This is a genomic window from Massilia sp. Soil_C_3, assembly GCF_057657035.1.
On the sequence record NZ_JBDGJG010000002.1, the window covers coordinates 169849 to 281051 of the forward strand.

At 64.4% G+C, this 111203-nt stretch carries 109 protein-coding genes, 1 other RNA gene, 1 pseudogene and 2 riboswitches (2 of these 113 only partly in view); of the genes and pseudogenes, 67 read left to right on the forward strand and 44 right to left on the reverse strand.

All coding sequences use genetic code 11. From position 1 onward, the window contains the following. Both AC3A6F_RS03670 and AC3A6F_RS03675 read right to left on the reverse strand, forming a co-directional pair. On the reverse strand, positions 1-430 hold the beginning of the coding sequence (locus AC3A6F_RS03670; RefSeq protein ID WP_487678617.1) for a glucosamine kinase nucleotide-binding domain-containing protein. It extends 449 nt beyond the left edge of the window; 430 of the gene's 879 nt are visible here — the first part of the coding sequence; the start codon lies at positions 428-430; its stop codon lies off the left edge, out of view. A gap of 290 nt (positions 431-720) precedes the next feature. Next, on the reverse strand, positions 721-2070 hold the full coding sequence (locus AC3A6F_RS03675; protein WP_487678618.1) for a GIN domain-containing protein: 1350 nt from the start codon (positions 2068-2070) through the stop codon (positions 721-723). A gap of 200 nt (positions 2071-2270) precedes the next feature. On the opposite strand from AC3A6F_RS03675, the gene AC3A6F_RS03680 reads away from it, so the two are divergent. The 5 genes from AC3A6F_RS03680 to AC3A6F_RS03700 are packed head-to-tail and all read left to right on the forward strand — an operon-like array spanning position 2271 to position 5907. Next, complete coding sequence (locus AC3A6F_RS03680) at positions 2271-2768, forward strand: hypothetical protein (RefSeq protein WP_487678619.1); 498 nt, start codon at positions 2271-2273, stop codon at positions 2766-2768. Between the two features lie 30 nt (positions 2769-2798). Then, positions 2799-4442 carry an AAA family ATPase gene (locus AC3A6F_RS03685; protein ID WP_487678620.1) on the forward strand — a complete coding sequence of 548 codons (1644 nt, stop codon included), beginning with the start codon at positions 2799-2801 and terminating at the stop codon, positions 4440-4442. A 1-nt stretch (position 4443) separates the two neighbouring features. Continuing rightward, positions 4444-5121, forward strand: a complete 678-nt coding sequence (locus AC3A6F_RS03690; RefSeq protein ID WP_487678621.1) for a general secretion pathway protein GspB — start codon at positions 4444-4446, stop codon at positions 5119-5121. Then, positions 5108-5692 carry a molybdopterin-guanine dinucleotide biosynthesis protein B gene (gene mobB, locus AC3A6F_RS03695; protein WP_487678622.1) on the forward strand — a complete coding sequence of 195 codons (585 nt, stop codon included), beginning with the start codon at positions 5108-5110 and terminating at the stop codon, positions 5690-5692. The genes AC3A6F_RS03690 and mobB overlap by 14 nt, the downstream gene beginning before the upstream one ends. 23 nt (positions 5693-5715) lie before the next feature. Then, positions 5716-5907 carry a YjfB family protein gene (locus tag AC3A6F_RS03700; RefSeq protein ID WP_320473633.1) on the forward strand — a complete coding sequence of 64 codons (192 nt, stop codon included), beginning with the start codon at positions 5716-5718 and terminating at the stop codon, positions 5905-5907. 154 nt (positions 5908-6061) lie between these two features. Here AC3A6F_RS03700 and AC3A6F_RS03705 read toward each other — a convergent pair whose 3' ends face one another. From AC3A6F_RS03705 to fumC, 3 genes are all read right to left on the reverse strand, one after another. Then, the gene (locus AC3A6F_RS03705; protein WP_487678623.1) at positions 6062-6346 is read right to left on the reverse strand and encodes a DUF883 family protein; all 285 of its coding nucleotides are present in this window, start codon (positions 6344-6346) and stop codon (positions 6062-6064) included. Positions 6347-6488: 142 nt separating this feature from the next. Beyond that, a complete protein-coding gene (locus AC3A6F_RS03710; protein ID WP_123070597.1) occupies positions 6489-6701 on the reverse strand; it encodes an RNA-binding S4 domain-containing protein in 213 nt (70 codons plus the stop codon). 123 nt (positions 6702-6824) lie between these two features. Continuing rightward, positions 6825-8219 (reverse strand): class II fumarate hydratase, encoded by a 1395-nt coding sequence (gene fumC, locus AC3A6F_RS03715; protein ID WP_487678624.1) that lies wholly within the window; start codon positions 8217-8219, stop codon positions 6825-6827. A gap of 88 nt (positions 8220-8307) precedes the next feature. Between fumC and AC3A6F_RS03720 the strand changes: the two genes are divergently transcribed. Next, positions 8308-9411, forward strand: coding sequence for a FimV/HubP-related protein (locus AC3A6F_RS03720; RefSeq protein ID WP_487678625.1), 1104 nt, complete (start codon positions 8308-8310; stop codon positions 9409-9411). Positions 9412-9605: 194 nt separating this feature from the next. On the opposite strand, the gene AC3A6F_RS03725 is transcribed toward AC3A6F_RS03720, so the two are convergent. Continuing rightward, positions 9606-9887 (reverse strand): flagellar protein FliT, encoded by a 282-nt coding sequence (locus AC3A6F_RS03725; protein WP_320473638.1) that lies wholly within the window; start codon positions 9885-9887, stop codon positions 9606-9608. Between the two features lie 178 nt (positions 9888-10065). Here AC3A6F_RS03725 and AC3A6F_RS03730 point away from each other — a divergent pair, with 178 nt between their 5' ends. Continuing rightward, positions 10066-10713, forward strand: a complete 648-nt coding sequence (locus AC3A6F_RS03730; RefSeq protein WP_487678985.1) for a class I SAM-dependent methyltransferase — start codon at positions 10066-10068, stop codon at positions 10711-10713. Between the two features lie 92 nt (positions 10714-10805). Further along, a complete protein-coding gene (locus AC3A6F_RS03735) occupies positions 10806-10982 on the forward strand; it encodes a CsbD family protein (protein ID WP_137174977.1) in 177 nt (58 codons plus the stop codon). Between the two features lie 52 nt (positions 10983-11034). On the opposite strand, the gene AC3A6F_RS03740 is transcribed toward AC3A6F_RS03735, so the two are convergent. Beyond that, entirely contained in the window at positions 11035-11640 is a 606-nt protein-coding gene (locus AC3A6F_RS03740; RefSeq protein ID WP_487678626.1) for a YybH family protein, read from the reverse strand. 67 nt (positions 11641-11707) lie between these two features. Further along, positions 11708-12796 (reverse strand): AI-2E family transporter, encoded by a 1089-nt coding sequence (locus AC3A6F_RS03745; RefSeq protein WP_487678628.1) that lies wholly within the window; start codon positions 12794-12796, stop codon positions 11708-11710. Between the two features lie 183 nt (positions 12797-12979). On the opposite strand from AC3A6F_RS03745, the gene AC3A6F_RS03750 reads away from it, so the two are divergent. Then, positions 12980-13186 carry a CsbD family protein gene (locus tag AC3A6F_RS03750; protein ID WP_147933910.1) on the forward strand — a complete coding sequence of 69 codons (207 nt, stop codon included), beginning with the start codon at positions 12980-12982 and terminating at the stop codon, positions 13184-13186. Positions 13187-13326: 140 nt separating this feature from the next. On the opposite strand, the gene AC3A6F_RS03755 is transcribed toward AC3A6F_RS03750, so the two are convergent. After that, complete coding sequence (locus tag AC3A6F_RS03755; RefSeq protein WP_487678630.1) at positions 13327-15546, reverse strand: S9 family peptidase; 2220 nt, start codon at positions 15544-15546, stop codon at positions 13327-13329. Positions 15547-15598: 52 nt separating this feature from the next. Next, positions 15599-17005, reverse strand: coding sequence for an MATE family efflux transporter (locus AC3A6F_RS03760; protein ID WP_487678631.1), 1407 nt, complete (start codon positions 17003-17005; stop codon positions 15599-15601). A 174-nt stretch (positions 17006-17179) separates the two neighbouring features. Between AC3A6F_RS03760 and tssF the strand changes: the two genes are divergently transcribed. The 3 genes from tssF (at position 17180) to AC3A6F_RS03775 (ending at position 20736) form a co-directional block, all read left to right on the forward strand. Beyond that, complete coding sequence (gene tssF / locus AC3A6F_RS03765) at positions 17180-19015, forward strand: type VI secretion system baseplate subunit TssF (protein ID WP_487678632.1); 1836 nt, start codon at positions 17180-17182, stop codon at positions 19013-19015. Beyond that, complete coding sequence (gene tssG, locus AC3A6F_RS03770) at positions 19012-20001, forward strand: type VI secretion system baseplate subunit TssG (RefSeq protein WP_487678633.1); 990 nt, start codon at positions 19012-19014, stop codon at positions 19999-20001. Before tssF ends, tssG begins: the two co-directional genes overlap by 4 nt. Before the next feature lie 105 nt (positions 20002-20106). Next, positions 20107-20736 (forward strand): type 1 glutamine amidotransferase domain-containing protein, encoded by a 630-nt coding sequence (locus tag AC3A6F_RS03775; RefSeq protein ID WP_487678634.1) that lies wholly within the window; start codon positions 20107-20109, stop codon positions 20734-20736. 110 nt (positions 20737-20846) lie between these two features. On the opposite strand, the gene AC3A6F_RS03780 is transcribed toward AC3A6F_RS03775, so the two are convergent. From AC3A6F_RS03780 to AC3A6F_RS03790, 3 genes are all read right to left on the reverse strand, one after another. Further along, positions 20847-21404 carry a manganese efflux pump MntP gene (locus tag AC3A6F_RS03780; RefSeq protein WP_487678635.1) on the reverse strand — a complete coding sequence of 186 codons (558 nt, stop codon included), beginning with the start codon at positions 21402-21404 and terminating at the stop codon, positions 20847-20849. Positions 21405-21407: 3 nt separating this feature from the next. Further along, positions 21408-21575: riboswitch (yybP-ykoY riboswitch) on the reverse strand. Between the two features lie 1411 nt (positions 21576-22986). Continuing rightward, positions 22987-23283: a hypothetical protein gene (locus tag AC3A6F_RS03785; protein ID WP_487678636.1), complete on the reverse strand. Its 297-nt coding sequence runs from the start codon at positions 23281-23283 to the stop codon at positions 22987-22989. A gap of 40 nt (positions 23284-23323) precedes the next feature. Further along, on the reverse strand, positions 23324-23545 hold the full coding sequence (locus AC3A6F_RS03790) for a hypothetical protein (protein WP_487678637.1): 222 nt from the start codon (positions 23543-23545) through the stop codon (positions 23324-23326). Between the two features lie 212 nt (positions 23546-23757). Here AC3A6F_RS03790 and AC3A6F_RS03795 point away from each other — a divergent pair, with 212 nt between their 5' ends. Further along, positions 23758-24573, forward strand: coding sequence for a hypothetical protein (locus AC3A6F_RS03795; protein ID WP_487678638.1), 816 nt, complete (start codon positions 23758-23760; stop codon positions 24571-24573). On the opposite strand, the gene AC3A6F_RS03800 is transcribed toward AC3A6F_RS03795, so the two are convergent. After that, on the reverse strand, positions 24502-25209 hold the full coding sequence (locus tag AC3A6F_RS03800) for a hypothetical protein (RefSeq protein WP_487678639.1): 708 nt from the start codon (positions 25207-25209) through the stop codon (positions 24502-24504). The two genes, AC3A6F_RS03795 and AC3A6F_RS03800, sit on opposite strands and share 72 nt — an antisense overlap. Positions 25210-25598: 389 nt before the next feature. Between AC3A6F_RS03800 and AC3A6F_RS03805 the strand changes: the two genes are divergently transcribed. Continuing rightward, the gene (locus AC3A6F_RS03805; protein ID WP_487678640.1) at positions 25599-25994 is read left to right on the forward strand and encodes a hypothetical protein; all 396 of its coding nucleotides are present in this window, start codon (positions 25599-25601) and stop codon (positions 25992-25994) included. Here the strand turns inward: AC3A6F_RS03805 and AC3A6F_RS03810 are convergent. Further along, positions 25941-26186 (reverse strand): site-specific integrase, encoded by a 246-nt coding sequence (locus AC3A6F_RS03810; RefSeq protein ID WP_487678986.1) that lies wholly within the window; start codon positions 26184-26186, stop codon positions 25941-25943. The two genes, AC3A6F_RS03805 and AC3A6F_RS03810, sit on opposite strands and share 54 nt — an antisense overlap. On the opposite strand from AC3A6F_RS03810, the gene AC3A6F_RS03815 reads away from it, so the two are divergent. Further along, positions 26071-26442: a hypothetical protein gene (locus AC3A6F_RS03815; protein WP_487678641.1), complete on the forward strand. Its 372-nt coding sequence runs from the start codon at positions 26071-26073 to the stop codon at positions 26440-26442. The two genes, AC3A6F_RS03810 and AC3A6F_RS03815, sit on opposite strands and share 116 nt — an antisense overlap. A 265-nt stretch (positions 26443-26707) precedes the next feature. Here the strand turns inward: AC3A6F_RS03815 and AC3A6F_RS03820 are convergent, their stop codons facing one another. The 5 genes and pseudogenes from AC3A6F_RS03820 to ssrA all read right to left on the reverse strand — a co-directional run bounded on the left by AC3A6F_RS03820 (position 26708) and on the right by ssrA (position 29842). Beyond that, positions 26708-26851 carry a hypothetical protein gene (locus AC3A6F_RS03820; RefSeq protein WP_487678642.1) on the reverse strand — a complete coding sequence of 48 codons (144 nt, stop codon included), beginning with the start codon at positions 26849-26851 and terminating at the stop codon, positions 26708-26710. Between the two features lie 163 nt (positions 26852-27014). Beyond that, the gene (locus AC3A6F_RS03825) at positions 27015-28037 is read right to left on the reverse strand and encodes a hypothetical protein (protein WP_487678643.1); all 1023 of its coding nucleotides are present in this window, start codon (positions 28035-28037) and stop codon (positions 27015-27017) included. Continuing rightward, entirely contained in the window at positions 28027-28683 is a 657-nt protein-coding gene (locus tag AC3A6F_RS03830; RefSeq protein WP_487678644.1) for a tyrosine-type recombinase/integrase, read from the reverse strand. The genes AC3A6F_RS03825 and AC3A6F_RS03830 overlap by 11 nt, the downstream gene beginning before the upstream one ends. A 472-nt stretch (positions 28684-29155) precedes the next feature. Next, a pseudogene (locus AC3A6F_RS03835) lies at positions 29156-29317 on the reverse strand (Arm DNA-binding domain-containing protein); the annotation flags it as partial. Positions 29318-29483: 166 nt separating this feature from the next. Next, positions 29484-29842: a transfer-messenger RNA gene (gene ssrA, locus AC3A6F_RS03840) on the reverse strand. A gap of 150 nt (positions 29843-29992) precedes the next feature. On the opposite strand from ssrA, the gene AC3A6F_RS03845 reads away from it, so the two are divergent. Beyond that, positions 29993-30850 carry a class I SAM-dependent methyltransferase gene (locus tag AC3A6F_RS03845; RefSeq protein ID WP_487678645.1) on the forward strand — a complete coding sequence of 286 codons (858 nt, stop codon included), beginning with the start codon at positions 29993-29995 and terminating at the stop codon, positions 30848-30850. 43 nt (positions 30851-30893) lie between these two features. On the opposite strand, the gene AC3A6F_RS03850 is transcribed toward AC3A6F_RS03845, so the two are convergent. From AC3A6F_RS03850 to ompA, 4 genes are all read right to left on the reverse strand, one after another. Then, a complete protein-coding gene (locus AC3A6F_RS03850; protein ID WP_487678646.1) occupies positions 30894-31505 on the reverse strand; it encodes a glycine zipper 2TM domain-containing protein in 612 nt (203 codons plus the stop codon). A 164-nt stretch (positions 31506-31669) separates the two neighbouring features. Further along, positions 31670-32377, reverse strand: a complete 708-nt coding sequence (locus AC3A6F_RS03855) for an HAD family hydrolase (RefSeq protein WP_487678647.1) — start codon at positions 32375-32377, stop codon at positions 31670-31672. Between the two features lie 5 nt (positions 32378-32382). Beyond that, positions 32383-33087 (reverse strand): bifunctional 2-polyprenyl-6-hydroxyphenol methylase/3-demethylubiquinol 3-O-methyltransferase UbiG, encoded by a 705-nt coding sequence (gene ubiG / locus AC3A6F_RS03860; RefSeq protein ID WP_487678648.1) that lies wholly within the window; start codon positions 33085-33087, stop codon positions 32383-32385. A gap of 158 nt (positions 33088-33245) precedes the next feature. Beyond that, positions 33246-33950 carry an outer membrane protein OmpA gene (ompA, locus tag AC3A6F_RS03865; RefSeq protein WP_487678649.1) on the reverse strand — a complete coding sequence of 235 codons (705 nt, stop codon included), beginning with the start codon at positions 33948-33950 and terminating at the stop codon, positions 33246-33248. 387 nt (positions 33951-34337) lie between these two features. On the opposite strand from ompA, the gene gyrA reads away from it, so the two are divergent. The 16 genes from gyrA to cysM all read left to right on the forward strand — a co-directional run bounded on the left by gyrA (position 34338) and on the right by cysM (position 51986). Further along, positions 34338-36953 (forward strand): DNA gyrase subunit A, encoded by a 2616-nt coding sequence (gene gyrA, locus AC3A6F_RS03870; RefSeq protein ID WP_487678650.1) that lies wholly within the window; start codon positions 34338-34340, stop codon positions 36951-36953. An 81-nt stretch (positions 36954-37034) separates the two neighbouring features. Beyond that, positions 37035-37598 (forward strand): DUF2059 domain-containing protein, encoded by a 564-nt coding sequence (locus AC3A6F_RS03875; protein WP_487678651.1) that lies wholly within the window; start codon positions 37035-37037, stop codon positions 37596-37598. A gap of 18 nt (positions 37599-37616) precedes the next feature. Continuing rightward, a complete protein-coding gene (gene serC, locus AC3A6F_RS03880; RefSeq protein ID WP_487678652.1) occupies positions 37617-38702 on the forward strand; it encodes a 3-phosphoserine/phosphohydroxythreonine transaminase in 1086 nt (361 codons plus the stop codon). Positions 38703-38853: 151 nt separating this feature from the next. Continuing rightward, the gene (gene pheA, locus AC3A6F_RS03885; RefSeq protein WP_487678653.1) at positions 38854-39924 is read left to right on the forward strand and encodes a prephenate dehydratase; all 1071 of its coding nucleotides are present in this window, start codon (positions 38854-38856) and stop codon (positions 39922-39924) included. Between the two features lie 18 nt (positions 39925-39942). Beyond that, complete coding sequence (gene hisC, locus AC3A6F_RS03890) at positions 39943-41070, forward strand: histidinol-phosphate transaminase (RefSeq protein ID WP_487678654.1); 1128 nt, start codon at positions 39943-39945, stop codon at positions 41068-41070. Further along, positions 41071-41979, forward strand: a complete 909-nt coding sequence (locus AC3A6F_RS03895; protein ID WP_487678655.1) for a prephenate dehydrogenase — start codon at positions 41071-41073, stop codon at positions 41977-41979. Further along, the gene (aroA, locus tag AC3A6F_RS03900; RefSeq protein ID WP_487678656.1) at positions 41976-43307 is read left to right on the forward strand and encodes a 3-phosphoshikimate 1-carboxyvinyltransferase; all 1332 of its coding nucleotides are present in this window, start codon (positions 41976-41978) and stop codon (positions 43305-43307) included. Before AC3A6F_RS03895 ends, aroA begins: the two co-directional genes overlap by 4 nt. Before the next feature lie 18 nt (positions 43308-43325). After that, the gene (gene cmk, locus AC3A6F_RS03905; RefSeq protein ID WP_487678657.1) at positions 43326-43988 is read left to right on the forward strand and encodes a (d)CMP kinase; all 663 of its coding nucleotides are present in this window, start codon (positions 43326-43328) and stop codon (positions 43986-43988) included. A 351-nt stretch (positions 43989-44339) separates the two neighbouring features. Next, positions 44340-46043 (forward strand): 30S ribosomal protein S1, encoded by a 1704-nt coding sequence (rpsA, locus tag AC3A6F_RS03910; protein WP_147933891.1) that lies wholly within the window; start codon positions 44340-44342, stop codon positions 46041-46043. A gap of 28 nt (positions 46044-46071) precedes the next feature. Further along, positions 46072-46377, forward strand: coding sequence for an integration host factor subunit beta (locus AC3A6F_RS03915; RefSeq protein ID WP_005668997.1), 306 nt, complete (start codon positions 46072-46074; stop codon positions 46375-46377). Between the two features lie 156 nt (positions 46378-46533). Then, positions 46534-46848, forward strand: a complete 315-nt coding sequence (locus tag AC3A6F_RS03920; RefSeq protein WP_320474975.1) for a LapA family protein — start codon at positions 46534-46536, stop codon at positions 46846-46848. A 22-nt stretch (positions 46849-46870) separates the two neighbouring features. Continuing rightward, positions 46871-48046, forward strand: coding sequence for a lipopolysaccharide assembly protein LapB (lapB, locus tag AC3A6F_RS03925; protein ID WP_487678658.1), 1176 nt, complete (start codon positions 46871-46873; stop codon positions 48044-48046). Between the two features lie 5 nt (positions 48047-48051). Further along, positions 48052-49029: a D-glycero-beta-D-manno-heptose-7-phosphate kinase gene (gene rfaE1 / locus AC3A6F_RS03930; protein WP_487678659.1), complete on the forward strand. Its 978-nt coding sequence runs from the start codon at positions 48052-48054 to the stop codon at positions 49027-49029. Between the two features lie 109 nt (positions 49030-49138). Continuing rightward, positions 49139-49480 (forward strand): ComEA family DNA-binding protein, encoded by a 342-nt coding sequence (locus AC3A6F_RS03935; RefSeq protein ID WP_487678660.1) that lies wholly within the window; start codon positions 49139-49141, stop codon positions 49478-49480. Between the two features lie 99 nt (positions 49481-49579). Further along, complete coding sequence (locus AC3A6F_RS03940) at positions 49580-50953, forward strand: M20/M25/M40 family metallo-hydrolase (RefSeq protein ID WP_487678661.1); 1374 nt, start codon at positions 49580-49582, stop codon at positions 50951-50953. A gap of 130 nt (positions 50954-51083) precedes the next feature. Then, positions 51084-51986 (forward strand): cysteine synthase CysM, encoded by a 903-nt coding sequence (gene cysM / locus AC3A6F_RS03945; RefSeq protein WP_147933886.1) that lies wholly within the window; start codon positions 51084-51086, stop codon positions 51984-51986. Between the two features lie 232 nt (positions 51987-52218). On the opposite strand, the gene AC3A6F_RS03950 is transcribed toward cysM, so the two are convergent. The 5 genes from AC3A6F_RS03950 to AC3A6F_RS03970 all read right to left on the reverse strand — a co-directional run bounded on the left by AC3A6F_RS03950 (position 52219) and on the right by AC3A6F_RS03970 (position 58056). After that, complete coding sequence (locus tag AC3A6F_RS03950; protein WP_109344434.1) at positions 52219-52557, reverse strand: hypothetical protein; 339 nt, start codon at positions 52555-52557, stop codon at positions 52219-52221. Between the two features lie 453 nt (positions 52558-53010). Continuing rightward, complete coding sequence (gene mltB, locus AC3A6F_RS03955; protein WP_487678663.1) at positions 53011-54096, reverse strand: lytic murein transglycosylase B; 1086 nt, start codon at positions 54094-54096, stop codon at positions 53011-53013. Further along, positions 54093-56087: a transglutaminase TgpA family protein gene (locus AC3A6F_RS03960; RefSeq protein WP_487678664.1), complete on the reverse strand. Its 1995-nt coding sequence runs from the start codon at positions 56085-56087 to the stop codon at positions 54093-54095. The genes mltB and AC3A6F_RS03960 overlap by 4 nt, the downstream gene beginning before the upstream one ends. Beyond that, positions 56084-57136, reverse strand: a complete 1053-nt coding sequence (locus tag AC3A6F_RS03965; RefSeq protein WP_487678665.1) for a DUF58 domain-containing protein — start codon at positions 57134-57136, stop codon at positions 56084-56086. The genes AC3A6F_RS03960 and AC3A6F_RS03965 overlap by 4 nt, the downstream gene beginning before the upstream one ends. Then, complete coding sequence (locus AC3A6F_RS03970; protein WP_487678666.1) at positions 57136-58056, reverse strand: AAA family ATPase; 921 nt, start codon at positions 58054-58056, stop codon at positions 57136-57138. Before AC3A6F_RS03970 ends, AC3A6F_RS03965 begins: the two co-directional genes overlap by 1 nt. A 197-nt stretch (positions 58057-58253) precedes the next feature. Between AC3A6F_RS03970 and AC3A6F_RS03975 the strand changes: the two genes are divergently transcribed. The 4 genes from AC3A6F_RS03975 to ylqF all read left to right on the forward strand — a co-directional run bounded on the left by AC3A6F_RS03975 (position 58254) and on the right by ylqF (position 62592). Then, positions 58254-59186: a histone deacetylase family protein gene (locus tag AC3A6F_RS03975; protein ID WP_487678667.1), complete on the forward strand. Its 933-nt coding sequence runs from the start codon at positions 58254-58256 to the stop codon at positions 59184-59186. A 110-nt stretch (positions 59187-59296) separates the two neighbouring features. After that, on the forward strand, positions 59297-60169 hold the full coding sequence (locus AC3A6F_RS03980; RefSeq protein ID WP_487678668.1) for a hypothetical protein: 873 nt from the start codon (positions 59297-59299) through the stop codon (positions 60167-60169). A 9-nt stretch (positions 60170-60178) separates the two neighbouring features. Further along, a complete protein-coding gene (locus AC3A6F_RS03985) occupies positions 60179-61360 on the forward strand; it encodes a hypothetical protein (RefSeq protein ID WP_487678669.1) in 1182 nt (393 codons plus the stop codon). Between the two features lie 284 nt (positions 61361-61644). Continuing rightward, positions 61645-62592, forward strand: a complete 948-nt coding sequence (ylqF, locus tag AC3A6F_RS03990) for a ribosome biogenesis GTPase YlqF (protein ID WP_487678671.1) — start codon at positions 61645-61647, stop codon at positions 62590-62592. 143 nt (positions 62593-62735) lie between these two features. Here the strand turns inward: ylqF and AC3A6F_RS03995 are convergent, their stop codons facing one another. Further along, positions 62736-63560 carry a DODA-type extradiol aromatic ring-opening family dioxygenase gene (locus tag AC3A6F_RS03995; RefSeq protein ID WP_487678672.1) on the reverse strand — a complete coding sequence of 275 codons (825 nt, stop codon included), beginning with the start codon at positions 63558-63560 and terminating at the stop codon, positions 62736-62738. Positions 63561-63648: 88 nt separating this feature from the next. After that, positions 63649-63888: riboswitch (cobalamin riboswitch) on the forward strand. Positions 63889-63956: 68 nt separating this feature from the next. Between AC3A6F_RS03995 and AC3A6F_RS04000 the strand changes: the two genes are divergently transcribed. From AC3A6F_RS04000 to AC3A6F_RS04015, 4 genes are all read left to right on the forward strand, one after another. Next, positions 63957-65918: a TonB-dependent receptor family protein gene (locus AC3A6F_RS04000; protein WP_487678673.1), complete on the forward strand. Its 1962-nt coding sequence runs from the start codon at positions 63957-63959 to the stop codon at positions 65916-65918. Between the two features lie 4 nt (positions 65919-65922). Further along, positions 65923-66801 (forward strand): cobalamin-binding protein, encoded by an 879-nt coding sequence (locus AC3A6F_RS04005; protein ID WP_487678674.1) that lies wholly within the window; start codon positions 65923-65925, stop codon positions 66799-66801. Between the two features lie 150 nt (positions 66802-66951). After that, positions 66952-67614, forward strand: a complete 663-nt coding sequence (locus AC3A6F_RS04010) for a thiol:disulfide interchange protein DsbA/DsbL (protein ID WP_487678675.1) — start codon at positions 66952-66954, stop codon at positions 67612-67614. Further along, on the forward strand, positions 67611-67955 hold the full coding sequence (locus AC3A6F_RS04015) for a hypothetical protein (RefSeq protein ID WP_487678676.1): 345 nt from the start codon (positions 67611-67613) through the stop codon (positions 67953-67955). The genes AC3A6F_RS04010 and AC3A6F_RS04015 overlap by 4 nt, the downstream gene beginning before the upstream one ends. A 61-nt stretch (positions 67956-68016) precedes the next feature. Here AC3A6F_RS04015 and AC3A6F_RS04020 read toward each other — a convergent pair whose 3' ends face one another. Further along, positions 68017-69228, reverse strand: coding sequence for an MFS transporter (locus AC3A6F_RS04020; protein ID WP_487678677.1), 1212 nt, complete (start codon positions 69226-69228; stop codon positions 68017-68019). Further along, positions 69225-70526: an ATP-binding protein gene (locus AC3A6F_RS04025; RefSeq protein ID WP_487678678.1), complete on the reverse strand. Its 1302-nt coding sequence runs from the start codon at positions 70524-70526 to the stop codon at positions 69225-69227. The genes AC3A6F_RS04020 and AC3A6F_RS04025 overlap by 4 nt, the downstream gene beginning before the upstream one ends. A 517-nt stretch (positions 70527-71043) precedes the next feature. Here AC3A6F_RS04025 and AC3A6F_RS04030 point away from each other — a divergent pair. Next, positions 71044-71877 (forward strand): MipA/OmpV family protein, encoded by an 834-nt coding sequence (locus AC3A6F_RS04030; RefSeq protein ID WP_487678679.1) that lies wholly within the window; start codon positions 71044-71046, stop codon positions 71875-71877. Then, positions 71877-72572: a hypothetical protein gene (locus AC3A6F_RS04035; protein ID WP_487678681.1), complete on the forward strand. Its 696-nt coding sequence runs from the start codon at positions 71877-71879 to the stop codon at positions 72570-72572. The genes AC3A6F_RS04030 and AC3A6F_RS04035 overlap by 1 nt, the downstream gene beginning before the upstream one ends. Before the next feature lie 61 nt (positions 72573-72633). Here AC3A6F_RS04035 and AC3A6F_RS04040 read toward each other — a convergent pair whose 3' ends face one another. Further along, a complete protein-coding gene (locus AC3A6F_RS04040; RefSeq protein ID WP_320474955.1) occupies positions 72634-73320 on the reverse strand; it encodes a response regulator transcription factor in 687 nt (228 codons plus the stop codon). A 290-nt stretch (positions 73321-73610) separates the two neighbouring features. Between AC3A6F_RS04040 and AC3A6F_RS04045 the strand changes: the two genes are divergently transcribed. From AC3A6F_RS04045 to frc (AC3A6F_RS04055), 3 genes are all read left to right on the forward strand, one after another. Continuing rightward, on the forward strand, positions 73611-74819 hold the full coding sequence (locus tag AC3A6F_RS04045; protein WP_487678682.1) for a phophatidylserine decarboxylase associated domain-containing protein: 1209 nt from the start codon (positions 73611-73613) through the stop codon (positions 74817-74819). A 914-nt stretch (positions 74820-75733) separates the two neighbouring features. Further along, positions 75734-77056, forward strand: coding sequence for an oxalate/formate MFS antiporter (gene oxlT, locus AC3A6F_RS04050; protein ID WP_487678683.1), 1323 nt, complete (start codon positions 75734-75736; stop codon positions 77054-77056). A 259-nt stretch (positions 77057-77315) separates the two neighbouring features. Beyond that, positions 77316-78563 carry a formyl-CoA transferase gene (gene frc / locus AC3A6F_RS04055; RefSeq protein WP_487678684.1) on the forward strand — a complete coding sequence of 416 codons (1248 nt, stop codon included), beginning with the start codon at positions 77316-77318 and terminating at the stop codon, positions 78561-78563. Here frc (AC3A6F_RS04055) and AC3A6F_RS04060 read toward each other — a convergent pair. Then, the gene (locus AC3A6F_RS04060; protein WP_123071416.1) at positions 78560-79483 is read right to left on the reverse strand and encodes a LysR family transcriptional regulator; all 924 of its coding nucleotides are present in this window, start codon (positions 79481-79483) and stop codon (positions 78560-78562) included. The two genes, frc (AC3A6F_RS04055) and AC3A6F_RS04060, sit on opposite strands and share 4 nt — an antisense overlap. Before the next feature lie 121 nt (positions 79484-79604). Between AC3A6F_RS04060 and gcl the strand changes: the two genes are divergently transcribed. The 4 genes from gcl to AC3A6F_RS04080 are packed head-to-tail and all read left to right on the forward strand — an operon-like array spanning position 79605 to position 84015. Beyond that, entirely contained in the window at positions 79605-81347 is a 1743-nt protein-coding gene (gene gcl / locus AC3A6F_RS04065) for a glyoxylate carboligase (protein WP_487678685.1), read from the forward strand. Positions 81348-81367: 20 nt separating this feature from the next. Beyond that, entirely contained in the window at positions 81368-82180 is an 813-nt protein-coding gene (gene hyi, locus AC3A6F_RS04070) for a hydroxypyruvate isomerase (protein WP_487678686.1), read from the forward strand. 13 nt (positions 82181-82193) lie between these two features. Then, positions 82194-83081 (forward strand): 2-hydroxy-3-oxopropionate reductase, encoded by an 888-nt coding sequence (locus AC3A6F_RS04075; protein ID WP_487678687.1) that lies wholly within the window; start codon positions 82194-82196, stop codon positions 83079-83081. A 1-nt stretch (position 83082) separates the two neighbouring features. Continuing rightward, positions 83083-84015 (forward strand): histone deacetylase family protein, encoded by a 933-nt coding sequence (locus tag AC3A6F_RS04080; RefSeq protein ID WP_487678688.1) that lies wholly within the window; start codon positions 83083-83085, stop codon positions 84013-84015. An 88-nt stretch (positions 84016-84103) separates the two neighbouring features. Here AC3A6F_RS04080 and AC3A6F_RS04085 read toward each other — a convergent pair whose 3' ends face one another. Both AC3A6F_RS04085 and AC3A6F_RS04090 read right to left on the reverse strand, forming a co-directional pair. Further along, on the reverse strand, positions 84104-84259 hold the full coding sequence (locus tag AC3A6F_RS04085) for a hypothetical protein (protein WP_487678689.1): 156 nt from the start codon (positions 84257-84259) through the stop codon (positions 84104-84106). Between the two features lie 184 nt (positions 84260-84443). Next, on the reverse strand, positions 84444-85376 hold the full coding sequence (locus AC3A6F_RS04090) for a LysR family transcriptional regulator (RefSeq protein WP_487678690.1): 933 nt from the start codon (positions 85374-85376) through the stop codon (positions 84444-84446). A 128-nt stretch (positions 85377-85504) separates the two neighbouring features. Between AC3A6F_RS04090 and AC3A6F_RS04095 the strand changes: the two genes are divergently transcribed. The 3 genes from AC3A6F_RS04095 (at position 85505) to AC3A6F_RS04105 (ending at position 87740) form a co-directional block, all read left to right on the forward strand. After that, positions 85505-85822 (forward strand): HAD family hydrolase, encoded by a 318-nt coding sequence (locus AC3A6F_RS04095; protein WP_487678692.1) that lies wholly within the window; start codon positions 85505-85507, stop codon positions 85820-85822. A 110-nt stretch (positions 85823-85932) separates the two neighbouring features. Next, positions 85933-86700, forward strand: coding sequence for a fumarylacetoacetate hydrolase family protein (locus AC3A6F_RS04100; protein WP_487678693.1), 768 nt, complete (start codon positions 85933-85935; stop codon positions 86698-86700). Positions 86701-86720: 20 nt separating this feature from the next. Beyond that, complete coding sequence (locus AC3A6F_RS04105; RefSeq protein ID WP_487678694.1) at positions 86721-87740, forward strand: 2-dehydropantoate 2-reductase; 1020 nt, start codon at positions 86721-86723, stop codon at positions 87738-87740. A 134-nt stretch (positions 87741-87874) separates the two neighbouring features. On the opposite strand, the gene AC3A6F_RS04110 is transcribed toward AC3A6F_RS04105, so the two are convergent. Then, on the reverse strand, positions 87875-88483 hold the full coding sequence (locus AC3A6F_RS04110; protein ID WP_487678695.1) for a Crp/Fnr family transcriptional regulator: 609 nt from the start codon (positions 88481-88483) through the stop codon (positions 87875-87877). A 143-nt stretch (positions 88484-88626) separates the two neighbouring features. Between AC3A6F_RS04110 and oxc the strand changes: the two genes are divergently transcribed. From oxc to AC3A6F_RS04125, 3 genes are all read left to right on the forward strand, one after another. Further along, a complete protein-coding gene (gene oxc / locus AC3A6F_RS04115; protein WP_487678696.1) occupies positions 88627-90333 on the forward strand; it encodes an oxalyl-CoA decarboxylase in 1707 nt (568 codons plus the stop codon). Between the two features lie 98 nt (positions 90334-90431). Further along, complete coding sequence (frc, locus tag AC3A6F_RS04120) at positions 90432-91682, forward strand: formyl-CoA transferase (protein ID WP_147933861.1); 1251 nt, start codon at positions 90432-90434, stop codon at positions 91680-91682. Between the two features lie 86 nt (positions 91683-91768). After that, entirely contained in the window at positions 91769-92197 is a 429-nt protein-coding gene (locus AC3A6F_RS04125; protein ID WP_487678697.1) for a PAS domain-containing protein, read from the forward strand. A 265-nt stretch (positions 92198-92462) separates the two neighbouring features. Here the strand turns inward: AC3A6F_RS04125 and AC3A6F_RS04130 are convergent, their stop codons facing one another. From AC3A6F_RS04130 to AC3A6F_RS04150, 5 genes are read right to left on the reverse strand one after another with little or no spacing between them, the layout of a single operon-like run. Further along, a complete protein-coding gene (locus tag AC3A6F_RS04130) occupies positions 92463-92717 on the reverse strand; it encodes a formate dehydrogenase subunit delta (protein WP_147933859.1) in 255 nt (84 codons plus the stop codon). Continuing rightward, entirely contained in the window at positions 92714-93571 is an 858-nt protein-coding gene (gene fdhD / locus AC3A6F_RS04135; RefSeq protein WP_487678698.1) for a formate dehydrogenase accessory sulfurtransferase FdhD, read from the reverse strand. Before fdhD ends, AC3A6F_RS04130 begins: the two co-directional genes overlap by 4 nt. Next, a complete protein-coding gene (fdhF, locus tag AC3A6F_RS04140) occupies positions 93568-96417 on the reverse strand; it encodes a formate dehydrogenase subunit alpha (RefSeq protein WP_487678699.1) in 2850 nt (949 codons plus the stop codon). The genes fdhD and fdhF overlap by 4 nt, the downstream gene beginning before the upstream one ends. A gap of 21 nt (positions 96418-96438) precedes the next feature. After that, positions 96439-97998 (reverse strand): formate dehydrogenase beta subunit, encoded by a 1560-nt coding sequence (locus AC3A6F_RS04145; RefSeq protein WP_487678700.1) that lies wholly within the window; start codon positions 97996-97998, stop codon positions 96439-96441. Continuing rightward, the gene (locus tag AC3A6F_RS04150) at positions 97995-98498 is read right to left on the reverse strand and encodes a formate dehydrogenase subunit gamma (RefSeq protein WP_487678701.1); all 504 of its coding nucleotides are present in this window, start codon (positions 98496-98498) and stop codon (positions 97995-97997) included. Before AC3A6F_RS04150 ends, AC3A6F_RS04145 begins: the two co-directional genes overlap by 4 nt. Before the next feature lie 116 nt (positions 98499-98614). Between AC3A6F_RS04150 and AC3A6F_RS04155 the strand changes: the two genes are divergently transcribed. Both AC3A6F_RS04155 and AC3A6F_RS04160 read left to right on the forward strand, forming a co-directional pair. Further along, entirely contained in the window at positions 98615-99682 is a 1068-nt protein-coding gene (locus AC3A6F_RS04155; RefSeq protein WP_487678702.1) for a substrate-binding domain-containing protein, read from the forward strand. 53 nt (positions 99683-99735) lie between these two features. Continuing rightward, positions 99736-100485: a hypothetical protein gene (locus tag AC3A6F_RS04160; protein WP_487678704.1), complete on the forward strand. Its 750-nt coding sequence runs from the start codon at positions 99736-99738 to the stop codon at positions 100483-100485. Between the two features lie 87 nt (positions 100486-100572). Here the strand turns inward: AC3A6F_RS04160 and AC3A6F_RS04165 are convergent, their stop codons facing one another. Both AC3A6F_RS04165 and xseA read right to left on the reverse strand, forming a co-directional pair. Then, a complete protein-coding gene (locus tag AC3A6F_RS04165) occupies positions 100573-101151 on the reverse strand; it encodes a superoxide dismutase (protein WP_487678705.1) in 579 nt (192 codons plus the stop codon). Between the two features lie 116 nt (positions 101152-101267). Further along, positions 101268-102629: an exodeoxyribonuclease VII large subunit gene (gene xseA / locus AC3A6F_RS04170; protein ID WP_487678706.1), complete on the reverse strand. Its 1362-nt coding sequence runs from the start codon at positions 102627-102629 to the stop codon at positions 101268-101270. Positions 102630-103681: 1052 nt separating this feature from the next. On the opposite strand from xseA, the gene AC3A6F_RS04175 reads away from it, so the two are divergent. The 10 genes from AC3A6F_RS04175 to ggt all read left to right on the forward strand — a co-directional run. Then, on the forward strand, positions 103682-104290 hold the full coding sequence (locus AC3A6F_RS04175; RefSeq protein ID WP_147933851.1) for a MotA/TolQ/ExbB proton channel family protein: 609 nt from the start codon (positions 103682-103684) through the stop codon (positions 104288-104290). Continuing rightward, the gene (locus AC3A6F_RS04180) at positions 104290-104727 is read left to right on the forward strand and encodes an ExbD/TolR family protein (RefSeq protein ID WP_487678987.1); all 438 of its coding nucleotides are present in this window, start codon (positions 104290-104292) and stop codon (positions 104725-104727) included. The genes AC3A6F_RS04175 and AC3A6F_RS04180 overlap by 1 nt, the downstream gene beginning before the upstream one ends. Before the next feature lie 40 nt (positions 104728-104767). Beyond that, a complete protein-coding gene (gene lpxK / locus AC3A6F_RS04185) occupies positions 104768-105793 on the forward strand; it encodes a tetraacyldisaccharide 4'-kinase (protein WP_487678707.1) in 1026 nt (341 codons plus the stop codon). Continuing rightward, positions 105774-105944 carry a Trm112 family protein gene (locus tag AC3A6F_RS04190; RefSeq protein WP_005669111.1) on the forward strand — a complete coding sequence of 57 codons (171 nt, stop codon included), beginning with the start codon at positions 105774-105776 and terminating at the stop codon, positions 105942-105944. Before lpxK ends, AC3A6F_RS04190 begins: the two co-directional genes overlap by 20 nt. Positions 105945-105953: 9 nt before the next feature. Continuing rightward, positions 105954-106706 carry a 3-deoxy-manno-octulosonate cytidylyltransferase gene (kdsB, locus tag AC3A6F_RS04195; RefSeq protein WP_320474930.1) on the forward strand — a complete coding sequence of 251 codons (753 nt, stop codon included), beginning with the start codon at positions 105954-105956 and terminating at the stop codon, positions 106704-106706. A 184-nt stretch (positions 106707-106890) separates the two neighbouring features. After that, a complete protein-coding gene (gene adk, locus AC3A6F_RS04200; RefSeq protein WP_147933848.1) occupies positions 106891-107547 on the forward strand; it encodes an adenylate kinase in 657 nt (218 codons plus the stop codon). Between the two features lie 91 nt (positions 107548-107638). Next, complete coding sequence (locus AC3A6F_RS04205; RefSeq protein ID WP_487678708.1) at positions 107639-108061, forward strand: hypothetical protein; 423 nt, start codon at positions 107639-107641, stop codon at positions 108059-108061. Between the two features lie 181 nt (positions 108062-108242). After that, positions 108243-108758, forward strand: a complete 516-nt coding sequence (locus AC3A6F_RS04210; RefSeq protein WP_487678709.1) for a hypothetical protein — start codon at positions 108243-108245, stop codon at positions 108756-108758. A gap of 110 nt (positions 108759-108868) precedes the next feature. Further along, positions 108869-109627, forward strand: coding sequence for a 3-hydroxyacyl-CoA dehydrogenase (locus AC3A6F_RS04215; RefSeq protein ID WP_487678710.1), 759 nt, complete (start codon positions 108869-108871; stop codon positions 109625-109627). A gap of 45 nt (positions 109628-109672) precedes the next feature. Continuing rightward, positions 109673-111203: the 5' portion of a gamma-glutamyltransferase gene (gene ggt / locus AC3A6F_RS04220; protein WP_487678711.1), read on the forward strand. Its footprint extends 314 nt past the window's final position; only the first 1531 of its 1845 coding nucleotides appear in the window; the start codon lies at positions 109673-109675; its stop codon lies beyond the right edge, outside the window.

The window sequence follows — 111203 nt, forward strand, 5'->3', positions numbered from 1 at the left end:
AGCCCCAGCCGCCGACTTCGACCCGCGTGCCGTCTTCCCGCAGCGCTTCGCCCACGCTGCCGGTGCCGATCGCGACGATGGCGCCAGGGCGTCCGCCATGGGCGCCCATCAGGGTCGAGAAGCCGTCGGTGTCGAGTATCAGGGCGGCATAGCCCGGATTGGCGGCGCGAAAGGCCGCCGCCCATTCCTTGTTGTGCACGCCCGCCAGGCCCAGGCCGATGGCGCACGACTGGCGGGGAATCGCGTCGATGCCGATTGCGGCGAAGGCCCTGGCGGTGGCATCGTCGACCGCGCGCCAGGCGTTGTCGATGCCATGGACGAGGCCGGAAGCGCCGCTGCGGCCGGTGGCCAGTTCGGCGCCGTCGCGCCCGGCCAGGCGGACGCGGGTATTGGTGCCGCCGCCGTCGACGCCGATGAGATAGTCGATCATGGTAGGTGGGGAAAATAGGGTCAAGGCACTATAGGCAGGCCCTATCTGGATGTCAACAGGTATTTAACTGGTATGCCCCAATGCAGACCAAAGGCCATGTATAGCTTGCGCTTATGCTGGCGAGCGGTCTGGTGATAGAGCGTGGAATTGGTATTATTATTGGTACTGTGCGAAGTGTGGGCGGGGCGGGGCGTGGACGGAACTGCGGAAAAAGTATCGCCGAGACTGTACCGCTGGCCCCGGCGCAGGGTCAAAACGGCGGGCCGCAGGCGGCGGCCGTTGTTTGCGGACTACTGCGGCGCGTGGCTGCTGCCGCGACGGTCGACCACCAGTAGCTGGCCGTTGCCGCCCGCAGGCACATTGCCCGCGCGTTCGGCCACATGCACCCGGGCCGTGCCGGGACCGCTGACCGCGATGTCGGCGCGGTCGGCCCTGAGGCGGTTGCCGTCCAGGCTGCCCGAGCCGCTCAGGCGCGCGTGGACCATCTCGACCTGGCCGCTGATGCGGGCCCCGCCCGGGCCGTCCGAGGTCAGGACCAGGCGCTTGCCCTGGATCGCCGACGTCAGGCTGCCCGAGCCGCGCAGTTCCGCCTCCAGCGTGTCCGAGACCTGGGCCAGTTCGATGCCGCCCGGGCCGCGCGCCTTGAGCGTGGCTTTCGTGACCGTGAGGCCGCCGGCGTCGATATCGCCCGAGCCCGACATCTGCGCCTTGAATTCGCGCACCGTGCCGGCCAGCCGGGCGTCGCCCGGCCCATGCAGGCGCAAGGTGGCCGCCTGCGCGCGCAGGCCGAGCGCGGTCAGGTTGCCCGAACCGCCGACTTCGGCGTCGAGCTGGGTGATGGCGCCGCCCAGGCAGACGTCGCCTGGGCCGCTTTGCAAGGTGCTGGCGCGGCCGGCGGCCAGGTCGCAGGCGTCGAAGGAGCCCGAGCCGGTGACTTCGGCGCGCACTTCGCCGCTGGCGCCGCGCAGCACCATGTCGCCCGGGCCGGAGAGGCGCGCGTCCAGGCGCGCCAGGCGCAGGCCGTCGGCCTCGAGGTCGCCCGAGCCGCTGATGTTGGCGTGCAGGGAGCCGTCGATATTGGCCAGCCGCACGTCGCCGGGGCCGGACAGCGTGAGCGCCACATTGCTGGCCCGCAGTCGCTGCAGTTTGGCGTCGCCGCTGCCGCTCACGGTCAGCGCCAGGTCGCGCACCGCGCCGGAGACTTCCAGGTCGCCCGGGCCGTTGAGGTTGAGCGCGAAACGCTCGCCGCTCACCTGGCCCAGCGTGGTGTCGCCGCTGCCCGACATCGACAGGCTTTTCAGTGCCGGCGCGCCGATGTGGATGATCACGGTCTCGCGCCGCGGGCCGAAGCCGAAGCTGAACAGCTTGCCCTCTTTGGGCCGCACCACCAAGGTGTCGCCGCGCACGAAGGTCTCGACCTCGTCGAGCTGCTGGCGTTCGCCGCGCAGGTTGAGGCCAGCCCGGCCCTGGGTGTCGATGGCGACCTCGTACGGACCGTTCAACTCGATGGCGCTGAAGGCGGCGATGCTGCGCTGTTCGGAGACCGCCCTGGTTGGCGTGTCTGCCTGGCTGTTGTCGATCGATAGGAAGGCGGCGCCGAGGGCGACGGCCAGCAGGGTGGTTTTTTGTGCGATGTGCATATTGTTCCTGGCCTGGAGTCGATGGGAGCCTGAACGATACGCCGGCGGTGCGCGCGGTGCATGACGAAACCGATGAAGCGGTGGATTCGTGGACTCAACTGCGCCTGCATGCGACGAACCGTGCGCCGTCTGCGACAATCCGCGGTGCCCGCCACGGCGTGGAATGTCATAATGTCGAGATCGTCGAGAAAAGGATGTCCATGATTCGCCACCCAGGGCTGCAGGGCAAGACCCGGTCCATGCTGCGCGTCTTGCCGCTGCTGGCAGGGCTCGCTTGCTCCGGCGCGATGGCGGCGCCGTCGACCTTCGGCCCGGTGATCGGCAGCGCGCTGCTGTGCCGCAGCCAGCTGGACAACGCCTATTTCCACGCCTACCTGACCCAGGCCTTTGGCCCGGCCTACAAGCGTGAGGGCGGGGCCTGGTGGTTCAAGGCCGAGGCCTCGCTGTGGGGCGCCCAGGTGAGCGAGGTGATGGTCAGCGACGATACCAGCAACCTGGTGTTCGTCGCCGCCATCGTTGACAGCAAGCCCGAGGAATTCGAGAAGTCGGTGCGCGCCGGCGCCGGCGTCGCCTTCAAGCCGGTGGACGCCTCGCGCTACCCTTTGCGCAAGTCAAACCCGGGCAGCACGATCGCCTATGCCAGGGACAAAAGCAAAATATACTGCGCGAAGTTCAAGCCGCAGCCTCCCGGCCGCTAGCCACGCACGCAAACTGGTACGCCCCAACGCATGTACAACCATTATTTCCAGCTCAAGCACGCCCCGTTCTCGATCGCGCCCGATCCGCGCTACCTGTTCATGAGCGAGCGGCACCGCGAGGCGCTGGCCCACCTTTTGTACGGCATCGGCAGTGGCGGGGGCTTCGTCCTGCTGACGGGCGAGATCGGCGCCGGCAAGACCACCGTGTGCCGCTGCTTCATCGAGCAGGTTCCCGATAATTGCCGCCTGGCCTATATCTTTAACCCGCGCCTGAACGCCGAAGAGCTGTTGCAGACGATTTGCGATGAGTTGCACATCGCGTTGCCGTCCGGGGTGAGCGGCGTCAAATCCCATGTCGATGCGATCAACCGCCACCTGCTCGAATCGCATGCCCAGGGCCTGAACAATGTGCTGGTGATCGACGAGGCCCAGAACCTGTCGAGCGAGGTGCTCGAGCAGCTGCGCCTGTTGACCAATCTCGAGACCAGCGAGCGCAAGCTGCTGCAGATCATCCTGATCGGCCAGCCCGAGCTGCGCACCATGCTGGCGCGGCCGGAACTGGAGCAGCTGGCGCAGCGCGTGATCGCGCGCTATCACCTGGGGCCGCTGTCCGAGCAGGAAACCGGCGCCTATATCGCGCACCGGCTGGCGGTGTCCGGGGCGGCCGGGATGCCGTTTCCACCGGGCTTGACCGCGTTGGTGCACCGTCTGACGCATGGCGTGCCGCGCCGGATCAACCTGCTGTGCGACCGCGCGCTGCTGGGCGCCTACGTCGAGAACAGCCCGCAGGTCACGCGCGCCATCCTGCAGAAGTCGGCCGAGGAAGTGTTTGCCGGCGAGCCGGCCGCACGCAAGCCGCTGCGCTGGCCGCTGCTGGCGGGCGGGGTGCTGGCCGGGGTGGCGATCAGCGCCGCGGCCTGGCAGATGCTGCCGCAGCAGCAGGCGCAGCCGGCCACCGCACAAGCCGCGCCGGCCGCCGTGAAGCAGGTGGCGGGCAAGCCGGCGCCTGCGCCGACGCCGGCGCAGATCAAGGCCGCGCCCGCGGCGGGCGCCGATTTTGCGGCCGGCAAGAGCGAGAACGATGCGCTGCGCGCGCTGGCGGCCCTGTGGGGGCCGTCGTTCGCCGGCATTGCCGGCGCCAGCCCGAAGGCCACCTGCGAGACTGCCCAGCGCGCCAACCTGCGCTGCCACGGGGGCCGCGGCGGCCTGTACGAGCTGCGCCTGCTGGACCGGCCGGCCGTGGTCACCCTGCACGATGGCCCGCGTACCGGGTATGCGGTGCTGGTCGGAATGGACGAGGGCAGCGTGTTGCTGGCCGTGGATGGGCGCCGCGAGCGGGTCGCGATTCCCGCTTTCGTCGCGCGCTTCGGCGGCGAGTTCACGACCTTCTGGCGCATGCCGGGGGCGTTTCGCGACGTCGTGGGACAGGGCGACCGTGGTCCCGACGTCGACTGGATCGCCCAGCGCCTCGCCGGCCTGAACAAGACGACCGCGCCCGCGCTCGACCAGCCGCTGGACGCGCGTACGCAGGAATGGCTGCGCGCCTTCCAGGCGGCCCAGGACCTGAAGGCGGACGGCGTGGCCGGGCCGCGCACCTATATGCGTCTCAACCAGCTGTCCGGCGTGGTCGAGCCGCGCCTGATGGCCGGTCCAGTGAAGGGGGCGAGAAACTGATATGTCGTACATCCTCGAAGCACTCAAGAAGGCCCAGGCCGAACGCCAGCTGGGCAACGCCCCGACCATCCATGCGCCGCCGCCCATGTATGCGGCGCCGGACCGCGCCCAGGGCGGGCACCGGCGCCATCTCGTGATCGGCCTCGGGCTGGGCGTGCTGGTGGCGGCGGGCGCCTTGCTATGGGTGCGCCATGGGGGCGAACAGCCGGTGCGGCTGGCGGCGGCGCCGGTGTCTGCGCCGGCGCCCGCACCTGCTCCCGCGCCCGCGGCGGTTGCTGTACCGCCTGTCGCACCAGCGCCAGTGCCGGCACCACCACCGGCACCGGCCCCGCGCGAAGCCGCCCCGGTGGCCACGAAGCCGGCTTCGTCCCCGGCCAAGGTAGCCGAGCCGACGCCGCCGCCAGTGCGCGTGGCCGAAGCGCCGGTATCCGCAACGCCTGCCGGCGAGGACAACCTGCGCACCCTGCAGCAATTGCCCGAGGCGGTCAGGCGCGAGATCCCGCAAGTGAGCTTCGGCGGCTACATCTATTCGCCGACGCCGGGCGAGAGTCTGTTGTTGGTCGATAAGATGCTGCGCCGCGAAGGCGAGGAAGTGGCGCCCGGCCTGGTGCTCGAGCGCCTGATGCCGAAGGCGGCGGTGATGAACTACCGGGGAACCCGCTACCGTGTCGCGTACTGACGTGCCGGGTACGGCGCAAGGGCAGGGACCCGGTCCGGTCCTGGGCGTGGTCGGCTGGTCGGGCAGCGGCAAGACCACCTTGCTGGAAGGGCTGGTCGCGCGCCTGGCGCAGGATGGCTTGCGGGTCAATATCGTCAAGCACAGCCACCACGACATCGAACTCGAGCCGCCGCGCAAGGACAGCGCGCGGCTGCGCCTGGCTGGGGCGGCCGAGGTGATGATCGCTTCGCCGTACCGCATTGCCATCATGCGCGAGCTGCGCGCAGCGCCGGAGCCGGGGCTGGACGCGCTGCTGGCGCGGCTGTCGCCGGCCGACCTGACCCTGGTCGAAGGTTATAAGTGGGAATCCCTGCCCAAGCTCGAGGTGCACCGCCCGAGCCTGGGCAAGCCGCCGCTGTTCCGGGAAGATGCCACGATCCTGGCCGTGGTCTCGGACGTGGCGCGGCCGGTTGACGCGCGCGCCGGACTCGCGTGGCTCGACTTGAACGACCTGGGCCGGGTGGTGGACTGGGTTTGCGGCTGGTTAAAAACCCGCCCTCAAGTTCTGGTCGATGGGGCCGTTAAAGACTGACAAGTCTTTTTCTGGAGAGGTGTATGGACGTTACGAATATTGCCAAGCTTGCCACCAGCATGGCCGAAACCGGTATCCGTCAGGAAGTGGGCGTTACGATGCTCAAGAAATCGATGGACATCCAGGCGGTGTCGGCCGCCCAGCTGCTCGACGCGCTGCCACAACCGCAAAGCCTGCCGCCGCACCTGGGCAATACGATCAATACCAAGGCATGAATTCCAAGCCTGCATCCAGGGCTTGAATCCAGGGCTTGAATCCAGGGCTTGAATCCGGCGCGAACTTAAGCGAGAAAGCCGGATCGAAGATCACACGGGATTGTTTCTTGCCCGTTAAAACCCGGCTTGCATGCCGGGTTTTTGCTTTCGTCGTTTAGTGGAAGGCGCGCAGGATGCGTGCCTCGCCCGACCTGTCCCTGTAGCGGTCGTTGGCTGCGCGGGTGGCGGCCATCATGCGCTCCAGTTGCGCATCCTCGAAGCGGGACAGCTCTTCATTCGCCGCTTCCAGGGCGAGCGACAGCTTGGCGCGCGCATTCTGGTACAGGGCGCTGGAGTAATGATCGGTATTCTTGAGCAGTTCTTCCGCGTTTTCGATCACGAGGCGCAGGTCGCCGATCAATTGCTCCTGCGTTTGTACATGGTGTTCCGGGGTTTCCATCGCCTTCACCTCTAAGCCGTATGAGTGACGTCTTAAAATATAAACAAGGAAGCCCCGCTCTGTTTGTTAGTGCGCAAACATAAGAACGCCGTTCTGACGCCCCATTTCTTCGCACTATAGGCCCGGCCTGCGGCCCAACAGCTTACTGCACGGTGATGCGCACGTCGCCGACCGAGACGGTCTGGCCAGTACGGATCTTCGCCGTCTTGCGCAGCTCCTGTTTACCATCGACCGACACCACGCCGCTGGCGACCATATTCTTGCCGGCGCCGCCGCTGTCGACCAGGCCGACCAGCTTCAGCAGCTGGTTGACCTCGACGAATTCTGATGTCAAATCGAAAACTATTTTTTGCATTCTATCCTCGGGTTGGTGATGGCGGCGTACGATTGATGAGGCCGCTTTGTACTGGCGCAAATAATGGCGCAAACAAGGGCGCAAACAAGGGCGAAAACAACGCCCATGCGCGCCCTCGTCGGCTTACACCGGATCCGGACGCGTCATATCGATCGGCACGATCCACTGGTCGAACTGTTGTTCGTCGACGAAGCCGCTCTGCAGGGCGGCCTGGCGCAAGGTCAGGCCGTCCGTCGATGCCTTCTTGGCGATCTGCGCGGCGCGATCATACCCGATGTGCGGCGCCAGCGCAGTCACCAGCATCAGCGATTTTTCCATCAGCTCGCCGATGCGGGCGCGGTTGGGCTCGATACCCTGGGCGCAATGCTCGTCGAAGGACCGCATGCCGTCGGCCAGCAGGCGCGCGCTTTGCAGGAAGTTGTGCACGATCATGGGCTTGAATACATTGAGCTCGAAATTGCCCTGGGAGCCGCCGACCGTGATGGCGACGTCGTTGCCGAACACCTGGCAGCACAGCATGGTGAGCGCCTCGCACTGGGTCGGATTGACCTTGCCCGGCATGATCGAGCTGCCCGGCTCGTTCTCGGGGATGGTGATCTCGCCCAGGCCCGAGCGGGGGCCGGACGCCATCCAGCGCACGTCGTTGGCGATCTTCATGAGGGCCGTGGCCAGCGTCTTGAAGGCGCCGTGGGCGGCGACCATGGCGTCGTGGGCGGCCAGGGCCATGAACTTGTTCGGCGCGGTCTTGAACGACAGGCCGGTGCGCGAGCCGAGCTCGGCCGCGATGCGCGGGGCGAATTCGGGGTGGGCGTTCAGGCCGGTGCCCACGGCGGTGCCGCCGGCGGCCAGCAGCAGGAGGCCAGGCAGGGCGGACTTGAGCTGCTGCTCGGAGTACTCGAGCTGGGCCACGTAGCCGGAGAATTCCTGGCCCAGAGTCAGCGGCGTCGCGTCCTGCAGGTGGGTGCGGCCGATCTTGACGATCGGTTCGAAGTCGCGCGACTTGCGCAGCAGGGTGCCGCGCAGCTGGGCCAGTGCCGGCAAGACCTCTTTGGCCAGCGCCCAGGCGGCGGCCACGTGCATGGCGGTCGGGAAGATGTCGTTCGACGACTGGCCCATATTGACGTGGTCGTTCGGGTGCAGCATGCGGCCTTCGCCGCGCTCGCCACCCAGCAGCTCGGAGCCGCGGTTGGCCAGCACTTCGTTCATATTCATATTGCTCTGCGTCCCCGAGCCGGTCTGCCACACGGCGAGCGGGAATTCGGCCGGATGGCGGCCGTCGAGCACTTCGTCCGCGGCCCGGATGATGGCGTCGGCCTTGTCGCTGGAAAGCTTGCCGAGCGAGCGGTTGACCGCCGCCGCCGCGCGCTTGACCTGGGCCAGCGCCGCGACCAGCTCAGGCGCCATGCGCTCGGTGGAGATGTGGAAATGGTGGAGCGAGCGCTGGGTCTGCGCACCCCATAGACGATCGGCGGCTACCTCGATCGGGCCAAAGCTGTCCTTCTCAATCCTGTTTTCCATAGACATTCCTGTTGTGCAAGGGGCTGGGATTAAAGAGTTTATCGCAATGTCCGTTAATTACGCTTGGGCTTCTCTCTCGGTATTCCTTATGGCTAGCCGCCTCCCCTTGATCATCACTTGCGCGCTGCTGTCCGGCGCTGCCGGCGCAGCCGAACTGGGCGAAGCGCAGGTCCGTTCATACATCGGCCAGCAGCTCGTGGCCGACATCGAACTGACCATGCTCGACGCGCCGGCGACCCCGGTCCAGGTGCGCCTGGCCAACCCGAACGTCTACCGCGGCGCCAATATCGGCATGCCGCACGTGCTGTCGACACTCAATATGACTGTGACGCAGCGCAACGGCCGCCAGTTCCTGCACGTGACGTCGCTGGCCCCCGTTGAATCAAGCCGCCTGCATTTGTACCTGGAGTTGGCCGATGGCGGCCAGCGCGGCGTTCGCCTGGTGACCTTGCCGATGGCGCCGAATCCGAACCCGCCACCACCACCGGCGCCGCTCAGGGTTGCGGCGCCGGTCGTGGCCGACACGCCGGCGCCCGCGCCAGCCGTGGCCAAGCCGCCGCCGAGGCCGCGTCCGGCGCCGCCGCCCAAGCCGGTCGTTGCGAAGATTGCACCGAAGCCGACGCAGGAACCCAAACCCGAATCCAAGCCGGAACCGAAACAGGAAGCCAAGCCAGCCCCGGCAGCGGAGCCGAAGCCGGCCCCCAAGGCGCTGCCCCTGCCGCTGGCCGCCGCGGCTGCTCCCGCCGCCTGCGCGCCCGCGCCCGACGTCGACCGTTCGACCGTGTGCGCCGCGCTGGATTACAAGAATGCGCTGTTGCGCGAACAGATCGGCCAACTGGAAGACAAGGTGAAGGTATTGCAGGTGGCGCTGGGCGCCAGCCCGGCAGCCGTCAGCAAGCCGCTGCCGGCCGACCCGAACAAGCCACATCCGGCGCGGCGGCGTCCGGCGCCGGAACCAGAGGCGTCGACGCCCTGGGGCTGGATCGCCGGTGGCCTTGGCGCCGTGCTGGCGCTGGCGGGCACTGCGATCTTTTCGGTTCGTCGTCGCAAGCGGGCAGGGCATATCCAGCCCATGCCTGGCGTGCCCTTGATGACCCGCCTGCGCCAGCGTTTCGCGCGCAAGAAAGCCAGCCAGGAGCCGGTCGAGCCGAAGCTGGAAGAAACTGAACAGGAAATGTCTACACAAGTTTGATTTTGCGTTATGCTGGATTTGTGATCGACGAGGTCACAGACGGCACATGGTCTGCGCAGCCACCGCCGATAGCGTGGCGCGACAACAGACGACAAGAGGTGACGCCAGCTGGGGTTCGCGCCTACCGCCGCTGGTTTTTATACAGGCAACAAAAAAGGCACCCGCAGGTGCCTTCGTTCAGGATTCGCCAGGAATCAGTGCGCCTGCAGCGCGCGCTCCAGCTGGCCGTCGAATGGCTCGGTCACGTCGCGGATCGCGCGGTCGTTGGCCATCAGCTGCTTGAGCAGGTCGATCTTGCGCAGGCGCTGGGCGCCTTCCAGGGCCGGCATGCCGGCGGCGGCGCTACGCGCTTCGACCTTGGCTTCCACGTTCAGGTTGGCAAACTCGTTCCAATCCCCGGCCTTGGCGGCTTCCGACATCTGACGGGTCAGGCCAGCCAGGTTTTCATACATCGCGAGGGTTTCGTTTGCGTTCATGTTGCCACCAAAACAAGGAGTCGCCGGCCGGATTGCCGGTTGTCTGGTTCTTTTACGGCAGGGATTTTCGGAACTTTAGGGTTTCTTTGAAAAAATTTTGAATTTTTTTTCTGAAGCTGCCGAGCTGGCCGAATGCGCGGCGACAGCGTCGTTCGCCGCCGGCTGGCATACTGTCGTCATGGATCATGAGAACAATCACAATAAGACGCACGACGCGCACGATGACATCGCCCGCCGTACGCTCGCGCATTACGAGCGCAATGCCGATTCCTTCTTCGCCGGCACGATCGACCACGACGTCAGCCAGAACATCGCCGCCCTGCTCGAGGCGATCGAAGCCCCGGCGCCGTACACCGTCCTCGACCTGGGCTGCGGCCCGGGGCGCGACCTCAAGACCTTCAGCGCGCTCGGCCACCGCGCCATCGGCGTCGACGGCAGCGAGCGCTTCGTGGCCATGGCGCGCGACTATAGCGGCTGCGAGGTGTGGCATCAGGACTTCCTGCACCTTGATTTGCCTCAAGAGACCTTTGACGGCATCTTCGCCAACGCCGTGCTGTTCCATGTGCCCAGCGCCGCCTTGCCGCAGGTATTGACGAACCTGCATGCCGCGCTGAAACCGGGCGGGGTGCTGTTCAGTTCGAATCCGCGCGGCGACAACCAGGAAGGCTGGAGCGGCCCGCGCTATGGCAGTTATTACGACTACGCCACCTGGGAACGCTACCTGCTCGCGGCCGGTTTCACGGCGCTGCATCACTACTACCGTCCGCCCGGCTTGCCGCGTGACCAGCAACCGTGGCTGGCCAGCGTCTGGAGGAAAGCCCGGTAATCGCTGCTCCTGTTTGTTAAGCGTCGAACAGAACCGCCTGGAAGTTACTCTTATCCTGAAGGCTCATCCACGTAACAGGCAAGGAGATTGCAATGAACAAGGATCAAGTCAAAGGCAAGGCAAAGGAAATCGGCGGCAAGGTGCAGCAGAAAGTCGGCGAAGCCGTCGGCAGCCGCCAGCAGCAGAGCGAAGGCCTGTCGAACCAGGCTGAGGGCAAGGTCCAGAAGAAAGTCGGCGACGTGAAGGAAATCGCCAAAGGCAATCGCTGATCCAGTCCGCGTATCCGAACGGCCCGGTCGTGCAAGCGACCGGGCCGTTCGTCTATCTGGCGCCCGCCTTGAAATAGGACTGGATGCTGTCCGCTGATACAACCCTGGTGGAATTATGCTCACGGATGATGCGCCAACCGTCGGCATGGCAGCGCCAGGTCAGGGTCATCAGCGTGCGAATCGGACGCGCCGCGCCGGTGGCCGGCTCGATCAGGGCGGCGAATTCGAGCGTCGAGACGGCCATGTTGCCGCTGTACACGGCCGTCGGTTCGATGCTGATCGCGTGGCGTGCGCTGCGCAGCGCGCTGAAGATCGGTGCCCAGATGGCGCCATAGGCGTCGGGATCGCGCACCGGGCGCGGATCGGGCGAGAAATCGTCATAGTAGAGGCGATCGCGGGCGTCGGACCATTCGTAGTCGCGGGCGAACTTCTCGCGGAACACCAGCGGGCCGTCGCCCGGCTTTCTTTCCCATCCCACCATGACGATGTCCCGGGCGCGCTGCTCGGCGCTGCCCGGGCCGCTGGTCGGACACTGGCCAGCCGCCGCTGTTGCGGTTTGCGCATGCGCCGCCTGCACGCTTGCAAGAACCAGCAGGGCAATGATCACGTGGCGTCTCATCTTCGTTCCTTTCGCGTTGTGGAAGCAGGCTTTCATCATGACGCCGCCTGGCACGCACGCGTAGACCTGAAACTCCGGAAGATGTGCCCGATTTCCCGGTGTCCGCTCACGCCCCTTTCGCCGGTCTGTCCCCCAGCACGTCTTCTATATAGAGCATCTTGACCAGCACCGACAGCACCGCGGCCAGCGGCGTCGCCAGCGCCACGCCGGCAAAGCCGAACAGGGTGCCGAAGATCAGTTGCATCACGATCACCAGCGCGGGCGGCAGGTCGATCGCCTTGGCTTCGATCATCGGCTGCAGCACATAACCTTCGAGCATATTGATTGCCGCGAACAGCAGCAGCGCATACATCGCCATTTCCGGACTGATCGACAGCGCCAGCAGCACCGCCGGGATGCCTGCCATGATCGGGCCGAGGTAGGGGATAAAGTCGAGCAGGCCGGCGATGATGCCCAGGATCAGCGCCAGCGGCACGCCCAGCAGGGAGAGGCCGATCGCGGTGGTGGCGCCGACGATCAGCATCGACACCGCCTTGCCGAGCAGCCAGCTGGCCAGGGAATCGCCCATCTCGTCGATGACTTCGCGCGCACGGCCGCGCTTGTGTTGCGGGATCAGGCGGATGAAGCCGCCGGTGTACACCCCCGGCGTGGCGGCAAAATAAATGCCGACGAAGATGATGATGACGACGTTGCCGAGGGCGCCCAGTACGCCCGTGAAGAACAGGCCGGCATTCGGCACCATCGAGCTCATCTGTTTGACGATGTCTTCCGGCGGCGGCAGTTCGTCCACCACGCGTTTGAGCAGCGGATGCTGTGCGACTTCGCCCTGCAGGCGCTCGATCGCGGCCGGGATTTCCTTTGCCAGCTGGGTCGACTGCTCGGAAATCTGCGGCGCCATGGCCCAGCCGCCCAGGCCGACGATGGCGCCGAGCAGCAGCACGACGATGCCGAGCGCGAGCTTGCGCCGCATGTGGAAGCGCCGGTGCATGATCTCGCTCAATTTGTAGAGCAGGATCGCGAACAGGACGCAGGCGAACACCAGCAACAGCGCATCGGCCGCCAGTACGACCGCGGCCAGGCCGAGGATGAACAGCACGGCGATGCCATTGACGAGGGTCACACGGCGCGCCAGGCGGCGCTGGGCCTGAGGGGCTTCGTGGGTCGCCGGGACGGCGTCGGTATTGTTGTTATTCATGGCGGATTCTCTTCTTGAGCGGCGGGCCGCGTTGCAAGAAAAGATTAGCATTTAAGCCATAAAAATGTCGCGCGGCTAGGGCTGGATGATTGTGTGCGCGCGCTAACAGATGAGCAGGCGCGAAAGGACTATTCTGTACCCATCGCATGGCCATTCAGGCATGCATCACTCAAGGAGAACACCATGAACAAAGACCAAGTCGAAGGCAAACTGAAAGACATCGGCGGCAAGATTCAAGAAGGCGCCGGTAAAGTGGTGGGCAGCACCGAACAGCAGGCCAAGGGCCTGGCGAACCAGGCCGAGGGCAAGACCCAGGAAGCCTATGGCGACGCGAAAGAAGTCGTGAAGGATGCCGTGGACGAAGTGAACCGTCCAACGCCACGTCCGTAAGCTTTTCTTCAGTTAGCTGAAAAACGTCGTCCCCGCGAAGGCGGGGACCCAAGCTTGCAAGCGCTTCGATAGCGCAAGCAGTACTTGGGTCCCCGCCTTCGCGGGGACGACGTGCATTTGACGTGCAGTTTCTAGCTTGATCAGTTCGGTTGCGTGCCGCCCAGCTGCTTCTTGAAGTAGGACTCGATCAGGCCATACACGTGGCGCTGGTTGGTGCGTCCCGACATGCCGTGCTTGGCGCCCGGATAGGTCATCAGGTCGAACTGCACATTGCGCTTGACGAGTTCGTCGATCAACAGGGTGGTGTTTGAGAACAGCACATTGTCGTCGGCCATGCCGTGGATCAAGAGCAGGTGCGATTTCATGCCGTCCAGGTGGGCGAACACGCCGCTGCGCTTATAGGCTTCCGGATCGCCCTTCGGCGTGCCGCCGACGTAGCGCTCGGTATAGTGGGTGTCGTACAGCGCCCAGTCGGTCACCGGCGCCACCGACACGCCCATCGCGATCTTGTCCGACGCTGCCGACAGCAGGCGCAGGGTCATGAAACCGCCATAGCTCCAGCCGAACACGCCCACGCGTTTCGGATCGACGAAGCTCTGCTTGGCCAGCCAGTCGATGCCGGCCACCTGGTCTTCGACTTCGTGCTTGCCCAGGTTATTGTGCAGCACGTCGGTGAACTGGCGCTCGCGGCGGCCCGAGCCGCGGTTGTCGAGGCGGAAGACCACGAAGCCCTGCTGCGCCATGTATTGGTCAAAATAATTGCCCCAGGCGCGGGTCACGCGCTGCGAATGCGGGCCGCCATACGTGAACAGGAACACCGGGTAGCGTTTGTTCGCATCGAAACCGGCCGGCTTGATGATCGAATAGTGCAGGGTCTGGCCATCGGCCGCCTTCAGGGTGCCGTATTCGGTCGGCAGGTGCGCATCGAGGTGGCGCGTGTAAGGATGGTTGGCATTGAGTTCGTTCTTCTCGATCCACTCGACCATGCTGCCGTCGGCGCGGCGGATCGATACCTGCGGTGGGGTGCTCGGGTTCGAATAGGTGTCCACGAACAGCTTGCCGTTGCCGGCGAACGAGGCCTCGTGCCAGCCATCGCCCTGGGTGATGCGGCTCGGCTTGTCGGCGCCGCGGCCGTCCAGCGACAGCGCATAGGTCTGCTTGTCGATCACGGCGTCGCGGTTCGACGACACATAGATCTTGCCGGCGCCTTCATCGACCGCCAGGATATTGTCCACGCCCCAGTCGCCGCGCGAGATCGGGTGCAGCAGCTTGCCGTTCAGGTCGTACAAATACAGGTGCTTGCGGCCGCTGCGCTCGGACGCCCAGACGAAGGCCTGGCGGTTCTTGAGGAAGCGCAGGTCGTTATGGACTTCGACCCAGGTTTTGGAGGTTTCCGAGAACAGCGGACGCTGGGCCAGCGAGGCGACGTCGACCGCCACCAGGTCGAGGCGCTTCTGGTCGCGCGTCTGGCGCTGGTAGACGAGGGTCCTGGCGTCGGCGCTGAAGTCGGCGCGCACCAGGTAGATGTCCTTGTCCTGGCCGAGGTCGATCTTGCGCTGTGCGCCGGTGGCTGGATCGACGATCATCAGCTCGATCGCCACGTTCGGGTCCCCAGCGGCCGGGTAGTGCTGGTCGATCACTTCGGTGCGGTCGGCGAAGATCTCGAAGCGGCGCACCACCGGCACCGGCGCGTCGTCGTAGCGGCGGTAGGCGATGTGCGAATCGTCCGGCGCCCAGTAGTAGCCGGTGTGCTGATCCATCTCTTCCTGGGCGATGAATTCCGCTTCGCCATTGTGCACGGTGCCCTTGCCATCGGTCGTCAGCTGACGCTCGGCGCCAGTCGTGAGATCGATCACCACCAGGTTCTGGTTGCGCACGAAGGACACGTAGCGGCCCCGCGGCGAGATCTTCGGATCGATGACATTGCCCGAGGCGACCTTGCGCGCCGCTTCCGGCTTGGCGGCGTCGACGAGATACAAGTCGCCGCCGATCGGCACCAGCAGGCGCTTGCCGTCGGGCGACCAGTAATAGTTGAGGATGCCCGACAGGCCGGCGGTACGCGCGCGTTCGCGGCGCGCTTTTTCCTCGAGCGACAGTTCCTCGTTCGGCACCAGTTGCTTGGAGTCGACCAGACGCTGCGTGGCCTTGCTCCTGGTGTTGTATTCCCACAGGTCGAGACGGTACTGGTCGTCGGCGCGCGGGCGCAGGAAGGTCACGCGTTCGCCGTCGGGCGACACGCGCAGGTTGCGCACGCTGGCGCCGGCCAGCGAGGCTTCACCGTAGATGCGGTCCAGTGTCAGGCGTTCGGCCATGGCGGGAGAGGCCGCGAGGGCGGCCAGGAGAAGGAGAAGAGGGCGCATTGATGTCTCTTGAGGATTATTAATTTACAGCAATCGCGAGACGATACCAGAGTCAGCGGGGCTGCGCCATCGCGCCGTCGCGGATACGCTGGCGCGCCAGCTTCTCGAACTGCCAGGTCAGCAATACCGCCGCCACCGTCAAGGCCACCACCAGGCCGATCCAGAAGCCGGTGGCCTCCATCGGCGCGGCGGGCGCCCACGGGAACCAGGCCGGCGCCAGGCCGAGGATGCAGCCGAGCGGCAGCGACAGGCCCCAGAACGACAATAACTGGATCACCATCGGCGGGCGCGTCACCTGGTAGCCGCGGATGGCCGAGGCGGTGGCCACCTGGGTCGAGTCCGACAGCTGGAACAGGGCGGCGAACAGCAGCAGGTTGGCGGTCACCTGCCGCACCGCCGGATCCGAGGTGTACATGGCCGCGATCTCCCAGCGGAACAGGGCGATGCCGAGCGCCGCCACCACGCCGAAACTGACCGAGACGCCCACGCCGACCCAGCCGACAAAGCGCGCGCGCACCGGGTCGCCTTCGCCCATCGCCTGGCCGACGCGGGTCAGCATGCCGATTGCAAAGCTGAGCGGCACCATGAACACCAGGGACGCGAAGTTGAGCGCGATCTGGTGGGAAGACACCTGCACCACGCCATAGCGCGCCACCAGCAGGCTGATCAGGCCGAAGGCGCTGACTTCGGCAAAATAGGTGACGCCGATCGGCAGGCCCAGACGCAGCTGGGCGCCGATCTCGCGCGCATCCGGCCCTTCATAACGGTCGAAGGGATAAGTGAGGCGGTAGGCCGGCGCGCGCGTGACCCACCACAGCATGGCGCCCAGCATCAGCCACAGCGCGCTGGCGGTGGAGATCGCGCAGCCGACCGCGCCCAGCTGCGGGAAGCCGAATTTTCCGTACACCAGCACCCAGGCGACCACGGTATTGAACACCAGGCCGAGGATGGCGATCCACATGATCGGCTTGGTCTGGTTGATGCTGGTGGTATAGCCATATAGCGCGCGGTACACGCCGAAGGCCGGCATGCCGACGCTGATCACGTGCAGGAACAGCGAAGCGCGGTCGGCCACGTGGGCCTCCATGCCGATATGGTCGAACAGCAGCGTGCACAGGTTGGCGAACAGGCAGCCGACCAGGCCGACCAGCAAACCCTTCCACATGGCCTGGCGCACCGAGTGCGGCACCCGGTCGTGGCGTGCGGCGCCGATCTCGTGGGCGACCACGGTGTTAATCGCCATCATGGTGCCCATCACCGTCACCAGCACAATTGACCACACCGCCGTGCCCAGCGACACCGCTGCCAGCTCGTCGGCGCTGACGTGGCCGGTGAGGGCGACGTCGACCACGCCCATGCCGACCGTCGCCAGCTGGCCGACCAGTACGGGCCACGACAGGCGCCACAGGGTGGCGATCTCGGTGCGGATGGGTGTAGCGGAGGTGGTGGCGGTGGTCATGATGCGGCGTTAGGTCGATGGACCCGTGATTTTACTGACTTATTGTCAAGACCGGTATTGCCATGCGCGATCTACTTATCGCAACAAGTTTTATCCCACCATTGGTGTTGCGCCGTCGCAAGACAACTTGCCGCGATCTGCACCACCGTAGAACGACAGCCCGAGGAGGTCTTCATGGAAGAACTGTTGCCGTATTTTGAGCGCGAGCTGGTCTACCTGAACACCGTCGGCCGCGAGCTCGCGCACCAGTATCCGCGCCTGGCGGCAGAGCTGGGACTGGGCCCGGAGGGCAGCGAAGATCCCCATATCCGGCGCCTGATCCAGGCCTGCGCGCTGCTCAATGCGCGCACCGCGAAAAAGCTCGATGACGACTATCCTGAACTGACCGAAGCCCTGCTGGGCAGCCTGTATCCGCATTTCCTGCACGGCCTGCCGAGCTGTTCGATCGCGCAGGTGGACGGCGGCGACCAGCTGGCCCGCGCCGGCAAGATCGAGCACGTGCAGGCGGTGCCGCGCGGCACCGAGATGAGTTCGCTGAGGGCGCGCGGCGCGCCCTGCGTGTTTCGCACCACGGCCGAGCTGGCGCTGGCGCCGGTGACCGTGGCGCGCGCCTGGTTCGAGCCGGTGGCCCACGTCCCGCCGCGCATCCGGCTGCCGCCGCGCGCGGGGGCGCGCATCGGCATCGCTTTCGACAGCGCGCTGACGGCGCGCATGCTGTATGGCCGCGGCCTGCCGCGCCTGCGCCTGCACGTTGACGGTGACGGCCTGCTGGCGGCGGCGCTGATCGACGCCCTGGGCATGAACGTGGTCGAGACCTGGGTCGAGGCCGAGGGCATGGAGGGCTGGCGCCGCCTCGACGGCGCCGCGCTGCAGCTGGGCGGGCTGGAACCGGACGAGGCGCTGGTGCCGGAACAGGACCACGCGCATCCGGCCTACCGGCTGCTGACCGAGTACTTCGCCTTCCCCGACAAATTCCATTTCCTGGACCTCGACCTGGCCCGGCTGGCGCCATTGCTGCCTGCCGGCGCGCGCCACTTCACCCTGCATTTCCTCCTCACCGGCATGCACGCCGACGCCAGCCCGGCGCGCATCCTGCGCGCGCTGTCAGCCGCCAACCTGCTCACGGGCTGCGTGCCGGTGGTGAACCTGTTCCGCCAGGCGGCGGCGCCGGTGCGCATCACACACCGTTCGGCAATGTACGACGTGGCGCCGAGCAGGCACGAAGAGGGCGTCGAGGTCTACACCATCGACGCCGTGCACGTGCTCAGCACCGAGGACGGCAAGACCGCCAGCGTGGAGTACCGTCCCTATTACGGCCTGCGCCATGGCGAAGGAGGAGGGGAGTCCCAGCGCTACTGGTTTGCCCGGCGCGACGACCGCGGCGACAGCCGCCACCGCATGAAGATCGCCTTCACCGACGACGACTTTTCGCGGCTGGAAGAGGATGCCAGCGTAGCCTCGATCGACCTCACCTGCAGCAACGGCGCAGCCGCCTGCGGCGTCGGCATCAAGGCGCCGGGCGGCGACCTGGCCAGCGAAACCGCGACGAGCGGCCTGCCGATCCGCCTGCTGCGCAAGCCCTCCGCGCCGCTGCGCTTCGGCAACCGCAACGGCACCCACTGGCGCCTGGTGACGCAACTGGCGCTGAACCACCGCTCGCTGGCCGACCTCGACGCCTTCCGCGAGACCCTGGCCTTGTACGACCTGCCGCGCTCCGGCGCCACGCAGCGGCAGATCGCCGGCGTCAGCGCGATGGCATCAATCCCGGCCACCGCCTGGCTGCGCAACCGCTACGGCGCGAGCCTGGTGCACGGCATCGAGGTGCGCATGACGGTGGACGAGGAAGCCTTCGCCGGCAGCAGCCTGTTCGTGTTCGCCCAGGTCGTGAGCCGTTTCCTGGGCCTGTATGTGCACCTGAACAGCTTTACCCGCCTGGTGCTGGTGTCGGGGCAGAGCGACAAGGAGTTGTTGCGATGCGAGCCCCGCAACGGCAGCCTGGCGCTGGTGTGAACGCTGTCGGGCGTACGAGCGCCGTGGTCGACCTGCTGCGGCAGCCGCAACGCTACGAATTCTTCCAGGCGGTGCGGCTGCTGGTGTCCTGGCTGGCGCATCAGGGCATCGCGCCCGAGCATGCGCTGGGCGGCCTGATCCGCTTTCGCAACAGCCTGGGGCTGGCCTTTCCGGCCAGCGAGATCGAGACCATCGTGCCCACCACCGAGGGCGTGCCGGCGGTGAGCGTCACGCCCACGCTGATGGGTTTACTGGGCGTGATGGGAACCTTGCCGCTGCACTACACCGAACGCTTCGCCGCGTGGGAGCTCGCCGTGCGCGACGAGGGCCCGCGCGCCTTCCTCGACCTGTTGTCGAGCCGCCAGGTAGCGCTGTTCTACCGGGCCTGGTGCAAGTACCGGGTGCGCCATGCCATGGAGCCCGATGTGGACCGCTTCCTGCCGCTGCTGCTGGCGCTGGCCGGCGTGCCGGCGCGCATGGACGGCGCGCATGACGTGGAGGCGGCCAGCCTGGCCTGGTTCGCAGCGCCGCTGCGCAGCCGGGTGGTGAGTGCGGAGTCGATCGCGGGCGTGCTGCGCGCCTATTTCCGGGTGCCGGTGCGGGTCGAACAATTTACCGGACGTTGGGACGTGCTCGAACCAGGGCAGCGCACGCGGCTGGCGTGCGGCAACTGCGTGCTGGGAGAGGGCGCCACGGCGGGAGCGCGCCTGTTGCGGCCCGAGCTGGGCATCCGCATCCGGCTTGGGCCGGTGGATGCGAACGCCTTCGAGCGCTTCCTGCCCGGCGCCGAAGGGGCACAGGCACTGGCCGCCTTGCTGGACCGCTTCGCGATCGACGTGCCGTACCGCGAGCTGCAGGTGGTGCTGCGGCGCGAGGACGTCGACGGCGCCTGCCTGGATGGCTCGGTGCGCCTGGGCCTGGACGGCTTCTTGTGCACCCGGGCCGGGCGGCGCGACCGCGACGACGTGTGTTATCTGCTCGATTGAATCCGGGTGGAATGCTCGCGACGTGGTGACGGGCATGCGCGCGCCGCGGACGCGGCAGCCGACCTACAATCGATGCGAATGAACCGCATTGCACAAGGAGGCTTTATGCAACAAGTAGCGAATATGCAGCCGGCGGATCACGTCGAGCCGGCCGCCACCCAATCCCTGCAGGGCCGGCGCGTCGCGGTCCTGATGACCGACGGCGTCGAACAGGTCGAATACACCGAACCGCGCCGCTTCCTCGAGGGACTGGGCGTGAAAGTGACCCTGGTCTCGCCGAAGCAGGCCGGCGAGGAGATCCAGGGTTTCAATCACCTGACGCCAGACCAGAAATTCAAGGTCGAACTGAGCGTGCAGGACGCCAAGCCGGGCGACTTCGACCTGCTGCTGTTGCCGGGCGGCGTCGCTAATCCGGACAGCCTGCGCCTGAGCCCTGAATCCATCGACTTCATCAAGGCCTTCGGCGACGAGGATAAACCGATCGCCGCGATCTGCCACGGCCCTTGGCCACTGATCGACGCCGGCGTGGCCGAGTCGAAGCACCTGACCAGCTGGCCGAGCTTGCAGCACGACCTGCGCAACGCGGGCGCCGAATGGACCGATGAAGAAGTGGTCGTCGACGGCAAGCTGATCACGAGCCGCAAGCCGGATGATATTCCGGCCTTCAATGAGGCGATCCAGAAGCAGCTGATGGTGCTGCAGCAGGCGGGTAGCGATCCGGGGCCGACGTCCTGAAGTCGTTGAGTAGCGTTTCCGGCCTTATTTTGTTCGCTTAAGAACGTCGTCCCCGCGCAGGCGGGGACCCAAGTTTCACTACCGCAGTCGCACCACGTGAACGACCAACATCACCGCAAATGCTCATACAGCGTCACGCTACCCACCGCAATCAACACCAGCCCACCAAAGATCTCCGCCCGCTTGCCCACCATGGCCCCAATGCGGCGCCCGATCAACAGTCCCAACGTCACCATTGTCAGCGTCGCCAATCCAATTGCCAGCGCCGGCCACAGGATCCCCGTATCCGCAAACGCCAGACTGACTCCGACCACCATCGCATCGATACTGGTGGCAAACCCAGTCAGCGCCAGCAGCCAGAACGGACGAGCAGGATCGTCCGCTTCGTCATCCGGCTCGCCGCATCCCTCGATGATCATCCGAATCCCCAGGCCGCCCAGCAGGACGAAGGCGATCCAGTGGTCCCAGCTTTCGACGTACGACGCGGCAATGCTGCCAAGGGTCCAGCCGATCAGCGGCGTGACGCCCTCGATAATCCCGAACAGCAGGCCGACCTTCAGTGCATCTTTGAACAGGACGTGGGCGCGTTGGGAGCCCATGGCAATCGCGACGGCGAAGGCGTCGGTGGACATGGCGAGCGCGAGGATGATGATTGCAACGAGAGACATGACAGCTTTCCGATCGGGCACGACACAAGGCATGCCGCGCGGCCCGATCGTCGCGCGAACATGCCAATGGTCTTGCCAACCAGAAGGCTTCCGCACCATGACGTGGAGACGTCAAGTATGTTGATGCGGAACTTTCGTTTGTGAAAGAGGCTACTCCCCAAGGGCGGGGGCATGGTAACGCAAGAATAGGGTGGAGGCAAGAAAGTGCCCAGCCGCGCATCCCTCGCGCGCGTATGTGCCAAGTCATCGCGGCAGCGCTAGGTTACGTAAAAAATGAAAAGGCCGCTGACGAATCAGCGGCCTTTTTGAATGCGGTTGGTGGAGGCGGCGTCTACCGAATTTCACTATGGGGAAGGCGATTTTTGAGGCTGAGTTACCCCCATTGTTACCCCCGGCGACTGTTCGCTGGTGAGCGGAAACAGGCTCCACGCTTTAACAAGCTGACACCGCTTTAACATCAAAAAAGCAGACCGCGGCTCCTTCCTTCCCTATGAAGACGCTCTCCGTACCCATCTGCCCGGTTTGTTAAAGTCTTTAACAATTTCCTCCAAGGGACTTTTTTCTGCGCGTGAGGTACTGGTGGGTGTCCGCGGCCTAGGCCGCCTGGACTTTCGAGGGGGGGCGGCCACGCGATCTTCTACCCCATTAGTTGACTTTATCTCATGACACTTAGCTAATGAATGGTGTTGCTGTTTAAACAATGGAATGTTAGCCTCAACATTGCGCTGTGGCCGAAAGTCATACCCTTTAGAGATTGCGAAAATTCATGAACTACTACAAATTGCAATTTAACAAGCAAGATATTGAGGCATTCCGGGTGTTCCAGACAGTAGTTAAGATGCGCTATGGTGCTGACCTCTGGGGCCATGCGAAACATCTTTTATTTTATTTGCAACCCCAGACGATGCCGAAAAGGTAATGCACACAGTCGACGTGTCCAAAGATAAGTGGACGTCGAATCTTGTTGGTGTGGATAGCCTACAGCTAGCATTGAGTACAGCTCATGTCGATGACCCAACTCTGCCAGACGACGCCAGGAAGTGGTTTATTAAGACCATCGAAGCAGTCGCGACGCTACGCGATTTTTTAGACAAGCATGATTCATCGACACGCAAGTAACGGCAGCCTAGACCAGGGCGCCTGAAAAAGGCGGTTCTGCATGTATTTTTCGTCTTTTTTTGCCCAGAAAAAGTGACACTGATTTCCTTGAATGCGTTGCTGGCACTGGGCGTATGGCGATTTCCGGTCGCGCGTTCGGTCGAGAAAAAAAGTTTCAATTCGCGGCTGTGCGCAAAGAGGGGGGAGGCGGTCCCCTTGGGCATAGGCCCTAGAGATTTGATGCCCCGGAGCTATTTCACGATAGAAACACGTTGCATATTTAAAACATTGCACTTGATCATCAAAACGGCCACCCATCCGGGCCTGCCGCGCGCCTCACTCGTTTGCGCTTCCCCTGCTCGACCTCAGTCTTCAACGCGTGGCAGAGATTGCAGATCGCTTCCAGATTGAATGGGTGATCGGTCTACTCGCGTTCAGCGTCGCCGAGAACTCCACTTCGGGAAAGACCGGTCTGCGAGAGCATCTAGCGCAGCGCCGCGCTCATGTCGCGCGCCGCATCTTGCCGCTGGCGCGCGCTGTGCGCCTGGAATAGTCCGTCAAGCTCGGACACCATGTCCTTGACGCGCTCGACCTCTATGGCGCCACCCTGGTTTGGCTCGCGGCGACTACCGGAGTAATAGGCGTGTGCCTGGCTCTCGACGATCTTCGTGCCGTGGCAGCTTTCGTACTCGCCGCCCAGCCAATGAGCTAGGCTCATGCGGGCAGCTTTGGCATAGATGGCGTAGGCCGGCTTGATATCCCATTCGTGCTTGATGTTCATCCACTTGCGGATCGAAGCCCTTGCGGGCCACCTCGCGCGTTCAGATGCGTAACAGCACGCCTAGATCGGGCGCCGAGATCTCGATGGCCTGGCGCGGCACGCTGGCGATGTGTGCGCGCAACAGCATCGAACCGAACAGAACGCCTGAGCCGCCCGACAGGTTAGCCAGCGCCGCAGCGACAAGCGGCTCCCGCTGATGGTGCTGGTCATCATCGTGCAGGGTTGAAGCGCTCAGTGCATTCAGGTAGCGCTCGGCGAACATCGATTTCTCCGTAGAATTTCGACGAGACTATCAGCACATGAGGACTGGTGAGTTATGCCCTAGATTTTCCAAGTTGCAAGCGCTAGTTCCACTGCCGGGGCCTTAACTCGCTCCATTATCAGTTGTTATGCAAGAGAAATTGCCGTGCGCAAGCGCGCATGGTACAAATCAACACGTAATCGCACATTGCCAAATAACATTCCCGAGGTTTTATGGATATTGCAAGTTGCCTAATCGACGGCCATACATATACTGCGACCGAGTTTTCGCAGCTCGAAACCGGCGACGCCATCGTTAAGGGGCGTCAGCTTATATGTGTTGAGTGCGAAAAGCAGGCCTATTTCAGAAGGCCGTCTCGTAATGGTCGCGGAGCCTGTTTCTTCGCTCGGCCGCACGCCGACCACTGTCAACTTGCTGCTCAGGACAATGATGTTCCAATTCCTGGTGCTGGGGACGACGAAGATGAGATTGCCAACCCCGGTGATCGCATAATTGTCGACCTCAATTTCGGCGCGGTTGCGCCGAATATCCATATCGACGGAGACCCCGCAGCTCCGAGACGTCCTAGAGGCGGCGCCCACATTGGGGATGGCGGCCCTGGCGTCGGAAGAATGCACCGCCGTCCAAGTGGGCTTCTGAGAATGCTTGTTGAGGCCCCAAATTTTCGATACTCGGATCAAGCTATCGAGATTCCAAACCAGCAATCTATGTCCGCAAGAGATTTCTTCGTAGCGTTTGAGAATATAACCCCGATTTATGAGCATCAGTTCCGAGGCTATTGGGGGCAGCTAACCGACGCTGGCGAAAGCCCGGACGGAACCCTCTGGCTCAACAGCGGAGGCAGAGGGGAGATGAGCCTTAAAATCAATCCTGGCGATCGCGCAACCATTATGGCGAGATATCGTCTGGAAGATCTCGATGATTTCGCTGGAGCGTACATTCTCTTCCTTGGCGTACTAAGGATTAATGGCCGAAATGGGAAGATGGTCTGCTTCATTGACGACTTGGATTTGATGGCATTGCGGTGACCTAAAAGGAGGAAGGCTCCATCCACGGCCTTCGTTCTTTGGCTTCACTCTGACAGCGTTGAAGCGAACTAGATAAAGATCAGCCGCGATCTTTATCTTCGCCCTCGCGTCGTCTTGCCAGAAGCCCTTGACTTCGTGCATTTCAAGCGCGCCATCGGCCAGCATGACGGCGAAGTCTGGGGGGGAGAAGGCGTTGTCCGCCAGCCGTAGCTTAATGCCCTCAAACTTGAACCGCGCCACCTCCCCGGCGTGGCGCCGCGCCTCGAGCGTCGCGGCGGAGGCCTCCTCGGTTTTGTTCATGGCGCCGGTTTTGAGTCGGCCAACCGCCTGGAGCGCGCGCTTCGCGATCATTGGCGCGCCTCGATCGACGTCGCCACCGCGCTGGCCAACCACTGCAGTTGGGCGCATCACGCCGTCGTAGTGGACCGAGCCGCGCATGTCCACCGCGCGGTAGTTGTGCCGGCAGTACTTGCTGGCACCCTCGAGCATCGCGACGCCGATCTTGGCCAGCACTGTCGCCGGGACGGTCGACATCAGCGCCTTTCGCACGCCGACCAGGTCCTTCGGGTTGGTCGGCTTGTTGCCAGCCAGCGGGTGGAATTTCAGCTTTTCGTGGGTACAACTCAAATCGCTCATGTCGTCCTATCGTTTTGGGATTTGCTGCATTGTTTTTCTTCTCGGTGGCGCGGCGCTTGTTGGCCCAAGCCTGGCTATCGGCGAGGTTCGGCGCCGCCTGATACCGTTCGCACGCCGCCGCCGTCCAGGGCATGAATGGGGCGATCCGATCGAGCCCAGTGCTGGCGCGCGACCCCGACCTTTGCGTGCTCTGGGTACTCCTTCATCTTGAAGTGGCCGCACAGGACGCCAGCGTGTTCGGTCATGCTGCCCTCGCCGGCGGCTTCTCACGCTGCCCCATTACGGCTGACCATTAATAAACCGTAGAGCCTGATTCTACGGGCGCACTTTGATGCGCTGTGTCATTTTTGTGGCACTATTTCATTCTCAAATCAGTGGAGACAACCGACATGCGATGGCTGCTGCGCACTAAGCTGCTACCCCAAAAATATCGTTTTCGTCTGCGCTGGCGGTACTTGGATCATGACGACGATATCGAGTATCAATTCTTACAAGAAGATGAATCGCGATACCATTCCCGGGTCCTTCTACAGCGCGCGCGTGATCTGCGAATTCCGATCCCTCCTGTGTATATCGGCCGCAATTTGTCTGACGATTGGGAGCGCAGCGGCATCGACGGAAATCGGTACTTCTTGTCCCTGGATGGCGGAAGGAAACTTAGGGCCGAAATCGACGAAGAAGAGCGCAAGCGTGCAGAGCGTCGTGCAAGAAGTATTCCGTACATCACCGCGCTAACTGGCTTGATAGGTGCCATCACTGGCCTCGTTGCGGTGTGGGCCAAGTAGAGAGAGCCCTGCGCTGGCGCTGATCCGCTCCTGTGCCTGCGCGGCCACCTCAAGGTTCTTCTCCAGGGACCCCATCGTGGTGCTGAAGCTCTTGTGCCGGATGACCCGCTGCACCGTCTGGATCGGCACGCCGGCCTCGGACATCAGCGTGGCGAACGTTCCGCGCAGGCGGTGGGGCGTGATGCCCTTGATGGCGCAGGTATCGTTGGCGCGGCGGATGGCCTGGCGCGCAGCCCTCGTTCAGGATGGGGCTAGGCGGAGCCAGCACCGGATCGGCCTGCCTACCCTTTTTGGTGCGGTCGGTGCGGGCAAGGGCAAATCGCTCGACGACCAGCGGCGCTCCCGGTTTGCGCTGGTCGGAGCCGTGGCTGCCACCAGCCTGCTGAACATAGCGCGCCGTGCCGAGGCTGGCGCCCTGATCGGTACGTACAACGTGCTGCTCGCCTGAAACAAGATCACGGTGTGGCGGCAGATCATCGGCATCGATGGCGGGCCGGCCAAGGATACGAACGGCAAGATGCGTGATGCAGCAGGTACCGACGAGGTAAGCAGCCTCAGACGCCAGCGCCAGGACGAGCGTTGGCTGTGTTTGAAGGGCCTGCCGTGGTCCCGCCGGCGCCGGCTGGTTCACGAATGGATGGCGGCACAGCGCCGAGATCGCCGACCTGGAGCGCGCGCTCGCCGAGTTCTGTCCCACGCTGTCCGAGGCGGCGCTAGCCGACGGCCAGGCCGATGCTGCGACGATCCGCGCGGCGGCGGCCTAGTTCGCCGCCATTCAATCCACCCTGGCGGCGCGCATGTCGAAGCTCACCAAGGAGCTGCGCGATGCGCGGCCTGCGCCCGATAATTGCCGGCATGATTCTGTCCGCGTGCGCAGCTTCGACGCCGCAATCGCGACCGCCAACAAAAGCATCCCTCGATAGCGCGGCCGGATGCCGACGACTTCGACGCCTGGCGGGCCTGGGCTATCGACCTGCTGCGTAAGTATCCGGAATGTGCGGCACGGCACGCGAAAACGATTCAGGCACGGCCAAGCACTGTTCCAAGGTGACGAATCGTGGCAGCCTTCGTGGCAGGTTTCCAATCTGGGTACAGTAAGGCGTAGAGCTCGTTGATTGCAATCAGAACTTGGCTAACGTAATCTTCCGCCTCGCTTTTTGTAACGCTATGTGCGAGAGGTTGATGAACCAGCTTATTTCGAAGTGTAGCGCCTTTTGTTATCACGTTGCAGTAATCTGATCGCTTGCCGAGATAAGTTTCCATGAGTTCCCCGTACAACTTACTCAATGGTGGAGACGGGACATGCTCAATAAAAGCTGCTAATTTCGGCTCTTTTCGAATCAGGGCTTCTTTGATCGCCAATTCGGCAGCGATGGTTGCATCAATCCATTTAAATGCAGCATTGCTTTCTTGAACAGCCCTATATATATGATGCATTGCAATAAAAGGGGAAATTCCGAGGTTAATTCCCTCCTGCAGTTGCGCAATTGTCGATTTTTCTAGCTCGATCGGAACGTTAAACTTTAACCTTCCCGATACCTTCCCTGGCAGACCTTTGTAATCTAGGGAAGATGCGTCAGTTGACCAGTAAAAAGTTTCAATTATTTCATGAGGCTCCCCCGCTATCTCATGTCTTCCAAGGAAAAATTTTACGTATTCAATGGTGCGCCGTACTACGGTATTCAATTCCTGAAGAATAGCTTGGAAAGTTGGTTCAAATACAGGATCGTACTGCAGAAAATTGCGGAAGGGGTCCCCGGGTGTCGTCATGAATTTTAGGGTCTCAGGTTGAATAGGAACTCCATGAATAACGACCTGACCTTTACCCGTTGGATATTCAAACTGAACACTCGCCATGTTTTTATGAGGGGTAGGAAAAGTGAGTTCGAAATTTTCTGCCTCTCCTTTGTGTTCCGGAGTTTCTAAAAATTTGACATTGAAATGGGATGCAACACTAATTTTGGATGAGTTTTCATCTGTTTCCAGGGGGCTGGTTATTGCAATCTTGGGTTTTTGTTTTTTGGATGAAGACTTAGTGCTCATATTCTCCCTTTTTGTTTGGCGAAGATTCAGTTTGCGTATATTTGCGCGCAACGTCTAAGAGTCCAGGTAGTTGTATTCCTAGTCTAAACCATGCCTCCTGCTTTTCATCCGCGTAATCATGGTGAAAGTAATGCCTGCGTACTTTGCTTCCCTTCAACACTTGATTCTGGCAGCGGTCAGTGGTGTCGAGCGGCGCTCCCAAGGATGCATCATAGTCGCGCCGGTGCGGCGGTAGATCGTGAGGCGTCCAGCCGTCGTTTCGGCGGGCCGCTAGCACTAAGGTATTGTCGCGGCGGCGATTCTTCATCGACGCGCGCGGGCTGCCATCCTTTGCTTTCTTGAACATGACCTGCCGATCACCGATTTGCTTGGTCATCGACTTCGTGCCAGTATGGGTTTCGCCATTCGTGGAGGGGAAGCACCAGTCGGTATGCCCTGTGATGGCATGCAGGGCCCGGAAGCGCTCGAGCGCGAACGGGGAGAGATAGATGCGCATGTCCGCCGAGCTGCCTTTGATGTTCGCCTCAGGGATGAACCATTTGCCGGTTTCGACGTCGACGTCCTCCCACCTGGTCATCGTCAGTTCTCCGACGCGGCAGACTGTCGAGAGCATGATCCAGATCGCGAGCTGGGTAGTTTTCTGCACCGGCTGGGCCGCGCGGCGCTTGTCCGGAGCATCACGGTAGTCGTCCTCTCCCTTCTATAACGGTCTCATAGCTCTACGATCTCGGCCGGCGAAAGCACGTGGTAAAAGTCTCGCGTAGGCGGTGCTGCGTGACGCCTTTCACCGTGCAAGCGGTAATGGCGCGGTGCATGGATTGGCGCGCGAACCTCGGCTGGAAGGGCTGGATATCCGGTTTGGTCACAATCAGGCAGGCGAACTGGCGCCGGGTCGCTAAGTTCTCGCGCAGTCAGGTCGCCATCGGCACTGGCCCCGTCTCTCTGGCCCTTATGATACCTGGCGTGCAGGTTTTGTGAGCCCCGTCGATCTACTCCCACCGCGCCGTTATTGTCGCCCCCTCGCACAGGCCCAGGCCGAACACATCAGGCGCACTGCGGTGCCGATCGCCGGCGCGTGGGCGGTGGCCTGGTCAACCGCAGCGAACCACGCGCTCGCGGCCGAGAGACAGCAACTTTTCTTTGCCCTCAAATCGGTACTTCAAGCGCCACCACTTACCCCCGGCTGGGGTAACAATCAGGAACAGGCCGCGCTCGTCAAAGAGCTTGGCAGGCTTGGCGCCGGGCTTGGTCGTGCGAATGGCGGTGTCGGTAAGGGGCATGGATGGGGGTAAGTATTTTGGGGGTAGGTGAGTTACCCCACAACTTACCCCCGCAAACAGTTGGATGTCGTTGGACTATGTTACCCCTAAAAATACGATCCCCATAGGAAAAAACCCGCTCGGAGGCGGGTTCTTAAACGTGGATGAACCACGTTGGAGTGTTGGTTGGTGGAGGCGGCGGGAATCGAACCCGCGTCCGCAAGCACTCTACAGACAGTTCTACATACTTAGCACTATCATTTAATTTGACCCATACAACGGGGATGTGCACCCTTTGTACAAGCGAGTTACCTTAAATTTCGGAAGCAACCAAGTAACCCGATTGATTCCTAGCCTCTGTAAATGACTCTACTAGTCTTGCGACTCACCCCAGAGGCGAGGTGTTGTAGAGCTAGCAGCAATTAAGCTGCTTGTGCGTACGAGTTATCGTTTGCAGTTATTGATTTCTGGATGTATTTACGAGGTAACCAGTCCTCGGTATGCCCTGCGCTGCTTTGCAACCCACGTCGAAACCAGGTCGCCCCCAACGTCAAGAAACTCTATTGTACTCCAAGCGCCGAGGATGTACAGCGCAGTTCCTTAGCGCCTGCTTAAAGTCTGTCAATACAAAAAACCTACAATGCATAGCTTAATTGCAATATGCTAATGGGATTCGAGATGCTGACGAGAACCGACATGACGTGTATCGTTTGTGGCAACACCAAGGTGGCTGGCCTGGCCGGATGGCATGCAACCTGCCCGGCTTGCAATTACGAAAGCGCCGCCCTCAGCGTTGCCATCAATGCCCATAGCGGTCCCGCCGTGGACGAAGCCGAGCGCGAAGCCGGCCTCAAGGCGCTGCGCCTCGAAAACTTCCGCACTATCGTCGCCTGGGCCCGCCAGCATGTCGGCGTCAGCCGTCCGCGCCTGCTCGACGTCGGCAGCGCCCATGGTTGGTTCCTCGAGACGGCGCGCGAGCAGTTCGACGTGCTGGGCGTGGAGCCGGATGCCGTGGTCGGCGCCCGCGCCGCCGCGCGCGGCTTGCCGGTACGTTCCGGTTACTTCCCGGATGTACTGAAGGAGGGCGAACGCTTCGACGTCATCGTGTTCAACGACGTGATCGAGCACATTCCCGACATCCGCAGTGCGCTGGCCGCCTGCCACGCGCGACTGCACGACGGCGGCATCCTGATCCTCAACCTGCCGAACAGCCGCGGCTTCTTCTACCGGCTGTCGAAGCTGATCGCGCGCCTGGGCTGGCGTGGGCCGTTCGAGCGCTTGTGGCAGAAAGACCTGCCGTCGCCGCACGTCCATTATTTCAATCCGCGCAATCTGCAGCAACTGGTGGTGGGGCAGGGCTTCGAGCTGGCCGAGGCGGCCGAACTGCCGGCGCTGCGCGCCAAGGGTTTGTTGGAACGCCTGCGCTGCGCCGGCAACGTGCCGACTGTATCGCTCTACCTCCAGTACGTGGCGATCATGTGCGCGATTCCCGTGCTGCGCATGTTCCCGAGCGATATCATCGTCGGCGTGTTCAAAAAAAAGGCCGCAGACTGAAGGTCCGCGGCCAAGGGGAGAGAGAAGGTAAGTTAGCGCTTGCTTAGCGACCGTTGCGGTTGGCGATTTCGTTGCCGATGATGCCGCCCCCGATCACGCCGGCGACAGTCGCCAGCTTCTTGCCGTTGCCGCCGCCGATCTGGTTACCAATCAGGCCGCCGATCACGGCGCCGGTGCCGATGCCGACGTAGTTCGGTTGCTGGGCCGGCGCCGGCTGCGAGTAACGCGGTTCTTCATAGCGGACCGGTTGCGGCTTGGCGTGTACCACGCGGGTTTTCTCGACCACTTTCACCACCGGTTTTTCCTTGATGATCACGGTCGGCTCAGGCTGCACCTGGGCGACCGGCTGGGCATATGCCACCTGATGAGCCGGGACCATCGCGGGAACCATGGCCGGCACCAGTTGCTGGCCGTTGGCCGCCACCGGCGCCATCTGGCCAGGCTGGGCGGCATAGCCGTTCGGCTGCACCTGCATGCCCGCCTGCGGCATCGCGTATGGCGAAGCGGCTGCCAGCGGCATGCTCGGCTCCGGCGCGCTCTTCGACGTCGGCAGCAGGCCGGTGATCGCGGCGGCGCCAGTCAGGCTGACGACGATGACCGACGCGGCGGCAGCGGCCATCAGTGGGTGGATGCGGTTGGTGGTCGAGGTTTCCATGGTCTGCTCCGTTTGGTATGGCGTGTTCGTATGGACGTAGATTACTGGCGAGCCGGACGGAGAGATAGACGTGCCCCTGTATCAATCGTAAATAGATGTAAGCATGTCGGCACAAAAGAAAACGGCGCCGTGGAAGGCGCCGTTTCAACGGAATCCTGAAGAGATCAGGCCGCTTGCTCGGCCCGCCGCGCGGCCTCGGATACCTGCCCCAGCAACGCCAGCAACTGCGCCGGCGTCTCGAGCAGATAGTCCGCGCCCCAGGTCGAGGGCTCGATCGCGCCGCAATAGCCCCAAACGCAGGCGACGGTGACCATGCCGGCCGCGTGTCCCGCCTCGATGTCGCGCAGGTCGTCACCCACATACCAGCACTGTTCTGGTGCGACGCCGAGGCGGCGCGCGCCTTCCAGCAGCGGGGCGGGGTGGGGTTTCGCGAAGCCCGTGGTGTCGCCCGACACGATACAGCCGGCGTGCGCCAGCGCGATCTGCGGCACCAGCGGATCGGTGAAGCGGGACGGCTTGTTGGTGACGATGCCCCAGGCCATGCCGGCGTCCGTGATGCCGTCCAGCAGCTCGGGAATGCCGTCGAACAGGGTCGTATAGGTCGACATGGCGGACTGGTAGCGCTCGAACCAGGCCAGGCGTAATTCTTCGTAGCCCTCGTCGCCCGGCGCCAGGCCGAAGGCGGCGCCGATCATGCCGCGCGCGCCAGCCGAGGCGGTCGGGCGCAGTACCTCATACGGGGTCGGGTCCAGGCCGCGCTCGGTGCGCAGCCAGTTCACGGCCGCGGCGAGGTCGGGCGCCGTGTCGGCCAGCGTGCCGTCGAGGTCGAACAGGATGGCACGCGGTGCCGGCATCACGGTGGGAAAGGTCATGTCGTTCAGAGCGGTTTGCTGCACGCCACCATGTAGTTCACATCGGTGTCGTTGTTCAGCGAATAGATCTTGGTCAGCGGGTTGTAGGTCAGACCCTTCAGGCCGTCGACCTGCAGGCCGGCCTGGCGTACGAACTGTGCCAATTCGGCCGGCGTGATGAACTTGCCGTAATCGTGGGTCCCGCGCGGCAGCATGCGCAGCACGTACTCGGCGCCGATCACGGCGAACAGGTAGGACTTCGGATTGCGGTTCAGGGTGGAGAAGAACAGGCGGCCGCCCGGTTTCACCAGCTTGGCTGCGGCGCGTACGATCGAGGCCGGGTCGGGTACGTGCTCCAGCATTTCCATGCAGGTGACGACGTCGAACTGGCCGGCTTCCTGCTCGGCCATCTCTTCGGCCGCGATATGTTTATAGCGCACCTCCACGCCCGATTCCAGGCTGTGCAGGTCGGCGACCTTGAGCGCCTTCTGGGACAGGTCGATGCCGGTCACCTTGGCGCCCTTGCGCGCCATCGATTCGGACAGCACGCCGCCGCCGCAACCGATGTCAATCACGTTCTTGCCGGCCAGCGGCGCGCGCGCATTGATCCACTCGAGGCGCAAGGGGTTGATTTCGTGCAGCGGACGGAATTCGGAGGTCGGGTCCCACCAGCGGTGGGCCAGTTCGCTGAACTTCTGGATTTCTAATGGGTCTGCGTTTGTCGTCGTCATGGCTCGAATAATAGCGGAATAATGCAATTTCGGCGGCGCAAAAACGTCGTCCCCGCGAAGGCGGGGACCCAAGTTTGCAAGCGTTTCGATCACGCTAGCAGAAATTGGGTCCCCGCCTGCGCGGGGACGACGTGCTTACGGCAGTGGCTTACAGCCGATTACTTGTTGACGGTACGGGTACCGACGACTTCGATTTCCACGCGACGGTTCTGTGCGCGGCCTTCGGCGGTCTTGTTGTCCGCTTTCGGCTGGCTTTCGCCCTTGCCTTCGGTGTAGATGCGGGTGTCTTCGATGCCTTTGCCTTTCAGGTAGGCTTTGACAGCCTCTGCGCGGCGGATCGACAGCTTCTGGTTGTAGGCATCGGTGCCGATCGAGTCGGTATGGCCGACGGCGATGATGACTTCCAGGTTCATGTCGCCCAGCTTGGCGCTCAGCTCATCCAGCGAGGACTTGCCGGCTGGCTTCAGGATCGCCTTGTCGAAGTCGAAGAAAGCGTCGGCCGAGTAGCTGACTTTCTCCGAGGTTGGCACCGGTGCAGCCACTGGCGCAGGTGCTGGAGCCGGGGCAGGTGCTGCCGGTGGCGGCGGAGCGACGCACTTGCCGTTTTCAAGTTTCTCTGGCTCGACGCACAGTGGCGCATCGCAACCTGGGACCGCGTCAGCCGGGGTCCAGTAGCCGGTGCGCCAGCACAGGCCGAATGGATTGCGCGCGATCACGCCGCGAGCGTCTTGCACGTAGGCGCTGTACGGGGTGCGGGCCTGGATGTCGGTGGTCAGGGGAGCGTAGGGTGGGGCGCTCTGGGCAGAGGCGACGCCCGCAATCGCGGCCGACGCTGCGAGCAGAACAGTGATCAGTTTCTTCATATTCTTTTCCTTTCGGTTAATTCCGTAGCGATTCAGACGAGCTCCATGTGTGGTCATAAGATTAACACGGCGGCGGCTTCGTCTGTTTCGTATTGTGAAACAAGCAATTGACTTCCTGTCCATTTTGCCACATGCACCAAAATCGCACGACTGCACCCAAATCAAACATCAAGCATTAATTGCTTGACGTTGTTTCGCCGCAACATTTTCTCAAGCGGAGCGAGCTGGGGACGACAATGCTGGAAATTTGGTGCGCATTTCATCGTCCCGCCCTTGATTTCCAGCATCCAGAGTGGGCCTGTCGGAATTGAGCAACTGCTATCTGTCGCATGGTAGAATCGTCCGTTGCAACTTATAACCATCGCCTGAAAGCAGTCGACCCGCCCAATGGATCAATTCGCAAAAGAAACAGTCCCGATTTCCCTCGAAGAAGAGATGCGCAAGAGCTACCTCGATTACGCCATGAGCGTGATCGTGGGCCGTGCGCTGCCGGACGTACGCGACGGCCTGAAGCCGGTGCACCGCCGTGTGCTCTACGCGATGCACGAGATGAACAACGTGTGGAACCGTCCTTACCTCAAGTGCGCGCGCGTCGTCGGCGACACGATGGGTAAATTCCACCCGCACGGCGACTCGTCGATCTACGACACCCTGGTCCGCATGGCCCAGGACTTCTCGCTGCGCTACACCCTGGTCGATGGTCAGGGCAACTTCGGCTCGATCGACGGCGACAGCGCCGCGGCGATGCGTTACACCGAGTGCCGCCTCGACAAGATCGCCGGCGAGATCCTGGCCGACATCGACAAGGACACCGTCGACTTCCAGCCGAACTACGACGGTAAAGAGAAAGAGCCGACCGTCCTGCCGACCCGCATCCCGAACCTCTTGATCAACGGTTCGTCCGGCATCGCGGTCGGCATGGCGACCAATATCCCGCCGCACAATCTGTCCGAAGTGATCGCCGGCGCGATGCACGTGCTGCACAACCCGGATTGCACCATCGACGAGCTGATCGAGCTGATCCCGGCGCCGGACTTCCCGACCGCCGGCATCATCTATGGCGTCTCGGGCGTGCGCGACGGTTACCGCACTGGCCGCGGCCGCGTGGTGATGCGCGCCAAGACCCACTTCGAGGAAGTGGGCCGCGACGGTAACCGCACCGCGATCATCATCGACGAGCTGCCATACCAGGTAAACAAGAAATCGCTGCTCGAGCGCATCGCCGAGAACGTGCGCGACAAGAAGCTCGAAGGCATTTCCGACATCCGCGACGAGTCCGATAAATCGGGCATGCGCGTGGTGATCGAACTCAAGCGCGGCGAAGTGCCTGAAGTTGTGCTGAACAATCTGTACAAGCAGACCCAGCTGCAAGACACCTTCGGCATGAATATGGTGGCGCTGGTCAATGGCCAGCCGAAGCTGCTGAACCTCAAGCAGATGCTCGAGTGCTTCCTGTCGCACCGCCGCGAAGTGGTCACCCGCCGTACCGTGTTCGAGCTGCGCAAGGCGCGCGACCGCGGCCACATGCTCGAAGGCCTGGCCGTCGCGCTGGCGAATATCGACGACTTCATCGCCATCATCAAGGCCGCGCCGACCCCGCCGGTCGCCAAGCTCGAGCTGATGGAGCGCAGCTGGGATTCGTCCCTGGTGCGCGAGATGCTCAACCGCACCGAACTGGGCGAATCCGGCGGTATCGCGGCTTTCCGTCCCGAGCACCTGCCGAAGCACTACGGCATGCAGCAGAGCGGCCTGTACAAGCTGTCGGACGAGCAGGCGCAAGAGATCCTGCAGATGCGCCTGCAGCGCCTGACGGGCCTGGAGCAGGACAAGATCGTCAACGAGTACAAAGAGGTGATGGCCCACATCGCCGACCTGCTCGACATCCTGTCCAAGCCGGAGCGCGTGACCACGATCATCGTCGACGAGATGACCGTCATCAAGGCCGAGTACGCCGACAACGGCAAGGACACCCGCCGTTCGAGCATCGAGCACAATGCCAGCGACCTCGAGACCGAAGACCTGATCACCCCGCAGGATATGGTGGTGACCCTGTCTCATGCGGGCTACATGAAAGCGCAGCCGATCTCCGAGTACCGCGCCCAGAAGCGCGGCGGCCGCGGCAAGCAGGCGACGGCGACCAAGGACGAAGACTGGATCGACCAGCTGTTCATCGCCAATACCCACGACTACATGCTGTGCTTCAGCAACCGTGGCCGGATGTACTGGCTCAAGGTGTGGGAAGTGCCGCAAGGCTCGCGCAACTCGCGCGGCAAGCCGATCGTCAATATGTTCCCGCTGCAGGACAACGAGAAGATCACCGTCGTGCTGCCACTGCAGGGCGAGAACCGCACCTTCCCCGAAGACCACTACGTCTTCATGTCGACCTCGCTGGGCACCGTCAAGAAGACGCCGCTGCGCGACTTTTCCAACCCACGCAAGGCCGGCATCATCGCGGTCGACCTGGATGAAGGCGACGTGCTGGTCGGCGCCGCGCTCACCGACGGCAAGCACGACGTGATGCTGTTCTCCGACGGCGGCAAGGCCGTGCGCTTCGACGAGAACGACGTGCGTCCGATGGGTCGTACCGCGCGCGGTGTGCGCGGCATGAACCTCGAAGAAGGCCAGCAGGTCATCGCGCTGCTGGTGGCCGAGAGCGAAGAGCAGACCGTCCTCACCGCCACCGAGAACGGCTTCGGCAAGCGTACCCCGATCACGGAGTACACCCGTCACGGCCGCGGCACCAAGGGCATGATCGCGATCCAGACCAGCGAGCGTAACGGCAAAGTGGTGGCCGCGACCCTGGTCGAGCCGAGCGACGAGATCATGCTGATCACGACCGGCGGCGTGCTGATCCGCACCCGCGTCTCCGAGATCCGCGAGATGGGCCGCGCGACCCAGGGCGTGACCCTGATCGCGGTCGAGGATGGCACCAAGCTGTCCGGCCTGCAGCGCATCGTCGAGACCGACCTCGAAGAAGTCGAGCTCGAACCGGCGCCGGAATAATGGCGCCCGGGTGCAAATGCTGATCCAGCGTTTGCACCCTTCGTTCAATTCGATGGGCGCCTGCGCCCGCTTGGAAAGCCAATGAAAAAAATCCTTCTTGCAGTGACCTGCGCAGCCGCCTTTGCCGGCGCTCCTGCGTTCGCCCTGGCGCAAACTGCCGCCCCGAGCGCCCAGGGGAGCGAGCAGGAGCGCGCCGCCGTCAAGGAATTGATGGACGCGATGGACGTGCGCAAGATGATGACCGCTTCGTTCAACGAGATGGAAAAGGCGCTGCCGCAGATGATGCGCGCCCAGGTCACGGCGGTGATCAACGCCGATCCGACCGCCAGCGACGAGAAGAAGAAAGCCGCGCTGGAGAAGATCGAACAGGTCCTGCCGGGCGCCGCCGAAGCGGTCAACCGCATGTTCCGCGATCCGGCGCTGATCGACGAGATGATGGCCGAGATCGGGCCGCTGTACGCCCGCAACTATTCGGTGGCCGAACTGAAACAGCTGAGCGCCTTCTACCGCACCCCGCTGGGCCAGAAGATGCTGGCCCTGTCGCCGCGCCTGGCCGCCGAAAGCATGGCGGTCGGCCAGAAGATCGTCGCGCCGCGCCTGAACGGCCTGATGCTGGAAGTGATGCAGAACGCCCAGGCTAAATAACATCTTGGAAAGGACCGCATGACCCACGTCTTCAATTTCTCGGCCGGCCCCGCCGTCCTTCCGAAAGAAGTGCTGCTGCAGGCAGCGAGCGAGATGCTCGACTGGCATGGCAGCGGCATGTCGGTGATGGAGATGAGCCATCGCGGTCCGGAATTCAGTAGCATTCACCGCCAGGCGCTCGATGACCTGCGCGAGCTGCTGGACGTGCCTGCCAACTATAAAATCCTGTTCCAGCAGGGCGGGGGGCTTGGGCAAAACGCCATCGTTCCCCTCAACCTGGCTGGCCGCTGCCTTGACCCGGTGATCGACTTCGTCCACACCGGTTCGTGGTCCGGCAAGTCGATCAAGGAAGCGGCGCGCTATGCGCGCGTCAACGTCGCCGCATCGAGCGAGGCCGAAGGTTTCGCCCGCGTGCCGGCGCGCGATGCCTGGCAACTGTCGCAGGACGCGGCCTATCTGCACATCTGCACCAACGAGACCATCGACGGCGTCGAGTACCCCGACGCGCCGCAGATCGATCCAAATGTGCCGATCGTGGCCGACATGTCCTCGCACATCCTGTCGCGCAAGATCGATATTTCAAAATATGGCGTGATCTTTGCCGGCGCCCAGAAGAATATCGGGCCGGCCGGCCTGACCCTGGTGATCGTGCGCGAAGACCTGCTCGACTACGCGTCGCCGCAGTGCCCGTCGGCCTTCAACTGGAAGACCTGCGCCGAGCACGATTCGCTGTACAACACGCCGCCGACCTACTCGATTTATATCGCTGGCCTGGTGTTCGCCTGGCTCAAGGCCAATGGCGGCGTGGCGGCCATGGAAGCGCGTAATATCGAGAAGGCGAAGCTCTTGTACGAGGCGCTCGACCGCGACGATTTCTACGCCAACCGCGTGGCGCCGGAATTCCGTTCGCGCATGAACGTGCCGTTCTACCTGCGCGACGAATCGCTGAACCAGTTATTCCTGACCGGCGCACAAGCGCGCGGTCTGCTGCAACTGAAGGGCCACAAGTCCGTCGGCGGCATGCGGGCATCGATCTACAACGCGATGCCGATCGAGGGCGTACAGGCCCTCGTCGATTATTTGAACGAGTTTGCGGGACGGTGATTCCGGCAGGGTGCGCGACCGCGCATCGTCCGGTTGAACGCGTCGGCGGCGCAGCCGCCAACCCTACGTAGGGTTGGCGGGTCTCCCGCCGACGCGTTCAACGCACGGTTGATTCCCCCGTCCGCAAACAAATCGACCACACAGCATAACGATGACAGACAAACTCAAACCCCTGCGCGAACGCATCGATGCGATCGACGCGCAAATCCTCTCGCTGTTGAGCGAGCGCGGCAAGGTCGCGCAAGAGGTCGGCCACGTCAAGGCCGAAACCAACGCCCCCGTATTCCGTCCCGAGCGCGAAGCGCAAGTGCTGCGCGGCGTCGCCGACCGCAATCCCGGTCCGCTCAAGGACAAGGACGTGCAGACGATCTTCCGCGAGATCATGTCGTCCTGCCGCGCGCTCGAGAAGCGCGTGACGGTCGCCTATCTGGGCCCGAGCGGCACCTTCAGCGAGCAGGCCGTGTTCCAGCAGTTCGGCACCGCCATTCACACGCTGCCTTGCGTGTCGATCGACGAGGTATTCCGCGCCACCGAGGCCGGCACCGCCGATTTCGGCGTGGTCCCGGTGGAGAACTCGTCCGAAGGCGCGATCAACCGCTCGCTCGACCTGCTGCTGGCCACCACCACCATCATCAGCGGCGAGGTGTCGATCGCCGTGCACCACAGCCTGATGACCAAGACCGGTTCGATGGACGGCGTCAAAGTCGTCTGCGCCCATTCGCAGGCGCTGGCCCAGTGCCAGGTCTGGCTCAACCTGCACCACCCTGACGTCGAGCGCCGCGCCGTGGCCTCCAACGCCGAAGCGGCGGTGCTGGCAAGCCAGGATCCGACGGTCGCCGCGATCGCCAGCGAGATGGCGGGCGAGCAGTACCAGCTAGGCGTGGTGCAAGCCCACATCCAGGATGACCCGCACAACCGCACCCGCTTCGTGGTGATCGGCCAGCTGCAGACCGGCCCGTCGGGCAGAGACCGCACCGGCATCGTGCTGGCCGTGCCGAACAAGGCCGGCGCCGTCTACAACCTGCTCGCGCCGCTCGAAAAGCATGGCGTGTCGATGACCCGCTTCGAATCGCGCCCGGCGCGCATCGGCACCTGGGAGTACTACTTCTACGTCGATATCGAGGGCCATGTGCACGATGCCGCAGTTGCGCGCGCGCTCGCGGAACTCAAGGACAACGCCGCCTTCTTCAAGGTGCTGGGCTCCTACCCGCAAAGCCTTTAACAAATAGAGAGAGACACCATGTCGAAATTCGGTCCAGAATACGTCCGCGCCATCGCCCCTTACCAGGCCGGCAAACCCATCGCCGAAGTCGCCCGCGAGTTCGGCCTCGACGAAGCGACCATCGTCAAGCTGGCCTCCAACGAGAACCCGTTCGGCCTGCCGGAATCGAGCCGCGCCGCGATGCTCGAAGCCGCCGCCGATCTCGGCCGCTACCCGGATGCCAACGGCTTCGAACTCAAGACCGCGCTGTCGCAGCGCTACGACGTGCCGCTCGAGTGGATCACGCTCGGCAATGGCAGTAACGACATCCTGGAGATCGCCGCCCACGCCTTCGTGCAAAAGGGCGAGGCGGTGGTGTATTCGCAGTATTCGTTCGCGGTGTACGCGCTGGCCACGCAGGGCGTGGGCGGACGCGCCATCGTGGTCCCGAGCGTGGACTACGGCCATGACCTGGATGCGATGGCCGCCGCCATCGATGCGGATACGCGCCTGGTCTACGTCGCCAACCCGAACAATCCGACCGGCACCTTCATCCCGGCCGAACAGGTCGAAGCCTTCCTGCAAAAAGTGCCGGCCAACGTGGTCGTGGTGCTGGACGAAGCCTATAACGAATACCTGGCGCCGGAACACCAGTTCGAGTCGAGCGCCTGGGTGCGCAAATACCCGAACCTGATCGTCTCGCGCACCTTCTCCAAGGCCTATGGCCTGGCCGGCTTGCGCGTGGGCTTCGCCATCGCCCAGCCGGAAGTGACGGACCTGATGAACCGCATCCGCCAGCCGTTCAACGTCAACTCGCTGGCGCAGGCCGCCGCGATCGCCGCGCTGAACGACAAGCCATTCCTGGAAAAGGGTGCGAAGAACAACGCCGAAGGCTACAAGCAGATGGTCGCCGCCTTTGAAGAGCTCAAACTCCAGTACGTGCCGTCGTTCGGCAACTTCGTGCTGGTGAAGGTCGGCAATGACGACCAGGCCGGGGCGCGCGTGAACACGGCGCTGCTCAAGCAGGGCGTGATCGTGCGTCCGGTCGGCGCCTATGGACTGCCGCAGTGGCTGCGCATCTCGATCGGCCTGCCGCAAGAAAACGCGGCCTTCATCGAGGCATTGAAGCGAGCGCTCTCGACGGAGAGCGCGAGCGCGCGAGGCTGAATGCTGGCTAAAGTCGTTATCGTTGGCGTCGGCCTGATCGGCGGTTCGTTCGCGCTGGCGCTCAAGAACGCCGGCCAGGTGGGCGAGGTGGTCGGCATCGGCCGCCACCCGGAAGCACTGGCGCGTGCGCTGGAGCTGGGCATCGTCGACCGCATCACCGAGGATTATGCCGACGCGCTGCGCGGCGCGGATCTCGTGCTGCTGGCCGCGCCGGTGGCCCAGACCGGCCCTATCCTCGAAGCGCTGCTGCCGCACCTCGCGCCGCAGACGGTCGTGACCGACGCCGGCAGCACCAAGTGCGACGTGGTCGCGGCCGCCCGTGCGGTGCTGGGCGACCGCGTGCACCAGTTCGTGCCCGGCCACCCGATCGCGGGCAGCGAGTCGAACGGCCCCGACGCCGCATTGTCCGGCCTGTACCAGGGCAAGAAATGCGTGCTGACGCCGCTGCCTGAGAATGCGGCGCACGACGTCGAACGGGTCGCGAGCGCCTGGCGCGCCTGCGGCGCCGTGATCCACATGCTCAGCCCGGAAGACCATGACCGCGTGTTCGCCGCCGTCAGCCATTTGCCGCACCTCTTGGCCTATGCGCTGGTGGATGACATCGCCGCCAAGCCGCATGCCGACATGCTGTTCCAATACGCCGCCAGCGGTTTCCGCGACTTCACGCGCATTGCCGGCTCCTCGCCCGAGATGTGGCGCGACATCAGCCTGGCCAACCGCGCCGCACTGCTGTCCGAGCTGGATGCATATCTGGCACAATTGACGTCGATGCGGGCCATGCTTGCGGCCGCAGACGGCGTCGGCTTGCAAGGAATCTACGCGACCGCCCAGCGCGCCCGCCGCGAATGGCAAGAAGCCATCGAAGCCGGCTCGCCCGAGCGGCGTTCGCCCAATCAGGAAAACACATGACGCAGCAAAAACACTACCCGCAGCATATCGACCTCGAGCCCGTGCTGCATGCGCATGGCACGGTGCGGCTGCCGGGTTCCAAGTCCATCTCGAACCGCACGCTGCTGCTGGCGGCGCTGTCCGAGGGTACGACCACGATCCACGACCTGCTGGCCTCGGACGACACCATGGTGATGCTGGGCGCGCTGCGCTCGCTGGGCATCCAGTGGGATGAAGTCGACGAGCGCACCGTGGTCGTGCACGGCAATGGCGGCGAGCTGCCGAACCATGAGGCCGACCTGTTCATGGGCAATGCCGGCACCGCGATCCGTCCGCTGACGGCTGCCCTGGCCGTGATCGGCGGCGACTATACGCTGCATGGCGTCTCGCGCATGCACGAGCGTCCGATCGGTGACCTGGTCGACGCGCTGAACGAAGTCGGCGCCCAGATCGAGTACACGGGCGAGCAGGGCTTCCCGCCGCTACGCATCCGCCGCGGCCGCGTCAATCCGCAGCGCATCGCCGTGCGCGGCAATGTGTCGAGCCAGTTCCTGACCGCGCTCCTGATGTCGGCGCCGCTGATGGCCAAGACCCATCCGGTGGCGATCGACGTCGTCGGCGAGCTGATTTCGAAGCCCTATATCGAGATCACCCTGAACCTGATGCGCCGCTTCGGCGTCGAGGTCGAGCAGAATGGCTGGTCCTCGTTCACCGTGCATCCGGGCCAGCGCTACCAGAGTCCCGGCACCATCCACGTCGAGGGTGACGCGTCGTCGGCATCCTACTTCCTGGCGGCCGGTGCGATCGCCGGCGGTCCGGTGCGGGTGGAAGGCGTGGGCGAACAGAGCATCCAGGGCGACGTGCGCTTCGCCGATGCGCTCGAACGCATGGGCGCCATCATTACCCGCGGCGACAACTGGATCGAAGCACGCTCGAACGGCGTGTTGAAAGCCATCGACGCCGACTTCAACCACATCCCGGATGCGGCGATGACGATTGCGGTGGCGGCGCTGTACGCCGACGGCCCGAGCACGCTGCGCAATATCGCCAGCTGGCGCGTGAAGGAAACCGACCGCCTGGCGGCGATGGCCACCGAGCTGCGCAAGGTCGGGGCGGAGGTGGAGGAGGGGCCTGACTACATCCGCATCACCCCGCCGGAAGAACTCAAGCCCGCCACGATCGACACCTACGACGACCACCGCATGGCGATGTGCTTCTCGCTCGCTTCGCTGGACGGCAAGGCGCGCCGCGGCAATGCGATGCGCATCAACGATCCGAAATGCGTCGCCAAGACCTTCCCCGATTATTTTGAAGCGTTCGCGGGCATCGCGCGCGACGAGCTGTTCTAACCGATTGCCAGGATCCGCATGCCGAATTCGAACGTACCAGTCATCACCATCGACGGCCCCACCGCATCCGGCAAGGGGACGGTCGCCAGCCGGGTCGCCGAACGCCTCAGCTTTCATTTGCTCGACTCGGGCGCGCTGTACCGCCTGACGGCGCTGCAGGCGCTGCGGCGCGAGGTCGACCTGCGCGACGAGCACGCGATCGCCAAGCTGGCCGAGCATCTGCCGGCGCGCTTCCAGGGCGAGCATATCTACCTGGCGCAGGAGGACGTGACGCACGCGATCCGGGCCGAGGAGGTGGGCAATATGGCGTCGAAGATCGCGGCGCTGCCGACCGTGCGCCAAGCGCTGTTCGGGCTGCAGCTGGGCTTTCGCCAGACGCCGGGCCTGGTGGCCGACGGACGCGATATGGGCACCGTGATCTTCCCCACCGCCAAACTGAAGGTGTTCTTGACCGCAAGTGTTGAGGCACGTGCGCAACGCCGGTATAAGCAATTGATTGACAAAGGGTTTTCTGCTAATATGAACGACCTCCTGGCAGATTTGCAGGCGAGAGACGAGCGCGACACCAATCGCGCGGTCGCTCCTCTAGCCCCGGCAAGCGATGCGCATCTGCTGGACACGTCCGAAATGGGCGTGGATCAGGCAGTGGAACAGGTCATGGCCTGGTACGCGCAGAAATAATCCGGCAAAAGTTGCCCGGCAAAAGTAATCAAGAAGAGTTTTTAAAGACTTTGAATGGCGTTTATGGTGTTTTCGACGATCAGCCGCAATTGCGGCCGGTAGTCGTCAGCACCTGAACGTCATTCCCGCGCAGGCGGGAATCCAGGTCCGTAACGCCGCCGTTGGCTCGAGTCATCGCCGTGGCGGCTGCGCTGAGTAACTTGGGTCCCCGCCTTCGCGGGGACGACGGCTTCATCGCCGGCGTCCTTTGGTGTCTGCAACGCGCTTTTATGTTGCAGGCGTGTTTTAACCCTAACCCAGTTCAGTCCGCATATTGTCGGCCTGCTGGTTAACATGAAATATCCCACTTTTATGTCTACTGCAACTCAAGATACCGGTATGGAAAGCTTCGCAGCCCTCTTCGAGGAATCGCTGCAACGTCAAGACATGCGTTCGGGCGAAGTCATCTCGGCGGAAGTCGTGCGCCTGGATCACAACTTCGTGATCGTCAACGCAGGTCTGAAATCGGAAGCCTTCATCCCGGTCGAAGAATTCAAGAACGACCAGGGCGAACTGGAAGTTCAAATCGGCGATTTCGTTTCCGTGGCTATCGAGTCGCTGGAAAACGGCTTCGGCGACACCATCCTGTCGCGCGACAAAGCCAAGCGTCTGGCTTCGTGGCTGGCACTGGAAAAAGCGATGGAATCGGGCGAAATCGTCACCGGTACCGTCAATGGTAAAGTCAAAGGCGGCCTGACCGTCCTGACCAACGGCATCCGCGCCTTCCTGCCGGGTTCGCTGGTTGACACCCGTCCAGTCAAGGACACCACCCCATTCGAAGGCAAGACCCTCGAATTCAAGGTCATCAAGCTGGACCGCAAGCGTAACAACGTCGTGCTGTCGCGCCGCGCTGTCATCGAAGCATCGATGGGCGAAGAGCGCCAGAAGCTGATGGAAACCCTGAAAGAAGGCACCGTGGTTACCGGCGTCGTCAAGAACATCACCGACTACGGTGCGTTCGTTGACCTGGGCGGCATCGACGGCCTGCTGCACATCACCGACCTGGCATGGCGTCGCGTGCGTCACCCGTCGGAAGTCCTGTCGGTTGGCCAAGAGATCACCGCTAAAGTCCTGAAATACGATCAAGAGAAGAACCGTGTTTCGCTGGGCGTGAAGCAACTGGGCGATGACCCATGGACCGGTCTGTCGCGTCGTTACCCACAAGGCACCCGCCTGTTCGGTAAAGTCACCAACCTCACCGACTACGGCGCGTTCGTCGAAGTGGAACAAGGCATCGAAGGCCTGGTCCACGTGTCGGAAATGGACTGGACCAACAAGAACGTGGCGCCAAACAAAGTTGTCCAGCTGGGCGACGAAGTGGAAGTCATGGTTCTGGAGATCGACGAAGAGCGTCGCCGTATCTCGCTGGGCATGAAGCAGTGCAAAGCGAACCCATGGGACGACTTCGGCATGACCCACAAGAAGGGCGACAAGGTCAAGGGTTCGATCAAGTCGATCACCGACTTCGGCGTCTTCATCGGCCTGCCAGGCAATATCGATGGCCTGGTCCACCTGTCGGACCTGTCGTGGACCGAAGCCGGCGAAGAAGCCGTGCGTCGCTTCAAGAAGGGCGACGAGCTGGAAGCCGTCGTCCTGGCAATCGACGTCGAGCGCGAGCGTGTTTCGCTGGGCGTGAAGCAGCTGGAAGGCGACCCGTTCAACAACTTCGCTTCGCTGAACGACAAGGGCACCCTGGTCACCGGCACCGTGAAATCGGTTGAGCCAAAAGGCGCCGTGATCGCTCTGTCCGAAGAAGTCGAAGGCTACCTGCGCGCTTCGGAAATCGCACGCGACCGCGTGGAAGATGCTGGCACCCACCTGAAAGTGGGCGACAGCGTCGAAGCCCTGGTCATCAACATCGATCGCAAGGCTCGCAGCATCCAGCTGTCGATCAAGGCGAAAGACAATGTTGACACCCAGGAAGCAATGAGCAAACTGGCCAACGACAACAGCGCAGCTTCGGGCACCACCAGCCTGGGCGCACTGCTCAAAGCCAAGTTCGACAACAAAAACTAATCAGGCTAACCCCTGACTGGAGCGGCAGATGACCAAATCCGAGCTGATCAACCGACTGGCTGAGCGTTATTCCCAGCTGGTGGCGAAGGATGCGGAGTTTGCTGTCAAGACCATCCTCGATGCGATGACCAACGCCCTGGCGACCGGGCAGCGCATCGAGATCCGTGGTTTCGGCAGCTTCTCGCTGAACAGCCGTCCCCCGCGCATCGGACGCAATCCGAAGTCCGGCGACAAGGTGATGGTGCCCGAAAAACGGGTGCCGCACTTCAAGCCGGGCAAGCAGTTGCGCGAGCGGGTGGATGCGATGGTCGGGCAGCCGATCATCAACGATTGAGTCGTCGAGCAGTCCCGAAAAACGGCATCCGCGAGGGTGCCGTTTTTTTTCGACTATCTCCAATTGCCCATCGGGCCCACACCCGGTGTCATTTTGAAATATCATGGCGAATATGCGACACTTCGCCCTCACACCATTCTCCAGCGGAACCTGCTGATGAAATTCGTCTCGACCATCGTCGGAATCGTCCTGTTCATTCTCTTCTTCGGCTTTGCCCTGAAGAACACCCAGGAAGTCGACCTGCATTTCTTCCTGCAATATGAATTGCGCGGCCCGCTGGTGCTGATGCTGCTGGCCTTCTTCGTGGCCGGCGCCGCTTTCGGCATCATGGCGCTGGCCCCGACCGTGTTCCGCCAGCGCCGCGAAAAATGGCTGAACAAGATCACCATCCAGTCCCTGCAAAGCGCCGCCGGTACCGGCAACGCGCCGCCGGCGCCGGACAGCGTGACCCCGCCTGCACCGCGGCCCTGAACAATAAGAAAACAAGAAATCCATGGAATTTGAACTCTGGATGCTGCTTGGCATCCCATTCTTTTTTGGCCTAGGCTGGCTTGCCGCCCGGGTCGACATCAACGAACTGGTCTCCGAATCGCGCACCTTGCCACGCGGTTACTTCAAGGGCCTCAACCACCTGCTGAACGACCAGCCTGATAAAGCCATCGATTCCTTCATCGAGATCGTCAAGCTCGACCCCGAATCGGCAGATATGCATTTTGCCCTCGGCAACCTGTTCCGCCGCCGCGGCGAAACCGAGCGCGCGATCCGGGTGCACCAGAACCTGCTGGCGCGGCCCGACCTGCCGCTTGATGACAAGGCGCACGCGCAGTACGAGCTGGGCATCGATTACCTGAAGGCCGGCCTGCTGGACCGCGCCGAGGAGACCTTCAACCAGCTGGTCGACACCTCGTATGCCGTCAAGGCGCGCCGCTCGCTGCTCGAGATCTACCAGCGTGAGAAGGAATGGAAGCGCGCCATCGCGGCCGCCGAAGGCCTGCAGGATTCGGGCGCCGGATCGCGCCAGAAAGAGATCGCCCAGTTCTATTGCGAACTGGCCCAGGACGCGCTGGTGCACACGGCGTCGGGCGACGCCATGCAATTGCTCGACAAGGCCCTGGAAGCCGACCGCCACAGCGTGCGCGCCACCATCCTGCGCGGCGACGCGCAGCTGGCCCAGGGCGACATCGAAGAGGCGTTGAAGACCTGGCGCCGCGTCGAGCAGCAGAGTGTGCCGCACGTGGCCCTGGTGGCCGCGCGCCTGATGGATGGCTACCGCAAGGTGGGCCGCCCGCAGGAAGGCGTCAACCTGCTCAAGTCCTACCTGGCCGAGGCCTCGTCGATCGACCTGATCGAGGTCGTGTTCAAGGCCGTCATCGAGCTCGATGGCGTGCAGGCGGCCAAGGAACTGGTGGTGGAAGAGCTGCGCCGCAATCCAACCCTGCTGGGCCTGGATAAGCTGCTGGAAGCGCGCCTGATGGATGCGCCGGCGAATATCTGGGAAGAGCTGTCGATGGTCAAGAACCTGGTGCAGCGCTATACCCAGAAGCTGGCGCGCTACCAGTGCAGCCACTGCGGCTTCAAGGCGCGCCAGTTCTACTGGCACTGCCCGGGGTGCAACCGCTGGGATTCCTACCCGCCGCGCCGCACCGAAGAACTGAACGTGATGAACTGAGCACCATGAACAACCCGACTCCAAGCCGCCTGCTGGTGGCCGACGACTTCCGCCAGCAGGCGGCCCCGCAACTGTCTTGTGTGCGCCTGCTGGTGGTGGGTGACGTCATGCTCGACCGCTATTGGTTCGGCGACGTCTCGCGCATCTCTCCCGAGGCCCCGGTGCCCGTGGTGCGCATCCAGAAGCGCGAAGAGCGCCTGGGCGGCGCCGCCAACGTGGCGCGCAACGCCGCCGCGCTCGGCGCCCACACGGGCCTCTTGGGCGTGGCTGGCGCCGACGAGGCGGGCGACCAGATGGAGCAATTGCTGCAGGATGGAGGCATCCACAGCTACCTGAAGCGCGATGAGGCGATCTCGACCATCATCAAGCTGCGCGTGATCGGCCGCCAGCAGCAGATGGTGCGCATCGATTTTGAAGACGCGCCGACCGAGAACGTCCTGCGCGACAAGCTCACCCAGTTCAAGGCGCTGCTGCCGGACTACGACGTCATTATCCTGTCCGACTACAATAAGGGTTCCCTGGTCAATGTGGCCGAGATGATTGCGCTGGCGCGCACCGCCGGCAAGATCGTGCTGGTCGATCCGAAGGGCGACGATTTCACGCCGTATCGGGGCGCGAGTATCCTGACTCCGAACCGCTCCGAACTGCAGCACGTGGTCGGTGGCTGGAAGACCGAAGAACAATTGCTCGAGAAAGCGCAGAATCTGCGCGAGGAACTGGGCCTGGATGCGCTGCTGCTGACCCGCTCCGAAGAAGGCATGAGCCTGTTCACGCAGGACGAGGTGCTGCACGTGCATGCCGATGCGCGCGAAGTGTTCGACGTCTCGGGCGCCGGCGACACCGTGATCGCCACGCTCGCCACCATGCTCGGCGCCAAGGCGCCGCTGGCCGAGGCCCTGGTGACCGCCAACCGTGCCGGCGGCATCGTGGTCGGCAAGCTGGGCACGGCGACCGTGACCCGCGAGGAGCTGTTTCCTGCCTGACGCTTGATCGCGCTCAGTCCCCGGACCCTAACAAGAGCCGGGGTCATCCGTCTAAGTGAACACCGGCGGCGCCCTGCCGTCGGGAGTATTCACTTACGGAGAACATTCAATGATCAAGAAACTGATGCTGGCGGTCGCCATGCTGGTCGCCTCGGCCGGCTTCGCCTTCGCCCAGGTCGACGTCAACAAGGCCGACGCCGCGGCGCTCGATGGTATAAAGGGCGTGGGACCGAGCATGTCCAAGGCCATCCTGGACGAACGCGCCAAGGGCGAATTCAAGAACTGGCCCGACCTGCAGGGGCGCATCAAGGGCCTGGGCGATAAAAAGGCCGCCAAGCTGTCCGAGGCCGGCCTGGTGGTCAATGGCAAGGGCAAGGAGGGCGCTGCCGCCAAGCCGGTCGCGAAAGACGCCAAGCCGAGCCAGACGGCCGACGCCAAGGCCGCGCTGTGATCGCTTGATGACATGTATTGACTGACATTCCCGCGGGCGCATGGCAAGATGTGCAAGCTCATCTGTTACAGCTTGCACATCAATACCAGAAAGGTAATCATGCCTCACGCCCGTGTTTCCACCGCCTTGCTGGCGGCCCTGCTGGCCGCGTCTGCGACGGCGTCTGCCGCCACCCCGGCCCAGCCGAACATCACCGCCCAGCAAGCCCAAATCAACAAGATCCTGAGCGAAATTTCGCAGCAGCGTATCGAAAGCCATATCCGCAAGCTGGTCAGCTTCGGCACCCGCCACACGATGTCGGAAACCGCATCCGAGACGCGGGGCATCGGCGCCGCACGGCGCTGGATCAAGGCCGAGCTGGAGCGCTGCGGCGCCGGTACGCCCTTGCAGGTGGCATTCGACAGCCACATGGCGCCCGTCTCGGCGCGCATCTCCAAGCCGACCGAGATCGTCAACGTGGTCGCGACCCTGCCGGGCACAGAGGCCACCTCGAAGGACCGCATGTACGTGGTCAGCGGCCACTACGACTCGCGCGCCTCGGACGTGATGGATGCAACGTCGGATGCGCCAGGCGCCAACGACGACGCCTCGGGCACCGCCGCCATCATGGAACTGGCCTGCGTGATGGCCAAGTACAAGTTCGACGCCACGCTCGTGTTCATGGCCGTCGCCGCCGAAGAGCAAGGCCTGATCGGCGCGCGCCACTGGGCGACCCAGGCGCGCGAAAAGGGCTGGAACGTGGCCGGCATGTTCACCAACGATATCATCGGCAGCTCGCGTGGCGACGACGGCAAGGTCGACGATAAATCCGTGCGCCTGTTCGCCCAGAGCATTCCGGCAACCAAGGAAATGAGCGAGGCCGTGCGCCAGCTGGTGGCCACCGGCGGCGAGAACGATTCGATCTCGCGCCAGCTCGCGCGCCACACCAAGGAGCAGGGCGAGCGCTACGTGAAGGGCTTCAAGGTCAGCGTCATCCAGCGCCACGACCGCTACCTGCGCGGCGGCGACCACATGCCGTTCCTGGAGCAGGGCTATGCCGCACTGCGCTTCACCGAGCCGGCCGAGAACTTCGACCACCAGCACCAGGACGTGCGCACCGAAAACGGCAAGGTGTTTGGCGACACCATCGACCACGTCGACTTCCGCTACGTTGCCAACGTGACCAAGGTGAACGGCGCCGCCATGGCGTCGCTGGCGCTGGCGCCATCCGCGCCGCAGGAAGTGAAGCTGCGCACCGCGGGTCTCACCAACGATTCGACCCTGGTGTGGAAGGCCAATCTTGAGCCCGACCTGGCCGGCTACCGCCTCGTGTGGCGGGACACGACCAGCGCGAATTGGGAAAATTCGAAGTGGGTCGGGAATGTGACGGAAGCGACTGTCGACCTGTCGAAAGACAATGTGTTCTTCGGTGTGCAGGCGGTCGACAAGGATGGCAACGTCAGCCCGGCCACGTATCCCTTGCCGCTGCGCTAAACCAGCGTACGTCCTGCCTGTAAATTGACGGGGCGGGCACCGGTGGACAGGTCCACCGATGCCCGCCCCGACGCCGTATTGCTTCTCAGATTAAAATGGCGCTTTGGTATCGCAAGGAATAGAGAAAGCAATGGCTTACAAGACCATCGAAGCCACGATCGGCAACACGCCGCTCGTGCAGCTGCAGCGCCTGCCTGGCGCCGACATCGCGGCCCGCAACAACATCATCCTGGGCAAGCTGGAAGGCAATAACCCGGCCGGCTCGGTGAAGGATCGCGCCGCCATGTCGATGCTGCGCGGCGCCGAACTGCGCGGCCAGATCAAGCCGGGCGACACGCTGATCGAAGCCACCAGCGGCAATACCGGCATCGCGCTGGCGATGGCGGCCGCGATCCTCGGCTACAAGATGATCCTCCTGATGCCCGACAACCTGTCGGTCGAGCGCCGCCAGAGCATGGCCGCATATGGCGCGCAAATCATCCTGACGCCAAAATCGGGCGGCATGGAATACGCGCGCGACATGGCCGAGCAAATGCAGAAGGATGGCCAGGGCATCATCCTCGACCAGTTCGCCAACTTCGACAATCCGCGCGCGCACTACGAGACCACCGGCCCCGAAATCTGGCGCGACACCGAAGGCCGCGTCACGCACTTCGTCAGCGCCATGGGCACCACCGGCACCATCATGGGCGTGTCGCGCTACCTGAAGGAACAGAACGAGGCCATCCGCATCGTCGGCGCCCAGCCCGAGGAAGGCTCGTCGATCCCGGGCATCCGCAAATGGCCCGAAGCCTATCTGCCGAAGATCTTCGAGTCGGCGCGCGTCGACCAGGTGGAGAACGTGAACCAGGCCTCGGCCGAGCAGATGGCGCGCCGCATGGCGGCCGAAGAAGGCATCTTCTGCGGCATCTCGGCCGCCGGCGCCTGCGAAGTGGCGCTGCGCATCGCCCAGACGGTGGAAAACGCGACCATCGTGTTCGTGGTGTGCGACCGCGGCGACCGTTACCTGTCGACCGGCGTCTTCCCCGCCTGAACGGCGTCGCCCAATGAAAAGGCCGCCTGGGTTGCAGGCGGCCTTGTTGTATCAGTCGCTGTGACTGCGTAGACCGTTCAGTTGGCATGTCGCCGACGATATCCGGTCGTCCGCCAATGCGGCGGCTCGTACACCCGCGCGGGCGTACGCACTACTCATCCGGCGGCGCGCAAGGCGCCGCCCATCCCGTCAAGACAGAAGCCCGGGCGCCAACTGCCGCGCCCGCGACGACTCAGTCTTTCGAAGCAGGGACCGCGCCTTCTTTTGGCTTGAACTGCTTGTCGCTGATGCGGAACTTCGCACGGCGATCGCCCATCAGGTAGCGCAGGTCACGGATCGACAGGTCGCTGACTTCGTGCATGCGGATCAGCAGCGAAGCGCCGACCGGCAGGCGGTGGTGGCGAATCTTCGAGATTACCGGCGGCGCCACTTCGAGTGCGCGCGACAGGGCTGCGTCGTTCTTCAGGCGCAGGTTCTCGATCAGGGTATCGAGCAGGCGGTTCGGGTTGTACTGAAGCAGCTCATCGCCTTCCGAATCGCTGTTCATATCAATGCCGACTTGGTTAGTCATGATTCAAATTCCTATCTGGGGTTGAAACGGAGTCGGTGGCGGCGTTCGATTCCGGAAGTTTAATTTCGTAATTTTCTATTCAATTGTACAACTATTTTTATTCCGATACTCATGAGCAAGTCGGAATCATTTCTCTCACCTCGGATTTTGTTGTCTCACTGCAACAATAGCCGCAATGCAATTCTCTCACAAAGTCACCAGAGAAATATATTGTTTTTTGTTTAAGTACCAGTGTACGGGCATCCAGCACTTGATGCCGCACGGTACGAGATTTGCTGATGAAATGGAAAGAAACAGGGGGGTATGTTGCTATCAGTGCTATTTTTGTCACGGACACAACAATGTTGTCGGCGGATACCCCTGGGGGGTATGTAGGAGGATGCCTACGACCAACGGAAGGAGAAAGCGGGAAACCTGTTACAAAGGATTACAAAGTTTCCCGTTAGGAAAGAGTCAGTCAGGCCGTGCCGCCCGCACCGCGCGACCCAGGTCGACGACCGACATGGCATAGAAGTAACTGCGATTGTATTTTGTGATGGCATAGAAGTTATCGTTAGCCACCCAATATTCTGTTGCTTCGGCGCCATTCTGCAGGTCAATCAGGCCATACAGGCGGTCGTTCGGCAGCGCCGTGCCCGTGACCACGCCCGCTTCGCGCAGTTCTTCGGGGCGCAGTGTCGCTTCCAGGCCGCGCCCGAGCAAGCCTTCCCAGGCGCGCTTCGGCGAGACGTCGGCCGCGAACGCGGTCGGGCCGCGGTGCTCGGGATTCCAGCCATGCTGGACCAGGAAATTGGCCACGCTGCCGATCGCATCGGTGGCCGAGCCCCGCAGGTCGACCCGGCCGTCGCTGTCGAAGTCGACGCCGTACTTGAGAATATTGCTCGGCATGAACTGCGGCATCCCGACCGCACCGGCGAACGAGCCCAGCAGCGAGAACGGATCGTAGCCGCGCTCGCGCGCCAGCACGAGCGTGTTGGCCAGCTCCTCGCGGAAGAACGCCTTGCGCGCGGCCTGGTTCGGCGCTTCGGGGTAGGCGAAGGCGAGCGTGGTCAGGCTGTCCAGCACGCGGAACTTGCCGGTATCGCGGCCATAGATGGTCTCGATGCCGATGATGCCGACGATGATCTCGGCCGGCACGCCATAGGCCGCCTCGGCGCGCGCCAGCGCATCGGCATTCTCGTTCCAGAAGCGCACGCCGGCGCGGATGCGGATCGGCTCGATGAAGCGCGCGCTATAGGCTTGCCAGTTCTTCGGCTTGCCCGGCGGCGCCGGCTTGACCAGCTGCACGGCGCGGTCGATGAAACGGACCTGGCCGAACAGGGTATGCAGGGCCTCGCGTTCGAAACCGTGCTGCGTGACCATCTCTTCGATGAACTCGCGCACCGGCAGCCATTCGACGAAGTTGACGTGTTCGGGGTCCTGGTCGGCAGAGGCCGTCATGGCGGCTTGCGTTGCGGTGGACTGGGGAGCGGCGAGGGCATCGCCATGCGCGCCGGCGGCAAGCGCGAGCGCGGAAAACAGGATTGCGATCGATTTCATCTGACTTGCGACAATAAGCTTTTCAAGGTGGCGTTAAGCCGGGGATCGGTTGTCGGGGGCGCGTAGCGCCAGGCGCTGTAACGACGCAGGAATTCCTGTGCCGCCGCGCGCGTTTGCGGCGCCAGTTCGCTGGCGCCGGCGACCCGCGCCGCGTAGGCGCTCGGTCCTTCGTCCTGCGCGCGCGCCAGGCCCAGCTGGCCGAGACGCTTGCACAGGGTCGAGTATAGAGCATCGACCGGGTGGATTTCCCGACGCCGGCGCAAAAAGACGAGCAGTGCGAGGCCCAGGGCAACAGACGTTAGCAGAGCGATAAAAGGCCAGCCGAACAGCTTGCGCTGCAGGTCGCGCACGACGTCGCGCTGGCGCTCGGGCGTATAGTTGAGCACCCACTGGTTCCAGCCATTGTTGACGGCGCCGACGGCATTGCGCAGCTGGGTCAGCCACGCATTGGCGCCGCCCTGGAAGGGATTCATGCCGCGCAGCGCCTCGATGCCGAACGGGGCCGGGCGCGGCACCGAGGCGTCCAGGCCGCGCCGCACGCGCTCGGGCGCCACCGCCGCGGTGGGGTCGACCCGCTGCCAGCCGATCCCCGCGATCCAGACTTCGGCCCAGGCATGGGCATCGGACTGGCGCACCGTCATGAAGCCGTCGAGCGGATTGGTCTCGCCGCCCTGGTAGCCGGTCACCACGCGCGCCGGCACGCCCGCCGCGCGCATCAGGAACACGAAGGCGCCCGAATAGTGTTCGCAAAAGCCCGAGCGGGTGCCATACAGGAATTCATCGACCGAGTGCCGCCCCAGCAGCGGCGGCGCCAGCGTGTACTCGAAGGGCTGCTCGCGGAACTGCGCCAGCACCGCCTCGACCCGCTGCACGGGATCGGGAAGCCGGCGCAGCGCGCGCCCGGCGGCCAGCGCGCGCGGATTGAAGCCATAGGGCAGCAGCAGCCAGCGGCCGGCGTCGTCCAGGGTCGGGCCGCCCTGGAAAGCGAATTGCAGGTGCGAGCTGGCGCGGTAGCGCACCCGGCTACTGAGCGCGTCGTTTGCAGTCAGCTCGAACTGCGGCGAGAGGCGCAATTCGTGGCCCGCCACCTGCGGCAGCTCGCCCGGCATCTCCAGCGTAAACACCCAGCGCGATTGCGAGGGTTCCAGCGTGACCTCGTAGTCGATCGCGTCGCCATGCACCGCCAGGTGCAGGTCGCGGCCCGAAGCCTGGCTGGCGCCGCGCGACCAGGTCAGGCCGTCGAAGAAATCGAGCACCGGGCCGCGCCAGTAGAGCTGGGACTGCATCGGGGGCGGCGTCAGGAAGCGCACGCGGAAGGCCGGTTCCCCGGACAGGGCCAGGTTCGACATCTGGCCCGGCGCCATCGTGTCCGACAGGCCCGAGCGCGAGCCGCTGCCGGCATCGCCCGCCATGCTCCACAGCGGGCCGTGGATGCGCGGGAAGACCACGAACAGCACGATTGCGATCGGCAGGGCGAAGGCGAGCGTGCGGCCGGCCATCGCCAGGCGGGTGCGCAGCGGCGGCACGGCGCCCGTGAACTGGAACGACAGCTGGGTCGCCAGCAATAGCAGCACCGAGGCCACGGTCAGCAGGGCGGTGCCGATGCCCTGGGAATAGAAGAAGTTGGTCAGCACCAGGAAGAAGCACAGGAAGATCACGACGAACAGGTCGCGCCGCGCATGCATCTCGAGCATCTTGAAGGCGACCAGCAGCACCAGCATCGCCACCCCGGCATCCTTGCCGAGCAGGGTCTCGTAGCTGAACTGCACGCCGGCCATCGCGGCCACCGCCACCGGCAGCAGCACCAGGGCCGGCGGCATGCGCTTGCCGCGCAGGGTGATCGCGGCGCGCCAGGCCAGGGTGGCGCCGCACAGCAGCGAGACCCACAGCGGCAGGTGCAGGGTGTGCGGCGCCAGCACCAGCACCGCGCTGCCCAGCAGCAGCAGGGTGTCGGCCTTGTCGCGGGTGAGGGGCGTTGCCAGCAGCTTCATGCCGCGCCCCCGCTGCCGTCATTGATCCCCTCGTCGATCCCATGGAGCGCCAGCGCGCGCAGGCAGGCCGCCTGGTGGGCCGCGCCCAAGGCGGCGTCAAACCGCAGCGCGCCCAGGCGGAAGGCGTAGGGCAGGGCGCGGCTCTCTGCCTCCAGCACCCAGCGCGTCAGGCGCGACAGGCGCAGCTCGAGGTCGAGCGTGGCGGGCAGGGCATCGAAGTCGAGCACCAGCTCGTCGCCACCGCCACCCTCGAAATGCTTCGACACCAGGGCGCCGCCGAATTGGGAATCGATTCGCGCGATCTGGCGCCAGGCCAGCTGGCGCGGCGAGTCGCCGGCCTGGTAGTTGCGCACGCCGGCGAAATCGTCGTGGCCGGCCGCGCGCAGGCTGCTGCCGCTGCCGCCGCCCAGCGGCAGGCTTGGCGCGCCATCCTCGGGGCGCGGATAGACCAGGGCGCGCGCGGCCGGGCGCCAGTAGCTCCAGGCATTGAACAGGCCGAGCGGAAAATGCGTCGACAGCTTGACCCGGGCCGGCGCCAGCCAGCCGCGCTGCAGGGTCGGCACCGACAGGGTCAGGATCGCGTGGGTGCCGGGCGCGATGTCGGCTACGTGGCGCGGTTCAGTCACATTGGCGGCGTCGGCGAAATCGGCGCGGATGGCGTAGCGCGCCAGGCGCGTGCGGTTGAAGACCTGCAGCTCGAACTGGACTTCCTGGCCGGCGAACACGGGCGCGACCCGGCCCTGCTGCAGGGCCAGGTGCGCCAGGTTGCGGTAGGTGGCGACCATGTCGACCAGCGCGCATGACAGCGCGAGAAAGGTCAGGCCGAAGCCCAGGCCCAGCGCGTAGTTGATCGAGCCGATCAACAGCACCGCCAGCAGCACCGCGAAGCCCAGGCCGGCCCGGGTGGGCAGGATGAACACGCGGCGCTGGCTGATGACCACTTCGCCCGCGTCCAGCTTGCCGGCGCGCGGCAGCCAGGCCCCGGTCGCGCGGCGCAGCCGCCCTCGCAGTCCCTGCCGCCCCCGCACCTTCTGGACCGCCTGCGCCATCAGACCGGGACCGCCTTCTGCAGCTGCAGCACCAGGTCGCGGCTGGCCAGCGCGGTGCCGTGGGCGGCGCGCAGGGGCCGCAGGCGGTGCGCGCAGACCGGCACCAGCACGGCCTGGATGTCTTCCGGGATCACATGGTCGCGGCCTTCCAGCGCGGCCCAGGCGCGGCCGGCCTGCAGCAGGGCGATCGCGGCGCGCGGCGACAGGCCTTCGGCGAACAGGCCGTTCTGGCGCGAGGCCTGGGCCAGCGCCTGCACGTAGGTGACCAGGTTGTTTGAGGCGTGGATCTCGCGCAGCTGGCGCTGGGCCTGGGCCAGTTGCTCGGGCAGCATGGCCGGCTGCAGTGTTTTTAGCATGCTGCGCCGGTCTTCACCCATCAGCAGCGCGCGCTCGGCGGCGGCGTCCGGGTAGCCCAAGCTCAGGCACATCAGGAAGCGGTCGAGCTGCGACTCGGGCAGCGGGAACACGCCGACCTGGTTGGCCGGGTTCTGGGTCGCGATCACAAAAAAAGGCTCGGGCAGCGGGCGCGTGACGCCGTCGGCCGACACCTGGCGCTCTTCCATCGCCTCGAGCAGGCCCGACTGGGTCTTGGGCGTGGCGCGGTTGATCTCGTCGGCCAGCAGCACCTGGGTGAAGATGGGGCCGGGGTGGAACACGAACTCGTTCTTGTCGCGTTCGTAGATCGAGATGCCGGCCACGTCGGCCGGCAGCAGGTCGCTGGTGAACTGGACCCGGTTGAAGCGCAGGCCGAGCGAGATCGCCAGCGCATGCGCCAGCGTGGTCTTGCCGACGCCCGGCAGGTCGTCCAGCAGCAGGTGGCCGCCGGCCAGCATGCAGGTCAGGGCCAGGCGCACCTGCTGATCCTTGCCGACCACGACTTCGTTGACCTGGCGTGCGACGGCGTGCAATTTGTTGAACATGGATTTTCCGTGGTTGGTCGATGCGGTCGATGCGTCTGCAATACGGCGGCCGCCGAGCGGGGCCGCGGCTTGCCGTGGTAGATTAGCGCCATTGGCAAGCTTCATGCCCTGGCAGCCGCCAGCCGTTCCAGAGGATTCTATGCGAGAACGGCGGCGCGGGGTGTGAATGGATGAGCATAGTCGGAGACAAGAGCACCATGAGTACAGCGATTTACAGCCACCCGGACTGCCTGCGGCATGAAATGGGCAGCTGGCACCCCGAATCCCCGGCCCGCCTGCAGGCGATCGACGACCAGCTGATCCTCGCCCGGCTGGACGGGCTGATCGAGCAGCGCAGCGCGCCGCTGGCCGAGGTCGAGCAGGTATTGCGCAACCATACGCAAGGGGCGCTGGCGCTGGTGCGCGACCACGTGCCGGCCACGCCCGGCGACTACTATCCGCTCGACGGCGACACCTCGCTCTGTCATTACAGCTACCAGGCGGCGCTGCGCGCGGCCGGGGCCGCGGTGGCCGCCACCGACGACGTCATCAAGGGCAGCGTCTCGAATGCCTTCTGCTCGGTGCGCCCGCCCGGCCACCACGCCACGCCGACCGAGCCGATGGGGTTCTGCTTCTTCAACAATGTCGCGATCGCGGCGCGCCATGCACTCGAGGCCCACGGATTGGCCCGCGTGGCCATCGTCGACTTCGACGTCCACCACGGCAACGGCACCGCCGATGCCTTCCGCGACGAGCCGCGCGTATTGATGGCCAGCTTCTTCCAGCATCCGTTCTATCCTTATAGCGAGGTCGAACCGGTCACGGCCAACCGTATCAATGTGCCGGTGCCGGCGCGCTGCGACGGCGACGCGGTGCGCGAGCTGGTGCAGGAGCAGTGGCTGCCGGCGCTGCACGCCTTCAGGCCGCAGATGATCTTCATCTCGGCCGGCTTCGACGGCCACCGCGACGACGACATGGGCGGCATCGGCCTGGTGGAGGCCGACTACGCCTGGATCACGCGCCAGATCATGGCGGTGGCCAAGGAACACGCCGGCGGGCGCGTCGTGAGCTGCCTCGAAGGCGGCTACGACCTGTCGGCGCTGGGGCGCAGCGTGGTGGCGCACCTGAAGGTGATGGCCGACCTCGAGTAGATACGCACATCTTCGACCAGTCGTTCCCGCGGAGGCGGGAACCCAAGGCACTCTTCCGCGCACTAACGCATAACCCGGCCGTAAGGCCGGCCCGCGTAGAGGAGACGAAGATGAACAAGAAGCATACCCTGTGTGCGCTTTGCCTGCTGTCGGCTGCGGGATGGGCCGAGGCTGCCAACTTCACTTTATGGATCAACGGCCGCAACAGTGGCGGCACACCCGGCAACTACGCCGACTTCCGCTACTGGGGGCCGGACACCACGCCCGCCGGCGTCAACAAGAAAGCCGTCAACTGGGACGGCTACAGCAGCATCGCTTCGCAGAGCGGGCGCGTGCGCGACGCGCTCGACTGCTTCTGCACCGGCCAGAACTGGTGCTATATCGCGGCCTACAGCGCGGGCGAGCCGCTGCTGGGCTACACCCTGGCCAATTTCGGCGGCACCACGCGCGCGCTCAAGAACGCCACGCCGAACGGTGACGGCGTCTGCGGCGACGCGGGCGGCGTGCAGGGCGGCTGGAACATCAAGTGGGTGAGAGTGGCGTCGGGCGCCGCGGGCGGCTCCGAACTGGCCAATGCCGGCGCCTGGACCACCTCCGAGCCGCTGGTGCAAGACCTGCGCACCGGCACCGTGCGCGCCATGTACAACCACAACGATACCCGTAATATCTGGTTCTACCGCTACGTCGGCGCGCGCGGCACCGTGTATTCCTTCCTGCTGCCGGGGCAGGACGACGAGGTCGTGGCCTACCACAGCAGCGGCGGCGCGGCCGGCAACTCGGGCCGCTCGCTCTGCAATCCGGGCGACTGGTTCTGCGACGACCTGCGCTACGGCACCGAGCCGAACCAGGGCGGCAGCGTCAAGTGGAGCTGGCACTCGGTCGCCTTCCGTGACGACCGCGAAGACGTCTACCACTACGGCGACGGCAACTGGGAGGGCATCATCGGGGTCGTGCGCCAGGCGATGGCCGACACCGCCAACTAGGGGCACACCATGGGTTGGCGTTGGCCGGCCGCGGCAGGGGTGGCGGCCTGCATCGGCCTGGGCCTGATCGCACTGATGCGCGAGGGCGAGGCGGTGCCCGAGGCGTCCCAGGCGCCACCGGCGGCGCCCATCGCGGCGGCGCGGACCGCCACGGCCCCGCCCGAAAACCGTGCCGCGCGCCGGCGCCAGCTGGTCGAGCAGGTCCGGCTGACCGATCACACCTATTGCAGCTACCTGGCGCATTCGCGCTATCCGCACGAATCGCGCCCGGCCGGCCACCATCCCGACCAGCTATACCCGAACCAGCCGCTGCTCGAAACCAATCCGATGCGGGCGGAGGGCGGAGACAGTCATTCCGAGGTCCAGCTGCAGACCGCGCAGACGCGGGTGTACCTGGCGGCAGGCGAAGAGGCCCGCTTCTCGCTGCGCGCGCTGGACGCGAGTGGCCAGCCACTGCCGCTGGTCGTCACGCGCGCGCTGGCCCATGGGATGACGTATGGGCAAAGCCGTCCGGCGCCGCAGGTCGCCGTGCCGTTCGCAGACGAAGGCGGCGCGTGGCGCGGGACACTGGCGCCCGCGCAGACGGCGCTGGCCGGATTCCACGGCACCATCCGGCTCGAGGTGCGCTACCAGGCCGGCAGTCGCGAAGGTGTCGTGCTGTTCGACGTTATCTACTCGCCGCAGTCGCCGGCCAGCTGGAGCGGCAGGCCGCGCGAGGCGGTCGACGGTGGCGCGTTGCAGTTCGCGCTACTGCTGGACGTGCGCCTGCCCGGACGCTATGTGGTCACGGGGCGCGTCGACGATGCGGCCGGCCGGCCGTTCGCGCTAGCCACCTTCAACGAGGTGCTGGGGCAGGGCGCGCAGCAGGTACGGCTCCAGGTGCACGGCAAGCTGATGCATGACGGCGCGCCGCGCCTGCCGCTGCTGCTCCGCGACGTCGAGGGGTATCTGCTGCGCGAGAATCTTGACCCCGACCGCCTGCTGTTGCCGCGCCTGGAGGGCAAGGTGTTTGCCAGCCGCACCCGTTCGCTGGACGGCGTGCCGGATGTCGAGTGGCAGAGCGAGGAGCGCAGCCGCTACCTGGCCGAGTACGCGAAGGACCGCGCCGCGGCCCGTGCGCGGCTGGCGCGCTTCGATCCGCAGGCGGCGCTGCCGCCGGCCGACTGCGGGGTGGGCAGGCTGGATCAGTAAGGGAGCAGGGGCAGATGCTCGACCATCGCCGACACCACGATGGCGCAGCACAGCATCAGCACGCCATACCAGCGCGCCAGCGACCGTTTCAGTTTTTCCCTTACGCGCATCCCCATCTCCGTCTTGTGCAGGCAAGAGAGCAGTGTGCGCGCGGAATATGTCATCAGTGTTGCAATAGCTCAACGGTATGTGCAATGGAAAGAGGCCTTGTGGCGGCGCCGCTACGTTTGTATCGACGCTCAGCGTAAAATAGCGCCTTGGACGAAAGATTAAGAGAGTTGAGCATGTCGATACAATGGTTCCCTGGCCACATGAACGCGGCCAAGAAGGAAGCAGCCGAGCAGATGGAAAACATCGATCTGGTGATCGAGGTCCTCGATGCGCGCCTGCCCGAGGCGAGCTGCAACCCGCTGGTGGACCAGCTGCGCAAGTTCCGCCAGCGCCCCTGCCTGAAGGTCCTGAACAAGATCGACCTGGCCGACCCGCACGCGACCGCCGCCTGGAAAGCCTATTACGACGCCCAGGAAGGCGTGACCGCCTATCCGATGACGACCAAAAAGCCGGCCGACGTCGCCCGCATCCCGGAGCTGGCGCTGTCGCTGGCCCCGCACCGCGGCGTGCCGACCAAGCCGCTGCGCATCATGATCATGGGCATTCCCAACGTCGGAAAATCGACGCTGATGAACGCGCTATTGAAAAAGCGCGTTGCCAAGGTGGGCGACGAGCCGGCGGTGACCAAGACCCAGCAGCGCCTGTACCTGAACAAGAACGTGGTGCTGGTCGACACGCCCGGCATGCTGTGGCCAAAGATCGCCATGGCCAGCGACGGCCTGATGCTGGCCGCCAGCCACGCGATCGGCACCAATGCGCTGGTCGAGGAAGAAGTGGCCGAGTACCTGGGCGAACTGCTGCTGCAACGCTACCCGCAGCTGCTGACCGCACGCTACGGCTTCAAGACCGAAGGCATGGACGGCGTGGCAGTGGTCGAGGGCGTGGCGCAGCGCCGTGGCTTCCGCGTGCGCGGCGGCGACTTCGACTACGAGAAAGCTGCACACACCCTGTTGCAGGACTATCGCCAGGGCGCACTGGGCCGCATCAGCCTCGAAACGCCCGAGTCGCGTGCAGCCAGCCTGGCCCAGCACGAGGCCGAGGTGGCCGAAAAGGCCCGCATCGCGGCCGAGAAGGCCGCCGCCAAGGCCGAGGAAGCGGCGCGCGGCAAGCGCGGGACGTAAGGCTCGCCTCTGGCGTGCGTTTCCAGCGTTAGCCTCCGTCGTACCCGCGAAGGCGGGTACCTAAGTACTGCTTGCGTTGTCGTAACGCGCACAAACTTGGGTACCCGCCTTCGCGGGTACGACGTTTTGAGGCAGCGGACTCTTCAAGCCTGCGGCGGCTCTCCGAACCTGAAACTCGACACCGCCAGATTCCCCATGAACGCGTCTTCATGATAAACGCAGGCCGCTGCCTCCTGTTCGGCCGCCCCCAATGCCACCATCAGCGGAATCAGGTGTTCCTCGCGCGGATGCGCCGCCCGTGCCTGCGGCGCCGTGTCCCAGCGCAGCAAGGCTTGTTCGCGTTGAGACGGATCCAGTTCGAGCAGCGCGTGCTGCAGCCAGCCATCGAAGGCCTGGGAGGCCTCGCGTCCGTTCGGCCCGAACTGGCGCAGGTTGTGATAAGACAGCCCGCTGCCGATGATCAGAATGCCCTCGTCGCGCAGCGGCGCCAGCGCGCGGCCCGCCGCCAGGTGGGTGGCCGGATCCAGGTCGCGCCGGATCGACAGCTGCACCACCGGCATGCGCGCTTCCGGATAGACCGGGTACAGCATCGAGAACGTGCCATGGTCGAAGCCGCGTTCGGCGTCCAGCGTGGCGGGGTGCCCCGCGGCCTCGAGCAGGTCGGCCACGCGCCGCGCCAGCGCCGGCTCGCCCGGCGCCGGGTACTTCACCTGATAGGTGTGCGGCGGGAAGCCGCCATAGTCGTAGATCATGCCGGGCGCCGTGCCCGACGACACCATGAACTGCGGCGTCTCCCAGTGGGCGGTCACGACCAGCACCGCGCGCACCGTTTCTCCCGCCTCTGCGCGCAGCGCGGCCAGTGAATTGGCCAACTGGTCATAGGCCGAACCGTACTGCTCGCGCATCCAGGGCCAGGGGCCGCCGCCGTGCGAAACGAAATAGGTGGGCAAGGTAAGTAAGCGCGCCATCATCGCTCCTCTTGAAGCACGAAAACAACGATGGTAGCCGATCCCGCGGCAAGCTGCCGGCGGCCGGGCAGGGGCGCACCTTGTCAAGGTATAATCGCCCCGTTTTGGTGCTCTCGCGCACACCCAGGTGCGCGAAGTTAAACGGGAAACACGACATGGCCGCGCCACGCGCCGTCATGGAAGTGTGCTGCCCCCGCAACGGTCAACAAGCGCCACGCCTGCATGTGCAGCGTGGCAGGCGGTCTCGATAACCACTGTGCATGCCGCGCAGGAAGGTGAGGCCGTCATGCTTGCCAGCCCGGATACCGGCCAAAGCAGGTGGAAGCGCCAGGCGTTTCCGTTGACTCTGGCCTGCGGGGACGCGGGCCGGTGCCTTTTATCGAGAACACATTCATCATGATTTTTGCAGCTGCACCGCGCCGCGCGCCACTCGCACTGGCTTGCGCCTTCGCCCTGTTTACGACTTATGCCGCCGCCCAGGACAGCGCGCAGTCCTCCCTGCCATCGGTCCTCATCACCGGCCCGCGCTTCCCGGCCCAGGCCACGCCGATCGGCGCCACCGTCATCACCGCCGAGCAGATCCGCAGCGCCGGCGCCACCGACGTCAATGCGGCGATCCGCAAGATCGGCGGCGTGTTCGGCCGCCAGAGCCTCGACGGCTCGTCCGACTTCGGCCTCGACCTGCGCGGCTTCGGCACCAATAGCGCCCAGAACACGGTGGTGCTGGTCGACGGCGTGCGCCTGAACGAGAACGAGCTGGCGCACACCGTGCTGTCGACCATTCCCGTGGACACGGTCGAGCGCATCGAGATCACGCGCGGCGGCAGCAGCGTGCTGTACGGCGACGGCGCGACCGGCGGCGTGATCAATATCGTCACCCGCCGCGGCGGCAGCGCCGGTACGCACGGTTCGCTGTTCGCCGAAGCCGGCCGCTTCGACCACCGCGACCTGCGCGCCTCGATCACCCACGGCGCCGGTCCATGGTCATTCGACGCCGCAGTGGCCGATCGCAGCACCGATAACTACCGCGACAACAACAAGTACGAACAGACCAGCTTCAGTGGCGGCGTGCAGTATGCGTATGCGCCTAACGGCCGCGCCGGCCTGCGTTTCGAAAGCTCGCGTTCCGACTCGCGCCTGCCAGGTTCGCTGAACGAAGCGCAATTCCTGAGCATTCCAACCCAGAGCAACAAGCCGAAGGATTACGGCTCGCTCGACACCGACCGCGTGACCGCCTTCGTCGAGCACCGCATCGGCGCGTTCGACCTGGCGGCCGAGCTGTCGCACCGCGAACGTGAAGTCTCGTCCACCTACGATTTCGGCGCGCCGTCGACGTCGGTCTACGGGGCAGAGCAGACCCAGTTCTCGCCGCGCGTGCGCCACACGGCTGATTTCGGCGACAAGCGCAACGAGTTCGTCACCGGCATCGACCTGATCCGCTGGGAGCGCGACGTCGCCTCCGATTTCTCGGCCGGCTCCGCGCGCCAGGACTCGAAAGCCTTCTACCTGCGCGACGAACTGCTTTGGCACGCGCCGCACAATGCCCGCCTGGCGGTCGGCGGCCGTCATGAACGCTTCGAGAAGGACTACAGCGACCCATTGGCTTTCCCGGCTGTCCTTGGCGAGCACCGCAAGCAGTCGCTCAACGCCTGGACCGTGGAAGGCAGCATCGACGTGATGCCGCAGGTAACCGTGTTCGCCAAGGCCGGCCGCAGCTATCGCATCGCCAACATCGACGAGAACTCCTACCGTTCGACCCTGGACGTGCTGGAGCCGCAAACCTCGCGCGACCTGGAGCTGGGCGTGGTCGCCGGCACCGAGGCGCGTAAAGCGACTGCGCGCGTGTTCCGCCACCGCCTGACCAACGAGATCTACTACGATCCGACCATCGGCTTTGGCGCCAACACCAACCTGGATCCGACCCGCCGCCAGGGTGTGGAACTGGAAGGGCAGGCGACCTTCGCCGACGCCTGGCGCCTGACCGGCTCGTGGCAATACGTGCAGGCCGAGTTCCGCGACGGCCCCAACGCCGGCCGCGAGATGGTGCTGGTGCCGAAGCACGTCGTCACCGCACGCCTGGCCTGGACGCCGGGCGACGGCCAGACCGCCGACATCGGCGCCCAGTGGGTCGACAGCCAGCGCTACGGCAACGACTTCACCAACGGTTGCAGCACCCGCATTCCATCGTTCACCACGATCGACGCCCGCTATGCGCGCCGCTTCGGCCCGTGGGAAGTGGCGGTGTCGGGCCTGAACCTGGCCGACCGCCAGTACTACAGCCAGGCCTTCAGCTGCCGTGACGGCATCTATCCGAGCGACGGCCGCCAACTGAAACTGTCGCTGCGCTTCGATTTCTGACGCCATGCAGCGTCTGATCGGGTTGGTGCTGGCGGTGCTGCCGGCCTTCGCCGGCGCCAGCGTCACGGTGGTTGACGACGTCGGCCGCACGGTGACGCTGGCGCAGCCGGCCCGGCGCGTGGTGTCGCTGGCGCCGCACGTCACCGAGCTGCTGTACGCGGCCGGCGGCGGGGCGCGCGTGGTCGGCGCCGTCAACTATAGCGACTACCCGGAGGCAGCCAAGAAGCTGCCCCAGGTGGGCAGTTATAACAAGCTCGACTTCGAGCGCGTGCTGGCGCTCAAGCCCGACCTGGTCGTGGTCTGGCACAGCGGCAACCCGACGCGCCAGGTCGAGCAGCTGGAGCGGCTCGGGATCCCGGTTTACCACAGCGAGCCGGGGCGGCTGGTCCAGATCGGCGACAGCCTGCTGCGCCTGGGCCGGCTGCTCGGCACCGAACCGGCGGCGCAGGCGGCGGCGCGCGACTATGGCGACCGGATCGCGGCGCTCGAGGCGCGCTACGCCAGCCGGCCGCAGGTAGGCGTGTTCTACCAGGTGTGGCCGCGGCCGCTCTACACGCTCAATGACGACCACATCGCCAGCGACATGATGCGCCTGTGCGGCGGCCGCAATCTGTTCGGCGCGGTGAAGACGATCGCGCCCGAGGTCGGCGTCGAGGCGGTGATCGAGGCCGATCCCGAAGTCATCCTGGTCGGCGGGCGCGCCAAGCCCGACGATCCGGGCGGGAAGATGTGGCAGACGTTCAAGGGCATGACCGCTGTCCGGCGTGACAATATCTTCACGATCGATGGCGATTTGACCAACCGGGCGGGGCCGCGTACGGCCGAGGGTGCGGCGCAGTTGTGCGCGATGCTCGAACAGGCGCGCGGGCGCCGGCCCCGGTGACTTGACTATTCACGCCGCCGGCGTAGATTGAAAGTCACCACGCTCTTTGTTTCAGCCGTAAGCAAATGCAAAAAATCGTGCTCCTGGGACAGGGGAACCGCAAAAAGTGGTAATCTCGCGGTCGTTCGTTCATTCTTTTGGAAGGATTTTATGCGCACCCTGCGTTTCGCCCTCGTTGCCGCCGCCCTGGTTGCCGGTTTCGCCAATGCTTCGCCAACCGATCCACGCGTCGGCGCCGAATACACCGTGCTCGCGAGCCCGCAGCCGACCCAGACCGTGGGCAAGAAGGTCGAAGTGGTCGAGTTCTTTGCCTACCACTGCGGCGCGTGCAATGCGTTCGAACCAAGCCTGGTGAACTGGGTCAAAAAGCAGGGCGACAACATCGTGATGCGCCGCATCCCGCTGCCGTTCCAGGGCGCCAGCGATCCTGAGGCACGCCTGTTCCTGACGCTCGACGCCATGGGCAAGCTGGAGGAGTACCATCATCGCGTGTTCCGCGCCGTGCACGTCGAGCGCAAGCGCCTGACGAAGGACGACGACATCATCGCCTGGGCCACCTCGAACGGCCTCGACAAAGCCAAGTTCCTCGAAGCGTGGAACTCGTTCGGCGTGCAGACCAAGCTCAAGCGCCTGCCGCAGATCGCCGAAGCGTACAAGGCGAGCAGCACCCCGACCGTCGTGATCGACGGTAAATACGTCGTGTCGCCGGCAACGGTGGCGCAGTCCAACAAGATCCAGGACATGGGCCAGCTGATGACGGCGACCGGCCAGGTTCTCGATGCACTGGTGGCGAAGGCAGCCAAGGAAAAATGAGCGAGAAAGTCGAAGGCGAGATCCTCAAGATTTACGAAGGGTCCCGACCCAAAGAGGAAAACTTGTTCGAGACCAGTAACGTGAATCACGTCGCGTGGGCGCTCGCGCTCATCTTCGTCCTGACGACCGTCTGGCTCGGCATTGCGCTCGTTAATGCCGAAAACCAGCGCCATGCGATGGCCTCGAACCTTTGTCCCGATCAAGTGTTCAAACAGGGGTTCGACAAGAAGTGCCTGCTGACCGTGCGCTCACGCGATCACTGGTGGGAGCATCTGTGGTACGGCGCGACCCATGTGCGCGCCCGGCCCGATCACGACGGCCGGATCGATACCCGGAAATGATACTAGACGGTAAGACAAGACGGCGTCCCCAGTGGACGCCGTTTTCACGTCCGGATGCGCGTCAAGTGCTTTCCAGGTGCGGGCGGGGGCTACGGGCGCTCCAGCGCCGCAGGGCCACCGAGGCCCAGGCCGTCAGCAGGCCCCCAACCACCAGCACCAGCCGGGTATCGATCAGCGTGAGCACGGCGCCGGCCAGCGCCATCAGGATATTCGCCAGGCAAAAGATCGTGGACAGCAGGGCCATGACCGAACCCTGGCCGTGCTGCGCGAACTCGTCGGCCGACCAGGTTTGCAGGGCGGTGTTGTAGAAGGCGTGGGGCGCGCCGAACAGGACGATGCCGGCGATGCCGACCCACAGGTTGCCGAAGCCCACGCACAGCACCGCGGCGGCGGCAATGGCCGCGTACCAACCGGCGCGCAGGCGGCCCTCGACCCGGCTGGCATGGCCGGCGAACAGGGCGGCCGTGGTCATCAGCGCGCACATGCCCATATTGACGATGGCAATCTGGCGCGCATCGTAGCCGCCCACGTCCACCAGCCACAGTGGAAAGAATTCATACAGCGCGGCGACGCCGCAGCAATATGCCAGGTGCACCGTGAACAGGGTGCGCAGCGGCGCATGGCGCAGCAGGGTGAGCGCGTGGCGGTCGCGCGCCACCGCCCACCACCGGTGCGAATGCGGCGGCGCCGGCGTGGATGGGATCGACGCCAGCACGCCTACCGTCCCCAGCAGCAGGGCCCCGGCGGCGATATAGAAAGGCAACTCCGGGCCGAAGGCCATGGTGAAGCCGGCCAGCAGCGGGCCGACCAGCCAGCCGAGGTTGAACGAGCCGTTCAGCCATGACAGCGCGTGGTTGCGCAGCGGTCCCTTGATGCGCTCGATGACCAGCGCCCGCATCACCGCGCCATTGCCCTCCAGCAGACCGGTGAAGAAACGCGCGGCCAGGAACAGCAGATACGATTCCATCACCATCGCCACGGCCGTGAGCAGGTGGCCCACAGCCGCCCCGACGGTGGTCAGAAGCAGGGCGCGGCGCCGGCCGAAGCCGTCCGACAGCGGGCCCAGCACGGCGCTGCCGATCAGCAGGCCGACCGGATTGATCATCAGCGCGATCCCCAGCAGCAGCTTGGGCGGCAGGCCGAGGAAGCTGTTCAGGCCGTTGACGCCGCCGTCGGCGAACAGCGGGGCCAGCATCGGATAGGGCAGGGAGGCGCCGACGGTGGACAGCAGTCCCAGCCCGCACAGCGTTGCGATCAGCAGGCGTTCGTTCATGCCGGCAGTCCAATCACGAAGCGTGCGCCGCCCAATGGCGAGCATTCCACGTGCAAGATTCCGCCATGCAGGACCACGGCTTTCTGCGCGATCGACAGGCCGAGCCCGAAGCCACCGGTGGCGCGGTCACGGCTACGGTCGAGGCGATAGAACGGGTCGAAGATCTTGTCGCGCTCGTCAAGGGGGATGCCGGGGCCATCGTCGTCGACCGCAATCTCGACGCCATCCGGCGTGCGCCGCGCCGACAGCACGATCCGTCCCTGCGCATATTTCTGGGCGTTGCGCAGCAGATTGCCGACCGCACGCGCGAGCAGGCGGGCATCGATTTCCATCGTGCCGAGTCCGGCCGCCAGCTCGCAGGCTACTTCTTGCGGTGAAGGCGGCAGGGTTGCGCAGCAGTCGCGCAGCAGGGCGTCGAGCTCGACCGGGGCGCGCTGCAGGGTGCGCGCGCTGTCGAGCTTGCTCATATCGAGCAGCTCCTTGACCAGGTTGTTCAGCTCGGACAGGTCGCCCTCCATGGCGGCGATGCGGCGGCTCAGGTCGGGATCCCTGGCCTTGGCGTCGAGCAGCTCGAGTGCGAATTCCAGGCGCGCGATCGGCGTGCGCAGTTCGTGCGACACCGAGTGCAGCAGGTTGCGCTGCGCTTCCATCAAGTCCTCGATGCGGCCGGCCATGTGGTTGATCCGTTCCGCCAGCGGATAGACGGCGTCGGACGGTTTCAAGCGGGCGCGCACCGACAGCTTGCCGGCGCCGAACTCGTCCGCCATCTGCGACAGCGACTGCAGGCCGCGCCAGTGCGAGCGCGACCATAGCGCGATCGGCAGAAGCAGGGCGATGGCGACGATCACGTAGCGCAGCAGCTCCATCTTGAGTGCCTGCCCGATATCGATCGGCAAGTCCTGGGCGTGCAAGACCTCGTCCTGGCTGCCGATATAGCGCTCGCCGTCGAGATCGACGCGGCGGTAGAAGGATTTGCCGGCCACGTCGATCACGATGGCGCCGCGTTCGAGCTCGGCGCGCTGGCCGGCGCCGAGGGCGTCGGCTGCCTGGGCCAGGGGCATCAGGTCGTAACGCACGTCGGACACTTCGCGCACGTTGTTCAGGCGGGTCAGCCATTCGTCGCCGGGCGCCTGGTCGACGTATTGTTCGAGCAGGAAGATCTGGGCCGCGGCCTGGCGCCGCGCGATATCGTCCAGCGGGTCGCCGAACAGGCGCGCGAACGCGAAATAGATGACGAAGGTGGCAGCGGTGATCGACAGCATGACGAGCACGAAGAAGCGGAAGAATATCCGGTTCACGGGCGCGTCCTGGGTAACTGTCGGTCTGGCGGTGGTGCCGGCTGCATGGTGTCTCCTCGGGCACGAATTGTACAGGCGCAATGGTGGTGCCGGTAATCCAAAGGAGAGAGCGGGCGGCGCGGCTTACAAATTGACGACAATTGGCCGACATCTGGAGGGTGCACGACGGGAGGCCGAACGATTACCATCTTTCCCATCATCAGGTTTTCCGTTTGCCCACCTGATGCGCCAGCAATGGAATATCGGTGGGTTTTTTTATTCAAGTAGGAAGCGACCCGGAGCGGGCCGCGCCTCGACCATAAGGATGTGCTTATGAGCATGGTGCGCGCGAGCAACACCGTCGAGCCCGGCGCAGCGCCGGTCGGTTCCGAAGCGCCAGCATGGCGCACAGCAAGGTTCCATGACCTGGCCGCGGACGCAGCCCCAGCGGGAATGCGACGCTTGTCATAACGGGATGGGAGAGCGAAGCTTGCTCGACGTAAAATATCGACAAACGAACTCTCCGAGTACTTTCACGATGAAACCATTCTTCGCCCTGGCCCTGGCGGCTGCGAGCACCGCAGCGAGCGCACAGACGCCGGCCACCAACCCGATGCCCGACGGCAGCCGCGACATGTACGCAGGGCTGGGCGCCGTCTCGCGGCCGCGTTACGAAGGGGCGGACAGCCAAAAGGTTTCAGCCTTGCCGGTGCTCCAGGTCCAATGGAGCAACGGCCTTTTTATTTCCGGCATGAGCGCAGGGATGCACCTGTCCAACCGTCCGACGGTCGAATACGGTCCGCTGCTGACGGTCCACCCCAGCCGCGACGAGTCGGGCACGGGGCACGTCATTGACGGCGTCGGCGTGTCGACCTCGCCGCTGCAGTTCGCCCGCACCGGGAACCGTCTGGATGGCATGAAGGACGTCAGCACCCGGCTCGAGGGCGGATTCTTCTTCAACTATTACCTGGCGCCGGAATGGCGGCTGACCAGCAGCGTGCTGGTTGGCGCCGGCAACGACCGCGACGGCGCACGCATGGAACTGGGCGTGCAGCGCCTGGCCGTGCAGCTCGCGCCGCAGCATACGATCTCGTTCAATGCCGGCGCGACCATCGTCAACGCCGACTACAGCCGCGCCTATTTCGGGGTCACCGGGCCTGAATCGTGGCAAAGCGGCAATCCGCCGTATCGCCCGGGCGGCGGCCTCAAGGATGTCCGCGCCGGCGTGCGCTGGAACTGGGCGCTGAGCCCATCCTGGATGCTGGTCACCAATGTCCAGGCCACGCGCCTGGTCGGCAGCGTCCGCAATAGCCCGCTCGTCGAGCGGCCCACCAATGTGACGGTTTCGACCGCCTTCGCCTACCGGTTTTGATGATGCGACGCGCACACCTCACCGCCTGCGTGACCTTGCTGCTGACGGCCGGATTGGCCGTGGCGCAGCCGCGTGCCGGGGAATGGGTGAACTATCGTGACGCCTACCGCGCGATGGTGCTGTTTGATAAATACGGTGGCCCCAAGAGTCTGCTGAACAACCACTTGCAGGTGCTGCCGCGCGACAAAGGCGTGCTGCAACCGGGCGCGCAACTGCTCATGAAGGGCAAGACCGTCCAGACCAGCCTGGCGCTGGATGCGCTCGGCCGCACCGTGCTGCCGCTGCTCAAGGCGGCCTATGACGAGAACGCGGTGTTGACGCCAAACCGTCCGCTGGGCGGCTTCACGGTCAAACCGCGGGTCTCGCTGGCGCTGCGCGCCGACGGTACCTACGAGGTGGCCGACCTGCGCGCGGCCTGCGAGCAGGCGCTCGGCTTCGCCCGCTATGCGGACAATTCGGCGCGCGGCCGCCAGTGCGTCGGCGTGCGCCTGGTGTTCCCGAAAGACGGCGAGGCGGCGGGCGTGCGGGTGCGCGCGGGCGGCGCCGAACAGGCGCTGGCGCCGGCGCGCGGGGCCGCCTTCGCGGGCGACGTCGACGGCGACTTCCCGATCGTGACCTACCGTTTCGGCGCGCAGCCGGCGGGCGAGGTCGTCACCTACAACGCCCCGCTGGCGATCGTGCCGCTGTTCGAATAAGCGCCTGGAAAGGCTCCAGGCGTAAAAAAACCTGCGCAGCGCAGGTTTCATGGGCAGGTCTTCAATTCCAGGCCGAGGGCGAGAACAGATAACCTTCGCCCCACACCGTCTTGATCTTTTCGGATTCGGCATCGTCGAACTTGCGGCGCAGCTTGGAGATGCAGTTATCGATACTGCGGTCCAGGCCGTCGAATTCGATGCCGCGCATCTTCTTGAGCAGTGCGTCGCGCGACAGCACGCGGCCGGCCGCCTCGGCCAGCACCAGCAGCAGCTTGTACTCGGTATTCGACAGCACGCAGGGCTGGCCGCGCCAGACCACGCTGCGGTCGGAGGTGACGATGCGCAGGGCGCCAAATTGCAGCACGCGCGCATCGACGCCCGACTTGGCCTGGGTGCGGCGCATCAGCGCGCGCAGGCGCGCCAGCAGGACGCGCGGCTGGACCGGCTTGTTGACGAAGTCGTCGGCGCCTTGCTCGAGGCCGGACACTTCGTCGTAGGAATCTTCGCGCGCGGTGAGGATGAGGATGGGCACGTCGGACTGGTCGCGAATCTGGCGGCAGACGACCATGCCGTCCAGGCCCGGCAGCATCAGGTCGAGGATCACGACGTCGGGCGTCAGTTCCTTGAAACGCTCGAGCGCGGCATCGCCGCGCGTCACCAGTTCGACCGCGAATTCATAGCCGGACAGGTATTCGGTAACGAGCTCGGCAAGGCGCGCATCGTCTTCCACCAACATCACTCGGTACATACAATTTCTCCTTGGTCTCGCATTGTATAAGACCAAGTGTCCAATTAACACATCCTCCAGACATAGAAGACAGTTAATTACAGTTTGACGACAAATGGAAGGGCTTGCAGCTTGTCGGGACGATCACGAGCGTAGCCACTGTGCCAACGTGCGGCCGTGTGTGACATTGCAGGCGTGTGAAAGCTATTCATTCGGAATGTCCGGGAAGCGGACTGATGCATATCAAACAGGTGCGATCGGGCGGCAGTTAAAAAGGTGAACTTTCTATTTTGATCACCGAAGGATATGCCGTGACGACCGCACCGCATGACGCGCAATTCGACATCCCTCCCGGTTGGGGCAATCCGCACGGCGGCTGGCTGCCCCGATACGGCAGCGCCGGCATGCGGACGTATGTCGAGCGCGTGCTGGGCGCAGAAAGAACGGCGCTGGCGCCTTCGGTCCAGGCGCTGGCCACCTACATCGAGGACAACGAAGTCGTCCGCCGTCTGGCCAATAATGCCTGCGCTGAATGCCTGGCCATCGTCGACACCCATTCGCCGCGCATCGAGGACGTTGACACCTTGCTGCACGGTTTCAACACGATCCTCACCCATGCGCCAGGCTTCATCGACGGCGAATTGATCGGCCTGCCGTTTTCCGCCTTTATGGCCGATATCGGCCGGACCGCGAGTGGCACGGCCCTGTTCAGGCAGCCGACCGTCAATCTCTTGACGTCGAACATCCTGAGCGACTGGCATGCCTTCCTGGACAGCCCGGCCTCGAATGTGGGCTTCCGTGTCGATGGCGAACAGTGGCTGTCAGCGGCGGCGAAGGAGCGATACCGCTTCTCCTTGTGGAGCAAGGATGCCGGCACGCCGCCTTACTGGAAAAGCTGGAATGCCTTCCTGACCCGACCCTTTGAACATCCCGCGCAAGCACGCCCCGTCGCCGATCCGGATTCGAACCGGACCGTCGTCTGCCCGACCGATGGCGTACCGGTGCGCGAGGACGTATTCCGGTTCGGGAGCAGGCATTGCACGCTGGCCGATCTCCTCGCAACACGCGTGCCGCAGCAGCAGGCGCTGATCGACTATCACCGGCTGGTCGACCTGTTCGAGGGCGGCCGGGTCTTCCAGACGAATCTGGGGCCCTATGACTACCAGCACTGGTGGGCGCCAGTCAATGGCGAAGTACTGTTCGAACCGTTCACCATTCCTGGCTGCGTCGCCAGCGGGGTGATCGTGATCAGGACCGCCGACCATGGCCATGTGTGCTGCATCCCGCTGGGCATGAGTGCGGCGTCCAGCATCGTGTTCGATCCAGCCTTGCGGCGTGGCGCGCGGGTGCACAAGGGCCAGGAAATGGGGATGTTCAACGGCGGTGGCGCGTCCTTCGCGCTTTTCTTCGAAAAGCTGCCCGGCAAGGAGCTGGTCTTCCTGAATGCCGACGGCGTACGGTGTTCGCGGCATTCTTTCTCGATCGGTGCGCAGATCGGCGCCTGGTACGTCAGGAGATAGGCGCTAGGCGCCTCATCGATATTCTCGCCAATTAATTAAAATTGCCTTCAGTAATCGCGATCGAATGTTGCTAAAAAATAATTGTCTATACAAAAAAATATCTGTAATAATCCGATCACTTTCTGCCGATAACTGATGGTTGCGATCAGAAAAATGGATGCCGCACCGGCACAGATGCCGGTAGCGCATCTTCGCTACTGCCTACAACACACTGCTTGGCGGCCAAATGATCATCCGAAAACTTCCAACTAGCCGGAACGGATCAGCGACAGGCCGCCAGTCAAGCATCTTTTCTCCGCCAACGACCTCATGCACCCTGTACAGCCCACCCGACGTCACGCAGCGTGGCTTGTCCTGCGTCAGTCCGACGGGTGCACGGCATGCCAAGGCTTCGACTGCCGGTTCTCAAAAATCTCAAAACATAACCGCGGTCAATGATTCTCGAAATCGGCTCCAGCAACATCATCTCACTTTCACTGTTTTGATTAACCCCGATGCAACGGCGCCTCCCAGGCGCTGAAGTGAAAGCAGGGAACGCAATACCTTTGCGGTCGTCCAGGGCAGCAATCTTGCACAAGAGGAGAACGGCAATAGCGCACATTCAAAATCTGATGAGCACTGTTGGAGAACTGTATTAAGCGGCTGTCTCGCCTGGTGGGCAGTTCGGCCGCCAGGAGCATGCCGACGTCCTTTTTGATGGCAGGGTGCTTTCGCTGTTCAATGAGCTTGATTTAATTAGAAAAGGCGTAGGGGTTGGCGCGCGAGTCCAGGACTCGACGTGGAGCATGCACATCACACCAAAAAAAGTGGAGACATGAAAATGCTGGAAACCATAACCAGGCAGGTGCCCCCGGCGCCCGCATATTCGTCTGCAGGTCTGAAAGAACAACCCCTTACCGATCAAGGAGCGCCAAATGCATAATTCGTCGGCAGCCGCGCTTCAGCCCGGTCAACCGGTCTCCAACGGCACGCGCTGGTTCCAGCTCGCCGTTGGCGTCGTTTGCATGATCGCCACCGCGAACATCCAGTATGCGTGGACCCTGTTCGTTCCCGAGATCCAGGAAACCTATGGCTGGTCGCGTGCCAGCATCCAGGTCGCCTTCACGCTGTTCGTCATCGTCCAGACCTGGCTCGCGCCGCTCGAAGGCTACTTCATCGATAAATTCGGGCCGCGCATGATGGTCGCCTTCGGCGCCATCTTCATCGGCCTGGCCTGGATCATCAATTCGCAAGCCACTACCCTGGCGGGCTTCTATGTCGGCGCGGCGGTTGGCGGTATCGGCGTGGGTTCGATCTACGCTACCTGCATCAATAACGCGATCAAGTGGTTCCCGGATCGCCGCGGCCTGGCCGTCGGCCTCACGGCGGGTGGCTATGGCGCCGGTTCGGCCGCCACGATCTTGCCGATCGCGGCCATGATCGAGTCGTCGGGCTTCCAGCAGACCTTCCTGTTCTTCGGCATCCTGCAAGGCACCTTGGCCTTCATCGCCGCCTGGTTCCTGCGCTCGCCGACCGCGGCCGAGGTCAAGAAGTCGAGCAAGCTGGTGCAGTCGACGCATGACTACACGCTCAAGGAAGCGCTCAACACCAAGCTGTTCTGGCTGATGCTGGTGATGTTCGTGCTGGTGGTCACCGGCGGCATGATGGCGGTCGCACAGCTCGGCGTGATCGCGCAGGATCTGGGCGTGAAGGAATTCCAGGTCGACCTGCACTTCTTCGTGATGGCCGCCTTGCCGCTGGCCCTGATGCTCGACCGCATCATGAACGGTATCTCGCGACCGCTGTTCGGCTGGATCTCGGACCATATCGGCCGCGAGAAGACCATGGTCATCGCGTTCACGCTCGAAGGCTGCGGGATCATCGCGCTGGGCTACTTCGGCCACAATCCGTATGCCTTCCTGATCCTGTCCGGCATCGTGTTCCTGGCGTGGGGCGAAGTGTACTCGCTGTTCTCGGCCCTGGCCGGCGATGCCTTCGGTACCAAGCACATCGGCAAGATCTACGGGGTGCTCTATACCGCGAAGGGTATCGGCGCCTTGTTCGTCCCGGTCGGCAACCTGATGATGGAGGCGACCGGCACCTGGTCGACCGTCCTGTACACCGTCGCCACCATGGACCTGATCGCGGCGCTGCTGGCGATCACGGTGCTCAGACCGGTGCTGCGTAACCACGTCAGCTACTCCAGGAGTCGCTACGCGGAAGAAAACGCGGTCGGGAAGGGGCCCTTGCCTGCCTGACGGCCTCGGTGCGGCATGACAAGCAAACGGGCTTCTTCGGAAGCCCGTTTTTCTTGCCTGGCCGGCGCTGTTCCGATGTTAAATCGTCATTTCATGAATCTTGACTGCGGTCATTGAGCTCGTCCGGTGCGTCTCGCTAAGATCAAATGGCGTTTTGCTCAAGCGCTGATACATGGAAGAAGTGTGCACTGCAGCGTGCGCTAATGCGTTGCCAGGAGCAGAATGCAACGGCTGAGTTAAATCTTCGGAGGAAACGGGTATGGGCAAGGCACTGGAAGGCGTTCGCATTCTCGATTTCACCCACGTCCAGTCCGGACCGACCTGTACCCAGCTACTGGCCTGGTTCGGGGCCGACGTCATCAAGGTCGAGCGCGCCGGCGAAGGCGATGCGACACGCAATCAGTTGCGCGACATCGCAGGCGTGGACAGCCTGTATTTCACCATGCTCAACCATAACAAGCGGTCCATGACGCTCGACGCCAAGCGGCCGGCCGGCAAGGAAGTGCTGGAAACTTTGATCAAGCACTGCGACGTGCTGGTCGAGAACTTCGCGCCCGGCGCGCTGGACCGGATGGGCTTTTCCTGGGAGCGTATCCAGCAACTGAATCCGCGCATGATCGTGGCCTCGGTCAAGGGTTTCGGTCCCGGTCCCTACGAGCACTGCAAGGTCTATGAAAACGTGGCCCAGTGCACCGGCGGCGCGGCCGCCACCACCGGTTTCGACGATGGCCCGCCGATGGTCAGCGGCGCCCAGATCGGCGACAGCGGCAGTGGCCTGCACCTGGCGCTGGGCATCGTGACCGCGCTCTACCAGCGCAACAGCACGGGCCGCGGCCAGAAGGTGCTCACCTCGATGCAGGACGCGGTGCTGAACCTGTGCCGGGTCAAGCTGCGCGACCAGCAGCGCCTCGAGCGCAACGGCGTCATGGAAGAATATCCGCAGTTCGCCGACGGCCAGTTCGGCGAGTCGGTGCCGCGCGCGGGCAATGCCTCGGGCGGCGGACAACCTGGCTGGATCCTCAAGTGCAAGGGTTGGGAGAACGATCCGAACGCGTATATCTATTTCATTGCGCAGGCCCAGGTCTGGCCCGCGGTCTGCAAGCTGATCGGGCGCGAGGAATGGATCACCGACCCCGATTACGCGACGCCGAAGGCGCGCCTGCCGCGCCTGATGTCGATCTTCGCCACGGTCGAGCAGTGGAGCACCACGCTCACCAAGTTCGAGGCGATGGATATCCTGAACAAATACGATATCCCGTGCGGGCCGATCCTGTCGATGAAGGAGATCGCCCAGGAGCCGTCGCTGCGCGCCACCGGCACGATCGTCGAGGTCGATCATCCCGAGCGCGGCCCCTACCTCAGCGTGGGCAATCCGATCAAGCTGTCCGACAGCCCGACCGAGGTGCGGCGTTCGCCCCTGCTGGGCGAGCATACCGATGAAGTGCTGGCCGACCTGGGTTATTCGCGCGAGCAGATCGCGCTGCTGCGCGACGAGCGGGTGATCTAGGGCCGTGCCGCTGGCGGCCGGGTCCAGTATCCCGGCTGGGCGTAGACCGCCTTGAGGGTATCGATAAAGCTGCGCACCCTGGCCGGCAGGTGGCGCTGCTGCATGTAGACCGCCATGATGTCGTAGTCGGGCAGGGCGTATTCGTCGAGCACCGTCACCAGTTCGCCGCTGGCCAGCTGCGCCTGGATCTCCCAGGTGGAGCGCCAGGCCAGCCCGAGTCCTTCGCTCGCCCAGCGGTGCAGCAATTCGCCGTCGTTGCAATCGAGGTTGCCGTTGACCTTGATGGTTACCGGCTTGCCATCCTTCTGGAAGTACCAGCCGCGCTGCTGCCCGCCCTGCAGGTTGAAGGCCAGGCAGTTGTGCTGCGCCAGCTCCTCCAGCGTGCGCGGCACGCCGCAGCGCGCAAGATAGTCCGGCGTCCCGCATACCACGCGCCGGTTGGTTGCCAGCCGCACCGCGACGAAACTCGGATCGAGCACGCCGCCGATCCTGATCCCCAGCTCATAGCCTTCGCGCACCAGGTCGACCACGTGGTCGGTGAGGTTGAACGAGATCTGCACGTTCGGATTGGCGGCCAGGTAGGCCGGGGCGTGCGGCGCCACGTGCAGGCGCCCGAACGCCGCCGGCGCCGAGACGATCAGGTGCCCGCTGGCCTGGTCGCGGCCTTCGGACACGATGGTCTCGGCCAGGTCGATGTCCGCCAGCAGCCTGCGGCAATGCTCGAGGAAGACCGACCCCGATTCGGTGAGTGTGAGGTGGCGCGTGGTCCGGTGCAGCAGCTTGACGCCCAGGCGACGTTCGAGCGCGTCGATGCGACGCCCCAGCATGACCGGCGTGATGTCCTGCCCCAGCGCGGCGCGCGCCAGGCTGCCCTTGTCGACCGCGTCGACGAAGGCCCACATCTGTTTGACCTTGTCCATGCCTCCAGTATTCCATACTCCAGGGATCGAATACACCTACTTTTTGTGTTCTTATCAGCAGCGCCCTGACGCTCTAGCATACGTTCATCGCAATCGTGCGTTCATGAGCCTGGAGGTCGGAATGGCAAGGATGACAGCAGCAGAGGCAGCGGTGCTGGTGATGGAAAAAGAAGGCATCGAGGTCGCCTTCGGCGTGCCCGGCGCCGCGATCAATCCCTTCTACGCCGCGCTGAAGAAGCGCGACAGCATCCGCCACTACCTGGCGCGCCACGTCGAAGGCGCCTCGCACATGGCCGAAGGCTATACCCGGGCCAAGGCCGGCAACCTGGGCGTGTGCATCGGCACTTCCGGGCCGGCCGGCACCGACATGATTACCGGCCTGTATTCGGCGCAAGCCGATTCGATACCTATTCTTTGCATTACCGGCCAGGCCCCGCGCGCCCGCCTGTACAAGGAAGACTTCCAGGCGGTCGACATCGAGTCGATCGCCAAGCCGGTGACCAAGTGGGCCGTCACGGTGCGCGAGCCGGCCCTGGTGCCGCGCGTATTCCAGCAGGCCTTCCACCTGATGCGCTCGGGCCGGCCCGGCCCCGTGCTGATCGACTTGCCGATCGACGTGCAGATGGCGCAGATCGAATTCGACGGCGACACCTATGCGCCGCTGCCGCTGCACAAGCCACGGGCGACCCGCGCCCAGGTCGAGAAGGCGCTCGACATGCTCAACGGGGCGCAGCGCCCCCTGATCACCGCCGGCGGGGGCATCATCAATGCCGACGCCTCGGCGCTGCTGGTGGAGTTCGCGGAAATCACGGGCGTGCCCGTCATCCCGACCCTGATGGGATGGGGCGCCATTCCCGACGACCATCCGCAGATGGCGGGCATGGCCGGCCTGCAGACCAGCCACCGCTACGGCAATGCGACCTTGCTGGCTTCCGACTTCGTGATCGGCATCGGCAATCGCTGGGCCAACCGCCATACCGGCGGCATCGAGGTCTTCACCAAGGACCGCACGTTTGTGCACATCGATATCGAACCGACCCAGATCGGGCGCGTGTTCGGTCCGGATCTGGGCATCGTGTCCGATGCGAAGGCCGCGCTCGAACTGCTGGTCGAGGTGGCGCGCGAATGGCGCGCGAGCGGCCGCCTGCAAGACCGGTCCGGCTGGCTCGAAGAATGCCAGGAGCGCAAGCGCACCATGTTGCGCAAGAGCGATTACGATACCGTGCCGGTCAATCCGCTGCGCGTCTACCACGAGATGAACGCGTATTTCGGACGCGACGTGCGCTACGTGGCCAGCATCGGCCTGTCGCAGATCGCGGCCGCCCAGTTTTTGCACGTGAACCACCCGCGCCACTGGATCAACTGCGGCCAGGCCGGCCCGCTGGGCTGGACCATCCCGGCCGCGCTCGGGGTGCGCGTAGCCGATTCCGATGCCGACATCGTCGCCATCTCGGGCGACTACGATTTCCAGTTCCTGATCGAGGAGCTGGCGGTGGGGGCGCAGTTCAAGCTGCCGTATATCCACGTACTGGTCAACAACGCCTACCTCGGCCTGATCCGCCAGGCCCAGCGCGGCTTCGAGATGGACTACTGCGTCCAGCTGGCATTCGAGAACGTCAACGCGCCCGAGCTGGAAGGGTATGGCGTCGATCACGTGGCCGTGGTCGAGGGCCTGGGCTGCAAGGCGCTCAGGGTGTTCCGGCCGGATGACATCATTCCCGCCTTCGAGCGTGCGCGCGCGCTGATGCAGCAGTACAGCGTGCCGGTGGTGGTCGAGATCATCCTCGAGCGCGTCACCAATATCGCGATGGGCACGGAGATCGACGCGCTCAACGAGTTCAATGAAGTCCTCGATATAAAGTAATGCCAGCACAGGAGACCGAGATGACCAGACTTGCCGCCAACCTGACCATGCTGTTCAACGAAGTCGACTTCCTTGACCGCTTCGAGCACGCCGCCAGGGCGGGCTTTCGCGGCGTCGAATTCCTGTTCCCCTACGCCTGGCGGCTTGACGACATCGCCGCCCGGCTCGACGCAAACCGCCTCGAACTCGTGCTGCACAACCTGCCGGCCGGGGACTGGGCCGGCGGCGAGCGCGGCATCGCCTGCCACCCGGGACGCAAGGCGGAGTTCGAGGACGGCGTCGGCGCTGCGATCGAGTATGCCAGGGGGCTGGGCGTCAAGCAGCTTAACTGCCTGGCGGGCATCGTGCCGCCCGGCGTCGCGCTGGAAGAAGCCTACCTCACGCTTGCATCGAACCTCGAGTTCGCCGCCGGCAAGCTCAAAAGCGAGGGGATTCGCCTGCTGATCGAGCCGATCAACACCTTCGACATCCCGGGATTCTTCCTGCACGGGACGCGCCAGGCGCTGGACCTCATTCGCGCGATCGGCTCCGACAATCTGTTCCTGCAGTACGACATCTATCACATGCAGCGCATGGAAGGCGAACTGGCGGCGACGATCAAGGCCAACCTGCGGTTGATCGGCCACATCCAGCTGGCCGACAATCCAGGCCGCTTCGAGCCGGGCACGGGCGAGATCAATTACCGCTACCTGCTCGGCATGCTCGACGAGATCGGGTATGCGGGCTGGGTCGGCTGCGAGTACAAGCCCCGGGCCGGCACCGCGGAAGGCTTGCGCTGGATGGCCGACCATCACTTGTGGACGCCGTCCGTTGAGCATTTGGCACAACGTTAACCTGGAGACCATCATGACGAAAGTAGGATTCATCGGCCTTGGCATCATGGGTGGCCCCATGGCCACCAAGCTGCAGGAGGGCGGCTGCAAGCTGTACCTGCACGACCTCAAAAATCCGCCGCTGGCCCTGATCGAGGGAGGCGCCACCGTCTGCACCAACGCTACCGAGGTGGCCAAGCGCGCCGACATCGTCATCGTGATGGTGCCCGACACCCCGCATGTGGAAGAAGTGCTATTCGGCGCCGAGGGCGTGGCGGCCGGGCTCACGCCGGGCAAGATCGTGATCGACATGAGCTCGATCTCGCCGATGGCCACCAAGGAGTTTGCCAAGAAGATCAACAAGCGCCAGTGCGACTACCTCGACGCGCCGGTGTCCGGCGGCGAAGTGGGGGCGCGCGCCGCCACGCTCACCATTATGGTCGGTGGTGGGCAAGAGGCATTCGACCGGGCCAGGCCGCTGTTCGAGCTGATGGGCAAAAACATCACGCTGGTAGGGGGCAACGGCGATGGCCAGACCACGAAGGTGGCGAACCAGATCATCGTGGCGCTGAACATCCAGGCGGTGGCCGAGGCGCTGCTGTTCGCCTCGAAGGCGGGCGCCGACCCGGCCAGGGTGAGGCAGGCGCTCATGGGGGGCTTTGCCGCCTCGCGCATCCTGGAAGTGCACGGCGAGCGCATGGTCAAGCGCACCTTCGCGCCGGGCTTTCGCATCGAGCTGCACCAGAAGGACCTCAACCTGGCGTTGCAGGGGGCGAAAAGCCTCGGTCTCGCGCTGCCGAATACCGCCAGTGCCCAGGAGCTGATGAATTCCTGCGCCGCCCACGGCATGGCCCAACTCGATCATTCGGCGCTATGCCAGGCGATCGAGCGGATGTCGAACCACGCCATCGCCGCGGCCTGACATGCATACCCTGGTATTGCATCACCAGGCCTGCTTCGGGCACGAGCCCGGGCCCGGCCATCCGGAATCGCCATGGCGCCTGCATGCGGTGCTGACGGCGCTGCGCCAGCCCGAATTCGCGCAGCTGGCCTGGCGCGAAGCGCCGCCCGGCACGCGCGAACAGCTATTGCTGGTGCACGACGCCGACTACATCGACGCGATCGTCGGCGCAGCACCGCTGGGCGGCCTGGTGGCGCTCGACGGCGGCGACACCCTGATGTCGCCCGGCTCGCTGGAAGCGGCGATGCGCTGCGTCGGCGCCGCCTGCGCCGGCGTGGATGCCGTGATGACGGGCGAGGCCGCCAACGTGTTCTGCGCGACCCGGCCTTGCGGACACCATGCCGAGCCCGGCCGGGCGATGGGCTTCTGCCTCTTTAACCAGGCCGCCATCGCCGCCGTCCATGCCCTCGAGGCGCACGGCCTGCAGCGCGTCGCGGTGATCGACTTCGACGTCCACCATGGAAATGGCACGCAGGCCGCGTTCTTCGACCGGCGCGAACTGTTCTACGGGTCGAGCCACCAGTCGCCGCTGTATCCGGGAACTGGGGCGGCAAGCGAGACTGGCGTCTCCGGTAATATCGTCAATGTGCCGTTGCCGCCCGGCTGCAGTCCGGATCTGTTCTGCGCGCGCACGGCCGGCGTCCTGCTGCCGGCACTGCGCGAGTTTGCGCCGCAATTGATCGTCATCTCGGCCGGCTTCGACGCTCACCGGCTCGATCCGCTGGCCAGCATGAACCTGGAAAACGAGGATTTCGCGTGGATTACGCGCGAAGTCATGGAAATTGCGAGGGATGTGTGCCAGGGCCGGATCGTGTCGATCCTGGAAGGCGGTTACAGCGCCCAGGGGCTTGCCGGCGGCTGTGCGGCGCACGTGCGTGCGCTGATGCAGGGGTAATTATGTGAAGCGCGGTGCCGCGCACGGGATATCGCATCCGGTGCGGGCGCCTGGGTATGACGTCGTACGGTGTACGACTGACCGGAAATTACAGGCCGCAACCGTAATAGGCCGGGTCCGAATCCTGGCCGGTGTAGCCTGGTTCGAGCTTCTCGCGCAGATTCAGCGTGAGGAAAGCGACGACGAGCGACAGCAGCGAGTGCGACGGGGCTGCGAAAGTGGTTTCGGCTGGTGCGTTGATCATGACTGGCTCCTGAAAGTTGGTTTGTGCGATGCAGTAAATATAGGGACTACTGACCCGCGCTTCCAATTACGAGTGCTGATACCAGTTATGCTGTATGTGAATGTTGCGCTATAAAAACCGGCCATTATGCGTGATCTCTGCCGTGGCCCGCGTGTTTACCAGGTGTGGCTGGGTCGCCACATGATCAGGGTCCGGGTGCGGGAATCAGCGCGGCGATCCGCGCCTTGCCTTCGTCCAGCAGGAACTGGCGGAACGCCCGCGCCACCGGAGGCAGGCGCTTCTCTCTTCGATGCACGACATACCAGTTGAGCATCAAGGGAAACCCTTCGACCTCCAGCACTACCAGGCTGCCCACGGCGACTTCGCGGCCGATCGTGTGAAACGACAGGAAGCCCAGTCCCATGCCGGCGATCACCGCCTGCTTGATCGTCTCGGTGCTCTTGATCTCCATCGCGACGGTCAGTTGGGCCAGGTGGGAGCCGAAGGCGTCCTGCATGGAGAACCAGGTATCGGAGCCCGGTTCGCGGATCACGAAGGGGTGAGGAATCAGATCGCTCATCGAGATGCGCCCATGCTTGGCCTCAGCCAGCGGATGGTCGGGCGCCGCCACGATCACATAGGGATGGGGCGCGAAGGCATCGTTCTGCGTGTCGAGCTCGGCAGGTGGCCGCACCATCACGGCCAGGTCGGTGCGGTTCGCCGCCAGCTTGTCCAGCAGCTCCTCGCGGTTGTGCACCGTCAGGTTCAGCTGCACGCCCGGATGCTGGCGCGCGAAGGCGACCATCAGCTGCGGAAAGAAATAGTCGCCGGCACTGATTACTGCCACGTTCAGCTTGCCGCCGGCGATTCCCTTCAGTTGCGCCATCGCATCTTCCGCCTCATCGAACTGCTGGATGATGGCGCGGCAGAAGTGCAACAGCTCGTCGCCCGCCTGGGTGAGATAAATCTTCTTTCCCAGCTGTTCGAACAAGGGCATGCCGACGTGGCCCTCGAGCGTGCGGACCTGGGTCGACACGGCCGGCTGGGTCAGGTGAAGTTCCTCGGCGGCGCGTGAAAAACTGAGGCGGCGCGCGACCGTCTCGAAGACTTTCAGCTGACGCAGTGTCGCGTTCTTCATCGGTTGTCCCACCCATGTATACGCAGTCGTTAATGATTATCCCTAAAAACTTTCACTATTGCTCATCATTTTGTTGGACTACGATGGTTTTGAGACAGCTCGACCGCAACCACCACCTGGAGAGTGCCATGACGACGACCTGCAGCAGCAACGTTGATGCCGAGTGCAACGCCTATAACGCGGCGTTTCATGAATTGGGACTGAGCTGGGTCTGGGATACCGGACTCTATGCCAACGCGGTCGGCGGCGCCGACGACCGCACCGGCCTGCGCAACTACCTGGCGCGGCACCAGTCGCACTTGCTGAGCGCGCACGACGCCGATTTCCTGGTCGAGGCGATCCTGGCTGCCAAGGAACGCTGCCAGGCGCAGCTGAGCGCTGCGGGCTGTAATCCGGGGGCTTTCATCGACTGGTCCGCGCTCCAGCAGCGCCAGATCGGCGCCTAGACCTGAGCGGCCCTGTTGAGATTTTCGAATCTTAACCGTGGTCAAGGATATACGGAAATCGTTCTTCCACAATCAGAGCATCCACCGACCCGACGTACGAGAGACCCCACATGATCCGACACTGGATACGCTTTCAACACCTCGATACCGTACGTTTTGGCACACTCGAGGGCGACAAGATCCGGATCTTCAAGGGCGATATGTTCGACAGCCCGCGCCGGACCGACATGGCGGTGAACCTGAACGAGGTCGAGGTGCTCACGCCGAGCGTGCCGGGCAAGGTCCTGGCGATGTGGAATAACTTTCACGCGCTCGGCCAGAAGCTGGGCCTGGCGCCCCCAGCCGAGCCGCTCTACCTGATGAAGCCATCGACCTCCTACCTGGCGCCGGGCGGCACGATCCGCAAGCCGCTGTGCGAGGGCAAGGTGGCGTTCGAGGGCGAGCTGGCGATCGTGATCGGCCGCCGCTGCACTGCCGTCCCGGTCGAGGAGGCGGCCGACTACGTGTTCGGCTATACCTGCGCCAACGACGTCACCGTGGGCGAGATCATCGGGCGCGATCCGACCTTTCCCCAGTGGGTGCGCGCCAAGGGTTTCGACACCTTTTGCCCGTTCGGCCCGGTGATTGCCACCGGGCTCAACCCGGCAATGCTGGTCGTGCGCACGACCCTGAACGGCGAGGTGCGCCAGGACTACCCGATCAACGACATGGTGTTTTCGGTGGCCGAGCTGGTCAGCCGAATCTCCCAGGACATGACACTGGAGCCGGGCGACCTCCTGCTGTGCGGGACGTCGGTCGGCTTCGGCTCGATGCGGCCGGGCAGCACGATCGAGGTAGAGATCGACGGCATCGGAAAGCTCATCAATCGGTTCGAGTAAACGACGACAAGGGGTGGGTCATGAAGATCGCAGTAATTGGAGCGGGGGCAATTGGCGGCCTCGTTGGCGCCAGGTTGGCGCTGGCGGGCGAGGAGGTGACATTCATCGTGCGGGGCGCAAATCTGGCGGCGATCCGCACGAACGGCATCAAGCTCATCGAGATGGACGGGGAGGAGAGGGTCGCCTCGCAAGTGCGCGCGACGGATGACTATGACGCGGCCGGCGAGCAGGACCTGGTGATCCTGGCGATCAAGGCGCACCAGGTCGACGGCGTATCGGCCCAGATCGGCAAGCTGTTCGGTCCACGCACCGTGGTGGTGACGATGCAGAACGGCATACCGTTCTGGTATTTCCACCGCCATGGCGGCGAGTTCGACGGGCGCACCGTGCACAGCGTCGATGCCGGCGGCGAGCTGGCGCGTCGGATTCCACCGGAGCGGGTGCTGGGCTGCGTGGTGTATCCGGCCGCCGAACTAGTGGCGCCGGGCGTCATCCGGCACATCGAAGGCGTGCGCTTCCCGCTGGGGGAGCTGGACGGCACCACGAGCGAGCGGGTGGAGGCGGTATCGGCCTGCTTCCAGAACGCCGGCTTCAAGTCGCCGGTGCTGGACAATATCCGCGCCGAGATCTGGCTCAAGCTATGGGGCAACGTCAGCTTCAATCCGATCAGCGCGCTGGCGCATTCGACCCTGGTCGACATCTGCCAATACCCGCTGACACGCGAGCTGGCGGCGGAGATGATGCGCGAGGCGGAAGCGGTGGCCACCAAATTGGGCATCACCTTCCGCGTGACCCTGGACCGGCGCATCGAAGGCGCGGCGCAGATCGGCAAGCACAAGACCTCGATGCTGCAGGACGTGGAGGCGGGCCGGGGGCCGGAAATCGATGCGCTGGTCGGATCGGTGATCGAACTGGCGCGCATGACCGGCACCCCGACGCCGCATATCGATTCGGCGTATGCGCTGGTCAAGCTCCTTGAGCAGACCATGACCGAGGAGGGTGGTGGGGTCAAGCTGCAGAGGGCGGTGACGACAGCTTAGTTGCACTATGCACGTCGCCCCCGCGGAGGCGGGGGCCTAAGTTTTGCGTTACCGAAACGCTTGCAAACTTGGGCCCCCGCCTTCGCGGGGGCGACGGTTTTTGTGCCAACGAGATCAATGACTTCGCCTGGTCTTCAAATCTTCCCCCGATTTTTCAACCGGCTCAACGTTTCCGGAGACAGGTTCAAATACGCCGCCAGTTCTTTCTTGGGCAGCCGTTCGAACAGGTCGGGGTGCTTGCGCATGAAGCGGTGGACCCGGCCCGGCGCATCGAGCAGATGCAGCGTGATGGTGTGCGCCATGATGGCGCTCATCAGGTTCATGACCTCATATTCAAAGGCCTGCTTCACGGTGCTGTGACTTGCTAGGAAATCGACCCATTGCGGCAGCGGCATGCGCGCCACCCGTACCTTGGTGACGCACGCGATGGAAAATGGCGTCGGCATCTTGAGACACCAGGCGGCGTAGCTGGTTTCGATGTCCCGTTCCGCCGAGAAGCGCAGGATCATCTCCTTGGCTTCCTGGTTGGAGACCTGGCGCTTGAGGATGCCGTCCAGGATGAAGTACTGCGACATCTCGTGCACGCCCTGGTTCATGAGCAGGTCGCCCTTCTGGTGGTTCTCGATCGTCAGGTACGGCTCGAGCGCCGCCATCTCGCTGTCGCGCAGTTCCTTGAGCACTATGTTCTGCTTTAACTGCAGACGAATGATGTTCCGTTCCGAGTGATTTGCAATAGTCGTCATGAACGCGGCCGTTTAGCGAGATTCTCGCATCATGCGGCCAAAATTGACCATGGTCAATGAGACAAATCAGGCGCGCTGGCTATGATGGTTTGCGGGCGATACACACCGCGTTCTGCCCGGATCGACAATAACTGGAGACAGCAATGACTAACCACGTATCGGTAGACGTGACCGACGGCTTCCACCTGGTAATCGATGCCTTGAAACACAACGACATCGATACGATCTTCGGCCTGGTCGGCATTCCGATTACCGACCTGGCGCGCCTGGCGCAGGCCGAAGGGATGCGTTTCATCGGCTTTCGTCATGAACAGAACGCCGGCAATGCCGCGGCAATCGCCGGGTACATGACGCAAAAGCCGGGTATCTGCCTGACCGTCTCGGCGCCAGGCTTCCTCAACGGCCTGACGGCGCTGGCCAACGCGACCACCAACTGCTTCCCGATGATCCTGATCTCGGGCTCGAGCGAGCGCGAGATCGTCGACCTGCAGCAGGGCGATTATGAAGAAATGGACCAGCTGAACGCGGCCAAGCCCTACGCCAAGGCGTCCTACCGCATCAACAAGGCCGAGGACATCGGCGTCGGCGTGGCGCGGGCGATCCGCGCCGCCGTTTCGGGCCGTCCTGGCGGCGTCTATCTCGACCTGCCGGCCCAGCTGCTGGCGCAGACGATCGAGGCTGGCCACGCCAAGCGTTCCCTGATCAAGGTGGTCGACGCGGTGCCGCGCCAGATCCCGGCCCCGGACTCGGTGCAGCGCGCGCTGGCGCTGCTCAAGGGCGCGAAGAAGCCGCTGATCCTGCTTGGCAAGGGCGCCGCCTACGCGCAGGCCGACGACGACATCCGCGCGCTGGTCGAGCGCACCGGGATTCCCTACCTGCCGATGTCAATGGCCAAGGGCCTGCTGCCTGATACGCATGCCCAGTCGGCTTCGGCGGCCCGCTCCTACGTGCTGGCCGAGGCCGACGTGGTGGTGCTGATCGGCGCACGCCTCAACTGGCTGCTGGCCCATGGCAAGGGCAAGACCTGGGGCAAGCCCAAGCAGTTCGTCCAGATCGACATCTCGCCGACCGAGATCGACAGCAATGTGGCGATCGCCGCGCCGCTGATCGGTGACATCGGCTCGTGCGTGGCGGCCCTGCTCGACGGGCTCGACGGCGCCGGCATCGCCAAACCGGACGCGGAATGGCTGGGCCCCATCGCCGAGCGCAAGGAGCAGAACACGGCCAAGATGGCGGCGCTGCTCAACCGCGACGTGGCGCCGATGAACTTCCACACCGCCTTGCGTGCCATCCGCGACGTGCTCAAGCAGCACCCCGACATCAACCTGGTGAACGAGGGCGCCAACACGCTCGATTACGCGCGCAGCATCGTCGACCAGTACCAGCCGCGCAAGCGTTTCGACTCCGGCACCTGGGGCATCATGGGCATCGGCATGGGCTACGCGATCGGCGCGGCCGTCGTCAGCGGCAAGCCGGTGGTCGCGATCGAAGGCGACAGCGCCTTCGGTTTTTCCGGCATGGAGCTCGAGACCATCTGCCGCTACGAGCTGCCGGTGACGACCATCATCTTCAACAATAACGGCGTGTACCGCGGCACCGACGTCAACCCAACCGGCGGCAAGGACGTCGCCCCGACCGTGTTCGTCAAGAACGCCCGCTACGACAAGATGATCGAGGCCTTCGGCGGCATCGGCTACCACGTGACCAGCCCGGAAGAACTGACCCGGGCGCTGAGCGAGGCAATCGCCGCCGGCAAGCCCGCCCTGATCAATGCCGTGATCGACGAGACCGCCGGCACCGAGAGCGGCCGCCTGACCAATCTGAATCCGCAAAGCAACGCGAAAAAGTGACCGATCAGTAGTACAGCGAAGCGACACGCACGACCGCCGGCGCCCACGAGGCCGCCGGTGGTGCCCGCACTATCGACTGAATAAAGGAGACTGACATCATGAGCAAACCACTCGAAGGCATCAAGATCATCGACTTCACCCACGTCCAGGCCGGCCCGGCCTGCACCCAGCTGCTGGCCTGGTTCGGCGCCGATGTGATCAAGGTCGAGCGTCCCGGCGCGGGCGACGTCACGCGCTCGCAGCTGCGCGACATCCCCGGCGTCGACGCCCTGTATTTCACCATGCTCAACAGTAACAAGCGTTCGCTGACGCTCGATACCAAGAAGCCCGAAGGAAAGGAAATCCTGACCAAGCTGATCAAGGAGTCGGACGTGCTGGTCGAGAACTTCGGTCCGGGCGCGCTCGACCGCATGGGCTTTACCTGGGAGCACATCAAGGAACTGAACCCGGGCATGATCGTGGCCTCGGTCAAGGGCTTCAGCGACGGCCACCACTACGAAGACCTGAAGGTCTATGAGAACGTGGCGCAGTGCGCCGGCGGCGCGGCCTCGACCACCGGCTTCGACGACGGCCCACCGACCGTCAGCGCCGCCGCCCTGGGCGACAGCAATACCGGCATGCACCTGGCGATCGGCATCCTGACCGCCCTGCGTGCGCGCGACACGACGGGCAAGGGCCAGAAGGTGGCGGTGTCGATGCAGGACAGCGTGCTCAATTTGTGCCGCGTCAAGCTGCGCGACCAGCAGCGCCTGGACCGGGTCGGCTACCTGGAAGAGTATCCGCAGTACCCGCATGGCACGTTCTCCGACGTCGTGCCGCGCGGCGGCAATGCCGGCGGCGGCGGCCAGCCGGGCTGGGTGCTCAAGTGCAAGGGCTGGGAAACCGATCCCAACGCCTACATCTACTTCACCATCCAGGGCCATGCCTGGGCGCCGATCTGCAAGGCGCTCGGCAAGGAAGAGTGGATCGACGACCCGGCCTACATGACCGCCGGCGCGCGCCAGGACAAGATCTTCGCCATCTTTGGGACGATCGAGGACTGGCTCAAGGACAAGACCAAGTTCGAGGCGGTCGACATCCTGCGCAAGTTCGACATTCCCTGCTCGCCAGTGCTGTCGATGAAGGAAATCGCCGCCGATCCATCGCTGCGCGCCAGCGGCACGATCGCCGAAGTCGAGCACAAGGAACGCGGCACCTACCTCACCGTGGGCAGCCCCATCAAGTTCTCGGACATGAAGGTCGACATCAAGGGTTCGCCGCTGCTGGGCGAACACACCGACGAAGTGCTGGAAGGCCTTGGCTACAGCCAGAAAGACATCGCGGCGCTGCACGAAAAGCAGGTGGTGTGATCGCGGGCCTGGCTAGATAAAACGACAGTCCGGTGCGCGTCGGTGGTTTGCGACGCGCACCTTTTTTTTATGGGGGAGGGTTGACCATGCAAGCCGACATCGATTTTCAACAACTGCTGCAGGCGCTGGGCGACGGCGTCGTCGTTTGCGACGCGAAAGGCGATATCACGTTCTGGAATGCCGCCGCCACGCGCATCTTCGGCTTTACCGAAAGCGAGGCCATCGGGCAATCGCTGGACCTGATCATCCCCGAGCGTCAACGCCAGCGGCACTGGGACGGTTATCACAAGACCATGGACACGGGCGAGACGCGTTACGGCAGCGACATCTTGCGTGTGCCGGCACTGCACAAGGAAGGCAAACCCTTGTCGATCGCCTTCACGGTGGCGCTGTTGCACGGGCCGGGTGGGGAGGTGTCGGCGATCGTCGCCCTGGTGCGCGACGAGACCGAACGTTGGGGGGAAGAACGCAAGCTGCGCGCGCGGCTGGCGCAGCTTGAGACGGCGCAGGCTTGATCCTGTTCATCCAGTCCCGCAGCATGCTAGTCCCGTAGCCGAAAACGTCATTCCCGCGGCCCCAGCACGTCATTCCCGCGGCCCCAGCACGTCATTCCCGCGCAGGCGGGAATCCAAGTCTTAAGCGTTGCCACTACGGTTTAACGCAGTGGCTGCGTAACGTACTTGGATTCCCGCCTCCGCGGGAATGACGTGCTCAGGTCGCTGGACTGGCGTGTCCTGGCAGCGGGACTGGCGTGTTCAGGCTTGCGGAATGACCTGGTGATCAACCCGCATCACCGCCTGGCGGCGGAGGCGGCATATGGTCGCGCCGGTGCTCCAGCAAGGCCTCGATCACCATCGGCTTGAGTCCCTCTCCCTCGGTTTCGTCGAGATGCGAAAACAGCCGGCTGCGCATGCGCGGCGCCCAGAAGCGCTGCAGGTGGTTGGCGATTTCGGTGCGGCCTTCCTGGGGATCCGGGTAGGACTCGAAAAAGGTGCCGATCTGGTTGGCCATCGTGACCAGGTTGTCGATGTTCATGCGGACTCCATTGCGATATTGGCGCCGTGGGCGTAGGCGACGAAGTCGTCGCCGCGGGCGAAGGCGACCAGGGTCAGGCCGCAACCGAGCGCGGTACGGACGGCGAGGGCGGTAGGCGCCGAGATGGCGACCATGGCGGCGATGCCGACGGTGGCGGCTTTCTGCACCATCTCGACGCTGGCGCGGCTGGTGATCAGGCAAAAACCATCGGCCGGGTCGGCCCCGGCCAGGTGCAGGCCGCCGATCAGCTTGTCGAGCGCGTTGTGGCGGCCGACGTCCTCGAATGCAGCTCGCGGCCTGCCGTCACGGCCGCACCAGATGGCCGCATGGGTGGCGCCGGTAATGCGGTTGAGCGGCTGCTGGGCCCTGGCATCGAGCAGGGCGCGACGGATCGCCGGGCCGGACAGCGCCCGCGTCGGCGCCAGCCAGGGCAGGGGCCGCACCACCTGGGCCAGGCTGTCGACGCCGCACAGGCCGCAGCCGGTACGGCCCGCCAGGCTGCGCCGCCGCTCCTTGAGACGCATGAAGGCGCCGGCGGCGAGGTCGATGTGGGCGGTGATGCCGCTTGCAGCGTGTTCGATCTCCACACCATAGAATTCGGCGGGCGAGGCGACGATGCCTTCGCTCAGGGAAAAGCCGAGCGCAAACTCCTCCAGGTCGGCGGGTGTCGCCAGCATCACCGCGTGCGAGACGCCGTTGTACTCGAGCGCAACCGGTACTTCCTCAGCCAATTCGTCCTGCGTGCTGCGCAATTGGCCGCCGTGCGTGCGCGTCACGGTCATGCAGGCGCTCGGAAAGTGCTGGACGGGCCCTTGCACCTTGGGGTGCGCATCCATGTCGAGCGCGCCCATCATGCGACCGGCTCCGCCAGGCCCAGCTGCATCTGGTTGAAGCGGGCGTATTCCAGCTGCCAGTCCGACTGCTGCTGGACCGGCATCACCTGCACCGCCGTGACCTTGTATTCGGGGCAGTTGGTGGCCCAGTCGGAGTTCTCGGTCGTGATGACGTTGGCGCCCGATTCGGGGAAGTGGAAGGTGGTGTAGACCACGCCCGGCTGCATGCGCTCGGTGACCATCGCCCGCAGCACGGTCTCGCCGGCGCGGCTATGGATGCCGACCCACTGGCCCTCCTCGATGCCGCGCTCCTGGGCATCGTGCGGGTGGATCTCGAGCCGGTCTTCGGCATGCCAGCGCACGTTCTCGGTGCGGCGCGTCTGCGCGCCGACGTTGTACTGCGACAGGATGCGGCCGGTGGTCAGGATCAGCGGATACTTGCGCGTCACCTTCTCGTCGGTGGCGACGTACTGGGTGATGATGAAGCGGCCCTTGCCGCGCACGAAGCCGTCGACGTGCATGGTCGGCGTGCCGTCCGGCGCTTCGTCGTTGCATGGCCACTGGATGCTGCCCAGTTCATCGAGGCGGCGGTAGCTCACGCCGCTGAAGGTCGGCGTGAGAAGCGCGATCTCGTCCATGATCTCGGACGGATGGCGGTAGTTCATGGGATAGCCCAGCCGGTTCGACAGCGCCACCGTGACTTCCCAGTCGGCATAGCCGGCCCGTGGCGGCATCACCTTGCGCACGCGCGAGATGCGGCGTTCGGCATTGGTGAACGTGCCGTCCTTTTCCAGGAATGAGGAGCCGGGCAGCAGCACGTGGGCATACTTGGCGGTCTCGTTCAGGAAGATATCCTGTACCACGATGCATTCCATGGATTCGAGCGCCGCGGTGACGTGCTGGGTGTTCGGGTCGGACTGGACGATGTCCTCGCCCTGGCAATACAGGCCCATGAAACTGCCGTCGAGGGCGGCCTCGAACATGTTCGGGATGCGCAGCCCCGGTTCGGCCTGCAGCGGCACGCCCCAGGCCTCTTCGAACAGCGTGCGCACGGTGGTGTCCGAGACGTGGCGATAGCCCGGCAGCTCGTGCGGGAAGGAGCCGATGTCGCAGGAACCCTGCACATTGTTCTGTCCGCGCAGCGGATTGACGCCCACCCCGGCGCGGCCGACGTTACCGGTGACCATCGCCAGGTTGGCGATGCCCATGACGGCAGTGGAACCCTGCGCGTGTTCGGTCACGCCCAGGCCATAGAAGATCGCGCCATTGCCGCCGAGCGCATACAGGCGGGCGGCATCGCGCACCTGCTGCGCCGGCACGCCGGTGATCGCTTCCATCGCTTCCGGCGAGTTCTCGGGCTGGGCGACGAAGGCGCGCCACTGGGCGAAGGCGCGCATATCGCAGCGCTCGGTGATGAAATCGTTGGCCATCAGGCCTTCGGTGACGATCACGTGGGCCAGCGCGCTGACGATCGCCACGTTGGTGCCGGGCCGTAGCTGCAGGTGATAATCGGCGCGGATGTGCGGCGACTTGACCAGGTCGATGCGGCGCGGATCGATGACGATCAGCCGCGCGCCCTGGCGCAGCCGCTTCTTCATGCGCGAGGCGAACACCGGGTGGCCGTCGGTCGGGTTGGCGCCGATGACCAGGATCACATCGGCCTTCTCGACCGACTTGAAGGTCTGGGTGCCGGCCGATTCGCCGAGCGTCGTTTTCAGTCCGTAGCCGGTGGGGGAGTGGCACACGCGGGCGCAAGTATCGACGTTGTTGTTGCCGAAGGCGGCGCGCACCAGCTTTTGCACCAGATAGCCTTCTTCGTTGGTGCAACGCGATGAGACGATGCCGCCGATCGAATCCCTGCCGTGCTTGGCCTGGATGCGCTTGAATTCCGATGCTGCGTAATCGAGGGCTTCGTCCCACGAGACTTCTTTCCACGGATCGGTGATCTTCGCGCGGATCATGGGTTTCAGGATGCGGTCCTTGTGGGTGGCGTAGCCCCAGGCGAAGCGGCCCTTGACGCAGGCATGGCCCTCGTTGGCCTTGCCGTCCCTGGCCGGCACCATGCGCACCACCTCGTTGCCTTTCATTTCCGCCTTGAGCGAGCAACCGACGCCGCAGTAGGCGCAGGTGGTGGTGATGCTGTGCTCGGCCTGGCCGAGCCAGATGACCGATTTTTCGGTGAGCGTGGCGGTGGGGCAGGCTTCGACGCAGGCGCCGCACGAGACGCATTCGGATTCCATGAATGCTTCGCTCTGGCCGGCGGCGACGCGGGAATCGAAGCCGCGGCCGGAGATGGTCAGCGCGAAGGTGCCTTGCGTCTCTTCGCAGGCGCGCACGCAGCGGTTACACACGATGCACTTGGAGGAATCGAAGGTGAAGTAGGGATTGCTCTCGTCTTTCTTGAGCTTCAGGTGGTTGGCGCCCTCGTAGCCGTAGCGCACTTCGCGCAGGCCGGTAACGCCGGCCATGTCCTGCAGCTCGCAGTTGCCATTGGCCGGGCAGGTGAGGCAGTCGAGCGGGTGGTCGGAGATGTACAACTCCATCACGCCCTTGCGCACTTCCTGCAGCTTGGGAGTCTGGGTGCGCACGACCATGCCCGCTTCGGCCGGCGTGGTGCAGGACGCCGGATAACCGCGGCGGCCTTCGATCTCGACCAGGCACAGGCGGCAGGAGCCGAACGGCTCCAGGCTGTCGGTGGCGCAGAGCTTGGGGATGTTGATGCTGTTCTCGGCCGCCGCGCGCATCAGCGAGGTGCCGGCCGGGACGGTGACCTGGACGCCGTCGATGCTCAAGGTGATCATCTCGGTGGCGAGGTTGATTTCTTTCGCCGGCGTGCCGAAATCGCGGGTGAGGATGGTTTCGATCATCGTGTTCTCCTGGGCTGCCGCTCAGGCGGCCAGTTCGTCGCCGGCCACCTGGCCGAAGTCTTGCGGGAAGTGGTTCAGCGCCGACAGCACCGGGTAGGGCGTCATGCCGCCCATCGCGCACAGCGAGCCGTTGAGCATGGTGTCGCACAGGCTGCGCAGCAGAATCACCTGCTGGGGGCGCTCGGTGCCGGCGCGGATCTTGTCGATCACCTCCACGCCGCGGGTGGAACCGATGCGGCAGGGCGTGCATTTGCCGCACGATTCGACGGCGCAGAACTCCATCGCGTAGCGCGCCAGCTTCGCCATGTCGGCGCTGTCGTCGTGGACCACGATGCCGCCATGGCCCAGCACCGCCCACAGGGCGGCAAAGGCTTCGTAGTCGAGCGGGGTGTCCCACTGCGAGGCCGGCAGATAGGCGCCCAGCGGGCCGCCCACCTGCACCGCCTTGATCGGACGGCCGCTGGCGCTGCCGCCGCCGTAGTCATACATGATCTCGCGCAGTGTGACGCCGAACGCCAGTTCGATCAGGCCGCCGTTCTTGATATTGCCGGCCAGTTGCACCGGCAGGGTGCCGCGCGAGCGGCCCATGCCGAAGTCCTGGTAGAACTGGGCTCCCTTGTCGAGGATGACGGGCACCGAGGCCAGCGACAGCACATTGTTGATGACGGTCGGCTGGCCGAACAGGCCGGCCAGCGCGGGCAGGGGTGGCTTGGCGCGCACCACGCCGCGCTTGCCCTCGATGCTCTCGAGCAGGGCGGTTTCTTCGCCGCAGATATAGGCGCCGGCGCCCTTGCGCACCTCGAGCTCGAAGGCGCGGCCGCTGCCGGCGACGTTCGCTCCAAGGAGGCCCGCGCGCGTGGCGGTCTGGATCGCGTGATTGAGCGCGGCGATTGCGTGCGGATACTCGCTGCGCACGTAGATGAAACCGCGGGTGGCGCCAACGGCGAGGCCGGCGATGGTCATGCCCTCGATCAGGACGAAAGGATCGCTTTCCATGACGATGCGGTCGGCGAAGGTGCCGGAATCGCCTTCGTCGGCATTGCAGACGATGTATTTTTGGTAAGCCGGCGCCCGCAGCACCGTGTTCCACTTGATCCCGGTGGGGAAGGCGGCGCCGCCGCGTCCGCGCAGGCCCGAGGCGGTGACTGCGGCGACGATGTCGGCGCCCGTCATGGTCACGGCCTGGCGCAGGCCGCGGTAGCCGCCGTGGGCCTCGTAGTCGGCCAGGGACAGCGGATCGGTGATGCCGCAGCGGGCGAAGGTCAGGCGGGTCTGCCGGGCCAGATACGGAATCTGTTCGACGAGGCCGAGCGCCAGGCGGTGCGTGGATTGGCCGTCGTGGAAGCCGGCATCGAACAGGGCGGCCACGTCGCTTTCGTCGACGTTGCCGAAGCCGATGCGCCCGTCCGGGGTCTCGACTTCGACCAGCGGTTCGAGGTACAGCAGCCCGCGGGTGCCGTTGCGCACCAGGTCGATGGCGATGCCGCGCCGCGCGGCCTCGCTACGGATCGCGCTGGCGATATCGTCGGCGCCCAAGGCCAGCGCCGCCGAATCGGCGGGAACATAGATGCGCACGCTCATGCGACCTCCTCGGCGTTGGTGGACAGCTTCGCCACAAGCTTGTCGAAACGCTGCGGCGTCACGCGCGCGTGGACGGCGTCATTGATCATGATGGCCGGCGCGGTGGCGCACTGGCCTAGGCAGTACACGGGTTCCAGCGCGAAGCCGCCATCGGCGGTATGCGCGTGCAGCTCGCAACCGAGCGCCTGCTGGACGTGGGACAGCAGGGCGTCGCCGCCCATGCTCTGACAGGCCTCGGCGCGGCAGACCTGCACCGTGCAGCGTGCCGGCGGCGTGGTCTTGTAGTAGTGGTAGAAGGTGATCACGCCATGCACCTCGGCGCGCGACAGGTTGAAGCTTTGCGCGAGCCCCTCGACCGCATCGGGCGGGATGAAGCCAAGCCGGTCCTGGATCGCATGCAGCACCGGCAGCAGCAAGTCCTGGCCAAGCTGGCCGTTATGCGCATGAAGTGCGAGGATGTCGCCGATGACGCGGCGCGTTTCGGTGCTGTCTTGTTTCATGGTGTCTCCATCTCTGCCTTGCATATGTTTATCGGAACATATATAACGGCTTTTATTGACTGCTCAGACCAGAGTAGCACCCGATTCACCGGTGTTCAATATGAAGGATTTTGCATATGATCAGAGTGGAGATACGGCCGGACTGGATCGTGCGCGATGCCTCCGGGGAGCCGACCGCGCTGCCGGCGCTGCTCGGGCTGCTGTTGGCGGTGAGCCAGCTTGGTTCGATCAGCAAGGCCGCCACGGCGCGCGGCATGTCCTACCGCCATGCCTGGGGACTGCTGCAGCAGTTCTCGGCGCAGTTCGGCGTGGAACTCGTTCACAAGGTGCGCGGAAAGGGCACGGTGCTGTCGCCGCTCGCCGAAAAGCTGATGTGGGCCGACCGCCGCATCCACGCCCGCCTGACCCCCACGCTCGACAGCCTGGCCTCGGAATTGCAGCAGGAACTGGCGCGGGTACTGGTCGGCGACGCACAGGTGCTGCGCCTGACCGCCTCGCACGGGTTCGCGGTGGCCGCCCTGGTGACGCAGCTGAACGAGCATGGCGTCACGGTCGACATCAATTATCGGGGCAGCAGCGATGCGGTGGCGGCGCTGGCGCGTGGCGAGTGCGACCTGGCGGGTTTTCACTTGCCGGTCGGCGAACTGGAAGGGGCGGCGGCCGCCAAGTACCGGCCCTGGCTCGATCCCGAGCGCCACGCGCTGTTGCACCTGGCGTATCGCATGCAGGGGATCTTCGTCGCCAAGGGCAATCCGAAGGGCGTGACCGGCCTGGCCGATCTGGCGCGCCAGGATCTGCGCTTCGTCAACCGCCAGAAGGGGTCCGGCACGCGGGTGCTGCTCGAACTGCTGCTGGCCGACCGTGGCGTTGACGCCGCCGTGATCAACCGCTCCGGCACCGCCGAATTCACGCACGCGGCGGTGGCCGCCTATGTCGCCAGCGACATGGCCGACGTAGGCTTCGGCGTCGAGACGGCGGCGCGGCGCTTCGATCTCGATTTCATTCCGGTGATTCGCGAGCGGTACTTCCTGGCCTGTGATGTCGGCGCCCTGGACACGCCGCTGCTGACGTTGGCGCAGGCGGCGATGGCGAGCGGCGCTTTCCGGGAGGTGCTGTCGGCGCTGCCAGGCTACGATGGCGCCCTGAGTGGCGAGCGACTCGATCTGCACTTCCTGTTCCAGTAGTAAAAGCGGGCGCGGTATGATGCGATCCATGTCAACCGAGAGCATGCGGGCATATGAACTGGATCGATGACTGGCGCGTGCGCCGCGAGCTGCGGCGCTCACGCTATCGTGAACAACTGGTGCAACTCGCGCCGGGCTTGCATGCCTACTGGCAGCGCGTCGGACCCGAAGAATTTCCGGGCATGCCTGCCGACCGCCTGTTCTTTCATCGGGCCGCTACCGGACTGATGACATTTTTCGACGCATCCACACGGCGCGGCAAGCCGTGCGCACTGCCGTCGCTGGCCGCCGACTCGGTCTGGCATGCGTGGATGCGCTGGGACGCCGACGATCTCGCCCGCTTTTGCCGGCGCCACTTCGGAACCACGATTGCGCACCTGCCGCAGTCTGCCCTCGATCGCACAGCCCTGGCACAGACGCTCGTCGGATGCCGCGCACTGGAAGGGCAGCCTTCGCACGGCCCCGGCCTGCCGCAGCTGTTCGCTCTCGACGCCCGTCTGCACATGCCGAACGGCCACGGTTACTGGATCGAGCGTGGCGACATCGTCTATCGGCGCCTCGATGCGGCAGGGAGCAAGCCCGGGCCTGCGCACGTGCATCCAGATCTCGCGCTGCCGGCGCTCTTCGGTGCGGGCCTGGTCAGCGAAATGACTTACCTGGCGCTGATGAAGAAACCAGGGCCGGAGGCGCAAACAGGCGATGGCGGCACTGCCATCGTCGATTCCGCTGACGGCAGCGACGGTTGCGGCGATGGTGGAGGCGGGAGTGGTTGCGGCGGTGGCGGTGGCGGTGGCGGCGACTAGATTCCGGCGCCGGCGAAAAAAAGGCCCGCGCGAGCGGGCCCTGGTCGTCGACGCATCATGCCGTCGCCGGCATGACCGTCAGCGCATTCAGACGAAATTCTTGTTCACGAATTCCCAGTTGGCGACATTCCAGAACGCTTCCAGGAACTTGGCGCGCGCGTTGCGGTAGTCGATGTAATAGGCGTGTTCCCAGACATCGGCGGTCAAGAGCGGCACGTCGGTGGTCGTCAGCGGGGTGCCGGCGCCGGTGGTGTTGACGATGTCGACGCTGCCGTCGGCCTTTTGCACCAGCCAGGTCCAGCCCGAGCCGAAGTTGCCCAGTGCCGACTTGTTGAACTCTTCCTTGAACTTGTCGAACGAACCCCACTTGGCGTTGATCGCGTCCAGCGCCTTGCCGGTCGGTGCGCCGCCGCCGTTCGGGCTCAGGCAGTTCCAGAAGAAGGTGTGGTTCCAGACCTGGGCCGAGTTGTTGAACACGCCGCCGCTCGACTTCTTGATGATCTCTTCCAGGGACAGGTTCTCGAACTCGGTGCCCTTGATCATGTTGTTCAGGTTGGTCACATAGGTCTGGTGGTGCTTGCCGTGGTGGTATTCCAGGGTCTCGGCCGAGATGTGCGGTTGCAGGGCGTCCTTGGCATACGGCAGTGGCGGCAGGGTGTGTTCCATGTGTGCGTTCCTTAGTGGTTGGGAAAGGTTGCTGTTCTTATAGCGCCGTTATTCTACGCAATATAGAGCAACGTTGCAGGCTTGCATTTTTTGCAGCCCCGGCAACCGATCCGGATTCACTCCAGCACGCTCTGGACCTGGGCCACGCCGACCTCGGCGCTGCCATTGGCCAGCCGCACCGTCAGCGTGTCGCGCGCGTGGATCTGGGCTGGATCGCGCACGATCTGGCCCTTGCCGTCGCGCACGATGGCATAGCCGCGCTCCAGCGTGCGCTGCGGGTTGAGCAGCTCGAGCTGGGCAGCCAGGGCATTGAGCGCTTCGCGCCGCGCCCTGAGCTGGCTGCACAGGCTCGCGTTCAGGTGGCGGCTGTCGGACGCCAGCCGGGCGCGCAGGGCGCGCATGTCGGGACGGTGGCGCGACCAGCGTTGCTGCAGCTGGGCCAGCGCCAGGCCGTGGCGGTTGACCGGCAGCTTGACCGCGTGCGTCATGGCCGTGGCCAGCGACAGCAGTTTCAGGCGCTGGTGGCCGATCTGGGCCGAGGGGCTCAACAAGCGGCGGCTCAGGTTGTCGAGGCCCTGGCCGGCGTCGTGCAGGCGGCGCTCCATGGCGCGTTGCAGGTCGAGGGCGTCGCCCTCGAGCGAGGCGAGCCAGTCGGCGCGCGGCGTGGCGGCCAGTTCGGCGGCCGCCGTCGGTGTCGCGGCGCGCACGTCGGCGGCGAAGTCGGCGATGGTGACGTCGGTTTCATGGCCGACGCCCGAGATCACGGGGATCGCGCAGGCGTCGATGGCGCGCGCCACGCACTCCTCGTTGAAGCTCCACAAATCCTCGATCGAGCCGCCGCCGCGGCAGACCAGCAGCACGTCCACCTCGGCGCGGCGCGAGGCCGTCATGATGGCTTCGGCGATCTTGTCGGCGGCGAACTGCCCCTGGACCGGGGCAGGGTAGAGCACGATGCGCACGTGCGGGGCGCGCCGCCGCAGGGCGGTCAGCACGTCGCGCAGTGCGGCGGCCTGGGGGCTGGTCACGATGCCGATGCTGCGCGCGAACAGCGGCAGTGGGCGCTTGCGGTCGGCGTCGAACAGGCCCTGCGCGGCCAGTTTTTCCTTCAGGCGCAGGAAGGCTTCGTAGAGCTGGCCCACGCCGGCGCGGCGGATCGCCTCGACGTTGATCTGGTAATCGCCGCGCGCGCCATACAGGGTCACCAGGGCCCGCACCTCGACCTTGTCGCCTTCGCGCGGCGTGAAGCCGGCCGACTGCGCGCGGCTGCGGAACATCACGGCGCGCACCTGGGCCGCATCGTCCTTCAGCGTGAAATACCAGTGACCGGAAGCTGCGCGCGTGAAATTGGAGATCTCGCCGCCAATCCAGACCAGCGGGAACGAGCGCTCCAGCAGGCGCGCCACTTGCTGGTTCAGGGCGGTGACGCTCAGGACGGCAGGGGCGGTGAAGGCTGGATCGGCGTCGTTCGGTGCTTGCATGGCGGGCTGGCAAAAATGGCGAAAGCGAGCATTATCCCCCATCGGCAAGCGGCAAGTGGTTTTCCAGCCCAGGGCTCGGGTCTGGCAATGTTGCTGCTTTTCAATGCAATCTATTGAAAACCTTGTTTAATCAATGGCTTATCGCCGGGGTAATGTCGTTTGAGAGCGGTTTATCCACAAAAACTGTGGGGAACTCATCCGATCGGAGGGGGAGTGCGTACCGTTTGGGCACGATAAGTAGAATTGTTACGAATCAATGACTTAAGTCCCTAGCCGGGAGCTTGATCACAAAGTTGTCCACAGAATCTGTGCAAACCTTTTATGTGCAGCACAGGGCCGTAAAGCTGTCGATCGATGTCTTCGCGGACCGGACATGGCGCATCCGACACTGCCTGCTTTTGAGGCAGGTCGATCTATTCTCAATCGAATCAATCACTTATGCAGTAAAGTTCAAGCTTCCTCACATTCTTATCCACAAAAATTGTGCACATGGCGAATAATGTATGCATGAGTGCTTCGCAGTCCAAACAATTGGGATAGAAACCGCCGTCGAGGCATTTTTTGTTGGCAAAAAATGCCGTATGCTAAATTTTTCGGCAGTGATGTTTTATTGAGGTAAATCAAAGGCTTACTGTCATAAAGTGCTCATTGCTCACACTTTTGTCCACAAAAAGTGTGCGGAACCTGAGGTGACCGCAGGCGAAGTACAGCCGGGTTTTGCTGCTCGCAATTTAGGCTTAACAATTAAATCGTCTGGAATCAATTACTTAGCTCAGTCCGGTTACCCTTGCGCACAATTTTGTCCACAGAATTTGTTCGCAACTACACCGTGCTAGTGAGCAACCTATCAAACCGGAGCCCGGTTGAGCCAAGTCATGAGACTGCCATTTTCTTGCGCAGGCGCAGAAAGCCCTTACAAATCAAGGTACTTGTCCCACCTCGCGGTCATTGCACACAATTTTATCCACAGAAGTTGTGAAGAACTCTACTTGCCGCTTCGCTGCCAACTTGCTACATTGCCGAATTGATCTTTTTCCTCTCAGGAGTATCTCTTGCTCGCCATTTTTCAAGCCGCAGGCTGGCCCATCTGGTTCCTGCTGGTCGCGTCGATCGTTGCCGTCGCCCTCATCGTCGAACGCCTGATCACCCTGCGCCGCGAGAAGATCCTGCCCCGCAACCTGCTCGATGAAGTCATCCGCGTCTATCGCAGCGGCAAGGTGACGCCCGACGTGGTGGACAAGCTGGAACAGAACTCGCCTCTCGGCGCCGTGCTGGCCGCGGCATTGCGCAACGTCGACGCGCCGCGCGACGTGATGAAGGAGTCGATCGAGGAGGCCGGCCGCGGCGTGGCCCAGAACCTGGAACGTTTTCTCACCACGCTCGGCACCATCGCCTCGCTGGCGCCGCTGATGGGCCTGTTCGGCACGGTGGTCGGCATGATCGAGATCTTCGGCGCATCGAGCCCGACCGGCGGCAATAACCCGGCCCAGCTGGCGCACGGCATCTCGGTGGCGCTGTACAACACCGGCTTTGGCCTCGCGATCGCGATGCCGGCCCTGGTGTTCTACCGCCACTTCCGCAACCTGGTCGACACCTATATCGTCGAGATGGAACTGCAGGCGGTGAAACTGGTCGACGTCGTCCACGGTGCCCGCAAATGATGGACTTTCGCCGCGGCCGCAAGCGCGAAGAGCCGGAGATCAACCTGATCCCGTTCATCGACGTGCTGCTGGTGGTCCTGATCTTCCTGATGGTCTCGACCACCTACAGCAAGTTCACCGAGCTGCAGATCACCTTGCCGACGGCCGAGGCCGAGAAGCAGGCGGAAAAGCCGTTCGAGATCAATGTGACGGTCGACGCCAAGGGCAACTACACGGTCAATAACACGCCGGTGGCGTTCACCAATGTGGCCGGCCTGGCCCAGGACATGAAGAACGCCGCGCGCACGCCCGATGGCCAGGTCGTGGCCAGCCCGGTGGTGATCGTCAACGCCGACCAGTTCGCGATGCACCAGATGGTGATCAATGTGCTGGAAGCGGCGCGCGTGGCCGGCTATGACAAGCTGACCTTCGCGGCCCAGACCGGCGCCGCCAAATAATCCATACGGCGCGCACGCTGCGCGCCGCTTTTCTTTCCGCATGGCTTCCCAACTCGAATCGACCCTGACCCGCGCCTGGCTCCGGCGCGGGCCGCTTGCCTGGGCGCTGTTGCCGCTGGCGCTGCTGTTTCGCTTCCTCTCCGGGCTGCGCCGGCTGCTGTTTCGCACCGGCGTCAAGCGCGCCGAGCGCCTGCCGGTGCCGGTGATCGTGGTCGGCAATATCTTCATCGGCGGCACCGGCAAGACACCGCTGACGATCTGGCTGGCCGAGAGCCTGCGCGCGGCCGGCCTGAACCCCGGCGTGATCTCGCGCGGCCATGGCGGCCAGGAGGGCGAAGCGCTCGAAGTCACCCCGCAGTCCGATCCGCGCGCCGTGGGCGACGAGCCGCTCTTGATCGCGGCCCGCGCCGGCTGCCCGGTCGTGGTCGGCCGCCGCCGCGTGCGAGCGGGCCAGGCGCTGCTGCAGGCCCATCCCGGGGTCGACGTGCTGATCGCCGATGACGGCCTGCAGCACTACGCGCTGGCGCGCGACGTCGAGATCGTCCTGTTCGACGGCCGCGGCGTCGGTAATGGCTGGCTGCTGCCGGCCGGTCCCTTGCGCGAGCCGCCGTCGCGCCGGCGCGACTTCACGGTCGTCAACGCGCCCGGGATCACACCCGGCCTGGCCGCGGCGGTCGGTGGACTGCCATGGCGCATGCACCTGGCGGGAGAATTCGCCGAGCCGCTGCTGGGCGGCCGGCAGGTGCCGCTGGCGCAATTAAGTGGCAAACGCATCGTGGCTGCTGCCGGCATCGGCAATCCGGGCCGCTTCTTCGCCATGCTGCGCGCGGCCGGCCTGACGCTCGGCGAGCTGCCTTTGCCCGACCATCACGACTTCATGGACGACCCGTTTGCCGGGGTCGATGCCGATGTCATCCTGATCACCGAGAAGGATGCAGTAAAATGTCGGCAAATTGATCATCTGAAGAACGATCCACGCCTGTGGGTCGTGCCGGTCACGGCGCAGCTCGACGCGCGCCTGGCCGAACAAATCGTGGAGAAATGTCGTGGACGCTCGCTTGCTTGATATCCTGGTCTGCCCGTTGTGCAAGGGACCGCTTGAACTCGACAAAAAGGCGCAGGAACTGACCTGCCGCGCCGACCGCCTTGCGTACCCGATCCGCGACGGCATCCCGATCATGTGGGCCGACCAGGCGCGCAAGATCGAACCCGCCTGACGGTTCGCAATGAGCTTTACCGTCATCATCCCGGCGCGCCTGGCCTCGACCCGCCTGCCGAACAAGCCGCTGGCCGACCTGGGCGGTAAACCCATGGTGGTGCGCGTGGCCGAACGCGCGCGCGAGTCCGGCGCGACGCGCATCATCGTCGCCACCGACCATGAAGACATCGCCACCGCCTGCGCCGCCCATGGCGTCTCCGCCGTGCTCACCCGCGCCGATCACCCGTCCGGCACCGACCGCATCGCCGAAGTGGCGCAGGTGCTGGGCCTGGGCGCGCACGAAGTCGTGGTCAACCTGCAGGGCGACGAGCCGCTGATCGATCCAGCGCTGCTCGCGGCCTGCGCCGCCCGCATCGACGCCAATACGCCGATGGCCACCTGTGCGCATCCGATCCTGGACGCCGCAGAAGTCTTCAACCCGAACATCGTCAAGGTGGTGCTCGACAAGCTCGGCCGCGCGCTGTACTTTTCGCGCGCCACCATTCCGTGGCACCGCGACGCCTTCGCGGCCACCCAGGACTCGCTGCCGCTGGGCTACGCGCCACTGCGCCACGTCGGCCTCTACGCCTACAGCAACGCCTTCCTGCAAGCCTATCCGAAGCTGGCGGTCTCGCCGCTCGAAGGCATCGAGGCGCTCGAACAGCTGCGCGTGCTGTGGCACGGCTACCCGATCGCCGTGCATGTCACACAAGATGCGCCACCCGGCGGCGTGGACACACCGGACGACCTGGCGCGGGTACGCCTGCATTACCCGTCTTGATGTAACCGCAGAGTAGCGAAGGGGTCGTCTGCGCAGGATCAATAATCCTGGCCGCAGGGCCCCAAAACTGGCTTGAAAGCCAACTTTTGTGGTAACTTCCGTGTCAAGGAAGTCTTGGCAGCATCAAACATAATTTATACAATCCCCACAAACTTTCATTATTTTCTAGAATCTCAGGAAACTCATGCGTCTCATTCTGTTAGGAGCACCCGGTGCCGGTAAGGGCACCCAGGCAAACTTCATCAAGGAAAAGTTCAACATCCCGCAAATCTCGACCGGCGACATGCTGCGCGCCGCGATCAAGGCGGGCACTGAACTCGGCCTGGCTGCGAAAAAGGTGATGGATGCCGGCCAACTGGTGTCGGATGACATCATCATCGGCCTCGTCAAGGAGCGCCTGAAGGATGCGGATTGCGCCAACGGCTATCTGTTCGACGGCTTCCCGCGCACCATCGCCCAGGCCGAGGCGATGAAGGACAGCGGCGTCACCATCGACTACGTGCTCGAAATCGACGTGCCTGACGAAATGATCCTCGACCGCATGACCGGCCGCCGCTCGCACCCGGCCTCGGGCCGCGTGTACCACGTCAAGTTCAACCCGCCGAAGGTCGAAGGCGTCGACGACGTCAGCGGCGAGCCGCTGATCCAGCGCGACGACGACAAGGCCGAAACCGTGTCGAAGCGCCTGGAGGTGTACCACAACCAGACCGAAGTCCTGCTGGGCTACTACGGCAAGTGGGCCGAATCGGGCCTGCCGGGCGCGCCGAAATACCGCAAGATCTCGGGCGTCGGCCCGGTCGAGCAGGTGCGCGACAACGCGTTCGCGGCGCTGTCCGAATAAGCGTAGCAAGCACAAAGCAAGTTAGCAGTAACCGTCGTTCCCGCGCAGGCGGGAACCTAAGTTCTTCAGCGTTATCGATACGCTCGCAAACTTGGGTTCCCGCCTCCGCGGGAACGACGTTTTTTGGGCCGACGTAAAGCGTTTGCGCTATCAAGGCGCCGGCATCCTTGGTCGGGTAATCGCCGCCGATGGCCTCGACCCGCGCTGTGAACAGCGTCGCCGCCTCCAGGCGCAGCGCGGCCTGGGCCAGGTCGTTGCCCTGGGCGCCCTGCGGGATGGCGAGCGAAACGTCGGCCAGCGAAGCGTGTCCCTGGCCCACGACATCGATCCAGTATTGCAGGCCGCCCGCGGCCTCGGCCTGCTGCGACCGGAACGCGAGGCCAGTCGGATCGGCGGGGCGGCCATGGAAGGCCGGGTAGAAGGACTGGACGATCGCATCATGCGTGCCGGCGGCGGACATCTTCATCGTTTGCTTGGGTCGGATGTGGAGGGGAGTACGATTCGAAAATATTGACACCATGCAATGGGAATTATCGAAAGATTAAGCGTAATCGGGCAAGCAAGTTTTTCAACCGGTTCGCTTGTATCGGTTGGTTTCAGTGCATTGTGTGAGAAATTGTTTCTCGCGTGCCGTGCGCGGGGTTATCAAGACGATAATAGGTCATCGATCGATTAAAAACGGAGAGAGGTCTATCATGTACAAGTCGAAAGCCATCCTTGCCGTCCTGCTCGCAGCCACTGCGATCGGCGCCGGCGCCCAGACCACCGGCACCACCCAGGGCCAGCCGGCCACCGGCGCGACCTATCGACCATCGCTCGATGGTCAGCAGACCTCGACCCCGGCGCCGACGATCGACATGCGTCCCATGACCGAGGCCGAGAAATCGACCGGGCGTCAGGAACCATCGCGCCTGAAGGACATCGATCCCGCCACCCATCCGGCGCCGCAGAACGTGCGTCCGCAGCCGTCGCCGATGCCGCGCCCGCAGGACAGCCAGGCGGCGCCGCCGAGCGCGCGTATCACGCCGACGCCGACATCGACCGTTGCGCCGGTCCCGGTCGGCCCGACCTCGCGTCCGGTCAGCGCCTGCACCGGCGCCACCTGCACCGACGCCAGCGGCGCCACCACGGCCGGTCAGGTCGGCAACGCCAGCGTCAACAGCGAAGGCCGCCTGTGCAACCGCACCGGCAACACGATGCAATGCTTCTGAAAGCCTGAGCGGCGACATGGTGGTTCCCTATAAAAATTCGCTACAATGCCGGTTGACGTTAACGTAAACGTTAATAAGCGGCACCAGAACTTTTATAAAGGGACATCACCATGCACATCCAGAACAACGTCTTTATCGTCACCGGCGGCGCCTCGGGCCTGGGCGCGGCCACCGCGCGCATGCTGTTCGATGGCGGCGCGAAAGTCGTGATCGCCGACGTCCAGGAAGAGGCCGGCCGCGCGCTGGCGGCTGAGATCAACGGCCAGTTCGTCCGCTGCGACGTCACCCAGGAAGCGGACGGCAAGGCCGTCGTCGACGCCGCCGTGGCGCTGGGCACCCTGCGCGGCCTGGTCAACTGCGCCGGCGTGGCGCCGGCCGTCAAGACCGTCGGCAAGGACGGTCCGCACCCGCTGGACGTGTTCCAGCGCGCCGTCAACATCAACCTGGTGGGCACCTTCAATATGGCGCGTCTGGCGGCCGAGGCCATGGGCAAGACCGAAGAAGCCGAACACGGCGAGCGCGGCATCATCATCAACACCGCCTCGGTCGCGGCCTACGACGGCCAGATGGGGCAAGCTGCTTACGGCTCCTCCAAAGCGGCCGTGGCCGGCCTGACCCTGCCGATGGCGCGCGACCTGGCGCGCAGCGGCATCCGCGTGATGACCATCGCGCCGGGCATCTTCGAGACCCCGATGCTGATGAATATGCCGCAGGAAGTGCGCGATTCGCTGGGCAAGATGGTGCCGTTCCCGCCGCGCCTGGGCATGCCGAAGGAGTATGCCCACCTGGCCAGGGCCATCATCGAGAACGTGATGCTCAACGGCGAGACGATCCGCCTGGACGGCGCGATCCGCATGCAGCCGAAGTAAGAGAAATTCTTGTCCTGAAAGCAAGCCGGCGTGACATGAGGTAGCATGTCCCCGATGTCGGGCGCGTTGCCGCTGTCGCGCGGCGGCGCGCCCGTTTGCTTTTGGGAGAATCGTTTGAAACAACTCAGCACTTTTGCAATCGCCCTGGCTCTGGCCGGCGTCCTTCCCCATTCCGTACTGGCCCAGGATTCACTGCAGGCCGCGCCCGAAGCGGCCAGCGGCTTCCAGGAAAAAACCGGCTGGCCGGCGCAGAAATACATGGTCGCCGCGGCCAATCCGCTGGCAGTGGACGCCGGCTACCAGATCCTGCGCCGCGGCGGCAGCGCGATCGACGCGGCGATCGCCACGCAACTGGTGCTGACCCTGGTCGAGCCGCAATCGTCGGGCATCGGCGGCGGCGCCTTCATGGTCCACTACGACGGCAAGCATACCCAGGCCTTCGACGGCCGCGAGACCGCGCCGTCCAGGGCCGACGAACACCTGTTCGAACGCCCGGACGGCACCCCGCTGTCGCGCACGGAAGGCGTGGTCGGCGGCCGCTCGGTGGGCGCGCCGGGCGTGCTGCGCATGCTCGAACTGGCGCACCGCCAGCACGGCAAGCTGCCCTGGAAGGCGCTGTTCGAGCCGGCGATCAGGTTGTCGGAGCAGGGCTTCGCGGTCAGCCCGCGCATGCACAAGATGCTGGCCGGCGAGACCCATCTGCGCAAGGATCCGGTGGCCGTGGCTTATTTCTACGACAAGAATGGCCAGGCGTGGCCGGTCGGCCATGTGCTGAAGAACCCGGCGCTGGCCAGGACGCTGCGCGAGATCGCCGATGGCGGCGCCGATGTGTTCTACACCGGCCGTATCGCGCGCGACATCGCGGAAAAAGTCGCGCGGCACCCGACCAATCCCGGCCTGTTGTCGGCCAAGGACATCGCCGACTACCGGCCCAAGGTGCGCACGCCCGTGTGCAGCGATTATCGGCAATACACCGTGTGCGGCATGCCGCCGCCGTCGTCGGGCGGGATCGCCGTGGCCCAGATGCTGGGCATGTTCGAGACCTTCGACATGAAGGCGCTGGCCCCAAAAGACGGCGTGCCCGGCACCGAGGTGGTGCACGTGTTCTCGGAAGTGGGACGCCTGGCCTACGCCGACCGCAACCGCTACGCGGCCGACGCCGACTTCGTGCCGTTGCCGGGGCGCGGCATCCCGAGCCTGATCGACAAGGGCTACCTGAAACAGCGCGCCGGCCTGGTCGGCGCCCGTTCGATGGGCGAGGCGAAGGCCGGCACGCCGCCGGGCATGGAAGTCGCCTGGGGCACGGACAATGCCATCGAGACGCCGTCGACCTCGCACCTGTCGGTGGTGGACGCCGAGGGCCGCGGCCTGGCGATGACGACCACCATCGAAGACGCCTTCGGTTCGCGCCAGATGGTCGACGGCTTCATGCTCAACAACCAGCTGACCGATTTTTCGTTCAGCGCGCGTGACGCCGACGGCCCGGTGGCGAACCGGGTCGAGGCCAATAAACGGCCGCGCAGCGCCATGTCGCCGACCATCGTGTTCGAGAAGGACAGCGGCAAACTGGTGCTCA

What these genes read in the sequence shown, in the direction of transcription:
- AC3A6F_RS04105 (WP_487678694.1), top strand. Translation starts at nt 86,721, where the DNA reads ATGAAGATCGCAGTAATTGGAGCGGGGGCAATTGGCGGCCTCGTTGGC.
- xseA (WP_487678706.1), bottom strand. Translation starts at nt 102,629, where the DNA reads ATGCAAGCACCGAACGACGCCGATCCAGCCTTCACCGCCCCTGCCGTC.
- AC3A6F_RS03730 (WP_487678985.1), top strand. Translation starts at nt 10,066, where the DNA reads ATGGATCATGAGAACAATCACAATAAGACGCACGACGCGCACGATGAC.
- tssF (WP_487678632.1), top strand. Translation starts at nt 17,180, where the DNA reads ATGGAAGAACTGTTGCCGTATTTTGAGCGCGAGCTGGTCTACCTGAAC.
- AC3A6F_RS03720 (WP_487678625.1), top strand. Translation starts at nt 8,308, where the DNA reads ATGGCTAGCCGCCTCCCCTTGATCATCACTTGCGCGCTGCTGTCCGGC.
- AC3A6F_RS04040 (WP_320474955.1), bottom strand. Translation starts at nt 73,320, where the DNA reads ATGTACCGAGTGATGTTGGTGGAAGACGATGCGCGCCTTGCCGAGCTC.
- AC3A6F_RS03725 (WP_320473638.1), bottom strand. Translation starts at nt 9,887, where the DNA reads ATGAACGCAAACGAAACCCTCGCGATGTATGAAAACCTGGCTGGCCTG.
- AC3A6F_RS03920 (WP_320474975.1), top strand. Translation starts at nt 46,534, where the DNA reads ATGAAATTCGTCTCGACCATCGTCGGAATCGTCCTGTTCATTCTCTTC.
- AC3A6F_RS03895 (WP_487678655.1), top strand. Translation starts at nt 41,071, where the DNA reads ATGCTGGCTAAAGTCGTTATCGTTGGCGTCGGCCTGATCGGCGGTTCG.
- oxc (WP_487678696.1), top strand. Translation starts at nt 88,627, where the DNA reads ATGACTAACCACGTATCGGTAGACGTGACCGACGGCTTCCACCTGGTA.
- aroA (WP_487678656.1), top strand. Translation starts at nt 41,976, where the DNA reads ATGACGCAGCAAAAACACTACCCGCAGCATATCGACCTCGAGCCCGTG.
- AC3A6F_RS04160 (WP_487678704.1), top strand. Translation starts at nt 99,736, where the DNA reads ATGAACTGGATCGATGACTGGCGCGTGCGCCGCGAGCTGCGGCGCTCA.
- AC3A6F_RS04095 (WP_487678692.1), top strand. Translation starts at nt 85,505, where the DNA reads ATGACGACGACCTGCAGCAGCAACGTTGATGCCGAGTGCAACGCCTAT.
- AC3A6F_RS03735 (WP_137174977.1), top strand. Translation starts at nt 10,806, where the DNA reads ATGAACAAGGATCAAGTCAAAGGCAAGGCAAAGGAAATCGGCGGCAAG.
- AC3A6F_RS03965 (WP_487678665.1), bottom strand. Translation starts at nt 57,136, where the DNA reads ATGGCGCAGGCGGTCCAGAAGGTGCGGGGGCGGCAGGGACTGCGAGGG.
- AC3A6F_RS03710 (WP_123070597.1), bottom strand. Translation starts at nt 6,701, where the DNA reads ATGCAAAAAATAGTTTTCGATTTGACATCAGAATTCGTCGAGGTCAAC.
- AC3A6F_RS03690 (WP_487678621.1), top strand. Translation starts at nt 4,444, where the DNA reads ATGTCGTACATCCTCGAAGCACTCAAGAAGGCCCAGGCCGAACGCCAG.
- AC3A6F_RS04090 (WP_487678690.1), bottom strand. Translation starts at nt 85,376, where the DNA reads ATGAAGAACGCGACACTGCGTCAGCTGAAAGTCTTCGAGACGGTCGCG.
- AC3A6F_RS04125 (WP_487678697.1), top strand. Translation starts at nt 91,769, where the DNA reads ATGCAAGCCGACATCGATTTTCAACAACTGCTGCAGGCGCTGGGCGAC.
- AC3A6F_RS03950 (WP_109344434.1), bottom strand. Translation starts at nt 52,557, where the DNA reads ATGACTAACCAAGTCGGCATTGATATGAACAGCGATTCGGAAGGCGAT.
- AC3A6F_RS03685 (WP_487678620.1), top strand. Translation starts at nt 2,799, where the DNA reads ATGTACAACCATTATTTCCAGCTCAAGCACGCCCCGTTCTCGATCGCG.
- AC3A6F_RS03775 (WP_487678634.1), top strand. Translation starts at nt 20,107, where the DNA reads ATGCAACAAGTAGCGAATATGCAGCCGGCGGATCACGTCGAGCCGGCC.
- AC3A6F_RS04210 (WP_487678709.1), top strand. Translation starts at nt 108,243, where the DNA reads ATGTACAAGTCGAAAGCCATCCTTGCCGTCCTGCTCGCAGCCACTGCG.
- lpxK (WP_487678707.1), top strand. Translation starts at nt 104,768, where the DNA reads ATGGCTTCCCAACTCGAATCGACCCTGACCCGCGCCTGGCTCCGGCGC.
- AC3A6F_RS03790 (WP_487678637.1), bottom strand. Translation starts at nt 23,545, where the DNA reads ATGTTCGCCGAGCGCTACCTGAATGCACTGAGCGCTTCAACCCTGCAC.
- AC3A6F_RS03970 (WP_487678666.1), bottom strand. Translation starts at nt 58,056, where the DNA reads ATGTTCAACAAATTGCACGCCGTCGCACGCCAGGTCAACGAAGTCGTG.
- AC3A6F_RS03745 (WP_487678628.1), bottom strand. Translation starts at nt 12,796, where the DNA reads ATGAATAACAACAATACCGACGCCGTCCCGGCGACCCACGAAGCCCCT.
- AC3A6F_RS03705 (WP_487678623.1), bottom strand. Translation starts at nt 6,346, where the DNA reads ATGGAAACCCCGGAACACCATGTACAAACGCAGGAGCAATTGATCGGC.
- AC3A6F_RS03780 (WP_487678635.1), bottom strand. Translation starts at nt 21,404, where the DNA reads ATGTCTCTCGTTGCAATCATCATCCTCGCGCTCGCCATGTCCACCGAC.
- AC3A6F_RS03795 (WP_487678638.1), top strand. Translation starts at nt 23,758, where the DNA reads ATGGATATTGCAAGTTGCCTAATCGACGGCCATACATATACTGCGACC.
- AC3A6F_RS03850 (WP_487678646.1), bottom strand. Translation starts at nt 31,505, where the DNA reads ATGGAAACCTCGACCACCAACCGCATCCACCCACTGATGGCCGCTGCC.
- serC (WP_487678652.1), top strand. Translation starts at nt 37,617, where the DNA reads ATGACCCACGTCTTCAATTTCTCGGCCGGCCCCGCCGTCCTTCCGAAA.
- AC3A6F_RS03825 (WP_487678643.1), bottom strand. Translation starts at nt 28,037, where the DNA reads ATGAGCACTAAGTCTTCATCCAAAAAACAAAAACCCAAGATTGCAATA.
- rpsA (WP_147933891.1), top strand. Translation starts at nt 44,340, where the DNA reads ATGTCTACTGCAACTCAAGATACCGGTATGGAAAGCTTCGCAGCCCTC.
- cmk (WP_487678657.1), top strand. Translation starts at nt 43,326, where the DNA reads ATGCCGAATTCGAACGTACCAGTCATCACCATCGACGGCCCCACCGCA.
- AC3A6F_RS04080 (WP_487678688.1), top strand. Translation starts at nt 83,083, where the DNA reads ATGCATACCCTGGTATTGCATCACCAGGCCTGCTTCGGGCACGAGCCC.
- AC3A6F_RS03755 (WP_487678630.1), bottom strand. Translation starts at nt 15,546, where the DNA reads ATGCGCCCTCTTCTCCTTCTCCTGGCCGCCCTCGCGGCCTCTCCCGCC.
- AC3A6F_RS03675 (WP_487678618.1), bottom strand. Translation starts at nt 2,070, where the DNA reads ATGCACATCGCACAAAAAACCACCCTGCTGGCCGTCGCCCTCGGCGCC.
- AC3A6F_RS04145 (WP_487678700.1), bottom strand. Translation starts at nt 97,998, where the DNA reads ATGAGCGTGCGCATCTATGTTCCCGCCGATTCGGCGGCGCTGGCCTTG.
- AC3A6F_RS04035 (WP_487678681.1), top strand. Translation starts at nt 71,877, where the DNA reads ATGATGCGACGCGCACACCTCACCGCCTGCGTGACCTTGCTGCTGACG.
- hyi (WP_487678686.1), top strand. Translation starts at nt 81,368, where the DNA reads ATGACCAGACTTGCCGCCAACCTGACCATGCTGTTCAACGAAGTCGAC.
- AC3A6F_RS03940 (WP_487678661.1), top strand. Translation starts at nt 49,580, where the DNA reads ATGCCTCACGCCCGTGTTTCCACCGCCTTGCTGGCGGCCCTGCTGGCC.
- lapB (WP_487678658.1), top strand. Translation starts at nt 46,871, where the DNA reads ATGGAATTTGAACTCTGGATGCTGCTTGGCATCCCATTCTTTTTTGGC.
- pheA (WP_487678653.1), top strand. Translation starts at nt 38,854, where the DNA reads ATGACAGACAAACTCAAACCCCTGCGCGAACGCATCGATGCGATCGAC.
- cysM (WP_147933886.1), top strand. Translation starts at nt 51,084, where the DNA reads ATGGCTTACAAGACCATCGAAGCCACGATCGGCAACACGCCGCTCGTG.
- AC3A6F_RS04085 (WP_487678689.1), bottom strand. Translation starts at nt 84,259, where the DNA reads ATGATCAACGCACCAGCCGAAACCACTTTCGCAGCCCCGTCGCACTCG.
- adk (WP_147933848.1), top strand. Translation starts at nt 106,891, where the DNA reads ATGCGTCTCATTCTGTTAGGAGCACCCGGTGCCGGTAAGGGCACCCAG.
- ompA (WP_487678649.1), bottom strand. Translation starts at nt 33,950, where the DNA reads ATGAAGAAACTGATCACTGTTCTGCTCGCAGCGTCGGCCGCGATTGCG.
- AC3A6F_RS03700 (WP_320473633.1), top strand. Translation starts at nt 5,716, where the DNA reads ATGGACGTTACGAATATTGCCAAGCTTGCCACCAGCATGGCCGAAACC.
- AC3A6F_RS04155 (WP_487678702.1), top strand. Translation starts at nt 98,615, where the DNA reads ATGATCAGAGTGGAGATACGGCCGGACTGGATCGTGCGCGATGCCTCC.
- AC3A6F_RS03875 (WP_487678651.1), top strand. Translation starts at nt 37,035, where the DNA reads ATGAAAAAAATCCTTCTTGCAGTGACCTGCGCAGCCGCCTTTGCCGGC.
- AC3A6F_RS04180 (WP_487678987.1), top strand. Translation starts at nt 104,290, where the DNA reads ATGGACTTTCGCCGCGGCCGCAAGCGCGAAGAGCCGGAGATCAACCTG.
- AC3A6F_RS04110 (WP_487678695.1), bottom strand. Translation starts at nt 88,483, where the DNA reads ATGACGACTATTGCAAATCACTCGGAACGGAACATCATTCGTCTGCAG.
- gyrA (WP_487678650.1), top strand. Translation starts at nt 34,338, where the DNA reads ATGGATCAATTCGCAAAAGAAACAGTCCCGATTTCCCTCGAAGAAGAG.
- frc (WP_487678684.1), top strand. Translation starts at nt 77,316, where the DNA reads ATGGGCAAGGCACTGGAAGGCGTTCGCATTCTCGATTTCACCCACGTC.
- AC3A6F_RS03800 (WP_487678639.1), bottom strand. Translation starts at nt 25,209, where the DNA reads ATGAGCGATTTGAGTTGTACCCACGAAAAGCTGAAATTCCACCCGCTG.
- mltB (WP_487678663.1), bottom strand. Translation starts at nt 54,096, where the DNA reads ATGAAATCGATCGCAATCCTGTTTTCCGCGCTCGCGCTTGCCGCCGGC.
- AC3A6F_RS04015 (WP_487678676.1), top strand. Translation starts at nt 67,611, where the DNA reads ATGAGCGAGAAAGTCGAAGGCGAGATCCTCAAGATTTACGAAGGGTCC.
- AC3A6F_RS03975 (WP_487678667.1), top strand. Translation starts at nt 58,254, where the DNA reads ATGAGTACAGCGATTTACAGCCACCCGGACTGCCTGCGGCATGAAATG.
- AC3A6F_RS03785 (WP_487678636.1), bottom strand. Translation starts at nt 23,283, where the DNA reads ATGAACATCAAGCACGAATGGGATATCAAGCCGGCCTACGCCATCTAT.
- kdsB (WP_320474930.1), top strand. Translation starts at nt 105,954, where the DNA reads ATGAGCTTTACCGTCATCATCCCGGCGCGCCTGGCCTCGACCCGCCTG.
- AC3A6F_RS04005 (WP_487678674.1), top strand. Translation starts at nt 65,923, where the DNA reads ATGCAGCGTCTGATCGGGTTGGTGCTGGCGGTGCTGCCGGCCTTCGCC.
- frc (WP_147933861.1), top strand. Translation starts at nt 90,432, where the DNA reads ATGAGCAAACCACTCGAAGGCATCAAGATCATCGACTTCACCCACGTC.
- AC3A6F_RS03915 (WP_005668997.1), top strand. Translation starts at nt 46,072, where the DNA reads ATGACCAAATCCGAGCTGATCAACCGACTGGCTGAGCGTTATTCCCAG.
- AC3A6F_RS03760 (WP_487678631.1), bottom strand. Translation starts at nt 17,005, where the DNA reads ATGACCACCGCCACCACCTCCGCTACACCCATCCGCACCGAGATCGCC.
- AC3A6F_RS03740 (WP_487678626.1), bottom strand. Translation starts at nt 11,640, where the DNA reads ATGATGAAAGCCTGCTTCCACAACGCGAAAGGAACGAAGATGAGACGC.
- ylqF (WP_487678671.1), top strand. Translation starts at nt 61,645, where the DNA reads ATGTCGATACAATGGTTCCCTGGCCACATGAACGCGGCCAAGAAGGAA.
- fumC (WP_487678624.1), bottom strand. Translation starts at nt 8,219, where the DNA reads ATGGAAAACAGGATTGAGAAGGACAGCTTTGGCCCGATCGAGGTAGCC.
- AC3A6F_RS03935 (WP_487678660.1), top strand. Translation starts at nt 49,139, where the DNA reads ATGATCAAGAAACTGATGCTGGCGGTCGCCATGCTGGTCGCCTCGGCC.
- AC3A6F_RS03750 (WP_147933910.1), top strand. Translation starts at nt 12,980, where the DNA reads ATGAACAAAGACCAAGTCGAAGGCAAACTGAAAGACATCGGCGGCAAG.
- AC3A6F_RS03680 (WP_487678619.1), top strand. Translation starts at nt 2,271, where the DNA reads ATGATTCGCCACCCAGGGCTGCAGGGCAAGACCCGGTCCATGCTGCGC.
- AC3A6F_RS04060 (WP_123071416.1), bottom strand. Translation starts at nt 79,483, where the DNA reads ATGGACAAGGTCAAACAGATGTGGGCCTTCGTCGACGCGGTCGACAAG.
- hisC (WP_487678654.1), top strand. Translation starts at nt 39,943, where the DNA reads ATGTCGAAATTCGGTCCAGAATACGTCCGCGCCATCGCCCCTTACCAG.
- AC3A6F_RS03855 (WP_487678647.1), bottom strand. Translation starts at nt 32,377, where the DNA reads ATGACCTTTCCCACCGTGATGCCGGCACCGCGTGCCATCCTGTTCGAC.
- AC3A6F_RS03995 (WP_487678672.1), bottom strand. Translation starts at nt 63,560, where the DNA reads ATGGCGCGCTTACTTACCTTGCCCACCTATTTCGTTTCGCACGGCGGC.
- AC3A6F_RS04130 (WP_147933859.1), bottom strand. Translation starts at nt 92,717, where the DNA reads ATGAACATCGACAACCTGGTCACGATGGCCAACCAGATCGGCACCTTT.
- AC3A6F_RS04150 (WP_487678701.1), bottom strand. Translation starts at nt 98,498, where the DNA reads ATGAAACAAGACAGCACCGAAACGCGCCGCGTCATCGGCGACATCCTC.
- AC3A6F_RS03985 (WP_487678669.1), top strand. Translation starts at nt 60,179, where the DNA reads ATGGGTTGGCGTTGGCCGGCCGCGGCAGGGGTGGCGGCCTGCATCGGC.
- AC3A6F_RS04165 (WP_487678705.1), bottom strand. Translation starts at nt 101,151, where the DNA reads ATGGAACACACCCTGCCGCCACTGCCGTATGCCAAGGACGCCCTGCAA.
- AC3A6F_RS03805 (WP_487678640.1), top strand. Translation starts at nt 25,599, where the DNA reads ATGCGATGGCTGCTGCGCACTAAGCTGCTACCCCAAAAATATCGTTTT.
- AC3A6F_RS03845 (WP_487678645.1), top strand. Translation starts at nt 29,993, where the DNA reads ATGACGTGTATCGTTTGTGGCAACACCAAGGTGGCTGGCCTGGCCGGA.
- AC3A6F_RS04010 (WP_487678675.1), top strand. Translation starts at nt 66,952, where the DNA reads ATGCGCACCCTGCGTTTCGCCCTCGTTGCCGCCGCCCTGGTTGCCGGT.
- oxlT (WP_487678683.1), top strand. Translation starts at nt 75,734, where the DNA reads ATGCATAATTCGTCGGCAGCCGCGCTTCAGCCCGGTCAACCGGTCTCC.
- fdhD (WP_487678698.1), bottom strand. Translation starts at nt 93,571, where the DNA reads ATGATGGGCGCGCTCGACATGGATGCGCACCCCAAGGTGCAAGGGCCC.
- AC3A6F_RS04075 (WP_487678687.1), top strand. Translation starts at nt 82,194, where the DNA reads ATGACGAAAGTAGGATTCATCGGCCTTGGCATCATGGGTGGCCCCATG.
- AC3A6F_RS04000 (WP_487678673.1), top strand. Translation starts at nt 63,957, where the DNA reads ATGATTTTTGCAGCTGCACCGCGCCGCGCGCCACTCGCACTGGCTTGC.
- AC3A6F_RS04215 (WP_487678710.1), top strand. Translation starts at nt 108,869, where the DNA reads ATGCACATCCAGAACAACGTCTTTATCGTCACCGGCGGCGCCTCGGGC.
- AC3A6F_RS03980 (WP_487678668.1), top strand. Translation starts at nt 59,297, where the DNA reads ATGAACAAGAAGCATACCCTGTGTGCGCTTTGCCTGCTGTCGGCTGCG.
- gcl (WP_487678685.1), top strand. Translation starts at nt 79,605, where the DNA reads ATGGCAAGGATGACAGCAGCAGAGGCAGCGGTGCTGGTGATGGAAAAA.
- fdhF (WP_487678699.1), bottom strand. Translation starts at nt 96,417, where the DNA reads ATGATCGAAACCATCCTCACCCGCGATTTCGGCACGCCGGCGAAAGAA.
- AC3A6F_RS04030 (WP_487678679.1), top strand. Translation starts at nt 71,044, where the DNA reads ATGAAACCATTCTTCGCCCTGGCCCTGGCGGCTGCGAGCACCGCAGCG.
- AC3A6F_RS03960 (WP_487678664.1), bottom strand. Translation starts at nt 56,087, where the DNA reads ATGAAGCTGCTGGCAACGCCCCTCACCCGCGACAAGGCCGACACCCTG.
- ubiG (WP_487678648.1), bottom strand. Translation starts at nt 33,087, where the DNA reads ATGACGACGACAAACGCAGACCCATTAGAAATCCAGAAGTTCAGCGAA.
- rfaE1 (WP_487678659.1), top strand. Translation starts at nt 48,052, where the DNA reads ATGAACAACCCGACTCCAAGCCGCCTGCTGGTGGCCGACGACTTCCGC.
- AC3A6F_RS04100 (WP_487678693.1), top strand. Translation starts at nt 85,933, where the DNA reads ATGATCCGACACTGGATACGCTTTCAACACCTCGATACCGTACGTTTT.
- AC3A6F_RS03820 (WP_487678642.1), bottom strand. Translation starts at nt 26,851, where the DNA reads ATGCCGGCAATTATCGGGCGCAGGCCGCGCATCGCGCAGCTCCTTGGT.
- AC3A6F_RS04020 (WP_487678677.1), bottom strand. Translation starts at nt 69,228, where the DNA reads ATGAACGAACGCCTGCTGATCGCAACGCTGTGCGGGCTGGGACTGCTG.